The sequence below is a fragment of the Pedobacter sp. genome (assembly GCF_041645105.1).
GTDB lineage: Bacteria > Bacteroidota > Bacteroidia > Sphingobacteriales > Sphingobacteriaceae > Pedobacter.
The window spans coordinates 173,014-288,356 of record NZ_JBAZQQ010000001.1 but is presented as its reverse complement, the minus strand read 5'-3'; the positions used below and the strand labels follow the sequence as shown (position 1 = coordinate 288,356).

The 115,343-nt window shown below is 37.2% G+C and carries 86 protein-coding genes and 1 tRNA gene (1 of these 87 running past the window's edge); 67 read left to right on the top strand and 20 right to left on the bottom strand.

The genetic code is table 11. The features are described 5' to 3' along the window. Nucleotides 1-151: 151 nt before the first annotated feature. The gene (locus WC623_RS01140) at nucleotides 152-1,090 is read right to left on the bottom strand and encodes an alpha/beta fold hydrolase (protein ID WP_372847697.1); all 939 of its coding nucleotides are present in this window, start codon (nucleotides 1,088-1,090) and stop codon (nucleotides 152-154) included. 230 nt (nucleotides 1,091-1,320) lie between these two features. On the opposite strand from WC623_RS01140, the gene WC623_RS01135 reads away from it, so the two are divergent. The 12 genes from WC623_RS01135 (at nucleotide 1,321) to WC623_RS01080 (ending at nucleotide 21,039) form a co-directional block, all read left to right on the top strand. Then, nucleotides 1,321-1,393, top strand: a tRNA-Phe gene (locus WC623_RS01135). Between the two features lie 430 nt (nucleotides 1,394-1,823). Then, a complete protein-coding gene (locus WC623_RS01130) occupies nucleotides 1,824-4,931 on the top strand; it encodes a SusC/RagA family TonB-linked outer membrane protein (protein WP_372847696.1) in 3,108 nt (1,035 codons plus the stop codon). A gap of 11 nt (nucleotides 4,932-4,942) precedes the next feature. Next, entirely contained in the window at nucleotides 4,943-6,502 is a 1,560-nt protein-coding gene (locus WC623_RS01125; protein WP_372847695.1) for a SusD/RagB family nutrient-binding outer membrane lipoprotein, read from the top strand. An 11-nt stretch (nucleotides 6,503-6,513) separates the two neighbouring features. Next, nucleotides 6,514-8,559: an alpha/beta hydrolase family protein gene (locus tag WC623_RS01120; protein WP_372847694.1), complete on the top strand. Its 2,046-nt coding sequence runs from the start codon at nucleotides 6,514-6,516 to the stop codon at nucleotides 8,557-8,559. A gap of 9 nt (nucleotides 8,560-8,568) precedes the next feature. Continuing rightward, the gene (locus tag WC623_RS01115) at nucleotides 8,569-10,011 is read left to right on the top strand and encodes a Gfo/Idh/MocA family protein (RefSeq protein WP_372847693.1); all 1,443 of its coding nucleotides are present in this window, start codon (nucleotides 8,569-8,571) and stop codon (nucleotides 10,009-10,011) included. A 38-nt stretch (nucleotides 10,012-10,049) separates the two neighbouring features. After that, entirely contained in the window at nucleotides 10,050-10,799 is a 750-nt protein-coding gene (locus tag WC623_RS01110) for a glucosamine-6-phosphate deaminase (protein WP_372847692.1), read from the top strand. A 675-nt stretch (nucleotides 10,800-11,474) separates the two neighbouring features. Beyond that, nucleotides 11,475-12,050 (top strand): RNA polymerase sigma factor, encoded by a 576-nt coding sequence (locus WC623_RS01105; RefSeq protein ID WP_372847691.1) that lies wholly within the window; start codon nucleotides 11,475-11,477, stop codon nucleotides 12,048-12,050. A gap of 101 nt (nucleotides 12,051-12,151) precedes the next feature. Beyond that, the gene (locus tag WC623_RS01100; protein ID WP_372847690.1) at nucleotides 12,152-13,111 is read left to right on the top strand and encodes a FecR family protein; all 960 of its coding nucleotides are present in this window, start codon (nucleotides 12,152-12,154) and stop codon (nucleotides 13,109-13,111) included. Between the two features lie 131 nt (nucleotides 13,112-13,242). Then, entirely contained in the window at nucleotides 13,243-16,557 is a 3,315-nt protein-coding gene (locus WC623_RS01095; RefSeq protein WP_372847689.1) for a SusC/RagA family TonB-linked outer membrane protein, read from the top strand. A gap of 44 nt (nucleotides 16,558-16,601) precedes the next feature. Then, entirely contained in the window at nucleotides 16,602-18,113 is a 1,512-nt protein-coding gene (locus WC623_RS01090; protein WP_372847688.1) for a RagB/SusD family nutrient uptake outer membrane protein, read from the top strand. Nucleotides 18,114-18,130: 17 nt separating this feature from the next. Beyond that, on the top strand, nucleotides 18,131-18,964 hold the full coding sequence (locus WC623_RS01085; protein ID WP_372847687.1) for an endonuclease/exonuclease/phosphatase family protein: 834 nt from the start codon (nucleotides 18,131-18,133) through the stop codon (nucleotides 18,962-18,964). Between the two features lie 11 nt (nucleotides 18,965-18,975). Beyond that, the gene (locus WC623_RS01080) at nucleotides 18,976-21,039 is read left to right on the top strand and encodes a DUF5689 domain-containing protein (RefSeq protein ID WP_372847686.1); all 2,064 of its coding nucleotides are present in this window, start codon (nucleotides 18,976-18,978) and stop codon (nucleotides 21,037-21,039) included. A gap of 94 nt (nucleotides 21,040-21,133) precedes the next feature. On the opposite strand, the gene WC623_RS01075 is transcribed toward WC623_RS01080, so the two are convergent. Continuing rightward, nucleotides 21,134-23,404, bottom strand: coding sequence for a DUF6259 domain-containing protein (locus tag WC623_RS01075; protein ID WP_372847685.1), 2,271 nt, complete (start codon nucleotides 23,402-23,404; stop codon nucleotides 21,134-21,136). Between the two features lie 256 nt (nucleotides 23,405-23,660). On the opposite strand from WC623_RS01075, the gene WC623_RS01070 reads away from it, so the two are divergent. The 8 genes from WC623_RS01070 to WC623_RS01035 all read left to right on the top strand — a co-directional run bounded on the left by WC623_RS01070 (nucleotide 23,661) and on the right by WC623_RS01035 (nucleotide 35,772). Next, nucleotides 23,661-24,263: an RNA polymerase sigma-70 factor gene (locus tag WC623_RS01070; protein ID WP_372847684.1), complete on the top strand. Its 603-nt coding sequence runs from the start codon at nucleotides 23,661-23,663 to the stop codon at nucleotides 24,261-24,263. 125 nt (nucleotides 24,264-24,388) lie between these two features. Continuing rightward, nucleotides 24,389-25,549, top strand: a complete 1,161-nt coding sequence (locus WC623_RS01065) for a FecR family protein (RefSeq protein WP_372847683.1) — start codon at nucleotides 24,389-24,391, stop codon at nucleotides 25,547-25,549. Between the two features lie 256 nt (nucleotides 25,550-25,805). After that, a complete protein-coding gene (locus tag WC623_RS01060) occupies nucleotides 25,806-29,144 on the top strand; it encodes a TonB-dependent receptor (protein ID WP_372847682.1) in 3,339 nt (1,112 codons plus the stop codon). Nucleotides 29,145-29,154: 10 nt separating this feature from the next. Further along, nucleotides 29,155-31,122 carry a RagB/SusD family nutrient uptake outer membrane protein gene (locus WC623_RS01055; protein ID WP_372847681.1) on the top strand — a complete coding sequence of 656 codons (1,968 nt, stop codon included), beginning with the start codon at nucleotides 29,155-29,157 and terminating at the stop codon, nucleotides 31,120-31,122. 22 nt (nucleotides 31,123-31,144) lie between these two features. Continuing rightward, nucleotides 31,145-31,993, top strand: a complete 849-nt coding sequence (locus WC623_RS01050; RefSeq protein WP_372847680.1) for a DUF1735 domain-containing protein — start codon at nucleotides 31,145-31,147, stop codon at nucleotides 31,991-31,993. Nucleotides 31,994-32,004: 11 nt separating this feature from the next. Further along, nucleotides 32,005-33,657, top strand: coding sequence for a DUF5018 domain-containing protein (locus tag WC623_RS01045; RefSeq protein WP_372847679.1), 1,653 nt, complete (start codon nucleotides 32,005-32,007; stop codon nucleotides 33,655-33,657). A gap of 90 nt (nucleotides 33,658-33,747) precedes the next feature. Continuing rightward, nucleotides 33,748-34,839, top strand: coding sequence for a DUF4855 domain-containing protein (locus WC623_RS01040; RefSeq protein WP_372847678.1), 1,092 nt, complete (start codon nucleotides 33,748-33,750; stop codon nucleotides 34,837-34,839). 57 nt (nucleotides 34,840-34,896) lie between these two features. After that, on the top strand, nucleotides 34,897-35,772 hold the full coding sequence (locus WC623_RS01035) for a metallophosphoesterase (protein WP_372847677.1): 876 nt from the start codon (nucleotides 34,897-34,899) through the stop codon (nucleotides 35,770-35,772). A gap of 7 nt (nucleotides 35,773-35,779) precedes the next feature. Here the strand turns inward: WC623_RS01035 and WC623_RS01030 are convergent, their stop codons facing one another. Then, nucleotides 35,780-36,361 carry a hypothetical protein gene (locus WC623_RS01030; protein WP_372847676.1) on the bottom strand — a complete coding sequence of 194 codons (582 nt, stop codon included), beginning with the start codon at nucleotides 36,359-36,361 and terminating at the stop codon, nucleotides 35,780-35,782. Between the two features lie 260 nt (nucleotides 36,362-36,621). Between WC623_RS01030 and WC623_RS01025 the strand changes: the two genes are divergently transcribed. The 14 genes from WC623_RS01025 to rclC all read left to right on the top strand — a co-directional run bounded on the left by WC623_RS01025 (nucleotide 36,622) and on the right by rclC (nucleotide 65,332). After that, the gene (locus tag WC623_RS01025) at nucleotides 36,622-39,687 is read left to right on the top strand and encodes a chondroitinase family polysaccharide lyase (protein ID WP_372847675.1); all 3,066 of its coding nucleotides are present in this window, start codon (nucleotides 36,622-36,624) and stop codon (nucleotides 39,685-39,687) included. Between the two features lie 15 nt (nucleotides 39,688-39,702). Continuing rightward, a complete protein-coding gene (locus tag WC623_RS01020) occupies nucleotides 39,703-41,103 on the top strand; it encodes a sulfatase (RefSeq protein ID WP_372847674.1) in 1,401 nt (466 codons plus the stop codon). A 59-nt stretch (nucleotides 41,104-41,162) separates the two neighbouring features. Beyond that, on the top strand, nucleotides 41,163-43,268 hold the full coding sequence (cslA, locus tag WC623_RS01015; protein ID WP_372847673.1) for a chondroitinase-AC: 2,106 nt from the start codon (nucleotides 41,163-41,165) through the stop codon (nucleotides 43,266-43,268). A gap of 14 nt (nucleotides 43,269-43,282) precedes the next feature. After that, nucleotides 43,283-44,419 (top strand): glycoside hydrolase family protein, encoded by a 1,137-nt coding sequence (locus WC623_RS01010; protein ID WP_372847672.1) that lies wholly within the window; start codon nucleotides 43,283-43,285, stop codon nucleotides 44,417-44,419. An 18-nt stretch (nucleotides 44,420-44,437) separates the two neighbouring features. Continuing rightward, nucleotides 44,438-46,933 (top strand): polysaccharide lyase family 8 super-sandwich domain-containing protein, encoded by a 2,496-nt coding sequence (locus WC623_RS01005; RefSeq protein ID WP_372847671.1) that lies wholly within the window; start codon nucleotides 44,438-44,440, stop codon nucleotides 46,931-46,933. Between the two features lie 35 nt (nucleotides 46,934-46,968). Further along, nucleotides 46,969-51,036, top strand: coding sequence for a two-component regulator propeller domain-containing protein (locus WC623_RS01000; protein ID WP_372847670.1), 4,068 nt, complete (start codon nucleotides 46,969-46,971; stop codon nucleotides 51,034-51,036). Nucleotides 51,037-51,157: 121 nt separating this feature from the next. After that, nucleotides 51,158-54,205: a chondroitinase family polysaccharide lyase gene (locus tag WC623_RS00995; RefSeq protein WP_372847669.1), complete on the top strand. Its 3,048-nt coding sequence runs from the start codon at nucleotides 51,158-51,160 to the stop codon at nucleotides 54,203-54,205. A 4-nt stretch (nucleotides 54,206-54,209) separates the two neighbouring features. Next, nucleotides 54,210-56,099: an alpha-L-fucosidase gene (locus WC623_RS00990; RefSeq protein WP_372847668.1), complete on the top strand. Its 1,890-nt coding sequence runs from the start codon at nucleotides 54,210-54,212 to the stop codon at nucleotides 56,097-56,099. 118 nt (nucleotides 56,100-56,217) lie between these two features. Beyond that, complete coding sequence (locus tag WC623_RS00985; RefSeq protein ID WP_372847667.1) at nucleotides 56,218-59,367, top strand: SusC/RagA family TonB-linked outer membrane protein; 3,150 nt, start codon at nucleotides 56,218-56,220, stop codon at nucleotides 59,365-59,367. A 48-nt stretch (nucleotides 59,368-59,415) separates the two neighbouring features. After that, on the top strand, nucleotides 59,416-61,413 hold the full coding sequence (locus tag WC623_RS00980; protein ID WP_372847666.1) for a RagB/SusD family nutrient uptake outer membrane protein: 1,998 nt from the start codon (nucleotides 59,416-59,418) through the stop codon (nucleotides 61,411-61,413). A gap of 19 nt (nucleotides 61,414-61,432) precedes the next feature. Beyond that, a complete protein-coding gene (locus WC623_RS00975; protein ID WP_372847665.1) occupies nucleotides 61,433-62,464 on the top strand; it encodes a DUF5017 domain-containing protein in 1,032 nt (343 codons plus the stop codon). Between the two features lie 38 nt (nucleotides 62,465-62,502). After that, nucleotides 62,503-63,774, top strand: coding sequence for a glycoside hydrolase family 88 protein (locus tag WC623_RS00970; RefSeq protein ID WP_372847664.1), 1,272 nt, complete (start codon nucleotides 62,503-62,505; stop codon nucleotides 63,772-63,774). 77 nt (nucleotides 63,775-63,851) lie between these two features. After that, nucleotides 63,852-64,703 (top strand): helix-turn-helix domain-containing protein, encoded by an 852-nt coding sequence (locus WC623_RS00965; protein WP_372847663.1) that lies wholly within the window; start codon nucleotides 63,852-63,854, stop codon nucleotides 64,701-64,703. 62 nt (nucleotides 64,704-64,765) lie between these two features. Then, nucleotides 64,766-65,332: a reactive chlorine resistance membrane protein RclC gene (gene rclC / locus WC623_RS00960; protein ID WP_372847662.1), complete on the top strand. Its 567-nt coding sequence runs from the start codon at nucleotides 64,766-64,768 to the stop codon at nucleotides 65,330-65,332. Here rclC and WC623_RS00955 read toward each other — a convergent pair. Continuing rightward, nucleotides 65,329-66,159 (bottom strand): helix-turn-helix domain-containing protein, encoded by an 831-nt coding sequence (locus WC623_RS00955; RefSeq protein ID WP_372847661.1) that lies wholly within the window; start codon nucleotides 66,157-66,159, stop codon nucleotides 65,329-65,331. The genes rclC and WC623_RS00955 overlap by 4 nt on opposite strands. Here WC623_RS00955 and WC623_RS00950 point away from each other — a divergent pair. Both WC623_RS00950 and WC623_RS00945 read left to right on the top strand, forming a co-directional pair. Next, the gene (locus WC623_RS00950) at nucleotides 66,148-67,803 is read left to right on the top strand and encodes an MFS transporter (protein ID WP_372847660.1); all 1,656 of its coding nucleotides are present in this window, start codon (nucleotides 66,148-66,150) and stop codon (nucleotides 67,801-67,803) included. The two genes, WC623_RS00955 and WC623_RS00950, sit on opposite strands and share 12 nt — an antisense overlap. Before the next feature lie 113 nt (nucleotides 67,804-67,916). Continuing rightward, on the top strand, nucleotides 67,917-70,328 hold the full coding sequence (locus WC623_RS00945) for a glycoside hydrolase family 3 N-terminal domain-containing protein (RefSeq protein WP_372847659.1): 2,412 nt from the start codon (nucleotides 67,917-67,919) through the stop codon (nucleotides 70,326-70,328). A gap of 216 nt (nucleotides 70,329-70,544) precedes the next feature. On the opposite strand, the gene WC623_RS00940 is transcribed toward WC623_RS00945, so the two are convergent. Both WC623_RS00940 and WC623_RS00935 read right to left on the bottom strand, forming a co-directional pair. Next, nucleotides 70,545-71,072 carry a ferritin gene (locus tag WC623_RS00940; RefSeq protein ID WP_349784513.1) on the bottom strand — a complete coding sequence of 176 codons (528 nt, stop codon included), beginning with the start codon at nucleotides 71,070-71,072 and terminating at the stop codon, nucleotides 70,545-70,547. Between the two features lie 111 nt (nucleotides 71,073-71,183). Next, nucleotides 71,184-71,549: a hypothetical protein gene (locus WC623_RS00935; RefSeq protein WP_372847658.1), complete on the bottom strand. Its 366-nt coding sequence runs from the start codon at nucleotides 71,547-71,549 to the stop codon at nucleotides 71,184-71,186. A 313-nt stretch (nucleotides 71,550-71,862) separates the two neighbouring features. On the opposite strand from WC623_RS00935, the gene WC623_RS00930 reads away from it, so the two are divergent. Genes WC623_RS00930 through WC623_RS00920 form a run of 3 tightly spaced genes read left to right on the top strand, consistent with a single transcriptional unit; the run spans nucleotide 71,863 to nucleotide 74,453 of the window. Further along, nucleotides 71,863-72,678, top strand: coding sequence for an MlaE family ABC transporter permease (locus WC623_RS00930; protein ID WP_372847657.1), 816 nt, complete (start codon nucleotides 71,863-71,865; stop codon nucleotides 72,676-72,678). 5 nt (nucleotides 72,679-72,683) lie between these two features. Next, entirely contained in the window at nucleotides 72,684-73,457 is a 774-nt protein-coding gene (locus WC623_RS00925; RefSeq protein ID WP_372847656.1) for an ABC transporter ATP-binding protein, read from the top strand. A 3-nt stretch (nucleotides 73,458-73,460) separates the two neighbouring features. Beyond that, on the top strand, nucleotides 73,461-74,453 hold the full coding sequence (locus WC623_RS00920) for an MlaD family protein (protein WP_372847655.1): 993 nt from the start codon (nucleotides 73,461-73,463) through the stop codon (nucleotides 74,451-74,453). Between the two features lie 239 nt (nucleotides 74,454-74,692). Here WC623_RS00920 and WC623_RS00915 read toward each other — a convergent pair whose 3' ends face one another. Both WC623_RS00915 and WC623_RS00910 read right to left on the bottom strand, forming a co-directional pair. Then, on the bottom strand, nucleotides 74,693-75,814 hold the full coding sequence (locus WC623_RS00915) for a lipid II:glycine glycyltransferase FemX (protein WP_372847654.1): 1,122 nt from the start codon (nucleotides 75,812-75,814) through the stop codon (nucleotides 74,693-74,695). 80 nt (nucleotides 75,815-75,894) lie between these two features. Further along, nucleotides 75,895-76,494, bottom strand: a complete 600-nt coding sequence (locus tag WC623_RS00910; protein ID WP_372847653.1) for a thymidine kinase — start codon at nucleotides 76,492-76,494, stop codon at nucleotides 75,895-75,897. A 98-nt stretch (nucleotides 76,495-76,592) separates the two neighbouring features. On the opposite strand from WC623_RS00910, the gene WC623_RS00905 reads away from it, so the two are divergent. Continuing rightward, on the top strand, nucleotides 76,593-77,732 hold the full coding sequence (locus WC623_RS00905) for a hypothetical protein (RefSeq protein ID WP_372847652.1): 1,140 nt from the start codon (nucleotides 76,593-76,595) through the stop codon (nucleotides 77,730-77,732). Here WC623_RS00905 and rodA read toward each other — a convergent pair. From rodA to purH, 6 genes are all read right to left on the bottom strand, one after another. Continuing rightward, a complete protein-coding gene (rodA, locus tag WC623_RS00900) occupies nucleotides 77,725-78,990 on the bottom strand; it encodes a rod shape-determining protein RodA (RefSeq protein ID WP_372848962.1) in 1,266 nt (421 codons plus the stop codon). The genes WC623_RS00905 and rodA overlap by 8 nt on opposite strands. Next, entirely contained in the window at nucleotides 78,990-80,936 is a 1,947-nt protein-coding gene (gene mrdA / locus WC623_RS00895; RefSeq protein ID WP_372847651.1) for a penicillin-binding protein 2, read from the bottom strand. The genes rodA and mrdA overlap by 1 nt, the downstream gene beginning before the upstream one ends. Next, entirely contained in the window at nucleotides 80,936-81,451 is a 516-nt protein-coding gene (locus WC623_RS00890; RefSeq protein ID WP_372847650.1) for a rod shape-determining protein MreD, read from the bottom strand. The genes mrdA and WC623_RS00890 overlap by 1 nt, the downstream gene beginning before the upstream one ends. Continuing rightward, complete coding sequence (gene mreC, locus WC623_RS00885; protein WP_349784527.1) at nucleotides 81,444-82,280, bottom strand: rod shape-determining protein MreC; 837 nt, start codon at nucleotides 82,278-82,280, stop codon at nucleotides 81,444-81,446. The genes WC623_RS00890 and mreC overlap by 8 nt, the downstream gene beginning before the upstream one ends. A gap of 85 nt (nucleotides 82,281-82,365) precedes the next feature. Continuing rightward, complete coding sequence (locus WC623_RS00880) at nucleotides 82,366-83,388, bottom strand: rod shape-determining protein (protein WP_084291510.1); 1,023 nt, start codon at nucleotides 83,386-83,388, stop codon at nucleotides 82,366-82,368. An 87-nt stretch (nucleotides 83,389-83,475) separates the two neighbouring features. Then, nucleotides 83,476-85,002: a bifunctional phosphoribosylaminoimidazolecarboxamide formyltransferase/IMP cyclohydrolase gene (purH, locus tag WC623_RS00875; RefSeq protein WP_372847649.1), complete on the bottom strand. Its 1,527-nt coding sequence runs from the start codon at nucleotides 85,000-85,002 to the stop codon at nucleotides 83,476-83,478. Nucleotides 85,003-85,332: 330 nt separating this feature from the next. Between purH and WC623_RS00870 the strand changes: the two genes are divergently transcribed. From WC623_RS00870 to WC623_RS00845, 6 genes are all read left to right on the top strand, one after another. Continuing rightward, nucleotides 85,333-86,454, top strand: coding sequence for a site-specific integrase (locus WC623_RS00870; protein WP_372847648.1), 1,122 nt, complete (start codon nucleotides 85,333-85,335; stop codon nucleotides 86,452-86,454). Nucleotides 86,455-86,482: 28 nt separating this feature from the next. Next, nucleotides 86,483-87,715, top strand: a complete 1,233-nt coding sequence (locus WC623_RS00865; protein WP_372847647.1) for a hypothetical protein — start codon at nucleotides 86,483-86,485, stop codon at nucleotides 87,713-87,715. Between the two features lie 110 nt (nucleotides 87,716-87,825). Then, the gene (locus tag WC623_RS00860; RefSeq protein ID WP_372847646.1) at nucleotides 87,826-88,125 is read left to right on the top strand and encodes a hypothetical protein; all 300 of its coding nucleotides are present in this window, start codon (nucleotides 87,826-87,828) and stop codon (nucleotides 88,123-88,125) included. Next, a complete protein-coding gene (locus WC623_RS00855) occupies nucleotides 88,115-88,561 on the top strand; it encodes a hypothetical protein (protein WP_372847645.1) in 447 nt (148 codons plus the stop codon). Before WC623_RS00860 ends, WC623_RS00855 begins: the two co-directional genes overlap by 11 nt. A gap of 81 nt (nucleotides 88,562-88,642) precedes the next feature. Further along, nucleotides 88,643-89,590, top strand: a complete 948-nt coding sequence (locus WC623_RS00850; RefSeq protein ID WP_372847644.1) for a hypothetical protein — start codon at nucleotides 88,643-88,645, stop codon at nucleotides 89,588-89,590. Nucleotides 89,591-89,855: 265 nt separating this feature from the next. After that, on the top strand, nucleotides 89,856-90,113 hold the full coding sequence (locus WC623_RS00845; protein WP_372847643.1) for a hypothetical protein: 258 nt from the start codon (nucleotides 89,856-89,858) through the stop codon (nucleotides 90,111-90,113). Between the two features lie 75 nt (nucleotides 90,114-90,188). Here WC623_RS00845 and WC623_RS00840 read toward each other — a convergent pair whose 3' ends face one another. Continuing rightward, nucleotides 90,189-90,431, bottom strand: a complete 243-nt coding sequence (locus WC623_RS00840) for a helix-turn-helix domain-containing protein (RefSeq protein ID WP_372847642.1) — start codon at nucleotides 90,429-90,431, stop codon at nucleotides 90,189-90,191. 90 nt (nucleotides 90,432-90,521) lie between these two features. On the opposite strand from WC623_RS00840, the gene WC623_RS00835 reads away from it, so the two are divergent. The 6 genes from WC623_RS00835 to WC623_RS00810 all read left to right on the top strand — a co-directional run bounded on the left by WC623_RS00835 (nucleotide 90,522) and on the right by WC623_RS00810 (nucleotide 95,106). After that, the gene (locus WC623_RS00835) at nucleotides 90,522-90,839 is read left to right on the top strand and encodes a hypothetical protein (RefSeq protein ID WP_372847641.1); all 318 of its coding nucleotides are present in this window, start codon (nucleotides 90,522-90,524) and stop codon (nucleotides 90,837-90,839) included. Nucleotides 90,840-90,906: 67 nt separating this feature from the next. After that, nucleotides 90,907-91,329: a TolB family protein gene (locus tag WC623_RS00830; protein WP_372847640.1), complete on the top strand. Its 423-nt coding sequence runs from the start codon at nucleotides 90,907-90,909 to the stop codon at nucleotides 91,327-91,329. Between the two features lie 282 nt (nucleotides 91,330-91,611). Beyond that, nucleotides 91,612-92,025, top strand: a complete 414-nt coding sequence (locus tag WC623_RS00825; protein ID WP_372847639.1) for a hypothetical protein — start codon at nucleotides 91,612-91,614, stop codon at nucleotides 92,023-92,025. Further along, the gene (locus tag WC623_RS00820; protein ID WP_372847638.1) at nucleotides 92,022-93,365 is read left to right on the top strand and encodes a hypothetical protein; all 1,344 of its coding nucleotides are present in this window, start codon (nucleotides 92,022-92,024) and stop codon (nucleotides 93,363-93,365) included. The genes WC623_RS00825 and WC623_RS00820 overlap by 4 nt, the downstream gene beginning before the upstream one ends. 53 nt (nucleotides 93,366-93,418) lie before the next feature. After that, on the top strand, nucleotides 93,419-94,444 hold the full coding sequence (locus WC623_RS00815; RefSeq protein ID WP_372847637.1) for a DUF262 domain-containing protein: 1,026 nt from the start codon (nucleotides 93,419-93,421) through the stop codon (nucleotides 94,442-94,444). A 5-nt stretch (nucleotides 94,445-94,449) separates the two neighbouring features. Further along, on the top strand, nucleotides 94,450-95,106 hold the full coding sequence (locus WC623_RS00810) for an MAE_28990/MAE_18760 family HEPN-like nuclease (protein ID WP_372847636.1): 657 nt from the start codon (nucleotides 94,450-94,452) through the stop codon (nucleotides 95,104-95,106). 223 nt (nucleotides 95,107-95,329) lie between these two features. On the opposite strand, the gene WC623_RS00805 is transcribed toward WC623_RS00810, so the two are convergent. Beyond that, the gene (locus WC623_RS00805; protein ID WP_372847635.1) at nucleotides 95,330-95,776 is read right to left on the bottom strand and encodes a hypothetical protein; all 447 of its coding nucleotides are present in this window, start codon (nucleotides 95,774-95,776) and stop codon (nucleotides 95,330-95,332) included. A gap of 681 nt (nucleotides 95,777-96,457) precedes the next feature. Here WC623_RS00805 and WC623_RS00800 point away from each other — a divergent pair. After that, nucleotides 96,458-96,880, top strand: a complete 423-nt coding sequence (locus WC623_RS00800) for a GNAT family N-acetyltransferase (RefSeq protein ID WP_372847634.1) — start codon at nucleotides 96,458-96,460, stop codon at nucleotides 96,878-96,880. A gap of 14 nt (nucleotides 96,881-96,894) precedes the next feature. On the opposite strand, the gene purN is transcribed toward WC623_RS00800, so the two are convergent. Then, complete coding sequence (gene purN, locus WC623_RS00795; RefSeq protein ID WP_372847633.1) at nucleotides 96,895-97,473, bottom strand: phosphoribosylglycinamide formyltransferase; 579 nt, start codon at nucleotides 97,471-97,473, stop codon at nucleotides 96,895-96,897. 243 nt (nucleotides 97,474-97,716) lie between these two features. Between purN and WC623_RS00790 the strand changes: the two genes are divergently transcribed. The 14 genes from WC623_RS00790 (at nucleotide 97,717) to WC623_RS00725 (ending at nucleotide 112,709) form a co-directional block, all read left to right on the top strand. Further along, nucleotides 97,717-98,463 carry a superoxide dismutase gene (locus WC623_RS00790; protein ID WP_372847632.1) on the top strand — a complete coding sequence of 249 codons (747 nt, stop codon included), beginning with the start codon at nucleotides 97,717-97,719 and terminating at the stop codon, nucleotides 98,461-98,463. A 119-nt stretch (nucleotides 98,464-98,582) separates the two neighbouring features. Beyond that, complete coding sequence (gene rpsT, locus WC623_RS00785) at nucleotides 98,583-98,837, top strand: 30S ribosomal protein S20 (RefSeq protein ID WP_099440835.1); 255 nt, start codon at nucleotides 98,583-98,585, stop codon at nucleotides 98,835-98,837. A 72-nt stretch (nucleotides 98,838-98,909) separates the two neighbouring features. Further along, the gene (gene radC, locus WC623_RS00780; RefSeq protein ID WP_372847631.1) at nucleotides 98,910-99,608 is read left to right on the top strand and encodes a DNA repair protein RadC; all 699 of its coding nucleotides are present in this window, start codon (nucleotides 98,910-98,912) and stop codon (nucleotides 99,606-99,608) included. A 29-nt stretch (nucleotides 99,609-99,637) separates the two neighbouring features. Then, nucleotides 99,638-100,474 (top strand): endonuclease/exonuclease/phosphatase family protein, encoded by an 837-nt coding sequence (locus WC623_RS00775; RefSeq protein ID WP_372847630.1) that lies wholly within the window; start codon nucleotides 99,638-99,640, stop codon nucleotides 100,472-100,474. A gap of 30 nt (nucleotides 100,475-100,504) precedes the next feature. Next, on the top strand, nucleotides 100,505-101,242 hold the full coding sequence (locus WC623_RS00770; RefSeq protein WP_372847629.1) for a prolipoprotein diacylglyceryl transferase: 738 nt from the start codon (nucleotides 100,505-100,507) through the stop codon (nucleotides 101,240-101,242). Continuing rightward, nucleotides 101,239-102,630 carry a radical SAM protein gene (locus WC623_RS00765; protein WP_372847628.1) on the top strand — a complete coding sequence of 464 codons (1,392 nt, stop codon included), beginning with the start codon at nucleotides 101,239-101,241 and terminating at the stop codon, nucleotides 102,628-102,630. Before WC623_RS00770 ends, WC623_RS00765 begins: the two co-directional genes overlap by 4 nt. 30 nt (nucleotides 102,631-102,660) lie before the next feature. Next, entirely contained in the window at nucleotides 102,661-102,852 is a 192-nt protein-coding gene (locus WC623_RS00760) for a hypothetical protein (RefSeq protein ID WP_372847627.1), read from the top strand. An 89-nt stretch (nucleotides 102,853-102,941) separates the two neighbouring features. After that, nucleotides 102,942-105,341, top strand: a complete 2,400-nt coding sequence (gene pheT, locus WC623_RS00755) for a phenylalanine--tRNA ligase subunit beta (RefSeq protein ID WP_372847626.1) — start codon at nucleotides 102,942-102,944, stop codon at nucleotides 105,339-105,341. A 19-nt stretch (nucleotides 105,342-105,360) separates the two neighbouring features. Beyond that, nucleotides 105,361-105,651, top strand: a complete 291-nt coding sequence (locus WC623_RS00750) for a hypothetical protein (protein WP_372847625.1) — start codon at nucleotides 105,361-105,363, stop codon at nucleotides 105,649-105,651. A 30-nt stretch (nucleotides 105,652-105,681) separates the two neighbouring features. Next, on the top strand, nucleotides 105,682-105,972 hold the full coding sequence (locus tag WC623_RS00745; protein WP_349784546.1) for a cell division protein ZapA: 291 nt from the start codon (nucleotides 105,682-105,684) through the stop codon (nucleotides 105,970-105,972). A gap of 333 nt (nucleotides 105,973-106,305) precedes the next feature. Next, the gene (gene rny / locus WC623_RS00740; RefSeq protein ID WP_372847624.1) at nucleotides 106,306-107,868 is read left to right on the top strand and encodes a ribonuclease Y; all 1,563 of its coding nucleotides are present in this window, start codon (nucleotides 106,306-106,308) and stop codon (nucleotides 107,866-107,868) included. Between the two features lie 80 nt (nucleotides 107,869-107,948). After that, nucleotides 107,949-108,473, top strand: a complete 525-nt coding sequence (locus WC623_RS00735; protein ID WP_372847623.1) for a DUF962 domain-containing protein — start codon at nucleotides 107,949-107,951, stop codon at nucleotides 108,471-108,473. Between the two features lie 112 nt (nucleotides 108,474-108,585). Continuing rightward, the gene (locus tag WC623_RS00730; protein ID WP_372847622.1) at nucleotides 108,586-111,402 is read left to right on the top strand and encodes a carboxypeptidase-like regulatory domain-containing protein; all 2,817 of its coding nucleotides are present in this window, start codon (nucleotides 108,586-108,588) and stop codon (nucleotides 111,400-111,402) included. 104 nt (nucleotides 111,403-111,506) lie between these two features. Next, nucleotides 111,507-112,709 (top strand): hypothetical protein, encoded by a 1,203-nt coding sequence (locus WC623_RS00725; RefSeq protein WP_372847621.1) that lies wholly within the window; start codon nucleotides 111,507-111,509, stop codon nucleotides 112,707-112,709. 86 nt (nucleotides 112,710-112,795) lie between these two features. On the opposite strand, the gene WC623_RS00720 is transcribed toward WC623_RS00725, so the two are convergent. From WC623_RS00720 to WC623_RS00710, 3 genes are all read right to left on the bottom strand, one after another. Then, on the bottom strand, nucleotides 112,796-113,632 hold the full coding sequence (locus WC623_RS00720) for a hypothetical protein (protein WP_372847620.1): 837 nt from the start codon (nucleotides 113,630-113,632) through the stop codon (nucleotides 112,796-112,798). A gap of 244 nt (nucleotides 113,633-113,876) precedes the next feature. After that, the gene (locus WC623_RS00715; protein ID WP_372847619.1) at nucleotides 113,877-115,079 is read right to left on the bottom strand and encodes a hypothetical protein; all 1,203 of its coding nucleotides are present in this window, start codon (nucleotides 115,077-115,079) and stop codon (nucleotides 113,877-113,879) included. Nucleotides 115,080-115,292: 213 nt separating this feature from the next. Beyond that, nucleotides 115,293-115,343: the 3' end of a lysophospholipid acyltransferase family protein gene (locus WC623_RS00710; RefSeq protein ID WP_372847618.1), read on the bottom strand. 1,701 nt of this gene lie beyond the right edge of the window; the window shows 51 of its 1,752 coding nt (coding positions 1,702-1,752); the start codon falls outside the window, past its right edge — the gene reads right to left on this strand; the stop codon is at nucleotides 115,293-115,295.

Sequence of the window (115,343 nt, the reverse complement as noted above, 5' to 3'; positions counted from 1 at the left end):
GATTTTTACCAGAATGGTTTTGAATTTGTTGAATTTAAGCAACGCCACAGCTTTGTGACGTTTTAGCACCTTAGGAGCTAAATAGTTTTAAATGATACAATTGAAAGTCTGTATTTACAAGCCGACAAAACATTGATGGTCTTATTGATACTTAAAATGTTGGAGGAGAGGCTTTGAGGTCCGAGTCCAGAAAATCATTAATCATTGGTACAAGCCAATCCATTCGTTGCATCATGCCTATATGTGTTGTACTTGGTAAAATAGCCAGTCGCGATCGAGATAGGCCATGTATATCGCCCATTTTGCCTCCACCTTTGGCTCTGAACAATGCTAAAGCATGTTCATACTTTACCCCGTCGGCATCACCAATGGCCATAAATATAGGTGCTTTAATGTTTTTTGCATCTTTAAACCAATCATATGGTTTTAGGTCTATGCTGATTACCTTTTTAACAAACGCGGGGAAATGGACTGGGTCGTTACCAAGACTATCGTACTGTTTTTGTATTGCTGAACCTTTAAACATATCTGCTGTGATAGATGAAAAACTAGCCTCTACATCCGGCCACCATCCATCATGTGCATAGGTGCCAGATAATACTATGAGCCTCCTCGTTTGTTCTGGGTGACGAATAGCTACCTGGAAGGCTACTCCAGCACCCATGCTGTATCCCAATATGTCTGCGCTATCTGTTTTGAGGTGCTTAAGCAGGCCGGAGATATCATCAGCCATGTTTTCGTAGCTAAATTCTCGGGAAGTATCCTTTGTGCGGCCATGGCCTTGCATTTCTGCCACTATTACTTTCCTGTCTTTTGCCAGTAACGGTAACATTTGTGCCCAGTTTAAAGGGATGCTCATAAAAGAACCATGTAAAAGCACAATGGGCTTCCCGCTACCATATACTTCGTAGTACATTTTTAGTCCGTTTACTTCTGCATAGCCTTTTTCAACGGGCTTTATGCTCTGGCTTTTAGTTGTATCTTTTGAAATGCTCGAGATGTTTTGACTTTCTTTATGACCAGGTTGACAAGATGCACCTAATAGAATTAAAAGAGCAATAGATAGATTGATTAGAATTAGCTTCTTCATATGTAAGGTAGTTTTGTTTCTTTACAAATTTGGATAAGAATAATATGACAGGTGCAGTATGTATGCGACAATTATAGGGCTAAAAGCGACAAGTAATGAAAAGTTAATGCTGTGATAGCGAGCGGTTAAAGAATAAATCGTAATTTAACATGTCAGAGTAATCAAAAAAGATATTACATTTGCATTCCCAACCGAGGGGAACATGATTAAGAAACATGTTTAAATAAGATGGTACGGTAGCTCAGTCGGTAGAGCAATGGACTGAAAATCCATGTGTCGCCGGTTCGATCCCGGCCCATACCACACTTAGAAAAGGCCTTTATTTTTTGAATAAAGGCCTTTTCTGCGTTTTAAACTTAAGGTCTGGCTAAATTCTATTACTTCTTGATCCTGATCAGTTTTTGAAAAAGCATCAGTATCTTTTGAGATACAGAGCTGGTTGTCACGAAATTTAGTTTAGTATATCTGGTTTGATTTCCTTGTAAATCAGTATTGAATATAGTAATAATTGTCGATTTAACATTTAATAGTTGAAAATATTTATTCAAAATGCTTTGTTTGATTAATTAAGGGAGGTTTATATAAATGTTTATTTAGTTTTGTGATTTTTTGCAACTGTTTTCGATAACGTTCTCATTGATTTTTATAGCTGCAAGCTTGTTTATTCGGTTAGTTTATGAGTGATTTGTTATGAGGTACTTCATCAACAACTGAACTTAATTAACCAAAAATCATGAAGAAAACAATCAATAAACTATCGCAGTTGCTCTTACTGATGGTAGCCTTTGTTTCCTTTCTCCCAGGCATGACCAATGCACAGGAGAACAGGACAGTCACAGGAAAGGTGACGGACGCAGCTACAAAAATAACATTACCAGGTGTTAGTGTAAAAGTAAAAGGAACTGCCAATGGCGCCTCAACTAATACTGAAGGAATTTACTCATTACAGGTAAAAGGAGGAGAAATTCTCGTTTTTTCTTTTATCGGCTATGAAAGCCAAGAGATTACCGTAGGATCTGGAAATAGAATAGATGTGATCCTGAATGAGTCTGCAGCAGATTTGAAAGAAGTTGTAGTTACTGCATTAGGTATTACACGTAAAACCAAGTCTCTTACTTACGCTACCCAACAACTCAATAATTCAGATCTGACCAATGTTAAGGAACCATCAGGGAATGTGATGAATAGTTTGACTGGTAAGATTGCGGGTGCGGTGGTTACACCTGCTGCTACCGGACCGGGGGGGGCAGCAAGAGTAGTATTGCGTGGCAACAGGTCAATTAGTGGTAATAATAATGCATTAATTGTTGTTGATGGTGTACCTATTGATAATACAATGACTACAGAACAGGGTGGTGGTGGATCAGCCAATACACCTGCAACGCAGCAAAAAAGTACAGCCAGTGGTTATTCGGGTAGTGATGGTGCAGCTAGCATTAATCCGGAGGATGTAGAGTCTATCACAGTTTTAAAGGGGCCTGCCGCTGCTGCGTTATATGGTAGCAGAGCCGCAAACGGAGCCTTGATCATTACCACTAAAAAAGGAAAAAGCGGATCAGTGTCTATCAATTATAATGGTGGAATTGCTATGGATAAAGCACTGATGTTGATGGATTTCCAGAATACTTATGGACAGGGAAATGGTGGGGTTAAAGGAACATCCTCAGCGGGAAGCTGGGGTGCAGCGGCAACTACCTATAAAAACAATGTACGAGACTTCTATAATACGGGAACAACGGTAAATAACTCTGTAAATATCTCGGGAGGAACAGATAAAATTCAAGGTTATGCTTCTTATAGTAATAATGCCATCGGCGGTATTGTACCGAATAATAAACTAGACCGCAATACGCTTAATATGCGTTTAAATGCTGAAGTCCTACCTAAATTAACCACAGACTTAAAAGTTACTTATGTAAATCAAAAAATACGAAACAAACCACGTTTGGGAGATAATGGTGTAACTAACGAAGTTTTAATTATGCCAAGGGATATGAGTTCCGATGCGTTAAAAAACTTTGAAACCATTAACCCGGATACAAAGCAACCTCAACCGGTGTATTGGACAAACAGTGGGTCCTTCCAAAATCCATACTGGGATGTAAACAGGACGGCTCTAAACGAAGAAAGAAATAGAGTTATGCTGGTGGGTACCGCAAAATATCAGATTAAAGATTGGCTATCTATTCAAGGAAGATATAGTCTGGATCGATATGATGATAAGATAGCTGGATCATTTTATGCAGGTACATTACCTATTAATACCTTACCTGGGGGCAGATATCAGGAAAATCAGGTTAACCGATGGGAAAGAAATATTGATGTGTTACTCTCTGGAAATAACAAAATTGGAGAAGACTTTGGGATCAGCTATAATGTTGGTGGGTCACTCTTAAACAATAGCGGTTATAACACCCAGTCATTAGCTAATGGATTACGTATCCCGAATGTGTTTAACCTGAATTTTGCAACTACGCCGGCATTCACCAATATTGTTGCAAAAAAGGAAATCCAGTCTGTTTATGGAAATGCAGAACTGAATTATAAGCAGATGTTATTTTTAGATGCAAGTGCCAGAAATGACTGGTCGTCAACACTTCCTTCTCCACATAGTTATTTTTATCCATCAGTGGGCTTATCAGGAATACTATCTGAGTTGTTTACACTTCCGGAATGGATAAACTTTGCTAAAATTCGAGGGGCCTATACGCAGGTGGGTAACGATGCTGATCCTTATTTGTTACAACAGACTTACACCTATAGCCCAGGGGCGGGAGGTGGCTTTATTGCCCGTGATCAGACCAGATATATTAATGACCTGAAACCTGAACAAACCAAAGCATGGGAATTAGGTGCTGAATTACGTTTTTTAAAGGATAGGTTAACTTTGGATGCTACGTTGTATAAAACCAATACCATTAACCAACTGATCTCAATCGGACTTCCACAGCCCTCAGGTTTTAATAACCAATATGTAAATGCCGGAAATGTAGAAAATAAAGGAATTGAGTTAATGATTAAAGGTGTTCCAGTTAAAAATGAAACATTTAGATGGAACAGCAGCTTTAATTTTGCACTAAACAGGAATGAGATGTTATCACTATTACCTGGTGTTCCATCAGCGAGTATTACAACAGCTACTACCTTTGCCAGTTTACTTGTAAAACCAGGAGGTGCATATGGTGATCTTTTTGGACAGATATGGGAGAAAAATGAAAATGGAAGATATAAGATCAATAGTAATGGCTTACCAGTAATTCAGGCATTGCAAAAGATTGGCAATTTTAACCCTGATTACACATTGGGCATGACCAACCAGTTTGAGTACAAAAATTTTGATTTGTCTTTCCTGATAGATGGAAGGGTAGGAGGAACTGTGATTTCAGGTACGGATGCTTTGATGGGGCAATTGGGGATTGCTGGTTACACGACTGCATTTAGAGAAGGCGGACTGGTGCTCCCAGGTGTTTTAGCGGATGGCAGCGAGAATACAAAAGCTATCAACGCAGAGACTTTCTGGATGGGGGTATCTCAAGGAACAAATGCCAATGCAGAATTTTTCGCTTATGATGCTACAAACTTTAGATTAAGAGAATTGTCTATCGGTTACAAATTTGACATCAAGAACAGCAAAATCAGAAGTGCAAGGATCTCGGCAACCGGAAGAAATCTTTTCTTTTTATACCGTGGAAAATCATTAATGAACATACCAGGTATGGAAAAACGCACACTTCCTGTTGATCCGGAAGCGGCAATCGGTACCAGCAATTACCAGGGAATAGAGAGTGGAATACTCCCTTCCACACGTAGTTTTGGTTTAAATTTAAGTGTCTCGTTTTAAAATATATACATATGAAAACGTCAAGAATATATTACTTCATTTTTGTGCTGCTGATCAGCATTACCAGCTGCACCAAAGATTTCGAAGAAATCAATACAAATCCATCGAAAATAACAGAAGTGGGACCGAGAGAATTTGGGTTTATGTTTTCCCGTGCCCAGTCGGCAGCTACCATACACAGACCATATACACAGACCATCTCTATTCTGATGCCTGATCTATATTCGCAATATTATGCATTAACGACTACCAGTTTTACAACGGATAGATATGCATTAAATGACGGATGGTTATCCCGGCCTGCTATTATTACTTATGTGCTGACAATGCCGCAATTGCAAGCTATTTTTAACAATGCTGCCCCCGCTTCGGAAGAGTACGCATTGGCGAATATTATTAAAGCTTATGCTTTTACCCGGTTTACCGATCAGTTTGGTCCTGTACCCTATTTTGGTGCAGGCAGAACAAGTCCGGTAATTGCTTATGATAGCCAGGAAGTAATTTATGACGATCTTTTTAAACGTCTGGATTCGGCCGTTGTAAATCTTAAAGCTAGTGCCAGAGGAAATGTTTTTGGTTCACAGGATTTAATTTATAGTGGGGATATCAGTAAATGGGTGAGTTTTGCCAATACTTTACGTTTAAGAATGGCTTTAAGGATCTCGAAGATTAGTCCTGATAAAGCGAAAAGAGAAGCTGAAGCTGCGGTTTTGGCAGGGGTGATGACCACTAACGCGCAAACTGCCAGTATTGAAAGATCTCTAAATGGAGATGATGCCAATGGTTTGGCATCCAATGCAGCAAATAATGAATTCAGCATGAGTTCAACGATGGCTTCTTATTTAAAAGGTTACGCAGACCCCCGCCTGGGTATTTATTTTCAACCTGCGATTAACAGTGGCCAATTTAAAGGATTAAGAAATGGCTCATCAGCTACGGCTATCAATTTGCCTGGAAACAGACCCGCAGAAACCTCTAATTTGGGGCCGAAATGGGTATTGATCAATAGTAACAAGACAGCGTGGACGCCAAATCTAGCAGCAAGACAAGAAGTTATGGCTGCTGCCGAAGCTTATTTTTTAAGAGCTGAAGGTGTGCTGAACGGATGGAATATGGGGGGCGGAACAGCAAAGGAATATTATGAAAAAGGAATTGAACTAAGTTTGCAGCAATGGGGAGTTACCGACTTGGCGGTTATTCAGAACTATATCAGTTCTGCGGCCGTTCCGGTTGCGCCAGGTGATGTTGCCAATTCTACAGCGGTAGCTACAACCCCCATCAAATGGAGTACAACAGAAGCTGTTCAACGTGCACAGATCGGTACACAAAAATGGCTGGCTGTCTTTCCTGATGGCATTGAAGGTTGGTCGGAGTTCCGTAGAACGGGTTATCCGGTGATGTACCCACTATTACAGTCTGACAATGCCGACTTGCCAATTGGTACCTTTATTAAGAGATTACCATATTCATCTGTCGAGGCCTCGACGAATGCTGAAGGCTTAGCAGGAGGTAGAAAACTACTTGGTGGCCCGGACAATGCGGCAACACGAGTATGGTGGGATGTAGATTAAAAATGTAATAGATGAATAAGCTGATTTTAAGATTTATGATTGTTGGTGTATTGATTACTGCTGATCTGGGTGTAAAAGGACAGGCTTTGCCTAAGATTTTTTTGGGGCAGCAGGATGATCTGGTCGATTTAAATTTAAAGAAGAGAGCAGCGTCGTCGATGGCATCATTGCAGCTACCCTCTTCAAAATCTGAATGGGTACAGTACAAACAACACCTTAAACTTAAAATTGAGAAAAAGGTAGGTGTATATATTAATCATACGCTGCCTTTAAAAATGCAGGAAACGGGGGAGGTCAAAATGGATGGTTTTAGTATTAAAAACATCCTGTTCCAAACCAGGCCAGAGGTTTATGCTACTGCAAGTTTATATGTGCCAAAAGGAGAGGGATCTTTTCCAGCAGTTGTAATTACACATGGGCATTGGCCTGATGCACGCAGATCGGAAATTTTTCAATCTGTTGCCCAGGTGCTGGCCAGTTCAGGCTATGTAGCTTTAGTAATTGATGCCTGGGGTACGGGGGAAAGATGTACGGAAGATGGCAAACAGGAATATCATGGGGCTAATCTGGGCGCATCATTAATGAATGCCGGCGAATCCTTATTAGGTATGCAGCTCACAGATAACATCAGGGCAGTAGATCTGCTTTCTTCTTTGAGCTATGTAGACAAAAATCAAATTGGTGCAACAGGGGCTAGTGGTGGCGGGAACCAAACCATGTGGCTTGCTGCCCTCGATGAAAGGATTAAAGCCGCTATTCCGGTAGTTAGTGTCGGGACATTTCAATCGTACATCATGAATAGCAATTGCGTTTGTGAATTGTTGCCACAAGCATTAACTTTTACTGAAGAAGATGCTGTATTAGGTATGATTGCACCCAGGGCATTGAAGATTTTTAGTGCAAAGAATGATACCAATAAATCGTTCTTCTCTTCAGAAATGCTGAAAAGTTATAACGCTGCAGTTCCTGTATTTGAATTTTATCAGGCTAAAGATAAAATTGCTTACCAGATTTTTGACACCGGACACGGCTACTGGCCGGAGATGAGGGATGCGATGTTGGGTTGGTTTAATCTTCAGTTAAAAGGAAAGGGTGATGGAAATGAGCTAAAAGCACCAGCGGTAAAGCCATTGCCTACGGCAGAACTGGCTACTTTTAAGGAAGGTGAAAGACCTGTAGAAATTGTGACTACTGCGGGGTTCTGCCAACAACAGGGGGAGAACTTGCATCAGCAAATGATGAAAGACCATAAGCCGAATTTGAAAACCAAAACAACAGCACTAGCGCATATTCTTGGAATAAACTTATCCGCAAAAATTAAAGATGTAAAATCTTATGAGCGTGAGGAGGGATGGCAGAAATTTGTGTTGGAAACTACAACTGGTAGTTTTATCCCTTTTCTTTTTAAGGCTCCGGAAAAAGGAAACAGCTATACTTTATTGAGTCATAGTGGTGGAAAGGACAGCATTCCACTTTCAGATATAACGGATTTAATAAAAAAAGGACATGGTGTTTTGCTGGTCGATGTATGGGGCACAGGTGAACAACGTTCCGAAACTGCTGTCAAAATAGATGGTGCATTACCTCCCTTTCATACCCTTTCAAGATCAGCACAGTGGTTTGGGAATACGGTTATAGGTAATTGGGTAAGCGACTTGCAATTGGTAGGAGAATGGCTAAAACAGCGTGATAAAAAGTGCATCCTCAATATTCAGGGATACAAGGAAACGGGAATAGCTTCCTTACTCTATACCGTGTTTAACGAGGTACAGCAGGCAACACTGATCAATACCCCTTATAGTTACAGGTTCGATGAACGGAAAGGAATTGACTTTTACAATATGGCCATTCACATTCCAGGGATTTTAAAATGGGGTGATGTGTCGCTGGCTACCGCTCTTTCTACAGCTACTATTGTATTTAAGGATACGAGAAGTATGTCGGGAAAACAGATGGATACTAAACAAAAAACAAGAATTACGGCCGAATTTGAGGCTTTAAAAAAATATACACAAAACAAGAAACTTGTAAGATTTACAGAAAGTAAAACCTATTAAATCAGAACTATGAAGAGTAACCGCAGAAGTTTTTTAAAGTATACGGGCATCTTTGGCCTTGGAACTGTTGGTGCATCAGCCTTGACAGCTTGTAGTGTGATGAAAACGGAAGGTAATGGCGAACTTGATCACATTCGCAAAGCAGCAGGCAGAACCCGTGCGCAGCAGTTTAATATGTGTGGTTTTGCTGCACCTAAAATTGATACCGTACGTATTGGCTTTGTCGGTTTAGGAAACAGGGGTTCGGCTGCAGTTGAGCGCGTAAGTTATATAGATGGCGTAAAAATTAGCGGTCTGTGTGATGTCAGGCCCCAGCGCGCTGCAGAAACTAAAGCTAGAATCAAAACCATGGGTCATGATCCGGTATTTTATACAGAAAATGCGGAAAGCTGGAAGAAATTGTGTGAACGGGAAGACATTGACCTGATCTACATTGCTACACAATGGGATTTACATACCCCTATAGCATTGTACGCCATGGAACATGGAAAACATGTAGCTGTTGAAATTCCTGCGGCCACTTCCGTTGAAGATTGCTGGCGTCTGGTGGAGATGTCGGAGAAAACCAAAAAGCATTGTGTAATGCTGGAAAACTGCTGTTATGATTTCTTTGAGTTGTTAACACTAAACATGGCCAGACAGGGATTTTTTGGAGAGATTGTGCATTGTGAAGGAGCATACATCCATGATATTCTGGAAGGACTCTTTTCAAAAGATAAGCGATATGATCTTTGGAGGTTAAAGGAGAATGCAAAAAGAAATGGAAATCTTTATCCTACACACGGACTGGGTCCGGTATGTCAGGTGCTCGATATTAACCGTGGCGACCGCCTGGACTTCCTGGTATCTGTTTCTTCTAATGATTTTATGATGGAACAACTGGCAGAGAAGAGGGCTGCTGAAGATGAGTCCTTTAAACAATACGTAGGTAAACCTTTCCGTGGAAATATGAATACAACTACCATACGCACACAGAAAGGAAAGACCATCATGTTGCAGCATGATGTAACTTCTCCTAGACCTTATTCCAGAATACACCTGGTTAGCGGAACAAAAGGCATAGCGCAGAAATATCCGCTGGAACCAAAAATAGCAACCAGTCATGAAGGCTGGCTGGACAATTCCACGTTTAAAAAACTGGAAGCGCAATATACTCCCGCTATCACTAAAAAAGTAGGTGCAATGGCGAAGGAAATCGGAGGACATGGCGGGATGGATTTCTTAATGGACTGGCGTTTAATAGACTGTTTGAGAAATGGCCTGCCAATGGATATGGACGTTTATGATGCAGCAGCATGGAGTGCTATAGGCCCATTAAGTGAATGGTCTGTAGCCAACAGATCGGGCTCAATCGATATCCCTGATTTTACCGGTGGTGCCTGGAAGTTTAACAAACCTTTAGATCTTGAATTGAAAGTTGGAGGTACAACAGGTGTACGAAAAGCAAAGTAGTAAAGCATATTATTAACCCCAAAATACAATTTAACAAAATGAACATTATCCAATCAAAAAATCCCAGTGAACTGGGCACTGTAGCCGGAAAGGCAGCTGCTGAGCTTATTAGGAATGTAATTGAAGAAAAGGGATTTGCTAATATCATTTTGGCAACAGGAACAAGCCAATTTGAAACTATCCGTCAACTGATTGAAGAAAAAGAGATCGACTGGAGCAAAGTAAATATGTTTCACCTTGATGAATATATAGGTTTACCAGTATCACACCCTGCAAGTTTCAGGAAATATCTTAAAGAACGTTTTTTAGAAAAAGTTAACCCCCTTAATTCTACGGTTTTGATAAATGGTGAGGTTGATCCTGTTGAGGAATGTGTAAGACTGGCCGGATTGATTACCGAACATCCGATTGATGTGGCGCTGGTTGGGATAGGCGAAAATGGTCATTTGGCATTTAATGATCCACCTGCAGATTTTGATACGGAAGAACCTTATTTAGTTGTGAACCTGGATGAGCCATGTCGCAAACAGCAATTCTCCGAAGGATGGTTTGCTAGTGTTGAGGATGTTCCGCGTCAGGCTATCAGCATGTCTGTAAAACAGATTTGTAAATCTACACATATAATCTGCTCTGTGCCCGACCGTCGCAAAGCACAGGGAGTAAAGGACAGTCTGGAGCAACCGGTAAATAATCAATATCCGGCAAGTATTCTTCAAAATCATCCAAACTGCAGTTTGTATCTGGATGAGGAATCTGCATCATTATTATCACCCGAAACCGTTAAATAGTTACCCTTATTTCAATCGTTATTATAGAGTAGCTGTTTCATATATGGATTCGTATTCTAGGTAAATGCAATACTGATCTCCTATTTTGTAATGTTAGTACCATCATACTTCTTAAAGTCTAAGGGCTTTAGGAAGTATGATGATTTGGTTTTAGACCATTGCTGCCGGTAGAACTTATATCACTGTATTGGGAACTAAAGAAGGAGTAGTCCAGAGAATCAGTATCATGGGAATCTGCAAGAAAGGAGATGTTCAAAGTCAAGATGTGTACGCGAAAATCGCATCGAGCTTTTGATTAAATTCCTGGAAGGATCCTAAATAAAAGATCCAATCCTTCAACTTGCGTCAAGTTCATAATATTGGGAACACAATGGAATTATAGGTGACCTATTAAATTTTCATTGTTGTAATTCGCCCACATAGTCCATCTCAATCATTTTTTTAAAAAATCATAAAATTTATTTTTTTTTAAACTTAAAAGTTAGCTAACTTAAGTTTAATATTGTTTTAGTTCTTTTGGCAAAAAGATGAGATGTGAAGCGTTTTGTAATAAATAATAATGTTTTGATTGTGAAATTGAAGCTAAAACTATTGTTGAACATCTATTTTAATTTCAATTGAAATCTATTAAATATCTTTTGACCAGGTAATCATAATAATAAGGGATTTAATAAGATGTTGAGTATTAAACAGGATTCTGAAAAATTAGATGATAAGTTTGAAGAGCTATTCAATTCTTATTGGAAAAAATTATATGTTATTGCCTATAATCGAGTTAAAGATAAAGAGCTTGCTAAAGATTTGGTGCAAGACGTTTTTATTTACTATTTGCAAAAGCGTGATGAGCTAATACTTAAAACAAGTATTGAAGCTTATTTACGTAAAGCACTCCAATATCAGATCATAGCCTATTATCGTAAACACCTAATTAATACAAGAGCTTTTGATCAAATCATCTATCAATTGAGTTTGCAAGAAACAATCTTGAATCATTCTTTAGAAACAAATGATTTATTGAATTCTGTAAAAAGAGAAATCAATAAAATGCCCGCCTCAATGCATACTGTTTTCGATCTGAGAATTAAGGATTATGGAATAGATGAAATTTCTGAAAAAACAGGCCTTTCAGAAAAAACAGTGAGAAACAATATTTCTATGGGATTAAACAGGCTTAAAAAAGCAATCGCAGAAGATTTCCCAAATGATTACGTGACAGTTTTCTTAATTGTATCTGTTCTAATCAATGTTTAATCCTAATCATTTCGGTTTGTAAATAATAGTTTTCTTTTTCTCGGGAAGATTCTCTTCTAAGTTCTACTTCTATTATAAGGACTTCTATTAGAACTCTATTTATGAAAAGAAAGAGAGCGAAAAAACTTTTTTCAGATTACTTAAAAGGTAAACTCAACAAACAAGACGAAGGTCTTTTACAAGCATGGTATGATGATTTTGGAGAATCCGAAAAGGATGTTCCTGGTTTAGAGAATCCTCAGAATGAAAAAATGCTACAGCGGGAGATGTATGCCAGTATAACCGCGCAGGTAAATAATCATAAAAAAGGGAATAGTTACAGCTGGTTGAAAATCGCTGCAAGCATTTTTGTAGTTGCATTTGCTGGCATTTTTGCAAAGCAATATGTAATGCAGGCGCCAGGTAAAAATATTAATACTTCATTCTATACTTATTCTACAACGGCTAAACAAATCAAAAAAATTATACTTCAGGATAGCTCAGTAATCACATTGAATGCCAATTCAAAGATCAGGGTGCCGGCAGTTTTTGCCAAAGACAAAAGAGACTTTGTTATAGTAGAGGGAGAAGCCTTTTTTAATGTAAAAAGAGATACCTCCAGGCCTTTTATTATAACTGCTTCAGGATTAAAAGTACGGGTTCTGGGAACTTCATTTAATATTAACTCTTACAAAAAGAACCGGGATATAAAAGTAAAAGTAGCTACAGGAAAAGTTCGTGTTAGTAATGGTAAAGAAGTTTTGAAAGAACTTATGGCCAATCAACAACTTTCATTTAATAAAAATGATGGGAACTATAAACTTTCTACTGTCTCTGAGAATGAATCAGGTGATTGGAGAAATGGAAATGTAGTGTTGAAAGATGCCGATTTTGAAGAACTGGCCCAGGCAGTACTGAATGTTTACGGCTTAAAGATTAAATGTATTAATCCAAATAAAGACAAATACAGATACAATATAACACTTAGGTCGGGTAAGACAGATGAACAAATCTTGAAGTTAATATGTGCTATCAACGACAATAAATATAGGAGGGATGAAAATGGAATAATTATACAATAGCAAGTAAATAACAAGAAACCTCATTCTTATAAAAGTCAAACTATACTCAGAAAAATATGAATCTAAAATTGCTTCTTTTAAAGAGAGCTAAGTACTTTCTATCGCTATTATGTTTATTGACATCCTTGCAATTGATATCAATAAGCGCTATTGCTCAAGTTTTAAATAAACCAATAACTATAAAGATTAATAGTGGAATAACAATTAACGATGCTATTATTAGCATCCAAAAAACGTCAAAAACAGATTTTGCATATGACAGTAATCTACCAGGATTAAAAACTAAGAAGACAGAAAAAGTCCATGATTTTAAAAATACTAGACTGCAGATAGTTTTAAGTTCATTGTTGGCAAATTCTGATATCGATTTCAAAGAAGAACAAAATTCTATAAGATTATTAAAGAAAGAAACAGGTAAGTTATTTGGAAAGGTAACTGACGATAAATCGCAGCCTATACCAGGTGTTAACATTAGAATTGTAGAATTAAATAGGCTCTTAACAACTAATAATGAAGGTAATTATAGTGGAAACATTAAGCCAGGTAAGTATGTGGTAGAGTTTTCTTTTGTATCCTATAAAACACAAAGAGTTATTGATGTTGTGGTCAAGGCTGGCGCATCTACTCCATTAAACATTTTATTGCGTGAAGATGCAGGGAACTTAAATGAAGTTGTTGTTATTGGCTACGGTAGTGTTAAGAAAAGCGATCTGACAGGTTCTGTATCTGTGGTGAAGATGTATGATATCAAAGATGTTCCAGTTGTACGTGTAGATCAAATGCTGCAAGGAAGGGTAGCAGGAGCAGAAATTGTATCAACAACGGGTGAACCAGGTGCTGGAACATCAATCCGTATTAGAGGTACAAGATCGGTGTCAGCCACAAATGAACCCTTATTCGTAGTTGATGGCGTAATGGACGGTATTGGAGATTTAAATGAATTAAATCCTGCGGATATTGAATCTATTCAAGTTTTAAAAGATGCTTCTTCAACAGCTATTTATGGCTCAAGAGGAAGTAATGGGGTGATTATTATTACGACTAAAATTGGTAGTGCTAACGGCAAATCAAATCTTTCATTCCGTTCTGATATTGGGGTATCTCAATTACCACGATTCCTGGATTTAATGAATGCTACAGAATTTGCACAATTACAAAATGACAGGTTTTACTTTTCGAGCACAGCTAATAGAGTGAAACCACTTGAAGAATATCCATATCCTAATCCTTTATCTTTAGGTGAAGGCACAAACTGGACTGATGTAATTACCAGAACAGCTCCTTATCAAAATCATACCTTTACTGCATCCGGAGGTGATAAAGTCTCTAAATTTTACTTTTCAGGGAATTATAACAATACCCAGGGTATTATTATAAATAGTGGTTTGAAACGTTATCAGGCAAGGCTTAATTACGATCGGACTTTCAGTAAATATATTAATGCAGGTATTCGTTTAAACTATTCTTATATCAATCAGAATGTGAATAAAGCTGATGTCGGTTCAAACTCTCTATGGTATAGATCGACCATATTTTTATCCCCAACCATGCCGGCATATAAAGAAGATGGTAGTTTTAATGATTGGAATACACAATGGTATAGTGGTACTTTATTTGATTCCCCATTGGCAAACTCTTCTTTACAACGGAAAGATCAATTAAAGAAAAGCTTATCAACTAATGTCTTTGTCGAAATAAAGCCAATAAAATACCTAAAAGTCAGGTCAGCTGTTTCGTTTTATGATTATAACCGATTTGATGATAACTTTTATCCATCTACATTACCATCCAGAGCGAGTAAAAGTACTGGTGCTTATGCCTATAAATCTGGATTCAGGAATAATAATATCCTAAATGAAAATACAGTAAACTATACACGAACATTTAACAAAAAACATAGTTTGGATGTATTGTATGGATTTACCTTCCAGCAATTATGGCAGGCAAATTTATTTGCCAGTGGCGACGGATATTTTATTGATGAGATAGAGACAAATGATTTAGGTGCAATACCTTCTAAAGAAACGCTAAATGCAGGCTCCAGTTATGAAGATAAAAGCAAAGTTTCAAATCTGGCTCGTGTAAACTATAGCTATAACGGCAAATACTATCTGACATTAACCGCCCGTGCTGATGCGGCTTCCAATTTTGCTGCTGATCATAAATGGGGTTATTTCCCTTCTGCAGCATTAAAGTGGAACATTAAGAAAGAAAAATTCCTAAAGGATAATGAAAGGATTAGTGAGCTTGGGTTAAGGCTGAGTGCAGGTATTTCAGGTAATGATGCGATATCAAATTATCAATCATTATCCCGATTGTCTTCATCGTCATCTGGTTATATATTTAGTGGGGCAATCCCGGTATCTTATTACCCTACGCGTATTTCAAATGAAGGCCTGACCTGGGAAAAAACCACCAGTTATAATGCTGGGATTGATTTAGGGTTGTTTAAAAATAAAATCAATGTAACCTTTGATGCTTACCTCAGTAAAACATCAGATTTATTGTTAACAGTTCAATTACCTACGCATACAGGCTACCCTAGTAGATTGGCAAATATTGGTAAAACATCAAATAAAGGTTTGGAGCTAACTATAGATTCTAGAAATATGAATCGGAAAAATTTCTCCTGGAATACCACATTAACATTTGCGCATAATTCTCAAATGGTTGATGATATCGGTGGTTTAGATAAAATTGTTGCCTATGCCAATCCTTATGGAGCTACATATATGATGTATGGCTATGTGAAAGATAGACCTTTAAATGCATTATGGGGAATGCAGTATGGTGGTGTTTGGAAAAACCAGGCAGAAATAGATCAGGACAAGATCGATAAAAAGTACGCGTCATCAGCGATTAACTTTTATACTCCAGGGCGTCAGCGTTATATTGATCAGAATAATGATGGTGTGTTAGATAATGCTGATTTGGTTTATTTAGGACAGGCAGACCCTTATTTATATGGCGGGGTTCAAAATTCATTTAGAATTTATAAGTTCAATCTGAATGTTTTCTTAAACTATTCTTTAGGTGGTAAAATTTACAATGTTACCGAAACCTTTATGGGAACGGGTACCTACTTAAGCAATCAATATAAGTATATGGTAAACGCCTGGCACGAGTCACGTAATCCACAATCTGATTATCCAAGAGCAGACTCTAAAGACGATATACCGAACGATAGATTTGTGCATAGTGCTACATTTTTACGCTTAAAAAATGTTTCTCTTGGCTATACATTTGATTTAGCTAAAAAAACAAATAATGCTTTAAAAGCGCTGACCTTAAGTGCGAATGGTAATAATTTATATCTGTGGAAGTATTATAACGGATATGATCCTGAAGTTTCTACAGAGAGTGGTGGATCAACCATGCGTCGTGTAGATAATGGAGCCTATCCGAATAGCAGGACTTTTACATTTAGTGCTGAAATTAAATTCTAAAGATTATGAATCAATATGAACGTCTCAGAATAAAACATACTCCAATGAAAACAAAGAATATAAAATATACTTTTTTGATTGCAGGTATACTAATGCTCAGTTTAGTCGCTTGTAAAAAAACTTTAGAAGAACAATCAAAGAGTTTTGTTACCCCCGCTCAGTTTTATAATAATGAAGGTCAGGCTTTAGCGGCTGTAAATGGGTGTTATATACCTTTAACAAGTATTTATAATGCAAATTTTATGATCGCAAATGAGGCGACGACAGATTTAGCATTTTTAAATTCCTCGCAACTTGACGCCAAATTTGAGATCTCTCCCGCAAATCCTGGTATGGGCCAAAGTTTATGGCAACAGTGCTATAAAGGTGTGATGTATTGTAATTCAACAATAGCAGGTATTGACAGATCTGAAAAAATTCCGGATGAAAGAAAGAAGGCGATAGCTGCCGAAGCGATAACCCTTAGGGCTTTATATTATTATATATTAACGGCTACATTTGGTGATATCCCTTATTATACGGAGGACGTATCTTCTTTAGAAGTTTTAGACAAAATTTCGAAAATTGGACGGATGCCTGCTATAGCTACACGTACAGCTTTAATTGATGAATTACAAAAAAGTGTTTTGTCATTACCCTTAAAACGAACTTCAGATGTAACCGATAATCGAATTTCTGCACCAATGGCTTATATGCTGATTGCTAAAATGTCCATGTGGAATAAAGACTATACAACAGCCTTAACAGCTTTAAAAGAGGTTCAGAAAATATACGGACAGTTAGTGCAGTATCCTTTAACGGATACTTATTTCAGAAATAAAAATACACCTGAATCTATATTTGAAGTGCAGTTTACCTGGGCTGCATTGGGACTAAAGAAAACTACCACCGTATCTGCCTTTTTTATGCCTACTAAAGCTTCTGGTACAAGTACTTATGACGGTGTTAATATTCCGGAATTAGGTTCAAAAGCAAATCCTTTCGCTTCTATAACACCATCCAAATACTTCGTCTCTTTATATGATGTTTATGATCCGCGTAGGGAAATAATTTTAGCGTACACCTATAATGGGGCCTACTTTAAAAGGCCAATGGCAAACAATGGAACAGGGAAGCCATGGATGGGACCTAAGTTTTGGTGTCCGGAAATGGATAACATCGCAGACGGAAATAATCAGAAGGTATTCAGGTATGCAGATGCACTATTGATGATTGCTGAATGTGCTAATGAACTGGATGATCCCATTACAGCTATATCAGCAATAAATGAAGTAAAAGGTAGAGCCTCTCAAGATTATGTACTGGCTTCGTACCCTGGTAAAACGGAGTTTTTTACAGAGGTAAAAGAAGAACGTGCCAGAGAATTAATGGGAGAGTATGGAAGAAAATGGGACTTAGTAAGATGGGGTATATTTTATGATGCGGTTAAAGCGACTACTGCTACTGAATATGTAAGTATCGAAGAAAATTTACGCCCTTACCATGAGTATTATCCAATTTCAGACGGAGAAATCAGTCGCTCATGGGGTAATCTTACTAATCCAGCATACAAATAATCTAAAATAGAGATACAATGAAACGAAAATCATTATATAAAATTTGGCTATTCACTATAGCATTTTTTATTACCGGCAATTTGTTTGCCCAGGATACACTTCGTGTTTTAAGTTACAATATTCTGGAAGGTATGAAAACAGATACTACTAAAGGAAAAACTGTATTTGTAAACTGGATTAAGAAGCAAAACCCGGACATATTGGCTTTACAGGAATGTAATAAATTTACTGAGGAAAGCTTAAATCAATTGGCCAGAAGTTTCGGCCATCCTTATTCTATTATTGTCAAATTGAAAGGTTATCCGGTAGGTTTAACATCAAAGTACCCCATTTTAAATGCAGAAAAGATAAATGAGACCATGACCCATGGGTTTATAGTTGCGAATGTGTTGAAATACAATATTTTGGTGGCTCACTTAAATCCACATAATTATGAGAAGCGTCGCGAGGAAATTGGGATTATTCTGCACAAAATAAAAGATTCAAATCAAAAGAAGAATTGGATCCTGATGGGTGATTTAAATTCATTATCTCCATTGGATAGGATTAACTACGCAGATGGAGTTTATCTTAATCGTTTAATTGAGAATGAAAAAAAGCATGCCAATCATCATAATCTGGAGGATGGGAAATACTTAGATTTTGAAGTTCAGCAAAAGATTTTAGACTCCGGTTTGATTGATGCGATGAAATCTCTCCCAACAGGGAACGATTTTAAATCAACACGTATTGACTACATCTATCTAAGTAAAAACTTAAGATCGAGTTTAGAACATTGTAAGTTTATCTATGATGACTTTACAAAAAAACACTCGGATCACAGGCCTATATTAATGAAATTAAGAAAATAAACAACTGCTATATGACAACAACAGTTAACTTAAGTAAAAGTGGTTGGTTATTATTAGCCCTTTTATTTGTTGCTATGACAATTTTATTTGGTTGTAAGAAGAACGATCAAGTAGAGTTTAGTACTGATATTGCTATTAATAATGAAATTGTACGTGTAGCTGATGCTGCGGGTACATCGAGAATTTTAGTTTTTGCAGATAAAGACTGGACCCTCACTACCGAGAATGAAACATCATGGGTAACATTTGATAAAACCAGCGGAAATGGCAACGGAGAATTTATTGTCACTTTTGAAAGTAATAAAGACCAGTTACCGCGTTCTGTAAATCTGGTGCTTAGTGCTTCTGGTAAAACACGTACCATTAGCTTTCAGCAAAAGGGTTTAACCCCCTCTTTAAATATAACTGATGCGACGGCCAATGGCATAGGAGCTGGTGGTGTAATGAAAACAGCGATTACTACCAATATCCCTTTTGATAAATTGGTGCAAAAAATCACGTATAATGAAGGGGCAGATTGGATAAGTGATTTGAAAATGAAGGATAATTATTTATACTTTACTGTAGGCCAGAACTCATCTGCTGCATTACGCTCAGGTAAAGTTTTGTTCTCTTATAAAGATGCATTGGGGACTACTGTTAAGGACAGCATAATTGTTTCTCAAAATGTGGCTGGAGATTTTGCAAATGCTGTATTAAAGGATTTTAATTATTTAAAAACTGCAGTGCCAGCAGGTGTAATCTCTGATGATATTTACATTGAAGGAACAATAATTAGTGACAAAGGGAATCCGAACATAGGTCAGAATCCGAATAAACCCACGAATAAGCACGAAATTGATAAGACCGAAAATGCGATAACAGTTTATGTTCAGAATAATGATGGAACTTCTGGTGTATTAGTCAGGACAAAAACTGGTGGAGATAATATTTTTGTCAAAAATGACCGGGTAAAAATATGGCTTAAAGGCTTAACGTTGCGTAAGGAAGTGAATCCTGCTCGCGTGATTTTAGACAATTTAGAATCGATTAATGTGATGTCTAAAGTTGAAGGTGCAGATGTTACCCCGCGGTCATTGTATATTAAGGATCTAACTCCCAATGATTTGTATACGCTTGTTAAACTTAAAGACGTTGAAATCGCTGTTCCACTAGGTAGTTTCTCTAATATTACAGAAGGTTATGTGGCAAGAACGGATGCTTATCCAAATTTCTTAAGAGATATTAACGGCAATACTTTAGCAATGATTGTGAATAATGATGTTACTTATAGACGTGATGGAAAAATGGTTCCACAAGGCTCTGGAGATGTAACAGGTGTACTTGTCTCTGAAAAGATGGAACGTTATGGAAGCAATATCGGGGATTATTCAATCAGACCTTTAAAAAGAGCTGACATAGAGTTAGCTGAGAGTCGTACATCTGGATTTTCGAATATTTTGGTGGAATGGAGCAGGTTTAAATCAGAACTTTCTGCTGGAGCAACATTGAGTAGTAACCCTTTAACTCCTGATATTGGAACAGGAACACTAACACATAGCGAAACAACTGCATTAAACTTTAGCAGTACTGGTATTAGTGGGACAAGTGATTATAATGGACTGATCCAAGAACCGAATACTGTAAAGGGATTAATTACGAATGGCGCCTGGACAGCAAAAACCTGGTGGAATGCTTCAAAGAATGCGGGTGCCTCCTGGAATATTCAAGTTTCTACGCTTGGGATTTCTAAGCCAATATCTTTACAACTAGAGGGCAATAGTGATATCGGTGGACCGCGAAATTTTGTAGTTGAATGGAATTCAACTGGCTTTACTAGTGCCAGCTGGAATCAAGTAGGTGAATTTACTTTTCAAGATCTGGTAAACTTTACAAGTACATTACTTACTCAGGTGCCAGGTTTTAAAGTAGTTAATTTCCAGTTCCCTCAACAAGCTTCTGGTTTAACAAACTTGTATATCAGAGTACGTGTTAAAGATAAGTCTGTAGGAAGTGCGACTTCCGCAACGGGGGGGACTCTTCCTGCTTCAGTGAATAGTCGTTTAGGACATGTATCTATAAAATACAACAAATAAGCGCTCAGATTTAAACAAAAAAAGTTGCAGTTTTTACTGCAACTTTTTTTTATTGTTTATGTCGACTATTTTAAGCTGTCATGAATCTTGAGCACTAAATGATTTCAATAATCGCAAGGCCCATGGACTTCAGCTGTATGTTAATGTTTATTTTTCCTCTTGTATAATTCCCAATTCTGGAACGGCCTTTTTCATTTAACAGATATATTTCTCCAGTACTTTTTAGTTCGTAGTCTGAAGCTGTAAGACTAAATTTACAAGCATATGGTTGTTCTTGAATACTTGCAAGTGTAATTGCAACTGAGCCATCTGCAGCTTTCCAAGCTCCAGAATAGATGGTAGGATAGCTTTTTTTGAAAGCAGTCACTTTTTCATCCTGACCCGCATAGATTGAGAGCTTAGATATTGCAATTTCTTTTTGTGGAACATCCATTTGAGGAGGGAGGGCGAATGAGCCATAAAGTAAATATTTGAGTGCTTTATTTCGTAACCTGGATAAAGAAAGTAAATAATCAATTTCAGCTTTTCGTTCTGTTTTCAAGAGGCTATTGTAGTTAGCAATAGCGGGTTGCATACCCCAAACGAAAGATCGTGCTTGTTCCATTAGAAATTGCTGGTTGAAGCTTTTATCCAAAGGTTCATTGGTCTTTTTTAATGCATATTTAGCTGGCCATAATTCATCGTATGGTGGGTAAAGTAAAGAAGAGTAGTTCCCAAATGTTATTCCATATTCATGATATACTGCCTGGAATAATGGGATAGTATATTTTTCAGAAATACCCGCATAACGCTCGCTACTTACTTGTAAAGTTAAAAAGGCATCCAGTGTAGGTAGCCAGCTTTCACCACCACCTTCTCCGGCCAATATGTAGGGCTCTTTTCTTTGCGTTTTCTCTCTGATTTGTTTAGTGAGTTGAGTAAAATTGGGAACCCAGTAATTGCCTCCTCCAAGGGGGTGTCCATGTGTTGGATCATAACATAAAGCACTCAGACAGGCCTGATCCATATATATACCTCCAACTCCATATTTGCTTAACACAGTATCTGCAATCCGCCCATACTTTTCTTTCCAAAAAGCTGTGGTCATACACATATAGGTAAGGGCTTTTTTAGTGAAAATATTGTAAACAAATGATTTACTCTCTCCATTTTGTTCCTTTACAGTAAAAGGTTCTGCATTTTCCTTATAATAACTGGGCATATTGTTTCCCCATTTAATGGAGTTCATGTATACAATTGCATTTACGTCATTTTCTTTTGCCTTTTTTACAGCTGTGACAAATGCCTTTTCGCCTTCTCTAGGTGGAATATAATCCGGAAAAGAATCGTCATAAGAACCATTGTGCCACCAATGCCAAAGAACACTTACAGGCAGGTCTAATTGCTTTTTTAAATCTATAGCCTGTTCCAGGACATTTTGTGATTCTCCCCGGTTCCATACCCATAAAGCAGTTTTAGTCAACCAGTCTGGAGTCAGTCCATTTTTTAATCTACTTTCCTTTGCCCAATATTGTTTGGTCCCCCAGGATTTGTATTTCTTTGCTGCTGAAATCCAATCCCCTTCAAAACTGGCGATTTCTACAGCGTATGAGGATGTATAGTTATCTATGTCTTTATCAAGAGGTAAGAACTGCGTAAGTTGATAACATAAGTTCCCGTCATTTTGATAAGAAAATGCAAAATCCTTTCTAAAAGATTTTGTGTCATTTGCTGCAACATAAAGTCCTTTTGCACTTTTTCCATAAAGTGCCATAAACTGCATCGATAGGTGTCCTGGATAGTATAACTCATAATTTCTTAAATTACCCGATAATTGACGTCGGGGGGATTTAATTAATTCGCCCATCCAATTTGGAGCAACCAGATATTCATCTTTCAAATCTCTTAGTCCGGATATTCTTGGGAAAATCACTTTTTCCATGGAGATATTCGATATTCCAGTAAGAGAAATGTTCCAGAATGAACTACCTTCTTTATTGAGGTTAACTGTAACCAATACTTGCAGGTTTTTTAAAGCAGGATCTTTGAATGATCCCCACTTTAACTCGACAATCTCTTTTGAACGGTGTACGAATTCAAATTTTGTGGCATCATTGTTAGTCAGTGAACGTTTTCCACTTTTTTTTGTGAAAGTGAATTGCCAAATAGATGCGTCTTGTATTTTTGATGTCAAGAAGTCTTGATTGCTACCCAGGTCTTTAAATGAAATAAGTGAGCCATTTTTTAAATCGAAAGCCCATCTAACTTTCGTATTGCTTAGGACAATTTGGTTTGTATTCTGATCTTGTGCTATTGAATTTGAAGACGAAAGTAAAACAAATGTTATCATCAAAAAAATAGGGCAGGCAAAGATGAATCTTATCATGGTAATGATTTTAATTTTTATTAATAAATAAAACTATATGTTGATCTATTTTTAAATTAACGAATATTGTTTTGTAAAATATACTCTAATTGTAAGCTAAATGTATAAACTAAATTATTTATTTTAAGGTTTTTTATAAAAAATATCGTTTTTCATAATTAGACATATGAAGTGAGATGTGGTAATGAAAAAATATTAAATATGATATTGAACTTATTGAATATTATATATAGATTTATAAAAAAAGGTTAGATGAATGGCTTTAACTCAGTTAAATAGATGTACAGACCAAGAACTGTTAATCTTGATTTTTCAAGATGACAGAACTGCCTTCGATGAGATTTATTTTAGATATTGGAAGAAGCTGTTTCTATACTCTGGTAAAATTGTAAGAGATGAAGATGAAGCCGAAGATATTGTTCAGGAGGTTTTTATTTCTTTGTGGAGGCGCAGGTCCGAACAGGCAAACATCATGTCCCTTTCTTCTTATCTGCATGGTGCAGTTCGGTTCAGAAGCCTGAGTTATATCCGGAATAATTTATATAAAAATAATTACCTCTCTTCTCTCAAGTCAATCTTTGAAGAAGGCACAGATATGGTTAATGAATACATAAATGTTGAGGAGCTAAATGGAGTTATTGATAAAGAAATCTCAAAGCTTCCACCAAAGATGAGGGAGATTTTTGTTTTGAGCAGGATTGAGCAAATGAGTCACCTTGAAATTGCAGAGCACTTAAATATATCTGATAAAACAGTGAAAAAGCAGATTAACAGATCTCTAAATCTATTTCGCCTGGTGTTAAATGAAAAGTCAGGTAGTTTGTTGGTGCTGGCTATTTTCAGCCTTTTTTGCAATTAGTAGTTCTTGAGATGTGTTTTTTTTGTAAATAATCTGTTTGATTATCAGTGATTTGCAATTGTTTTCTTTTTTGTATGTCTACCAAGGTGGATCTTATGCTACATGTAAGTATAAGGGAACCAAATATGAACAAAGAGGAAATAGTTGATTTACTAGATCGATACCTACAAGGACAGACCACTCCAGAGGAAGAGGAGAAGTTAAACTTATGGTATCATCAAGAAGTTGGCTTATCGGATTGGTCTCCGGAAAAGAATACAATGGAGATTGCTGGTCTTCTTAAGCAAAGAATTGATGCGGGTATAGATCAGGAGGAGATGCCAAAACGTAAAAACTGGCTTCGATATATTTCTGCAGCAGCAGCGATACTGATTGTGTCCAGCATTAGTTTTTACTTTTTCATTATAAATCCGTCCTCGGGATTAACAACAGTACAATTAAGTCAGACAACAGACATCTCGCCTGGAAGCAATAAAGCTGTTTTGACTTTGGCAGATGGAACCGAAATTTCTTTAACTGATGTTGAAAATGGTGAACTTGCAACTCAATCAGGTATTCTAATTACTAAAAATACAAGTGGACAGTTAATCTATACAATTAAAGAAACAGCTATAGCTAATGTAAATTCAACAGTACCCTACAATACAATTTCAACACCTAAAGGTGGGCAATATCAGATTAACCTTCCTGATGGAACAAGAGTATGGTTAAATTCATCATCATCAGTAAAGTTTCCTGTAAATTTTACAACTCTTAATGAACGGAAAGTCGAATTGGTTGGAGAAGCGTATTTTGAAGTTAAATCCAATAAGAACAAGCCTTTTAGAGTTAAGAGTGACCAGCAAACTGTAGAAGTTTTTGGTACGCACTTCAATGTAATGGCTTATCCAAATGAAAAGATTCTGGAAACAACATTATTGGAAGGTAAAGTAAGTGTTAAAACCGAACGTATAGAGAAATTTATAACACCCGGAGAACAAAGTCAGCTAAGAAATGGCAGTATAAAAGTAATGAAGCTGGCCGATCCGGAAGCAGTTGTGGCCTGGAAAAACAATCTTTTTCAATTTGAAAATACAGATATAGATAAGGTCTTACGACAGATTGAACGCTGGTATGATGTAGAAGTAAATTATGTTGGAGCAAGGCCTAATGTTTATTTTACCGGCGTAATCCCTCGTGATGTAAAAGCATCGAGGATTTTAATGGCCCTGGAACAAGCATGTGGTGTGAAATTCGAAATAGAAGGAAGAACAATTACTACAACAAATAATAAAACCAAAAACTAAAACCAAGAAGTATGAAAGAAAATCCTACTTGATTAAACCGAGCAGGGTAGCCATAAAAAAAGCATTCCGGATTGCGGCCGAAATGCTTTAAGTGTCTGGGCTAACCCTTGATTGTACTCAATAGATTTAGTGTAAACCAAAAACCCAAACAAACAAATGTATGAAACAAAATCTACATTTTAAGGGCATTCTATGCCCTGGAATTTACCTATACAAGAAGTGTATAGCGCTTCTTGAATCAAAAGTATTTCGCATTATGAAATTGACAGGTATTATACTCTTAGTACTTACCATGCACGTTAATGCAGCTTCTTTCGGACAAAAGATTAGTATTAGCCAGCGTAATACCAATTTAAAAATGGTATTTAAAGAGATTAGAAAACAAACCGGTTTCTACTTTATTTACAGTAATGAAGTTTTGCAGAAAGCTAAACCATTAAATATTGATGTGACCAACGTTGATCTTGATGAAGTATTAAAGGATGTTTTTAGTAATCAGCCATTAACTTATACCATTCAGGATAGGATCATCATTGTTAAATCTAAAGATATCATTACTCCAAATTTAAAGAATGTTAGTGCTCCTGTGGTGGTAGATATCAAAGGAAAAGTAATAGATGTTAATGGACAGCCACTGCCTGGTGTTAGTGTTATTGTCGTTGGAACAACAAAAGGGGCTACAACAAATACGGAAGGATATTATGCCATCGATGCGGGTCCTGGTGATATCTTAAAGTTTTCCATGGTAGGATACATTGAACAGGAAATTAAAGTACAGGCCAAGACTGCTATTGACATTGTACTTAAGGAAAAACTTAGTGATTTGGATGAAGTCATGGTGGTTGGTATGGGCGTCCAGAGGAAAGCCAGTGTGATTGGAGCCATTTCTACAGTAAAGATGGATGACTTAAAGATTCCAGTTCGTTCGTTAACTAATGCATTGGCTGGTAAAATGGCAGGGGCTGTTGTGGTTCAGCGCTCTGGTGAGTTGGGAAGGGATGGTGGAGGCTTGTGGATCCGGGGTATCGCCACATTCGGAGCAAACAGGTCGCCATTAATCCTTGTGGATGGTGTAGAAAGAAGTATGGATGACATTTCAGTTGAAGAAGTTGAATCTGTTTCAATTCTGAAAGATGCTTCTGCTACTGCTGTATATGGAGTAAGAGCTGCTAACGGTGTGGTATTGGTAACAACCAGAAGAGGTATTGCACAGGCGCCGGTAATTGAGTTCAAAACAGAATACGGAATATCCGATTTGCCGATGTTACCAAAATTTTTAAATGGACCTGATTATGCTACTTTATACAATGAAGCATTAGGTAGAGAAAATTATTCTAAGGAATATATTGAAAATACCAGGAGTGGAATAGATCCATATTTATATCCAAATGTAAATTGGTTTGATGAGACTTATAAGAAATATGCGCAGAATGCAAATGCTACCCTAAATGTAAGAGGAGGAGGTGAAGTTGCCCGTTACTTTGTAGGTTTAGGATACATCAAAGAAAATGGTAATTTGAAGGATAATCCCGATAACGATTACAAATCCAATCTAGATCTTCAACGTTATAATTTTCGGGCAAACATTGATGTTACCCTCTCTAAATCAACCATCCTTGAACTTGAGATTGGAGGTAACCTTACTGATTTGAGAACTCCTGGAGTAGGGGGGACGATTTATTCATCAACTTTTACACCAGCTGGTGAATTATTTTATTGGGCATATCAGGCCTCGCCTATAGGAAATCCAGTTAGAATTCCAATTGGTAAGGATCTGAATGGGAATGATATAATGGGTTGGGCTGCGCCTACACAGGTTGGTGAATCAAACCCGGTAGAGCGTTTGATGGGATCTGGATTCAATACGGAATTTAGAAATCAGTTCACCAGTCAGATCTCCTTAAATCAAGATCTTAAATCTGTTTTAGATGGTTTAAAGTTCAGGCTCTCTTATTCATTTGATGCAAATAATACAACTACTATTAGCAGAAGAAAGAATAGTACTACGTATGGTGTGCAGGGAAGAGATCCTGTTAGTGGCGACCTTCTTTTTAAAGAGGTTACAGTAGGGACAGAGTTTTTAGGCTATTCTAATGGCTTGACCAGTAACAGGGCCAAAGAAATGAAAGCTCAGCTTTTGTACAATAAAGCATTTGGAGAAAAACATCATGTAGGAGGGATGATGATGTATTACCAACGTGATTATATTCTAGGGAATGCTGGTTCTGCAATTCTATCTCTCCCATACCGCCGTCAGGGTATTGCGGGAAGGGCTACTTATGATTATGATGACAGGTATTTTGCTGAGTTTAACGTTGGTTATAACGGTTCTGAGAACTTTCCGCCAGAGAAGCGTTTTGGTTGGTTTCCCGCTGTTGCAGCAGGATGGATTGTTTCGAATGAGTCTTTCTTTAAGAACTTAAAAGGAACGGTTGATCTTTTGAAAATCAAAGGATCAATAGGATTGGTTGGTTCTGAGGCTTTGCCAGGGAGTGACCGCTATGGTTACTTATCTGTTTATGGTGCCGGACTCGGGGGGTATATATTTGGTGAAACACCAACAAATTATGGAGGAACAGGAGAGAACCGTATTGGAGTAGCAACATTAACCTGGGAGAAAGGCTTGAAGAAAAACATAGGTTTTGAATTGAAGATGTTCAAAAACGCACTTTCAATAGAAGCCGATTATTTTCACGAAAAAAGAACAGATATCTTATTACAACGTACATCATTGCCTGCAATTACTGGTTATGTAGCTGCACCTTATGCAAACATGGGGGAAATGCTGAATCGCGGAGTGGATGGTACAGTAGAATTTAACCAGCGTTTCGGTGATGTGGGAACCAGGGTTTATGGAAATTTTACCTATGCCAGAGACAAAATACTTTCACAAGACGAAGCGAATAAAAATTATGCTTATAGAATGCGCACAGGTAATAAGTATAACCAGGTTTTTGGATTGATTGATTTAGGCTATTTTGTTAGTGAAGCAGATATTAAGAACAGTCCGGAGCAGCAATATGGAGTAGTTAGGCCAGGAGATGTTAAGTACCTGGATGTGAATGGAGATGGAAAAGTAAATGTGGACGACGAAGTGCCTATCGGATACTCCAATTTGCCGGAAATTAATTATGGATTTGGTTTTCAGGTAGACTATAAGGGCTTCGATATTGGTGTCTTTTTAAGAGGTCAGGGAAGAGTAAGTTATGCATTGGGCGGGTCGTATGTTCCATTTGCTCAGGGAGTAGGGAAACTTAATCTATTTGAGGAGGCTTTAGATCGCTGGACTGTTGATAACCCTCGTCAGGATGCACTTTATCCGCGTATTTATAATGGTACTTCATCCAACAACTGGCAGAGGTCAACCAAGACTATATATAATGGTCGTTATCTGCGATTATCAGACGTAGAAGTTGGTTATACTTTTGGAGCGAAAGTTCTGTCTAGTATCAAGTTGAAAAGTTTACGCCTTTATGCACTGGCTAATAATGTTGCAGTTTGGGCTCCATGGAAAATGTGGGATCCAGAGTTGGAAGGGCCTGGAAATTATCCTCTTCAGCGTAAGATGAATCTTGGTATCAGAGCTAAATTTTAAATTAAATAAGATGAAAAGAAATTTTAACATATATATCATGCTATGCATGTTTGGGCTGATGACAGTAACGGGTTGCAAGAAGTTTCTTGATAAACAGCCTGATGACATGAAAACTGATGCCATGATCTGGAATTCACGTAAAGAAACAGAAGCATTTTTATATAATGTATATGCTTCTATACCTGCTGCAAATCTTTATCAGGATGATCCGTGGTTAGGTTTAGCAGATGAAATAGATTTAAGTTGGAATGTATATAACACTTATAATATTAATCTTGGAAACTGGAATACTGGTTCAGGTTTTTACAATAAATGGGCAACGTACTATAAAGCAATTCGTGCATCTTTTGTATTTGAAAATAATGTAGATAAAAATCCAGAGCTAAGTAATGCCTTAAAAACACAGTATAAAGCTGAAGTTAAATTTTTACGTGGATATTTCTACTGGTTATTACTCAGACAATATGGGCCTATTGCAATTATAAAAAGCGAGCTACCTTCAAATACTGATTTTGGAGCGATTCCAAGGACGCCATATGATGAATGTGTAAGTTACATCGTGCAGATGATGGACGAAGCAGAACAAGGCTTGCCTTTAGATTGGCAAAATGATAAGCAATGGTTAGGTAAGCCCAATAAAATTGTTTGTAAAGCCGTAAAGGGAATTGTTTTGACTATGGCTGCAAGTCCGCAATGGAATGGGAATGTCGATTATGCTAATTTTAAAAATCATGACGGCACTCCTTTAACTAGCACCACATACGACGAGAATAAATGGAGAAAGGCAGCAGAAGCTAGTTATGCAGTGATTCAGCTCGCTGAAAATAATCCAGTCGCAAACTTGAAACTATATAGGAACGATGAAAATGGTGATGGTATTTTTAATCCCCTGAAATCCGTTAGAGATGTTAAGTTAAAGAAATGGAATTGTGAGGTTATTTGGGGGCGAGCAGGCTATTATGCGTCAGGTTGGGAAATTCATACTTCTCCAGGACCAAATAACCTGGGGGGTGTAGGTCCAACTCAAAGAGTCGTGGATGCTTTCCTTATGAAGAATGGACGTTCGATTGATGATCCACTGTCAGGATACGTAGAGGAAGGTTTCACCACTACTGGTGGCGATAATTGGAATCCTAAAAACAGGAATATTACGACAGAGCGTGTAGCCATGATTGATGATATCCGTAGTGGAGACGCATGGGGTCATTGGGCTGGAGAGTGGAATATGTATGCAAATCGTGAGCCCAGGTTCTATGCCAATATACTTTATAACAAAAGAATCATTCCTCAGTTACCAAGCGATATCGATAAACGTGATTACTATAGTACTGGAACTCAAAAGAATGGTTATGGCAGAGCAGAGTTGTATTTTGGCGGAGCATCCAGATCGTCCGGTTCTTACACCTTTTATTCCCGTACAGGATATTTATGCTTAAAAGATGTCGATTATTTAAGTAATCTCAGAGATAGAGTACATGTTTCGAACCCAAGGGTTGAGATATTTATCCGCTATGCCAGTGTCTTATTAGATTATATAGAAGCCTTGAATGAATATAATCCTGGTCACCCTGATATTGAAAAATATTGGGATAAAATCCGATCACGCGCAGGTGTACCGAATATTTTTAGCGTATACCCGGAAATCAGGGGAAATAAAGAGGAACAAAGAGAGCATATTTTAACTGAACGTCAAATAGAACTTGCATTTGAATGCGACCGTTATTTTACCTCTAGAAGAAGATGGAGAGCACATGCAACCGACAATGGAGATCCTTTGAGAAAATGGGGTGATGGGGGCAAAATGTGGGGTATGGATGTAAATGCTGGCGCAGTTGCGACCAATAATTTTACCTATACTGGTTTTTACAAACGCACCGCATTTGAAGAAAGAGTCTTCCCAATGAAGTTTAATCTGTTCCCAATCCTCCAAACTGAAATTGATAAAAACCCTGCTTTGGTTCAGAATCCAGGGTGGTAATTAATCTTAAATAGACATGATTATGTTAAAAAAATATAGATTTTTAAGTACAATATTGTTTTTAGGGCTATTAACGGTATCTTCTTGTGAGAAGGGTATAGACGCCATTAAAATAGAGGGTACAGTATATATTCCCAACTCGGGACTGAGTACACAAACCGCGCTCCTTGGGGAGTCCGTTTTCAAATTGGGCGTTTATAGGGCAGGAGTAAATCAAGAGAATAGTGTGACTGTTAATCTGGAGGTCGATCAAAATGCCTTTGCGGATTTTCAAACCACTAATCCAGGATATGAAATTTTACCAGCCATTAATTATCGCATTCCCTCAGGAACTGTTGTAATCGGTAAAGGAAATGAAAGGGAAGATTTAAATATTCACCTGACAAATATCACTGAAAATACTTTTGTGGGTAAAAAATATGTTTTACCTATTAGTATTAAAAGTGTAAATCCTGATACGAAAATCAATGAAGGGAAAAAAATAGCTTTTCTTTATTTTTCTAGATTTCGCAATGCTTATGAGGCAAAATATAAAGCTTACGGAACGGTAACAAGTGATGGAGTCTCGGTTGTAAAAATAGATGAAGTACAGAGCCCTACATCAATTTCCGCAAATGTACTTGAGGTAGCCGGACCTTTAAGTGGAATGAAGTTGCGTTTGACAATTTTAAATAATAAGGTTCAGGTAACTGGTGCTCCTGGTTCAGAGGCATATGCTATTCAGAATGATTTATCAAGGGGCGAAAGTGCCTATTCAGGTCAATTTGATCCTGTTTATCAGACATATAAGGGTAGTTTTAAGTTGTTTTACACTTATGTGGTAAGCGGCAAAGTGCAACTAGCGACTGTTGATTTAACATTTACTTTATAAAACCTAATTATATGAATAAGTATATTTCATTTCGAATCATGACGTTAGTTATGTTGCTTGTCTACTCATGTAAAAAGGATGAGAATAAAGGAGATTTCAGCGCTTCCTCAAATTCTTTATATGTTACATTTGCAGATGGGACTGGGTTCTTTAATCCTGAAAGAGCTACTCCTTACGGAGATACAATTAAGTTTGTTTTTTCCACACACTTTCCTGCAGAATCGAACAATCCAATTGATATCAGCAGTATGAAAATTAAGGCAAATGCACCTACTACGGTAAGGGTAATTTCTAATGGTTCCGATCAAGCAGACTTAACGAAGCCCACAGAGATTATCATACGCTCGGCTGATGGTACTGAACGAAAACACATTTTAGTTGGAGAGATCAGGAAGAGCAGTGATGCGGTAATCAATTCTTTTGCATTGCCAGCAGCTAACCTTACAGGATTTTTGGTTGAATCTCAAAAGATTGTTGGGCTTGTATCGGGTGGGGCGAGTTTAACAGGGTTGGTTCCTGTGATTAATATTACCCCACATGCAACCATCTCTCCAGCTGTAAACGTAGCACAGGACTTTAGTAAACCTGTTACTTATACTGTAACTGCTGAAAGCGGTAAGGTTGTCCAGTATGTAGTAAAACCTATTACTCCTGAAAAAGTAGCTTCAGGAATCCGTCCTGGAAGTCAGAAGCTGTTGTGGACAAAATCGCTTGCCGAGCTTGGGATAAATGGTATTGATAATTTCACTACGTCTATTGCTATAACTGACAATTATCTTGCAGTAAATACGCGTGCGGCTGCAAATAAGTATCTTGATCGTTATACAGGAGCTCTTGTAGGAACAATGGTTCCCACGCCTGTGCTTAGTACACAATTCCCGAACTTCTTTGCAACCAGCGATGAAGCAGGGCATGTTCTGGTTTCAAATCTGGTAAATGGATTACCGAATACTTTATATGTTTATAAATATAATGACGTAACTGATCAGTCCCCTGTTAAATTTATTGAATGGACTTCAACGACTTATCTGGCTGGGCGAAAAGTATCTGTAAAAGGAGATTTGAGTAAGAATGCATTGATTTTTATGGGTTCTGCAAATTCAAACAATACCATACTAAGATGGCAGGTCGTAAATGGGCTATTATTATCACAAACCCCAACTACAATTACATATGGCGGAACAAAAATATGGACTTTGATGGCAGATGCGATATCTACAGGGACGAATCTTACGGATAATATATTTGTAGCCGGACAAACCAGTGATCTTGCATATATGAACGGTGCGACGGGCCAACCTATAAGTACAGTAGATCTTGCTGCATCTGGTATCGTGACTACTCATAGTCTGGATTATACGGAATTTAATAATGCACGATACCTGGCCGCTGTAAATGTCAGTTCAAATATAGCTGGTAATGCATTCTTATATAATGTCACTGATCCATTATTGCTTTCTACAGCTCCTGCAAGCGCCAGCTATAATAATATCTGCGTGTTCAAATCGCCTGTTCTTGCCAATGTGGCAAATGGAAATTTTACTGGAGATGTAGCACTGAAGGTATCCAAAGATGGATATAAAATGATCCTTTATGTAATGATTACGAACGGGAGCATAGCAGCTTATGAATTTGACTGCATTGACCTAAATAGCATTAAATAAAATAGAAACACACAGAGTACCCTACATCTGCTAATGTCCTTCTCTTAAGGGCATGGCAGATGTTAATAATTACACATAAAACACATACAAATGAGGCGATTATTAATTATTATTTACATTTTATGCCTGACAACTACTGCATGGGCACAGGAATCTGGTAAAGGCCAATACGGGAAAACCAATATTGCCGATCTGGTTTTAATTTACCAGGGAGGAACCCATCGTCCTATGGAATGGACTAAAGAGCAATTTCTTCCATATATTATCCATGAAGATAGTAAAGGAAAGAAAAACTGGCTTTATGATGGATTTCTTTTTTTAGAATTCAAAGATGGTAAAGGGCGTGTTTATGCACCAGGTTACGACAAGTTAAATGCTCGTAAAACTGAATGGGAATGGCTATTGGACCGTAACTTCGAAAAGAACAAGGCATTTTACGCTTTAAACGAAGCCATTCAGGAGCAAAAACCGAAAATGAAAAAGCTGGTGTTTAAGCATAAGCTTGTGGTTGGTATTCCATCACCTATCTTCAATCAAAAAGACTGGGGACAGGTAGACGGAAAGGATATGGATTTTTCGAAACATGAGGATCGAATTACTGCAGGTAAATGGTATATTGATAGATTCCTGGAACGTTATAAAGCTGCGGGATATAATAATTTGAAATTGGAAGGCTTTTACTGGGTGGATGAGGATGTGAACGGTTGTGCCGAGATCCTGGAGCCCTTGGGTGACTATATCCGATCTAAAGGTCTAAGATTCTATTGGATACCTTATTGGAATGCAAAAGGATTTGATCAATGGAGAAAGTTTAAGTTTGATTTTGCATGGCTTCAACCTAATCATTTTTTCAATAAGAAGATTCCAGATAGTCGTATTGATCAGGCTTGTGATCTGGCTAAAAAATTAGGTATGGGGGTAGAGATGGAGTTTGATTCTCATGGTCTAAATGCTTCTAAGGAACAGAAAAGTGGACGATTAAAGGCATATATAGAAGCTTTCAAAAGAAATGGAGCCTTTGAAGAGTCTCCAATCGCATATTATGAAGGAGGAAATGGAATGTACCTGTTTTCAAAGTCTAAAGATCCAAAAGATAAGGTGCTGATGGATGAGCTCGCTGCTGAAATCATTAAGCGTAAAAGCAAAAGCTTTATGAAAAAAATAAGCAAAGGGGACAAGTAGTATTATAAAACTTAATTCTTCTCATTATCTTAGTAAACACACAAAAAAAAATGAAATATGAAAACAGTAAAGTTTCTAAGGTATAAGAGTTTGATTATTGTTGCAGCGCTACTACTTCTGTCTTTTTCCAGAAGTACTGCACAAAAAGTAACTAAACAACCCCTGGTTTTTATTCAAATGACAGACACTCAGTTTGGATTTTTTGAAAATGATCAGAAGTTTGCCAAAGAAACTGAAAACTTTGAAAAAGCCGTGGCCGCAGCAAATCAGCTGCGCCCGGCTTTTGTAATTATAACTGGGGACCTTGTAAACCTGATGGGAGATCCGGCTCAGATTGCAGAGTATAAAAGAATTGCTGCAAAACTAAACCCATCCATTAGATTGTACAGCCTTCCGGGAAATCATGATGTAGCTAACAAACCTACACCAGAAATATTAGCTGCCTATCGTAAAGAGTTTGGAGCTGATTATTATACTTTCAAAAAAGGTGACCTTTTTGCTATTGTAGTCAATTCAGGTCTTATCTCCGACGCGTCAGGCGCAACAGAAGAGAGTGAAAAACAGTACAAATGGTTGGAGTCGTCATTTAAAAAAGCTAAAAAATCCGGGTGTAAATCTATCGTTGTATTTCAGCACCATCCTTTCTTTCTTGAAAATCCAGATGAGAAAGATCAGTATTTTAATATCCCAACTCCAATTAGAAAGAAATACCTGAACCTTTACAAAGAAAATGGCGTGAGCCATATTTTTGCAGGACACCTTCATAGAAACTCTTTCGGTAAAGATGGCGAAATGGAAATGGTTACTACTGGACCTGTAGGCAGACCACTAGGCAAAGACCCTTCTGGCTTGAGAATCGTAACTGTGATAGACGGTAAGATCCAACACACTTATTATGGCTTGGATCAGATCCCTAAAAGCATAAATAAGTAACTCTTCCTTATTCTATAGTTAAAAAAGCATCTTTTGATACAATAGAACCCAGTGCTGTAGATATGTTGTTGGTTAAGGCAAGTGTAATTTCTCTATCCTTCGACTTTTTCAACAATAAATCTACTGCTTTGGCATCTAGTTTTATGGTTAATTTTGATAGCTTATCATCTTGTGACTGATCTAATATTACGTTCCCTAATACCTCTCCCACTTTTGGTGCGTTATTCCATGTGATGGTTGTTTTGCTCCATGTATTTTCAGGTACTGCCTGTACATTTAAGCTAAACTTTAAATCTGGTTGTTCCGCATTTTTGTAAACCTTTATAGAAATGTTTAAATCAACCGAGTTTAAAGACTTTATGTCTTGCGGAATTTTAAACTTCAAAAATCCAGTTCTCGACCAATGGGTATTGGTGATAGAGCGCGCTACTAAAATCATATCTGGTTTTGTTGTGCCAAATGTTTCATCAGCTGTGTTTCCTCCCTGTATAAAAACTACTTCGGTCGGTTTAATTTTCCCACCTTGTGCATGGATAGAGGTAATGGCTAGGAAGCTTAATAAAAGGGTAGTTAAAATTTGTTTTTTCATAACATTTTTATTTTTGGTTTAATTGATTCAGGTTTAAATAGCACTTACCAAACTTATGTATTTCAATATAAGACTGTAGGGGGCTCCTGTGCTTATGTAGGGGGAGATTCAGTTCTTTAAGAATATTGTCGTATTTATTGAGTAAATTCTCTTGCTGTCATATTACCCCCCTATATTTGAACTGATTCTCCCCTAGCTGTATGTAGATTAAATGCAATATTTGAATCCTGTAGGAATAAAAACCCAAAACAAAACCAAGTATGAGCCGTTTACTTTATCTTATTTTATTGATCTGCTTTCAGTCTGCAAGCACCTATGCACAAATGCAAACCGATATCTGTGAGGGTACAGTCCCCCGTGATTGGCGTAGTATTAATGGGAACATAAACCTTAGTGATACACATTTTAAAATAGGTAAGCAGAGTATAAAATGGGAATGGACAGCGGGTAGTAAAAGCATAGTCAAAATAGAGAACGACGCTTTTAAAGCAGTTGCACAAAATCCTCGAAGTACATTTGTAGTTTGGGTATACAATGAAGTTCCAATTAATGATAAATTGGTATTCACATTTGGTAATGCAAACCAGACTGCCTGCAGCTTTGAATTCAATTTAAATTTTAAAGGATGGAGAACAGCATGGGTGATGTACCATAGAGATATGCTAGGTAAACCTGCAGTTGCAATGAATAGCATGCAAATACAAGCACCTGCATCAGTAAAAAAGGGGACACTCTTTATAGATCAACTGATGTATGATGTAACGATCAATCCACGTTCGCCTATGCGGGATGAGCAAATGCCTTTTATCAATCCAGAAGCGGATAAAGCAGCAAATGCACATTGGAATTCTCTATATGCCTTTAGTCGTACACCACATTTTCTTAAACTTCCATCAATGCTTAACAAAAATGATCTTGCCGATATGGCAAAGATTAACAAGCGTTATCAGGAAATTGTAGCTCCTTCAAAAAAGGAGTTAACTGAAAATAAATTAAAAGAGATTGAAACTGAATTTTCCTGGTGGAATATTGTGAGAAAAGGCAATCAGATTATTGGAAGACCTGTGTATTCTATGAATGACATAGAGTTGGTGTCTTTAAGTCCGCCGGCAAACGTTAAAGAGTTAAACCAGTTATCGGGCGTAAAGCGATATACCCAATTCATGCTACAGTTGGCACAAGCATACCATTCCTCATCAGATCAGAATACAAAACTCAAACTCGAAACTATGTTTAATGATCTGCTTGATCATTTCGAAGATCAGGGTTGGACTTATGGCAGTGGTATGGGTGCATTACATCATCATGGCTATAATCTGCAAGGTTATTATACTTCATGCTTGTTAATGAAAGAAAACATTAAAAAGGAAGGCAAGCTGGAACGAACTTTTAAAAGTATGGCCTGGCTTAGTGGCCTGGGCAGAACACTTCAACTGCCAGATCAACTACCATCATCTAATATTGATGTATTCAATACCCTGCTTGGAAGTATGCTTTCTGCGGTATTAATCATGGACGATACGCCTGAAAAGCTCCGTTATCTTCAGACTTACTCAAAATGGTTATCTAAAAATATAGCTCCCGATCATACCATAGAAGGTGCCTTTAAACCTGATGGTGCAGTATTTCACCATGCCAATCTTTATCCGGCTTATGGCATAGGAGGATTTACAGGTGTTGCCCCAATTTTGTACACACTTAGTAGTACAGGATTAAGTGTTGAAAAGGAATCGCATAAAAGTTTTCGGAATAGTCTGATGATGATGTATCAATATACTAATCCCTACAAGTGGCCAATAAGTGTTTCCGGTCGACATCCAACTGGGACATGGCGCATCCCTGATAGTCCATTCGCATATATGGCAATGGCGGGTACACCAGATGGAAGTTCAAAGATAGATACTACAATGGCTGGTATCTATTTGAAGCTGAATGATGGCAAAACAAACAAGTGGACTAATAGATTTAAATCTATGAAGATTGTACCTGCAGGCTATATAAGTGGACATTGGAATATGAACTATGGATTGTTTGATATCCACCGTCGTCAGGATTGGTTGCTTACTGTACGTGGACACAATCGTTACTTTATAAGTAATGAATCCTATCCTGGAGCCAATATGTACGGAAGATACCTGGCTTATGGGCATCTTGAGGTGCTTTTTCCCGAAACAAAGACAGATAATGGCAGTAACTTTAAAGATGAAGGATGGGATTGGAATAGTATTCCGGGGACAACAACCCTTCACCAACCTTTAGAGAAGTTAAGAGCGAGCATTATCAATGCGGATGACTTTAGTGGGATAGAAGAAATGCTAATATCTGATGAACGCTTTGCAGGTGGGACAACATTGGATAAGCAAGGGTTGTTTGCTATGAAAATACATGGACACGATAAGTATGATATGGGAAGCTTCAGAGCAACAAAATCATGGTTTATGTTTGATAGCCTTATAGTATGCTTAGGTTCAGATATTAATAATACTATCAAGGAATATTCTACCGAAACAACCCTTTTTCAAAATTATTTAAAGGCTTCAGCTGATGCATTGAACCTTAATGGGCAAACTATAAATCAATTCCCATTTGTTGCGAATGGAACAGCCGGAAAACCAATAACAATTATTGACAACCGCAATATAGGTTACTATATACCTGATGGGAATAAAGTTTCGCTGACAAAATCGACACAAACATCCCGCGATCAGAAAGACCAGAAAAACACTACAGGTAATTTTGCTAAATTGATATTTCAACACGGTAAAGCGCCAGTAAATCAAGAATATGAATATGCGATGCTGATAAAGACAGATCAGAAAAGTATGGAACATACTGCAGCAGTAATGAAAAGCAAAAAACCATTGTATAAGGTTTTAGAAAAGGACAGCATAGCTCATATTGTATGGTATGGTGCAGATCAGATTACTGCATTGGCCGTTTTTGGTAGCCATGTTAAAACTGTAGATTCTCTGCTGTTGGATAATAGCAGACCTTGTTTATTGATGTATAAAAAGGAAAAGCAAATGCTTAAATTATCTGTTACAGATCCTGATCTTGCCTTTTATGAAGGACCGGATGATAGTCCTTTAACAGCTGATGGCAAAAGGAAAGAAGTAAGTATTTATTCGCGCAATTGGTATAGGTCGCCCGCAAAGCCTTCCGTTGTTAAACTATTGATAAAAGGTAATTGGAGTGTTAAAATAGAAAATTCTAATACTCAAAAGAATGGTGTAATTACTGAATTGCAATCAGATGGGAATACACTTGTTAGTGTGCCTTGTGCAGATGGGTTGACATCAAAATTTGAATTGGTTAAAGGAAAATAAAAGGATTAAAATAGAATGAAGAAAATAATAATTGCAGCATTGCTCATTGCTTGTATTGTGGATCCGATTTTTGCACAGCATAAAATTTCAGATAAACCAAATGTGATCGTCATCGTTAGTGATGATGCCGGATATATGGATTTTGGGTGCTACGGTGGCACTCAAATCCCAACGCCAAATATTGATGCTATTGCTAAACAGGGTGTACGTTTTACAGATGCTTATGTCTCTGCATCGGTATGTGCTCCCTCAAGAGCTGGCTTGTTAACCGGACGTTATCAGCAACGTTTTGGTTTTGAACATAACACTTCTAATTTGGTTGCTTCGGGATATAAATTATCAGATGTAGGCATGGATCCTGCAGAACAAACTATCGGTAACGAAATGCAGGCCAATGGCTATAAAACAATAGCAATAGGCAAATGGCATCAGGGCGAAGAGAAGAAACACTTTCCTTTAAACCGGGGATTTGATGAGTTTTATGGTTTTATAGGAGGTCACAGAGATTTCTTTGCTTATAAAAATAAGCCATCCAATGAACTCGCATTGTACAATAATAATGAGATTGTTCCAGAAAGTAAGGTCACTTATCTGACAGATATGTTAACAGATAAAGCAACAGATTTTATAAAGGAAAATAGTAAAAGGCCATTCTTTATGTACCTTTCTTATAATGCAGTACATACACCAATGAATGCAAAAAAGGATCTGATGGATCGTTTCACAAGTATCGCAGATCCGGGAAGACGTGCTTATGCAGCAATGATGACATCATTAGATGATGGTGTAGGAAAAGTAATGGAAACGTTAAAACAGCAAAATCTTGACAAAAATACACTGATTATTTTCATCAATGACAATGGTGGAGCTACTGTAAACTCTTCAGATAACGGCCCGCTACGTGGGATGAAAGGATCCAAATGGGAAGGTGGTATAAGGGTAGCCATGATGATGCGTTGGCCGGGACATATTGCTCCAAATAAAACTTATAATAAACCGGTAAGTTCATTGGATATATTGCCTACCTCTATAGCGGCAGGTAATGGTAAACAAAAAGGGACAAAAAAGCTAGATGGTATAAATCTGGTTCCTTACGTTAACGGGAAAAATAAAAAGGTACCGCATGAAGCGCTTTATTGGAGGAGAGGAGTCGCTGCTGCGATGAGAGAAGGTAATTGGAAACTGATCAAAGTTAAAGAGAATGTTTTACTGTTCGATCTTTCTAAAGACTTATCTGAAACCATAAACCTTGCAGTTAAACATTCTGGAAAGACAAAAGAAATGCTGGTTAAGCTTGCGCATTGGGAAAAAGGACTGGATACCCCACATTGGACAAGTTCCTATGGAGATAAAAACCAAATCATGAAGCACCGTATGGAAACGACAGGTCGTGAAATGGAAAGAATGTATCCGTAGTTATAAAAGTGTTTAAATAAAATTGTATCAATAAGACTGGCAGTCTACAAATAAATCAAATGAAGAAACTAACCTTAACTTTTATACTTTTATGCTCAGTATTGACTTACCATTCTGTAAAAGCTCAAACAGGAAATACCAATGATGTGATCATGGCGCGGATAGTGGCCGACCTCAAGTCGCCACTGCGGTTTATAGATCGAGCCGCAGAAAAGAGTTTTGTAAAGTTACAGGATGATGGTAGCTGGAAGGATATTGACTATACTGCCAATACAATTACAAAATGGCAACCAGGAGATCATTTGCTAAGAGTACAGCAACTTATACAAGCTTATATCGAGAAGAAAAGTCGGTATTATGGCGATGAAAAAGTATTTACAGGGATTTCTAAAGCCTTAGAGTTCTGGTATAGTGCAGACCCTAAAAGTAGTAATTGGTGGCACAATGAAATAGCTACACCTCAAGCTTTAGGCGAACTGCTTATTATGATGCATTCTGGAAGCAAGAAGCTAGATGCTGCACTTCAGGCCAGATTAATAGAAAGGATGAAACGCGGTGATGTCGAAGCTAAGACAGGGGCCAATAAAACGGACATCGCTTTGCACTATTTCTATCGTGCATTATTAACCAATGATAAGGCTTTGCTAGATAAATCTGTGGAGGAACTTTTTTACCCCGTGCAGCTTGTTTACCAAAAGGAAGGTCTGCAGTATGATTATGCATACTTACAGCATGGTCCGCAGTTGCAGATTTCAAGCTATGGAGCTGTATTTATAACAGGTGTTTTAAAACTGGCCAATTATGTTAGAGATACGCCTTATGCGATCAGTACGCAAAAACTGGAGTTGTTTTCAAAATACTACAGAGAGAGCTTTCTAAAAGCAATCAGAGGTAGTTATATGGATTTCAATGTAGAGGGACGTGGGATAAGCAGGCCAAATATTTTAAGAAAGAATGGAGAGAAAACTCGTTTGGATGTCGCTAAAATAATAGACCCTGCACATGCAGATGATTGGAATGCAGCTATAGCCAGAACGGATAGTACACAAAGTCCGGATTATAAAATTGCTCCATACCATAAACAGTTTTGGACAGGCGATTACACACTTCATTTACGACCTTCTTATTCCTTTAATGTACGAATGGTAAGTACAAGAACCAAAAGAAGTGAAGCGGGTAACAAAGAGAACTTGATAGGAAGATACTTATCTGATGGTGCAACAAACATACAGCTTCGGGGTCCGGAGTATTATAATATTATGCCAATCTGGGAATGGGATAAGATTCCTGGTGTAACCAGTAGAGATTATGCTGTCGACAGACCCTTAACTAAATTCTGGGGTGAAGATGGGCATAACACTTTTGCTGGTGGAGTTTCCGACGGTTTGTATGGAGCCAGTGCTTATGTTTTAAATTATGATAGTCTTGAAGCAAAGAAATCATGGTTCTTTTTTGATCATGAAATTGTATGTCTTGGTGCAGGGATCAAAAGTAATACAGTTCAGAATATTACAACTACAGTTAATCAAAGCTGGTTAAATGGACCAGTATCGAATTCAGCAAATGAGACTCAAATTGGAAAGGGTAAAACACTTGAAATTAATGAAAAAGGACAGGCCTGGTTGCAGCATGATGGGATTGGTTATTACTTCCCACAAGGAGGAAACATTAGTTTAAGTACACAAAGACAAATAGGAAACTGGTATCAGATTAATAATTCATATTCAAAAGATGAAGTTTCTGGAGATGTATTTAAACTGTGGATTAACCATGGGGCTAAACCCGAGGGAGAAAAATATGCTTACGTTGTGTTACCAGGGGTAAAATCCGGATCGGAAATCAAGAAATACAACCCCGCAACTATACAAATTCTTGCTAATACAGCAAACCTACAAGCTACTTTTCATGAGTCATTAGATATACTTCAAGCAGTTTTTTATCAAGCGGGAACAGTAGTTTTACCAACCATGGAAGTTAAAGCAGATAAGGCTTGTATATTAATGGTGAAAAATATTAAAGGAAAAACCGTGGTTTCAGTAGCAGATCCGCTGCAAAAAGAGAAAACAATGACCATACGTATTAAGCATACAAAAACGGGGAAGGAAGTCCCATTTGTTTTTAACCTTCCACAAAATGAGTTAGCTGGTTCAACTATAAGCTTATAAACGATTCATGTATAATGAAAAAGACCTATATACAAATCTTGTCGCTTTGTTTTGGCTTGATGATCTCCATGTCTGTGAAAAGCCAAAAAATAGAAAATTTGGAACAACTGAAGAAAAATTCCAAAAATGAGATCTTCGGAAATTTAGGAAAGGCATTCAGAGTTCCATCAATGCAGATGGAAAACTATTGGGTTTGGGGTAGCTCCATTGTTAAGGATAAGGCAGGGAAATATCATATTTATGCCTCACGCTTTCCGAAATCATTGCCTTTTCATCCAGGTTGGATGGTTGCCTCAGAAATTATACACGGAACTGCTGATGTTGCACAAGGTCCATATACCTTTTCAGATGTTGCATTACCTGCCCGGGGGGCACAATACTGGGATGGTCGTTCTACTCACAATCCCAGAATACTATTCTTCAAGGATAAATATTACTTGATCTATATGGGCTCAACACATCCTTTTGAGGAACCTAAATATGATCAACTCACTTTGGATAGTAAATGGTGTATTGTTGGAAGGAGCAATAAAAGAATAGGATTGGCAGTTTCTGATAGTCCTTATGGACCATGGAAGAGATTAGATGAGCCTATTTTGAAAACGAAACCAAATACTTTCTATAGCTTCCTTACTTCAAATCCTTCACCTATGGTGCAAGAAGATGGTTCAGTAATGATGATTTTTAAGGGACGTGCTCATACCACGGATGGGAAATATTCCAATATGGCGCTTGGAATGGCTTATGCTCCCAATATAAACGGACCTTATCGTGTTCTGAATGAAGATCGGCCAATTTTTAATGTCGAAGAACAAGGAGAGGCTGAAGATCCTTTCTTGTGGAAAGACGCTAGAGGATATCATGCTATTTTCAAGGATCATGTGGCAAAATTTACAGGAGAACGTGGCGGTGGAGTGATGGCACATTCTAAAGATGGTATCAAGTGGGTAATGGACAAAGACCCAAAGGCATATTCTAAGACTGTAGCTTACGAAGATGGAAAGATTGAATTGCAAGGACAGCTGGAAAGACCCTTTATATTTTTTGAAAAAGGAAAACCAGCATATATTTTCTTTGCGACAATGGATGGGCCTGGTGGATTTGAAAATGCCACTAAATCATGGAATATGGTGATCCCGTTTAAAAAATAATAACCAAAACTTAACCACATGATGAATAAAACGTTATTGCTTACTTTATGTCTTACTGGCATTGTATATTTTTCCTTTGCACAGCAAGCAGAACGGAAATATGCTTTTGATAATTACCTTAAATATCAAAGTCAGGCCTTGCAGATTAAAGATCAGGCAAAAGAAGCGGCAATAGAAAAATTCAGACAAAACTATGCCCTTAGCGGATATCGTCGTGATCACTTGAGAACTAAATTGACCTGGCAGGAATGTATAAACAGTTTGGATGATCAAGGGAGGTTCGCTGATATGGTTACTAAAGAAGAACAATATGTAGCTCAGCAAGCATTTACGAAAGGTAGTCACGATACGCAACAGGATATTGGTGTGTTTCTCATCGAAGCTTCACAACGTCTATGGCGTATTGCTGATGCGGTTCGTTCTAAGGAGTTAAAGGCTAATGTAGCATTATCTGATAAGTATTGTAAGGCGATACTACATTATGGTGGACTGGAGATTAGCCGCAATAATAAGGGGAGCCGTTTTCATGCTTCTTGTTTCGCAATTCCTACTGCCGCAGTAAATATTTATTTTATCTTTCTGCCTCAGCTGGATGCTACAGACCTGAATAGCGCTGGTAACAAGCAATTAAAGGAAATCTCTGATATGCTTAAAGTCCTTGCGCTTCAAAGCTGGACACAGCCTTTGCGTCAGGATAGTACGGATAATAATGTAGTGCAGGTAGAACGTTTTAGAAACCATGTATGGTGGGTTGGGGGTAATGCATTGGCATACCGCCCGCTTTTGCCAACCGCAATGATGTATAAATCTATCCCTATGATTGATGTGTTAAGTGAAGTAAGTCAGAAAAGCATCAGTGCAGTATCGCAAACAACATATGATAAAGCCTTTTGGAATGAAGGTTTTACCGTAGATGGGGCAGGATGGGGACATGGTAAACAAAGTTTGGTTTGGGGCTATCCAATTGATGGTATGAATAGTGCACTAGGCATGCTAAGTAATCTTAGAGGTTCAACTTGGGCCAGAAAACTAAGTACAGAGAATACCGGTTGGATAATGAATTTCTTTCGTGGTGGGAATTGGTATTATTATAATGGATATACCCCATTATGCACCGACCGATATACTGCGGTTTACTACAATCAAGAAAAGAAAAACATAAAGTATGCTTCTTTAATCAATCAGGTCACTAAGGATTGGCTGGATTCTTTTTCTGAAGAAGAACAGAAAGAACTTCTGCAATTGAAAAAGGAGATCAGTAAAATGGAGATCAATATGGAAAATTATCCGGCGGGAGAGTATTCCGGGACACGTTGGTTCTTCAACAATGACGATCTGGTAAAGCGGAATAAAGACTATTATATACATATCAATATGGCTTCTGTACGCTGTGATGGATTAGAAGGGGCTATTAATTTTGCTGATGAATACAATTTTTTCAATGCAGATGGGCTTACCTTTTTCATGAAAAAGGGAGATGAATACCATAAAATTATTGGCGCTTGGGATATAACTGCATCTCCAGGTGTGACCTCAAGAAAAGGAATGGATAAAATCACCCCTGTAACCAATTGGAGAGGTTATTCAAGTAAACACAACTTCGCTGGCGCGGCAACTAACGGAGGTGAAAATGCTGTTGCAGGATTTATCTTTGAAAAGATGGATGCTTCAACCAAAAATGGTGTAAACGATAAAGGAAATCCAAAAGGTATTAAGAATGAGACCATATATGGTGTTAAAGCATATAAATCATATTTTACTTATGGTGATTATATGATTGCTTTGGGGGCTGGAGTAAGTAATCTGAGCCCTTCTTTGGCTGGGGATATTCAAACCACAATTGATCAGACATCAGTAGATTTTAAAGAGAATTTATATGTTATTAAAGATGGCAAAAGTCAAGTTATGAATGTTGACCAAGGCCCTTTGTCTTTTTTTGACAAGGGAAAGACTTTATGGATGCAACAAAAAGATGGTTTTGCCTATACTGTTTTACCGGAGTATGTAAAGAAAGCCTATTTTACCTATGAAAAAGATGTAAAAAATGAATGGGTAAAACGTAATAAGTCAAACTTACCTAATATTGCTAAACTGCCAGCCACGACTAATATACTCAGACTTTGGGTTGATCATGGTCATGCTCCGGTTAACGATTCTTATGGTTATGTTGTTTATTGTGGAAAAAACATACCGGGAAGTAATTTACCATTTAAGGTATTGCGTAATGATACTACTATTCAAGCCATACAAAGTGTAGACCTAAAGATAGTTCAGTCTGTTTTCTATAGTGGTAAGGAATCACTGATAGCTAAGAATATGCGGATTTCTGTCTCAGATCCAGCAGTTGTAATGATTGAAGATTTGGGCAATGAATATAAGATTACCATGAATGATCCAACAATGAATCCGGAATTAAAAAAGATAAGGTTAACCATTGAGGCTAAGAAAATCGAAGTAGAAATGCCGATTCAAGAGTATTGTGGTAAGCCAGTTACGGTCACCATGAAAAAGTAGGTATTTCATGAATTTTTTGATTATTTTCGGCAGCAATGTTAGGAGGCCGCAAAGAAATGCTTTTCAGGAAATTTACAATATTTGTTGGGCTATTATTTATATCCATCCGTATAAATGCACAGAAAGCAATAGTATACGAGGATATTAAATTCATAAACATTTCTTTAAATCAAGGACTCTCACAAAGCTCAGTATTGAGCATTTTACAAGATCGTAAGGGATACATGTGGTTGGGAACCAGAGATGGTTTGAATAAATATGATGGAGTAAGATTTTTAAAGTATAGATACAATTCAAGAGATACAAACAGTCTTAGTCATAATGTGGTTAGAACGTCCTGTGAGGATGAGTATGGAAATTTATGGATAGGTACAGCAAATGGACTGAATAGGTATAATGCGCTATTTGATAATTTTGTCCGCTATGAATTAACGCAGAAAAGTAACCAAAAGCAAAATGATATATTATCGCTTAGTCCAGATGGCAAAGGAAACCTTTGGATAGGAACGGCACAAGGCTTGTTTAAACTGAATATAAAAAAGGGGACAAAGGTTCTCTATCAGCATAAAGAAAAGGATCAAGGTAGTTTGTCTGCCGATATTATACAGGCCTTGTTAAAAACGCCGGACGGAAACATCTGGGTAGGGACCAATAATGGTGTTGATCAATACCGGCCTGCGTCAAATAGCTTCGTACGCTTTCGTCTTCCCGAGGCTGCAGGTACAAATACCAACTTTATCGCTTCTTTATATTTGGATAAACAGAAGAATCTTTTGTTGGGTTATAAAGGTGGACTAGCCATTCTTAACAAAAGAAACAATGCTTTTGAACATTATAAAATAGGGAAAAATTTTATTACAGATCCTGTAAGATCCATACAGGAAGATGGCCACCACAACTTATGGATTGGGACTTATAATGGCTTGTACATTTTTAATATAGCCGATAAAACTATCACACGCTATCAACATGATGAAAACAATAGCAGTAGCCTGAGTCAGAATTCAGTTTATAGTATCTGTAGAGATCAAATGGGTGATATGTGGGTGGGCACTTACTTTGGTGGAATAAATTATTACAGCAGCAGTTACAATAGGTTTAAACATGTGACAGCGGGTAATAATAACCGTACCCTTAATTATAAAGTAGTAAGTTCCATTATCGAAGACGATGCACATAACCTTTGGATTGGTACAGAAGGTGGCGGTATCAATTTTTATAATAAAAAGACGGGTATCTTCACTTATTATACCCACTCCGAAAAAGATCCTAATAGCATTAGTGCCAATAATGTAAAAACAATGTTAATGGATAAAACCGGTGGTTTATGGATCGGTTTACATGATGGAGGACTAAATTATCTGAACACAACTGCCCGGCCATATCGGTTTAAAAAAATCAACAGTGGTATTGATGGTAACCTGAGTAGTAATAGGGTGGTCTCCTTATTTCAGGATGAGATGGACTATATATGGATTGGTACATCGGGTGGGGGATTAAATAGATTAAATCCTCTTACGGGAAAAATAACACGTATTGTTCAGAATGAAAAGATCATAGGCGATATTGTTTATCTGATAGCAGCCTCTTCAAAAAGTGGAAAGGTTTTAATAGGAAGTAATGTTGGCCTGGCCGAAATGGATATAAAAACCTTGCAAAGCAAGCAAATAGTATTTAATGAAGCCACTAAAAATAGTGCAGCGGTACCTGTATTGTCCGTTTATAATAAACCAGGTAATGAGCTTTGGGTTGGGACTGAAGGTGACGGTCTATATAGTTTTAATCTCCTGACTAAAAAAAGCAAACATTACGGAATTGCAGAGGGCTTACCCAATGATGTTATTTATGGTATTTTACCTGACGCAAAGAACAATTTATGGTTAAGTACTAATAATGGCCTCAGTCAATTACAAGTTTCTTCTGGTAAAATAAAGAACTTTGATGAATCTGATGGTTTGCCTTCAAAAGAGTTCAATTACGGAGCAAGTATGCTGAACAAAGTTGGACTGCTTTACTTTGGCGGAACCAATGGTTTCTGCTTCTTTAATCCCGATCAGATAACCACCAATACTTACGTCCCACCTGTATATATTACCTCCATAAAAGTAAACAACCAATTGATCAATGCCTGGGATGGAGAAGAGGAAATAGAGCTGGCTCATGATCACAATATGTTGAACTTTACATTTGTATCGCTTAATTATTCGCAGCCTCAAAAAAACCAGTATGCAGTTCAGCTAGAAGGTTTCGATAAAGAATGGAATGATCTGGGAAATACCAATTCACTAACTTATACCAACCTGGATGCAGGGACTTATATTTTTAGAGTAAAAGCCTCTAATAATGATGGAGTGTGGAATAAAAATGGTACAAGCATTAAAATAAATATAGCGACGGCACCCTGGAAAACGTGGTGGGCATATTCCATATATGCTATCATTCTATGTTCTATTTTATTCCTGATGAGAAGGCAAACATTGCAGCGGCTTAAAGTGCGTAATGAGTTGGCAACTGAAAGACGCGAAAAGGAAAAAATGAAGTATCTGAACCAGCTGTTTACCAATATCTCTCATGACTTCAGGACACCACTTACCTTGATACTAAGTCCTTTAAAACAAATGATGCAGTTGAGAAAAGGAGATGATGATGTGCAAAAGCAACATCAGGTGATGTACAAAAATGCAATGGCGCTGATGATGCTCATTAACCAGTTGCTAGATCTTAAAAAGAGTGAAAGTGCGACAACCACACTACAGGTTTCGCAACAAAATATTATACCTTACCTGCAAGAAATAAAATCCTATTTTGACGAGTATGCCAGGGAGAGGGAAATTCATTATTATTTTGAAAGTACAGATCCTGTAATCATGGTTTGGTTTGATGGACTGCAATTTCAAAAAGTTATTTACAATCTTTTATCTAATGCATTCAAGTTTACACCTAATGGTGGTACAATAACATTAAGGGTAACAACAAATGATTCAAACTTTGTAAATATTGAGGTTCAGGATACCGGAACAGGAATATCTGATACTCATATTAAAATGATATTTGATGAGTTTTATCAAGTTAAACAGGGGCACGGAACTGGTATTGGTCTGGCCTTGGTTAAGAATATTGTAACCATGCATCAAGGGAATGTGGAAGTGCAGAGTGTTGAAGGCCATGGAAGTATATTCAAGGCGAGCCTACCTATAAAGAAACTTAGGCCTTCAGGTTATGATGTGTATGGTTCTGAGGTTGTAAAACCGATAAGTCCGGATATGCCTTGGCAATATGATTTACCTCAATTGCCTGAAACACCCTTCACGTTTGATGAAAAGCGTCCATCTATTTTAGTCGTAGATGATAATGACGATCTGCGTCGATTTATTTCAGGCTTGTTTAGTGTTGCTTATAATGTTTATAATGCAGGAAATGGAGCAGAAGCTATCAAAATAGCTAGTCAGAAAAGCATTGATGTGGTAATAAGTGATGTGATGATGCCTGAAATGGATGGAATGGAGTTCTGCAGGAGAATGAAGTCAGATATACTCACAAGTCATATACCTATTTTGCTCATTACAGCAAAAGCAACTTCCGAATCTGAGAAGTCTGGTTATGAATTAGGTGCTGATGCATACATCACCAAACCATTTGATCCGGATGTATTGAGTATCAGAATTCATCATCTCATCGAATCAAGGAAAAAACTTGTCGAAAAATATCACCGGGAATATATCATGCAACCAGCAGGCAATTCATTTGCAGAGACAGCTTCTCCGGATGAGCAGTTTCTAAGGGACTTTACAACTATCGTCGACGAATATTTAATGGAACCTGATTTTACAATTGATGTGTTGGTGAAAAAGATAGGTATGAGCAGGTCTGTATTGTATCGTAAGTTAAAAGCACTAACAGGACAATCAATTGCCGAGCTTGTTAAAACAATAAAGTTAAAAAAGGCAGCTCAGTTACTGATGACTACCAACATGTCTGTATCAGAAATAGCCTTTGCTTTGAACTTTAATGATCAAAAGCATTTCCGTCAATCATTTAAAGCACTATTTAACCAATTGCCTTCTGCTTATAGAAAACATGTAGAGGGCAGTGATGAGGCTTAAGAAAGTTTATGCATTAAAAATGAGCATAAACTCCCTCTTAATAGAATGAAAAACCACCCCTGCTTTATACACTCTGTTCTTATTTTAGCCCATATAAACCAAACGTAAAACCGTAAGAAGAATGAGAACGCAGTTCCTTTGGATAAATGCTAGTCTATGGCATCTATTTTTAACATTTTGTCTTGTATTAATTGGTATTACTGGTTTTTCGCAAGAAGGACCTTTTGTTGAGTCATTTGAGCAGGATGATATACTGAAAAATTATAAGGCATCCGAAGGAAGTATCATTTCTATCAGTGGCAGGCATTACCGATATGGAAATAAAGCATTGCAATGGAACTGGAAAAGTAAAGATGCTTCAATATCAACTTCCTACTTTAGGATTTTAGAAAAAGGAATGCAGAAGTTTGATTATGACTTTCCAACAAGTCCTACTTTTGTTTTTTCTGTATATAGTGAAAAGCCACAGAAGGGAACTGCTACAATTAGTTTTAGCAAAGGGGGTAAAGATGGAGTATGGTTTACCATCCCTCTTAATTTTTATGGCTGGCGTACAATGATGGTTCCTTTTTATGAAATGGAAGGACATACTCCCCGAAAAACAGCAGCTGTAGATTTTGATTCATTTAAAGTAACAACTACAGCATTATCGGGAAGCCTTTTCTTTGACGATGTTGTTTTTTCACAGTATGTAGACGACAGAATGCAAAGTCCCGATTACTTAGTGCCTTTCATTAAGAGAGAAGTACCTGTAGGTTCTGACCATTTTATGCCGAGCCTTTATCATGATTCCCTGGCTCAACAACTAAAACCAGCGGCAGTTACAGTTAAAGAAAAACAAGGGATTTTTGAGATTGAGCAGAAAATTTCGAAGGAACTGCTAACCGGTGTAAGCAAGTATAATTATATAGGCATTGTTACAGCATTTGTTAAATTAGGCATCCGGGAAAGTGAAGATAAGAGGATTGTCATAGGCCCACCTCTAACTCATAGAGATGACTTTTTTTATCATGATGTTGCACAGCAAGGGCAACGGTTGCAAAACTCTGCTAAATCGCTGGGGGAAGTAATGAAATCTATTGCCAGGGCATATTCAATAGCTCCTGATAACAGCGATGAGAAGAGAAAACTGGAAAGTATGTTCCTGCTGGCAACACGTTATTTTTTAGACCAGGGATGGCAAAGAGGCGCTAATGGTGGTAGCCGTAGTTTGATTGGATACTTCATAAGAGAGATAACTGAAGCATGCTATTTAATGAAACAACCTTTGGCTAAAGCAGGGTTAATTGCAGAGGTAACTGGTAGTTTGCAGTGGTTAAATAACCTTGGGAAAATGCTAGGCCCTAATGATAGTTTCACAGTGGACCTTGATTTTTTAAATACACAGGCTTATGGTTGTCTTCTGGTTAGCCTGCTTTCCGACAATAAAGACATACAAGCCGCATGGCTTGATGCCTATTCCAATTATATAAACGTTGTTTTAGGACAACAAGATAAGGCAGAAGCATATAAACCTGATGGAACAGCCTGGCATCATCGCGGACATTATCCAGCCTATGCTTATGGATCATTTGCTTCGGTACCTCGCATCATATCGACTTTATCCGGAACCAGTTTCAAAATTGGAGAAACAGGGCACAAGAATTTTAAGAAAGCATTTTTATCTGCTATAGCTTATAGTCATTTATATAGCTGGGGATTTGGTAATGCCGGTCGCCATCCACTTCATTCAAATTCTATTGAAGGGTTAAAAAATGCCTGTTTGGTATTAGCTATGAGTGGGAACCCTGAAGGTACATCAAAAATCGACAACGAACTTGCTGCCACCTATATCAGGCTCTGGGGAGTAAAGGATAAAGTCAATACAGATATCTTTAATAAGGCCGGAATCAGGAAGCAAGAACCGGCTCCTTATGTGGTATTTCCTTATGGATCAACAGCAGTTCAACGCAGTGATAATTGGGCAGCAATTATAAAAGGTTATAGCAAGTACTTATGGGCTTCTGAGATATATGCTGCTAACAATCGGTACGGAAGATATCCTGCAAATGGAACTATACAATTGTTAAATGAAGGAGGTGAGGAAGGTAGTGGCTTCTCGGAGGATGGTTGGGACTGGAACCGATATCCAGGCGCAACAATCATCCATCTCCCATTCGAAAAGCTGGAAAGTCCGCGGCCACTTTTAAAGTTTACTTCAAAACAGGTCTTTACAGGAGCTGCTACTTTAAATGGCTGCGGAGTGTTTGCTATGCGATTAGATGAGGGCGTCCCCAACGGGCCTTTCTCTGGAAAGCTTAAAGCGAATAAATCTGTATTCTCTTTTGGTGAGAAAATAGTTTGTATAGGAAGCGATATATCAGCTGTTGACCCTGCCTATCCTGTGCAAACAAACCTTTTTCAACTGTTACTTCCAAAAACAGAAGTGCCAGTATACACGGAACAGTCGGGAGCAGTAAAGGACTTTCCTTTTGCGGGGAAAGCAGGAAACTGGCTGGTAGATCAGCAAGGAAGTGGGTACCATATTTTACTAGGAAATGTTGATCTGCAAAAAAGTAAACAGCGCTCATTTAAAGGTGAGTATTCCGTTAATAAAGCTTTAAAAAATGGAATAAAGCCTGATGATTTACCTTACACTTATGGAGATTTCTCAGCAGCGTGGATCAATCACGGGTTAAGTCCTAAGGATGCTGCTTATCAGTATGTGATTTATCCTTTTATGACTAAGACTGATCAATTGAACTTTGATCAAAAAATAAAGGAAGATCACTCTTTCCAGGTTTTACAGGCAGACAGTAATGCACATATTGTGGCCTACAAGCCTGAAAAACTAACCGGATATGTTTTGTTTAATCATAAAGCATTCTCAGGAAAAGAGATGCTAGCCACAGTTTCAGCTCCTTGTATCGTGATGTTACAGCAAAAGGAAGCCGACAAAATTGCCCTAAGCGTGGCGCAACCTGATCTAAATTTCCCTATAGATAAGAAGAATAAAAACCTTTTTGAATGTTTTAGTAAACCTACAATGTTGACTCTACACTTGAACGGTCGCTGGAAGGTAAAAACAGGTGGTGCAAAAGTGCAAAGCTCCTATATAAATAATCAAACATCTGTTACGTTGGAATGTCAACATGGCTTTTCTCAGCTAATGGAACTTGAAAAAAATTAAGCAAATGAATTCGATTTATAAGAACCTGATTAGTGCATTTATTTTTACAATGCTAAGTTACAGCGCTTTTACACAAGAGCTAAATGGTACCAACGAAAATGTGTTAGATCGGACTAATATTGGTAGTCGTTCTAATATTGATGCTTATTTCTATGGAAAGACAACCTCTGAAGTCAAGCTCCCGGTAGAGACAAAAGAAGAATATGATCAGCGTATGATGTGGTGGAAGGACTCTAAATATGGAATGTTTATCCACTGGGGTTTGTATGCCATTCTTTCAGGATATTACAATGGCCAAAGGACCCCATCTATTCCAGAGTGGATTCAAAATACACTCCATATACCACTCGATGAATACAAAAAACTGGTTCCAGAGTTTAATCCGGTAAAGTTTAATGCAGATGATTGGGCTAAGTTAGCTAAGGCTGCAGGAATGAAGTATGTAGTATTAACGTCTAAACATCATGATGGTTTTGCTCTTTTTGATTCAAAAGCATCAGATTATGATATCATGAGCACACCCTATAAAAGAGATATTGTGAAAGCTTTAAAAGATGCTTGTCATAAGCAAGGCTTAAAGTTCGGACTTTATTACTCTCATAACATTGATTGGGAACATCCTCAAAATGCGATTTTGAATGGTGGTAAGCATTCGTGGATGAACCTGACAGACTTTAAGCCAGAGCAGATGAATAAAGAGCTATATCTAAAGGAAAAGGCCTATCCGCAACTTAAAGAGCTTTTAACAAATTATGGAAAAATAGATATCCTATGGTTTGATATGGGGACCGGCTTAAATAATGATGAAGTTCGGAATTTTGTTAAAATCTGTAAAGATTTGCAACCTGAAATAATCATAAGTTCACGTATTGGAGCGGAAGTCAACGAAAAGAAAGCAAATAGAGGGATGTTGTTTGATTTCTATACACCAGACGATAATTTCTTTACTGGTGATGACTTACCTATGCCTTGGGAAATGGTAGGTACAACCAATGGCTCATGGGGCTATAGAAGGGACGATACGCATTGGAGAACGCCTAAGATGATATTAAGCTCTTTGTTAGCCTGTGCGAGTCGTAATGGTAACTATATGTTGAATATGGGTCCTAAGCCTAATGGCTTAATGCCCCAAGAGGCCACAGATAGCATTTTACAAGTGGGAAAATGGCTGCAAAAAAATGGGGAAGCTGTATACAATACCAGTGGCTCTCCTTTTGCCTGGGATCAAGATTGGGGCTATGTCACTCAAAAGCCTGGCAAGTTATATCTTAATATTACCCAATGGCCCGAAAATAACCAGCTAAAGATTAATGGACTGCTTACAAAACCTGAGAAGATATATCTGATGGGCAATGCTAAAATATTACCATTTGAATATGACGGACATTATTTGAATATTAACCTGGCAGGGATCTCAGAAACAGAACTTGCTACAACTATTGTTGTAGCATTTGCAACGGAGAAAATATCAACTAACACTTTAATCACGCAAGGGAAGGATAACAGTATTTCACTTTATCGTATTGACAGTCATTATGATGCCTCGCAAAAATTCTCTACCTGGACCTTTAAGGCTAATACTCCAGGTAAGTATAAAGTGACTGTAACATCTAATGAGAAAGGTGGGCACGCGAAGCCAGAATGGATAGGGGCAGATCAGCAAGGTGCTTTAGAAGTAGCAGGGCAAACTATACCTATAAAATTGAAAAGAGATCAGGAGAAGATTAACCCAACTTTGTTTTTCTACAGAGAAGTAAAAAGTAATATAGGCACTATTGTATTACCTAAGGGTGGGAATTATACACTGTGTTTAAAAGATTTTGAAATCAATGCCCGTAAATGGCAACCAGGTCTGTTTTTAGACAAAATAGAATTGCAAATAATAGATAATTGATCAATTACCCCCCTTAAATAGACTTGTTTTTACCGCTTTCAGTGGAATGTTCCTATGTAGATTTGCTAATGATGATCTCGTAGGTTATTACTAACAACCAAATTTAAACTTTTTAAGTATGAGAAAAATTTACATTTTTTTAATGTTTATGCTCTATTCGGCCATATCTTTTGGCCAGCAAACGAGGCAGATTGTAGGCGTCGTTACAGAGCAAGGACCAAATACTCCTTTAGTAGGAGTTAGTGTATTGGTTAAGGGGACCAAAACTGGTGCTACCACTGATAAAGATGGTCGTTATGCCATTCAGGTTCCATCTACCGGCAGCAGCACACTTGTATTTACCTATATCGGTTACCTGAAAAGGGAAGTTAATGTTGGAGATAAAGGCATATTAAATGTTATACTCTCCGAAGACAGCAAATCCTTAAATGATGTTGTGGTAATTGGTTATGGTACAAGTAAAAAAGCAGATCTGGTAAGTTCGGTTGGACAGGTTGACATGAATGATATGGTAAAAGCTCCAGTTCGTTCTATAGACGAAGCACTTGCCGGTCGCGTTGCAGGGGTACAGGTCAACTCTTCAGACGGTCAACCGGGTTCTTCTGTAAATATCGTAATAAGAGGTGCCAATTCGATTACTCAAAGCAACAGCCCACTTTATGTTGTTGATGGGTTTCCAATTGAAGGTTTCAACTTAAATGTATTTGATCCTAAAGACGTAGAATCAATAGATGTGCTTAAAGATGCATCTGCTACAGCAATTTATGGTGCAAGGGGAGCTAATGGTGTAATTATGATTACTACCAAGAAAGGAAAGGTTGGTGAGCCGATAATTTCATTTAGCCCAACTGTGAGTATGGATAACAACATTAAGACTATGAAGCTGATGAGTCCATACGAATTTGCGAAGTTGCAGTTGGAATTGGTTCCGGGAGCAATGGGCTCGCCTTCTGATCCAACTCCCATTTATACTTTATTAACAAGACCTAACAGAACCCTGGAAGATTATAGAAATGTCCAAGCTACAGATTGGCAGGAACCTTTCTTCCAAACTGGTATAAGACAGGATTATTCTTTAGCCCTAAGAGGTGGTACTGGTAAAACAGTGTATTCCGTTTCGGGAAACCTTAATGATCAGAAAGGAACGATCATCAATACAACATATAAAAGATATCAGGGTAGAATTTCACTAGATCAAACCTTAAGTAGTAAACTTAAGGTTGGGTTAAATGGTAGCTATAGTTATTTATTGCGTGGAGGGAACTCGGCATCTCAAGGTACCGGGGGAAGTGGAACGACTTTGATTTTATATAGTGTTTGGGGCTATTCACCAGTATCGGAATATACTGTAGAAGAGGGAGTCGACGAAACAACTGGTAGTGGAACAGATTATAAATATAATCCTATTATGAATCAGGCAAATATGTTAAGGAATAATAAGACCTATAATTTAAACCTGAACGCATATCTTGATTATGCAATTTCTAAAGAATTAAAACTGAGGATAACAGGAGGAATGAACAATGCCAGAGTGATTAATGAGGCATTTAATAATTCCAAAACTTATCTGGGTAGCCCTAATACTTCGCCAGGTAGAACCAGCGGAGTGAATGGTTCCATAACTGAAGCAAATAATAATAACTGGTCGAATGAAAACACTTTGACCTGGACTAAAACTATCAATAAGCAACATAATTTAAATATTCTCGGTGGATTTTCAGCTCAGGGAAATACCAGTGATGCATTTGGTTTTGGAGCAATCTTATTACCGAACGAGAAGCTTGGCCTTAGCGGTTTAGATGAGGGGGAGGTAAGACCTATTACCACTGCTGGTAGTTCGTTATGGAACCTTGCTTCTTTTTTTGGAAGAGCAAAGTATAATTATAAATCTAAGTATTACTTGGAAGCATCATATCGTGCAGATGGCTCTTCTAAATTTGCTCCCGATAACAAATGGAGTTATTTTCCCTCTGTGGGAGCCTCATGGCGATTTATTAAAGAGGATTTTCTTAAAGACAACAAGATATTATCAGATGGTAAGCTAAGAGCTAGTTATGGTAAAACTGGTAACAACAGGGTAAGTGATTTTGCTTATTTATCTACAACAGATGTTGCACCAGGAAGTTCATATCCGTGGAATGACATCTATGTAACCAGTATTCTTCCTAAGGATCTTGGAAATCCAAAAGTAAAATGGGAAACTACAGATCAATATGATGCAGGAGTGGATGTTGCCTTTTTCAACAATAGGATATCACTAACAGCAGATGTGTATAAAAAGAATACAAAAGATCTGCTTTTGAAAGCAACACTTCCAACTTCTTCAGGTTATATTTCAGCATTTAAAAATGTTGGTGCAGTATCTAACAGGGGTTTGGAGTTTAGTCTGAGTACAGTTAACATCAGTAATAAAAATTTCCAATGGAGTAGTAGTTTCAACATTTCTTTTAATAAAAATAAGGTGTTGGAATTAACTGAAGATCAGTTGACTTTGCCGTCGACAACCAATTGGGATAATGGGTACACCAATATACCTTCTTATATCGCCAAAATTGGTGAGCCATTGGGTTTAATGTATGGCTTTATCTGGGAAGGAAGTTATCAATACAGTGATTTTACACAATCATCAACAGGTGAGTATCTTTTAAAAGACAATGTGCCTTCAAATGGCTCAAATCGTAACATTATTCAGCCTGGTGATATTAAATACAAAGATATTAATGGAGATGGTGCCATAACATCAGCAGATTATGCAGTTATTGGCAAGAGCTTGCCTTTACATACAGGAGGATTTTCAAATAATCTGACTTATAAAAACTTTGATCTGAACGTTTTCTTCCAATGGTCTTACGGTAACGATATCCAAAATAATAATCGCCTGGTTTTTGAAGGTGGTAGAGCTACAAGGTTCTTGCAGCAGTTTGACAGTTATACAGATCGTTGGTCGCCCGAAAATCAAGGTTCATCAAATTTCCGTGCCGGTGGTTTTTCTGTTGCCGGTTATTCTTCAAGAACGATAGAAGATGGCTCATTCCTTCGATTGAAAACGGTATCCTTAGGTTATAACGTCCCTAAACCAGTGTTAAGTAAAATTAAGATTAGTGCAGTACGCGTTTTCTTGTCTGCCCAAAATCTGTATACATGGACAAAATATTCTGGTCTTGATCCGGAAGTAAGTACCTATAATTCTGTACTTACAGGAGGCTTTGATTATAGTGGTTACCCAAGAGCTAGAACATTGGCCTTTGGTGCAAACATTACTTTTTAAGTTTTGTGTTAAATGAAATCAAAACATTCACAGAAAAAACAAAATCAAATGAAAAAGTTATTATTTTCTATCATCATATTGAGCTTGGGGTTTACCTCCTGCAAAAAGTTTTTAGATACTGTACCCACTGATAATTTGGTACAAAAAGATTATTATGATTCTGAAACCAAGCTGATTAATGCTTTGGCCGGTGTGTATTACCCCCTTTCGTTAGGTTCTATGTATGGTGATTTTTTAAACTGTACTTATAATATCTCTGATGAGGCTTTTTATCAAAGAAGCGCACAAACACTAGGTGTAATGGTTTATAATTTCGATTATGCTGATAATACCGTAGCAGCGCTTTGGCAACAGTGTTATGTTGGTATTGAAAGAGCAAATCTGCTTATCGCCAATATAAATGTTGCACAAATGGATGAGGAAAGACGTAAACCTATTTTAGGAGAAGCCCTATTTATGCGCGGTTATTATTATTTCTTACTTGCCAGTAATTTTGGAGATGTACCACTGAAAATAGAACCGACAAAATCACCATCTGCTGAAGATGTACAGATTCCAAGAACTCCTCTTAAGGATGTTTATGCACAGATTTTAAGTGATATGGAAAAAGCTGAAAGCTTAACATCTAAAATTACTGATTTTGGATTTAGTGGTCGTGTTTCTAAGACTGTTGTTCAGGGGATTCTAGCCAGAGTATGTTTAACAATGGCGGGTGAACCTTTAAAAGATGAGTCGAAATACAATGATGCAAGAAAATGGGCTCTAGAAGTAATGAATTCTGGTGATCATAGCTTAAACCCAAGTTATAGACAAACGTTTATAAATATGCATAGAGATGTTTATGAGATCAAAGAGAGCATGTGGGAAGTTGAATTTAAAGGAAATGGCGCTGATGGCAAAGGATCAACAGGTAGAGTTGGCAATACAGGCGGCATCCAGATGCAGGCGACAACAGCTATAGGAACTACAATTGGCTATTCATATGGATTTTTACATACCACTGCACGCTTGTTTAACCTTTTTAAGCCTGGAGATTTGAGACGTGACTGGAATTTAGCTCAATTTAGTTATAATACCAGCTATCCGGACAGATATTACTACAACTATTATACACCTGCGCAAATTTATAACCGTGATGCTGGTAAATTTAGAAGAGAGGCTTATGTATTAGACAATAAAAATCAGAATACAACACCTATCAATTACCCATTGTTAAGATATTCTGATGTGCTATTAATGTTTGCAGAAGCAGAGAATCATATAAATGGACCTACCCCATTGGCTTATGATGCTATTAATCAGGTGCGAAGAAGAGCATATGGCTTAAGTCCAACCACAGTTGGAGCCAGTGTTTCAGTCGTAAATACCATTAACCTGGTAACTACAGGGAATACGGGATACCTTGGTACCTTAAATAACATTCCAGTAACTATTACAGGTGGTGGTGGAACAGGAGCCACAGCTCAGGCTGCTGTTCATAACACATCAGGAAAAGTAACTGCAGTTGCAGTACTTAATCCAGGTAGTGGTTACACATCAGTGCCAACAGTAACAATTGGTACACCGTGGACAACCGGAGTAAACTATACTGTAAATACACAAGTTTTTAATGGAAATAATCTGTATACTGTGACTATTGCTGGTACTTCTACAGCAACAGCTCCCACTCATACTTCCGGTGCTTCATCTGCAGGTGTAACTGGAGCAGTATTTACTTATGTAGGTTTAAGGGCTACTGCTAATGCTACTATAGCAACATCAGTAGTTGATCTAAGTGGTTTGACACCAGGCGATTTTCAGTTGGCAATAGAAAATGAACGTTCTATGGAACTTTGTTTCGAGTCTCTTAGAAGACCAGATTTAATACGCTGGGGGAAATTTGTGAGTACAATGAATGCTGTTGGTACAGAAATCAGAGAGAACGGAGCTTCGTTTTCTTATGGAGGGTTGGCCGGTTCGAATGTGCAGCCAAGACATGTATTGTTCCCAATTCCTTCTGCAGAAACCACAGTAAATAAATTGGCAGTTCAAAACCCAGGTTGGTAATCATTTTAAGATAGAAATTATGAAAATTTTAAATATAAGCATGTTGGCCGGCGTATTGATGTTAGCGGCCTGTGATAAAACACTTGAGGAGAAACAAGTTTCTTTTGATGTGTCAAGTGCAAAAACAAATGGACAGACAAGTGATAGTTTTACAGAAAAGGATACAATTGTATATCAATTCAATGGAAACCCTGATGTGATCACTTTCTTTTCGGGAGCTATTGGACAGCGTTATGAGTTTAAAGATCGCACTTCCGCAAAAGGTGTTCCTCAACTTACATTTAGTACAATAAGAGCTACAGGTACACAGACAAATTCTTTGCAACTACTCGTGTCATCAGATTTTAATGGAGTTGTTGCAAAATCAAAAACAATTCAGGGGGTGGTTACACAAGACACGGCTGCTACAATGGACAATATTACTAAAGCCAATTGGACAGACATCAGTAGTCGCGCTACCTGGTCAACAGGGACTACAACAGCTGTAAGTTCAGGTGTAATTGATCTTTCTGATTTTGACAAGGGAGCACCTGTGTTTATAGCCTTTAAATATACTGCCACTGCTGGAACCATTCAAAATAAATGGACAATCAGTGCGCTTTCTTTAAATAATGTTTTGCCAGATAATACTGTTTATACGCAGGCTAATTTCGCTGCGCCTAATCAAAGTATCACTAATTATGGTGTAAATACGCCTGGCTTAGGATGGTTAAGTACTTATGATGTCGCGAAAAATGCAAACAGATACAGATGGGTTTATAGCGCTGGTATAGCTGCTGCAGGAACATTGGTTATTACTGGAGCTACAAGTGCGGGTGCTGCTACAGCTGGGGCAGAATCCTGGGCGATCATGGGACCTGTAGATTTGCGCAAAGTGTCTCCAGATGCTGGTTTGCCTATCAAAGATATCAACAAATTAATAAATAGCTATCCGGTTGCACCTATGTATACAGAAGGCAAGTATAAGGTGACATTCGTAGCTTCAAATAACACCGTTAACGGTAGTTCATCGGTAGTCAGACAATTACCAATCACGATTACCAAACCTTAGTTCACAATTAGATTATTTATTATATCAAAACAAGACAAATGGAGTTAAACAATCTCAAGAAGAAAAGGCGTTACCTGCTAATGGCAGCGGCCCTGGTCGTTACTGTTTCTACATCTTCTTATTTATGGCTTACACCTAAAACAGAGTTACTTAAGAAAGATTTTTCAGTTGCTGAAAAACAATACCGCAATTTGCTGAAAACTTCAACAGATATTACACAATTTCCACGTACAACCAATAAAGATGGGTCTGTAAGAAGTACAGATGTTTGGGATTGGACACAGGGGTTCTTTGCTGGAGGCTTATGGTACATTTATGAATATACAGGTAAACCGGAATGGAAAGCTGCTGCTACGAAGTGGACTGAAGCTTTAGAACAAGCTCAGTTTTTAACGCAACACCATGATGTAGGTTTTGTAATGTATTGTTCATATGGAAATGCTATCAGATTTGAAAAAGATCCTAAGAAATTAGAATTGTATCATAAAATTCTGATTCAGTCGGCAGAGTCTGCATTAACACGCTTTGATCCTAAAGTTGGTTTGATTAAATCATGGAATACTAAGGCTTCATGGGACAAAAAAACAACCTGGAAATTCCCTGTGATCATCGATAATATGATGAACCTGGAAATGTTATGCTATGTATCTAAATTGACAGGAAATCCGAAATATAAAGATGTAGCAGTAAGTCATGCTCTAAATACAATGAAGTATCATTTCAGACCAGATTTTAGTACTTACCACGTGGTGGATTATGCGCCTGATGGCAAAGTATTACATCAACAAACTAATCAGGGATATTCTGATAACTCTACCTGGGCCAGGGGACAAGGATGGGCGATATATGGCTTTACAATGATGTACAGAGAAACTAAAGACAAAAGATTCTTAAATGCAGCTCAGAAAGCTGCGGACTTCTACATCAATCATCCAAATTTACCAAAGGATAAAATTCCATATTGGGATTTTAATGCGGAGCAAAAAGGATATAAGCCAGATTTTGATTACAATGCTAACAAGCTGTCGTACATTCCCCGTGATGCTTCTGCGGGTTCATTAACTGCTTCAGCATTATTAGAACTTAGTACTTTTGCTAAGGACGGTAAGAAGTATTTTAATCAGGCTGAATTAATGCTGAAATCTTTGTCTGGAAGCGAGTATTTGGCTAAACCGGGTACTAATGGAGGTTTTATCCTGAAACATTCTGTAGGCAGCTTGCCTCATAAATCTGAAATCGATGTGCCATTGATCTATGCTGATTATTACTTTTTAGAAGCTTTGTTAAGGTATCAGAAGATTAAAGGGTAAAAACTGAAAAGCTGGTTTTTCATAGATAAAGGAGGTTAGATTTTACTAATCTCCTTTTTTGGTATATTGGGAATTATATGAAGCAGGAAAAAAAGAATGTTTATAAGAATTGCTCAGTTGAGCAAGTTAGTGTTGGGCGTTCCGGGATTCAATTGTCCGATCCTTTTTATCATATATATTTGTTCAAGGGAAATGGCGGTGTTAATGTTGATTTCACAGACTATGAATTTTCAGGTAACATTGTTTTGTTTACCACGCCTTATCAAACTATAGTATTCAAGGAACCTAATGAGATGCCAGTGCGTAGGCTTCTTTTTCATGGTGATTTTTATTGCATAGAATACCATAAGAAGGAAGTAGCTTGTAATGGTCTGCTGTTTAATAATATTTATGATCAGCCGTTCATTGTATTGAACGATGAGGAATTTTCTGACATGCATGATCTCTTTGATAAGCTGGCTGTGGAATTGGACTTTAGGGATAGCTATTCTCAGGCAGTTGTGAGAGCTTACTTACAGTTAATGCTTGCCTTAAGTAGTAAAGTGAAAAAAGCTGGAACAAACTTCTCTCAAGAGGAAGTGCTCAATCATCCGATAGGGAAATTTAAGGCGCTGCTTGAAGAGCATTTTAAAAGAGAAAGATCTCCCTCATTTTATGCAGAACAGTTGGGAGTGTTACCAAATACTTTTTCAAAACAATGTGCTACTTACTTTTTAAAGTCTCCATCACAGCTGATACATGAAAGGGTAATTTTGGAAGCTAAGAAACAGATTCACCTTACTTATAAGAGTATGAAAGAGATTGCTGCGGAACTTAACTTTGATGATGAGAATTATTTCAGTCGCTATTTTAAAAAGCATGCAGGCATTACACCAACAACTTTCAGAGAGGATGTAGGGATATCTATTGTGGCAGATTTGTCCAGGTAATATCCATATTCGTCCATTGTAAAATGTGGAGCTATTATTCAATTTTGTAAATAAAAAATTGAATGTATATGTTGACTCTTTTAGCAAATTCCCAAAGACAGTTTTTAAATTTAATGCGAATCGCAATCTTCGTGGTAATGGCATGGATCGGCGGACTAAAAGCTTTTCAATATGAAGCTGATGGTATTGTGCCCTTTGTAGCAAATAGCCCGGTAATGAGCTTTTTTTATAATGAGCCATCTTCAGAATACAAAAAGTACAAAAATAAAGAAGGAGAAGTAGTAGAAAAAAATATTCAGTGGCATCAAAAGAATGGCACTTATGTCTTTTCTTATGGCTTGGGAACGGTAATCGTTATTATTGGATTGATTACCCTTGCAGGCATTTTTAATGATCGTTTAGGCCTTATAGGGGGCTTGCTTACTTTTGGAATGTCACTTGTTACTCTTAGTTTCTTAATTACAACACCAGAAACCTGGGTGCCAGCCTTGGGTGGACCTGAACATGGTTTTCCTTATCTTTCTGGTGCTGGCCGTTTGGTTATAAAAGATATCATTATGATGGCAGGAGGATTATTGATTGCTTCTGATAGTGCACAGCGTATGCTTAAAAAATCAAGCGTTTTTTAGATTAAATGCTGCCGGTATCGAGTCAAACTTATGCCTTTCTGCTTCTTAAAGAACTTGTTCAGGTGACTGCCATCGGCAAAACCGAATTCATCAGCCAGTTCATTGATCCGCAGGTCACTGAACTTTAACCGCCATTCGATCAGCCGGATCCTATAGCTGGTAATGAATTGCTGGATAGTTTCTCCGCATTGCTTCTTGAAATAAATACCCAGATAAGCCTGTGAAATTCCAAAAGTCTGACTTATCACAGCCGCAGTCAGTTGATCTGGCATAAAAATATGGCGCTCGATATGGTTGATGATCTGAAGTATGCGCTTATCTGTATTGGTACGGACGTTTTCAGGCCTTATCTTTGAAATGTTCCTTGCCGCAATAACAATCAGTGCATTCACCAGGTTCATGTCCAGATCCTGTTGATAAACACCTCCAAGCTTCATTCCAAACAGTAGCGATTCGACAATCATTTCAACCAGACGGCTGTCATCCTTGCATCGCATTACGCAACCTGATAGATGGGTGGCATAGAAGAGCAGACACTCGAGATGATGAATACTTTTCCAGGGATAGCTGCGAATGTAACTATCACTAAACCGGATCAGCAGGAACTCTGTTACTTCGGTTATTTCAAAAGTATGGCGGTCGTTGGGCGTGAGCAGTAATAGGTTCCCGTCACGATAGGCCATGCGGTTGCCATTGATACTCACGGTACCTTTACCAGAAATGAGGTACACCATTTCAAAGAAACTATACTGCCGGTCACCTAGCGGGCAGTGATCAGTTTTGAGGTATTCCAGCTCCACCTGCTGGTGCATATTTTGTTTGACCATAATACAAACATACCTTTTTATCATAGAAATGAACCGAATAAGCAGGTCTTTTTCGGTCTACTTTTGTTGAAAATGACCTCAAAAATAAAAACTATGTTTAAAGAGAAAAAGAATACATTGACCCTGGCCGCTGTTTGCCTTTCCTCGTTGATGTTTGGACTGGAAATATCAAGTGTGCCGGTATTATTACCAACACTCGAAAAATTACTAAAGGGCAGTTTCAGTGATGTACAATGGATCATGAATGCCTATACCATTGCTTGTACTACGGTACTGATGGCTTCTGGCACGCTTGCTGACCGCTATGGCCGTAAACTTGTTTTTATAGCCGGGTTGGTGCTTTTTGGTATAACCTCTCTGCTTTGTGGGCTGGCTACAGCAATGCCCCTGCTCATCGTTGGGCGTTTTTTGCAGGGACTTGGCGGAGGGATTATGCTGATCTGCCAGGTAGCAATCCTTTCTCACCAGTTCCAAGATGGGCGCGAACGTAGCCTGGCCTTTGCCGCCTGGGGTATTATTTTTGGCATAGGGTTGGGCTTTGGGCCTTTGATTGGGGGTGTGATCCTCACATTTTCAAGTTGGAAATGGGTGTTTTTGGTGCATGTTCCGCTCAGCTTGCTTACACTGGGACTTGCATGGGCCGGGGTAAGGGAATCACGGTCGACTCAAATACAGCGGCTGGATACCTTAGGTATGGTCAGTCTTTCTCTAGCTGTTTTTGGACTGATTTATTACATTACACAGGGACCTGCAATGGGATTTTCAAGTCTTTACGCTCTACTCATTCTGGGAGCATCTTTAGCCTGTTTTCTGCTCTTTTTATATGCAGAAAAGACAAGCGTTCAGCCAATGTTTGATTTTACGGTATTCAAGATACGTGACTTTTCTGGGGCCATCATTGGTTCTATAGGCATGAACTTTTGTTTTTGGCCATTTATAATTTACCTTCCTATCTACTTTCAGGGTGTCTTAGGATACAGCAGCCTTATGGCCGGTACGGTGCTGCTGGCTTATACTTTGCCTACCTTAGTGGTTCCACCACTCGCTGAGCGGCTTCTGATGAAATTCCGCCCCGGCATTGTTATACCATTAGGACTTTTTATTATCGGATTGGGTTTTATATTGATGTGGTTTGGCATCCGTATAGCACCTATAGGGTCATGGACTATGATACCGGGCATGTTGTTGTCGGGCATTGGACTGGGACTGTCTAATACTACAGTTACCAATACTACCACAGGTGCAGTGAGTTCAGATCGTGCAGGTATGGCTTCAGGTATAGATATGAGTGCGAGACTGATCACACTGGCAATCAATATCGCTCTGATGGGATTCTTGTTAAGTAAAGGTGTATTTATCCATTTGAAGATTGCATTTTCAGGAACTTTGGATCAGGTTCAGCTTCATTCAGCAGCTGAAAAAATCGCGGCGGGAAATTTTGCCGGTCTTTTGGAAAAATATCCAGTGATTGGAACTTTAGATCCTGCTGGCGATATTACACATCATGCATTGGCTGGTGGCTTTCAATTGCTGACTTTGTTCGGAGGAATTGGAGTTGTTTTTCTTGCATTGGTCAGCTTCTTTATATTTAAGCCGCAATCTGAAAATGAGTTAACCCATTCGCCCGGAAGACTTGATGGATAAGCTTAAAAAATGTAGCAAATAGACTTCATAGGCCAAAATGGTTGACCTAAAAGCCAATTTACATTGATGCTAATGAATTAATTTAGCCTCCTGATACATTTTAGGAATAATACATGATGAAACAAGGAAGCATCGTATTAGCGGGCTTACTGTTTGTAAGTACAGTCGCAAATGCACAGAAAAAAAATATTTACCATAAAGGATGGGTAGATTTTAATAAGAATGGTAAAATGGATGTTTTCGAAGATCCATCAAAATCTATAGATGCCAGGGTAAATGACCTGCTGAGCCAGATGAATGTTGACGAAAAAACCTGTCAGACCGCCACACTCTATGGCTACGGGAGGGTCTTGAAAGATGAAATGCCAACTGCAGAATGGAAGACGAAAATATGGAAAGATGGAATCGCTAATATTGATGAACAATTAAATAGCCTGCCTTATAATAAGAAAGCAGAAACTCAGTATTCATTTCCCTATAGTAAACACGCCAAAGCCATCAATACTGTTCAAAAATGGTTCGTTGAAGAAACACGCATGGGCATTCCTGTTGATTTTACGAATGAAGGGATTCATGGTTTATGTCACGATCGGGCAACACCTTTCCCGGCTCCGGTTAATATAGGTAGCACCTGGAATAAGGATTTGGTATACAGAGCAGGAAGCACTGTTGGAAGGGAAGCCAGAGCACTGGGTTATACAAATGTATACGCGCCTATACTCGATGTGGCCAGGGATCCAAGATGGGGCAGGGTAGTGGAGTGCTATGCAGAGGATCCATTTTTGATTGCAGAACTTGGAAAGCAAATGACCATGGGTATACAGGATCAGGGGGTTGCTGCAACATTGAAACATTATGCAGTATATAGTGTGCCTAAGGGTGGTCGCGACGGACAAGCACGTACCGATCCGCATGTTGCACCAATGGAGATGCATGAGATGTTCCTGTACCCTTTTAAACGGGTTATTCAGGAAGCTAAGCCGATGGGTATCATGAGTAGCTATAATGATTGGAATGGCGAACCAATTACGGGTAGTTATTATTTTCTGACTGAGTTATTGCGTAAGCAGTATGGTTTTAAAGGTTATGTTGTTTCAGACAGCGAGGCCGTAGAGTTCCTTTCTGGTAAGCATCATGTTGCAGAAGATTATAAAGAAGCGGTAAGACAGTGTATAGAAGCTGGGTTAAATGTACGTACTCATTTTACCATGCCCGAGAATTTTATTCTTCCATTAAGGGAATTGATAAAGGAAGGTGCAGTATCCATGAAGACGCTGGATGAAAGGGTAGGTGATGTACTAAGAGTGAAGTTTAAATTAGGACTGTTTGATGATCCTTATGTGAAAAGTCCAGCAGAGGCAGATCAGAAAGTTAATACTAAAGCAGATCAGGAGATGGCTCTTCAACTCAACAGAGAGTCTATGGTATTATTGAAAAACGAAAAGAACCTGTTGCCTTTAAACATTAATAATTATAAGAATATATTAGTTACAGGCCCCTTGGCTGCAGAGGAGGATTATACAACTAGCAGGTATGGGCCTTCTAATAACCCTATCATCTCTATTTTGAATGGGATTAAGGCTTTCGTAGGAAAGAAGGCAAATGTGAGTTATAGTAAAGGATGTGATGTGATTGATGCGACATGGCCTGAAAGTGAAATCATTCCAACAGCATTGACCAGAGAAGAGCAGTCTCAAATTGATCAGGCTGTAGCTGATGCAAAAAATGTAGATGTTGTTATTGCAGTAGTGGGAGAGACAGATAAGCAGGTTGGAGAAAGTAAATCGAGGACCGGATTAAACTTGCCTGGTCGACAATTACTTCTTTTACAGGCTCTCTATGCAACTGGAAAACCAGTGGTGATAGTAATGGTAAATGGACGGCCGTTAACAATTAATTGGGAAAACCGCTATTTGCCCGCAATTTTACAGGCAGGCTTCCCGGGCCCATCTGCCGGAAAAGTGGTTGCAGAAACTTTATTCGGAGAAAATAATCCTGGAGGTAAAATAACCATGACTTATCCAAAATCGATTGGACAGATTGAACTTAATTTCCCTTTTAAACAAGGTTCTCAGGCTGCACAAGGAAAGAAAGATGATCCAAATGGTAATGGTACAACAAGGGTACTTGGAGCATTGTATCCATTCGGTTATGGATTAAGTTATACCAGTTTTGAATATAATAACCTGCGTCTAAATGAAACAGAGGTTCGCCAACAGGCATCAGTAGCAATAAGTGTGGATGTGAAAAATACAGGATCGCGTAAAGGCGACGAGGTAGTACAGCTATATTTAAAAGATGTTGTGAGCAGCGTCACTACCTATGAATCTGTTTTAAGAGGATTTGAACGGGTAAGTCTGGCACCTGGAGAAACGAAGACAGTAAAATTTAATTTACAACCTGACGACCTGGCGATCCTCGATAAAAATATGAACTGGACAGTTGAGCCAGGAAAATTTATTATAATGATAGGCAGTTCGTCGGAAGACATCAAACTGAAAAGAGAATTTACCGTAATAAAGTAACAGGATTAGCCATTGGGACAGTTTTTACACCGTTTCCCTTCCTTATACTTTTCACAGCATTCCTTTTTCTTTTTGTCTTTTTTCTTCTTTTTATCTTTTTTCTTTGACATGGTGTGTGTGGGATAATCATTAAACAAAAAAAAGCACTTACTGTTTTGCATTTTGCAGGAGTAAGTGCTTTTTATAATATGGCCGGAATACCGGAACTAAGCTATATTAAGCTTCTTCGTATTTAATCTGACCAACATGTTTGTCGATCTGCCATCTGCCAGTTCCTTCTTCGCCAATAACGTCAAACAATTCTAGTGCTCTTCTAGCTTTGTATTCTTCTTCTCTTTGTTCTTTAAAGAACCAATTTAAGAATTCAATAGTAACAAAGTCTTGCTCTTTATAGCAACGTGCAGCAATATTTTTGATAGATTGAGTAACTGCAATTTCCTGCTCTAAAGCCTCTTCAAAAACCTCACGGAATGAATTGTATTCAGCTTTAACATTAGTAATCTCAGGAGAAATTGAATTACCACCCATATCTAAAACATATTTAAAGAATTTCAGTTGGTGTTGTCTTTCTTCTTCAGCTTGTTTAAAGAAATAATCTGCAGAAAAGTCATAACCGTTACGGTTACACCATGAAGCCATTGATAAATATATTGCTGAGGAATGAGCTTCTTTTTTTATTTGTTGATTTATAAGTGTCTCTACATCTGATGAGAGTAAACACTTAACACGCATAATGTCTTTCATTGTATATATGTATTAAGTTCTATTGTTCGTATTTCTTAATACAAAAATACTGCTAACTATTTAAAATAGTGAAAATAAGGCTAATATGGAAAGAATCTAATTCTAGTAAGATTAGATAATGATGCGATGTAGACGATCGTAAATAATGTGATTCAATTCTAACATCACAAAAGTTCCTTGCAGAAGCTCCTTTAAAGCAATGATTTCCAGTAAGGATAACACATAGCAATGATCGCAGGCACAGATAAAGATAATCTCTACATCCGGTGATTTTTCACTGTTTAAGAGGATGTCTTCAATATCAATATTATAAACAGCCTTCTTTAATTTTAAAATATTACGATAATCGAAGCGCGCCAGTTTCCCTGCAAAATCAATATACCAGCAATTCTCAGCGTCAGACTGATAAATAGAACCTGATTTAGTGCTAAACACTTCAACAAAATCGATAGTTGGCTGAATGGTTAAATCTTGCATATTAAAAACTGATTAGCACAAAGGTGATTATTATTTAGATTTATTCCAAATCAAACTAGATTATTTTTAATTATTATCAATTAATTGCTTTTTTTTACTGACTTTTGGATCTGTTTTGTCAGTATGATGTGGAAGTAATTATTCTAAATAAAAGCTAAACACCTTTCTAATTAGAAAATTGCATTGTATTTGTACTGCAAGAACTAACTTTACAGAATTATGGCTCAAGGTTTGCTTCAATCGTTACGGACGAGAAAGAGCCTTTGTGTTTTTGATACCTCTAAGAGACAATTTATGAAATTAAGCCTTATTCATGGAGAACAAAGCTGAAAATATATCCATACCCGAAGAAGAAGTAGAAATAAAGGGGCCAGGAAAACTGGCTCGTATGTTCTTGACTTTATACGATGTTTATAAATTCATAGCCCGCTTTTTTAAAGAAGGTTTTCTTCCTCCTTATGAATGGAAAGAGTTGTTTAGACAATGTTATGAAATTGGTTATCGTTCCGCATTGCTCATTTCTACCACTGGATTTATTACTGGTATTGTATTTACTAAACAATCACGTCCATCATTATCTGAGTTTGGAGCTACCTCTTGGTTGCCCTCATTAGTGGGGATCGCTTTACTTAGGACACTTGCACCTCTGTTAACGGGACTTATTGCCGCCGGTAAAGTGGGTTCAAGTATTGGTGCTGAATTGGGCTCTATGCGGGTTACCGAACAGATAGATGCCATGGAAGTTTCGGCCACTAATCCTTTTAAGTTTTTAGTTACTACCCGGGTCCTTGCTGCCACCATTACCATTCCGATTCTTACTTTTTATACAGCTATGGTGGGAATGCTGGGTGCTTTACTAAACGTTTCTTTAAGTGAAGGTACCAGTGCTAAGGCATTTTTTCAATCTTCATTGGAACAAATTACTTTTCTCGATATTACGGCTTCAACAATTAAAGCTGTTTTATTTGGATTTACAATAGGTATGGTAGGTTGTTATCAGGGGTATAATTCCTCAAAAGGAACTGAAGGTGTTGGAAAAGCAGCCAATTCTGCCGTAGTTATAGCGATGTTCCTGATCTTCATTGAAGAGGTAGTTTCAGTACAGTTTTTCGGTTTATTTAGAGGCTAAGCATTATGATGGAAGTAAAACCTGTACTTAAAAACACCGAAAAGGTGATTGAAATCAAAGGCTTGAAAAAGTCGTTCGGAAATTATCATGTACTTAAAGGAGTAGACCTTGACCTATTTAAAGGAGAAAATCTTGTAGTACTCGGGAAATCCGGGACAGGGAAATCTGTATTGATAAAAATCCTTGTTGGTCTCCTTAGCCCTGATGCAGGCATGGTGAAAGTATTGGGCCAATATGTTGATCAGATATCTTATAAAGAATTATTAAGCCTCAGGTTAAAGGTAGGCTTCTCTTTTCAGAATAGTGCGCTATATGATAGTATGACGGTGAGAGGGAACCTCGAGTTTCCCCTGGTGAGAAACCAAAGAAACCTGACTAAAGCTGAGGTAAATATGGCGGTAGAGGAAATGCTGGATGCTGTTGGTTTATTACAAACAATTAACCAAATGCCATCGGAGTTGTCGGGCGGACAAAGAAAAAGAATTGGTATTGCCAGAACTTTGATCTTACGGCCAGAAATTATGCTTTATGATGAACCAACTGCAGGCTTAGATCCTATCACCTGCCTGGAAATAAATAACCTGATTAATGAAGTGCAACAGCGCTTTCATACCAGCTCTATTGTGATCACGCACGATTTAACTTGTGCTAAAGCAGTTGGAAACAGGGTAGCAATGCTTTTGGATGGACAGTTCCAGCGTATCGGCCCATTTGAAGATGTATTTAACACAAGCGACGAAAGGGTGAAACCTTTTTATGATTATAATTTTATTCAATAATATATGCAAGCAACAGACAACCGTAAACAGATAACAGTAGGGGTATTTATACTTCTGGGACTGGTGATATTCGTTTTAGGGGTATTCACTTTAGGGAGCCAGAGAAAAGCCTTTGTAAAGAGCTTTACTGTAAATGCTGTCTTCAATGATATACAGGGGTTGAAAGCCGGAAATAATGTGTGGTTTTCTGGTGTTAAAATCGGAACCATCAAAAAAATTCAGTTTTATGGAATTTCTCAGGTTCAGGTTTTTATGAATATTGAGGAGGATGCCCATAAGTATATCCATAAAAATGCTGCTGCAAGTATCAGCTCTGATGGATTGATCGGAAACAAAATTGTGGTGATTACAGGTGGTAGTCCTAAATTTCCATTTGTAGAGGATGGTGATCAGTTACAGGTTGCAAATACGCTTTCTACTGATGATATCATGAAGACCTTTCAGGTAAATAATAAAAACCTCGTTGATGTCACATCTGACTTTAAGGTATTGGCGAAGAACCTGGTGGATGGTAAAGGGACTGCTGGTGCATTGCTTGCTGATGAACAGGTTGCTAATAATTTTAAAGCTATAGTAGAGAATTTGAAAGCAACGACTGCCTCTGCAAATAAAATGGCTGCTGAAATGACTGCTTTTTCTAAAACATTGAATACCAAAGGTGGTTTAGCGGATAAGATGATGACCGATACAGCAGTGTTTGCACAGTTGGAAAGGTCTATCAATGAATTGCAGAAAACAGCCGCCTCGGCATCTGTAATGACTGATAATCTGAATAAAGCTACAGCTAAATTTAATCAGACGGACAATGCTGTAGGTTTATTGATCAATGATCAGAAAACTGCAGATCAGGTGAAAGGGATTATGCATAATCTGGAAACAAGCAGTAAGAAGTTAGATGAAAATATGGAAGCATTGCAGCATAACTTTTTGTTGAGAGGCTTCTTTAAGAAGAAAGCTAAAGCAGAGGCAAAGGCTGAAGCTGAGACTCAAAAATAATAGACAGAAATAACGGACAAAAATAACCGTTCTCTTTATCGCTGGAACCTTTTGTCCTGAAGGAGGACAAAATTTTCCTATGCTCTTCAGAGAAGGTAATTTTTGTTTTAGCAGGATGCATATAGCATGTTGTTATTGCGCTTTGAAATAAAAATCACCTTCTTTGAGCCGGCATAGGCACTTTTTCCCTTCAGAAAAAGGTGCCAGACGGAGAAGAGAATGGTTATTTTTAACTTTCATTACAGGTGGTAACCCTGACTTTGCATTTCTACTGCGATAAACCTGTTATATTGTTCCAGGTGTAGGGGATAGTCCCAGCACCCCATTCTATGATAAAGTTCACCACCGAATCCTGTTTTGAATTTATATAAACCATAAAGCGGATGTGAAGGTTCTGCTCGAGGTGCGACACCAAAAAAATCATACTCCATACAGCCACGTTCTTTTGCAATTTTCATTGCTTCCCATTGTAGTGCATAGGTAGCCATGTAATTTCTGTTTGAAGATGAGGAAGCGCCATATAGATAAGTGCCCCGGTTACCTGATATCACCAGGAACATTGCTGCTAAAGGAGTTCCATCCAGTTCTGCAAGCAACAGTTCTACATCGGCAGGTGAGGCTGTGTTTTCAGCACGCGCTGTTAAAACTGTTTTAAAATAGCTGATGTCATTGATATGTATTCTATTTCTTTGCGCTGTTTCCTGGTATAAAGCATACCATATGTGAAGGTTTTCCATCCCTACTTTTTTAACATTTACACCTTTACGGTAGGAGAGGTTAATGTTGTACCTCGTTTTAGGTTTCATATCCTGTAGGATCTGATCATTGTCTTTTTGTAGATCTAAAAAAATAGTATTGGAAGGAAGAATATCGGAGTTTGCTTTTCTCAGATTCCAGTTTACCGTATCGAAATTAAAACGGAACTCCTGGTATTTCTTTTCTGGAGGACCATTCCAGTTTCCTAGTTCATCAAAGCGATCACTTTCTTTAGCCCAATGGGATTCCCAGGCCAGATCATACCTGATTAAGATACATTTAGATGGCAGATAAGTCCTTAGGGATTCTGAGAGCTCTTCCAGGAATTTACCTTGATTTTCTTCATTGGGCTCTATTTCTGGTCCATAGGGTACGTAAGCCACAGAGTACTCATTATCCAATGGCTGTAACAATACCAGAAAATCGGCATGTGTATAAGTGTTTTTTAAAGCATTGCCGAAAATTTTTTTATTCTCAACTTTAAAATTAAATGCTTCTGATTGTAAACCCTGCTTAGTTTTTACTTCAGACCAAAAAGCAGTTTGCTGTATAATAGCTGTTTCGTAAACCTCTTTAATGTCTTTTTTCTCAATAACAATATTCATCTCATTTTGCTCAACCTGCAAAGGACTGCAATTTTAATAGGAGAAGCCAATAATAAATAATCTATGGCATGATTATGATATTATGATAAGAAGGGTGTTTCAATAATGTCTCCCAGATGATAGCAATGACGGCAACGCGGTTCATAGCTGTCTTTTTCACCTAACAGAACTCTGTTTGCATTAGCAACAGTGCGGTAAGAATATATAGCAGGACTACCACATCTAACGCAGACTGCATTAACTTTAGTAACCAGCTCAGCAATGGCCATTAATGCCGGAACAGGGCCAAATGGTTTACCCATAAAATCCATATCTAAACCGGCAACAATAACCCTTATTCCTTTTTTTGCAAGCTGATTGCATACTTCGGGTAGGTTATCATCAAAGAACTGCGCTTCATCAATACCCACAACCTGAGTATCTGCTTTTAAAAGTAAGATAGCTGTTGAGCTGTCGACAGGCGTAGATTCAATGGAATTCAGGTCGTGCGAAACTACAGCCGTTTCATCATATCGGGTATCTGTTTTAGGCTTGAAGATTTCAATATTTAATTTAGCAATCTGTGCGCGCTTTAACCTTCTTAGCAATTCTTCCGTTTTACCTGAAAACATAGAGCCGCAAATTACTTCAATGCTGCCGCAATACTCTCCTCGTCTGTAATTTTGTTCGCTGAATAACATGCTTAATAGGATTTTAGAGCCTGCTAATATCAGAATTTTGTAGTACTTTTGAAGGTCAAGTTACTAACATAAAACATCAATTTTTCCGTTATTAAATTATGATGAACCAAGAGGGTATTTTCAAAAAAGTAGGACAAATATTAAATGAACTTCAAGATCAATATGATTTTTTAGCACGTAATCCGGGTCAACTCAATGATTTGGAACTGGAGTTGTTCCTGGCAAATGCAAACTTTTTATCAGATCATGTTCAAATTGTAAAGAAATTTAATAGCAATAAACCTTTAAAAGAACTTCCTGAACATAGCGAAGATCAATCGGAAGTTATCGCTGTAACTGAAATTGAGCCAGTAATACTAAGCGAAGTCGTTGAAACCCAAAAAGCTCCAGAGCATCTGGAAATTGCAAAGCCGGAAGAAGAGGTTAAAATGGTGAAAGAAAAGACACTTGAAGAACTGGAAGCCGAGTATGCTGCGAATGAACTGCAATCTGTAAATCAAGAGGAAGAAGCAGCAGGTTCCCCAGAGCCTTTAAAGTTTGAGTTTTTAATGAATGATCATATTGAAGATGATAAGTTTGAATTTGAGCAACAATCAGTTGAAACTATCTTCGACAGACCTTTAAGTCAGGAAGAAGAAGAAATTATTGCTGAGAAAAAGAGATTAAGAGAGCAATCAGCAGAAGTTCAAAATTATCAGTCTAATGACGGAGTTGAAGAGCAGGAAAATTCTGAACAAATAGTTACCAGTCCGGAACCAAATCCTGTACAGGTAAGTTCCGTGGCTGAACAATCTGAAGAAAAGGCAATAGTAGTACCAATTGCAGCTGAGCCTGTTACTCCGGTTTTTGAAAAACCACTTGAAAAAGTTGAAGAAAAGATAAATGTACAAGCCGTTGAATCAGACGTAGTACAGGTAAGGCCTACATTAAATGATTTGCTGGCTAGCAAAAGCTCTGTGTCAAACACCTTGAATAAAGATAATAGCAACAAAGCTAAAGTAACCGATCTGAAGCAGGCGATTAATCTGAATGAAAAATTACTTTATATCAAAGACTTGTTTAATGGTTACAATTTAGCTTACGCTGAGGCGATTGAACTGATCAATAAAATGCCTGATTTTAAAACTGCAGACAACTTTTTACGGAACAATTATGCTGTAAAAAACAACTGGGCAGATAAGCAAGGTACGGTAGATAAGTTTTACGAATTATTGAATCAACGTTTCGAAGCTAAATAAAGCCCATTCGGTTTGAATCCAGTTTCAAAAAGATAAATAACAATACGGTGAAGCTCCACAAAGAGGAGCCACCGTAACTGATAAAGGGCAGTGGAATTCCAATTACAGGGACAATACCTATAGTCATTCCGATATTGATGAATACGTGGAAAAATATAATACAGGCTACGCAATACCCATAAACCCGGGAAAATGTAGAACGTTGCCGCTCTGCGAGGTTAATAATTCTGAGCAGTAAAAATATGTATAAGGCAATTACTACGAAGCAACCTACAAAACCCCATTCCTCACCTATAGTTGAAAAAATAAAGTCTGTACTTTGTTCAGGCACATAACCGTACTTAGTTTGTGTTCCCTCTAAAAATCCCCTGCCTGTAAGTTGACCAGAGCCAATTGCAATTTTAGACTGGTTTACGTTATATCCAGCTCCTTTTGGATCCGTTTTAAGCCCAAGGATCAATTCTATACGTGTACGTTGATGTGGTTGCAGTACATTTTCAAACATGAGCTTAGCAATAAATAAATAGCCAATAGCCGAAAGTGTGATAATGCCAATGGTAATCATCCTACGTTGCTTCTTCCTGTTGAAGTAGATGAACAAGCCTCCTAAAGCTATAATTAGCGAGATGAGAAGCCAGGAAGTAAGATAAAGGTTCAGGATAAATAAAACCACCATTCCCCAAAATATGATAAGCAGGTAGCCCGGTAAGCCCTCACGATATAAAGGGAACATGAAAGAAAGGAATACCAGCATTGAACCTGCATCGGGTTGCAACATGATCAGGCACATAGGCAGAATAATAATTGCCGCGGCGACCAACACAGGTTTTAGAGTTGTTAGCTTTGGATTAAAGGAACTGATATACCTGGCCATGAGGAGTGCTGTTCCGAATTTTGCCAGTTCAGAAGGTTGCAAACGAAAAGAACCAATAGGAATCCAGGCCTGATTACCCCCAACGTTACGGCCGATAACCAATACAGCTAGCAATAGCAAGATGGTAATCCCATAAATAATGGGAGAAAATATGCTGAAAAATTTGGCATCAAGCAATAAAATGGAAAGTCCCAATACTAAACCTGTGATAATAAAAATGAGCTGTTTACCATAATTGGTGGCAAAGTTGAATGCTGTCGACTCATCTGGATTATAAACAGAAGCAAAAATATTAGCAAAACCAATAGTACATAGTGCTACGTAAATCAGGATTGTAATCCAGTCTACATTAAAGAAAAACCTATTGCTGTTTTGCTGATTGATCATTGTGTAATAGGGATAGGGGGATTGACATTATGATTTTGTTCAATGTGAACCGCAGGAGGAGTTATAGGCTTCGCTGCCGAATCCAGACCTTTTGGTTTTAGCTTAACCTTAGGTTTAGGAAGCTCTGGTAAAATCACCTGCTTTTTCATCCATTCTACCTGGTCCAGTTTGTTTTTAGCGATTGATCCTTTCAAATATTGCTCGGCAATATAGCTGGCCATAGGTGCTGCATAAGTACTTCCATAACCTGCATTTTCAACGATAACTGCTATAGCAATTTTAGGATTGTCCCTTGGTGCAAATCCGATAAATACAGAGTGGTTTTTTCCACGTGGGTTCTGCACAGTACCAGTCTTACCACACATGAGTATACCATCAATTCTTGATCTGATCGCCGTTCCCCATGGTGCATTTACAGCATCTTGCATCCCATCAATTACCGGTTCAAAATGTCTGGCCTCAACATCTACATAGTTCTTTTTTACATATTCCTTTTTGATCACCTTGTTTTTCCCAATTGCCTTAACAAGGTGAGGTTTGATGTAGTAGCCACGATTGGCAATAATGGCCATAATGTTAGCCATCTGTAATGGAGTCGCATCCATTTCCCCCTGACCAATAGCAAGAGAAATCACAGTTCCGTGATTCCAGTATTTACTGTATTTTTTGGAATAATAGGCCGCGTCATATAGTCGTCCGTCCTTTTCTGATGGCAGATCAATTCCTAACTTTTCTCCTAAACCAAATTTTCTAACTTTCTTTTGCCATTCATCATAAGCCACCCGTTGGTTTACATATTTGCGTTGTGTGAGTAATTTTTGGAACACATAGCAGGCGTAGGTATTACAAGAACGGGCAAGCCCTTTTCTTAAAGCAATATTTCCATCAACGTGCTCGCATTTAACGGTATGGCCTCCCACTTTAAAATAACCAGGACAATTAAATGTTGTATTCGGATCAATAACTCCTTCCTGCAAACCAATTAAAGCATCTAAGGGTTTAAATGAAGATCCTGGAGAATAATATCCTTGTATAGGTCTGATGTTAAATACACGATTTGGATTTCCTAACAGGTCCATATAGTTATTTCCCTGGTTCCGGCCAACCATTAAATTGGGGTCGTAACTAGGGCTGCTCACAAAGGCTAGAATTTCTCCTGATGCTGGCTCTATGGCTACAATACTACCGATCTTATTGCGCATCAGGTCTTCTCCCAGTTTCTGAAGCTTGATGTCTAAAGATGAAATGAGGCGTTCTCCAGAAACTGCAGCAGTATCAAATCTACCTTCAGCATAACTACCTTTAGGTACGTTTCTGGCATCATACATCATATTGACCACACCTCTTTCGCCTCTTAATAAGGTTTCGTAAGATTTTTCTACACCAGATTTTCCAATATAATCTCCAGAACGATAATAGCCTTCTGAAATTTTAATGTCTTTTGGAGATACCTCTTTGATATAGCCGAGGAAATGAGCTGCTACGCTATCTGGATAATGGCGGATGGTTCGACTTTGTACAAAGAAGCCAGGAAATCGTGAAAGTTGTTCAGATAATTTAGCGTAAACCTGTACAGATAATTGTTTCTCAAAAATACTGGGTTGATACCTTGACTGACCCAAAGCTTTATTAAAATTTCTTTTAAAGCGCTTCAAGTCAATGTCAATCAAATTGCACAGGGCCATTGTGTCAAATGGTTTTACCTGGTTGGGAATCACCATCAGGTCATAAACGGCTTCATTTTGTGCCAGTGCTTTTTCATTACGGTCAAATATTACTCCACGCGCAGGGAAAGTATAGATTTTACGGAGTACATTACTCTCAGCAGAAATAAAATATTTATCACTCGCTACCTGTATATAAAATAATGTTCCAAGTAAAATTAAAGCAACAACAATGAATAATCCCTGTAAAACATATTTCCTATTAAACAGATTATCCATTAGCGCATTTTTCTATTATAGAATACAAATTCTATAAGTATAACACTAAACAAGGTAAATATAGCGCTAAAAAAGCACCTCAAAAGCGTGTAAGAAAACTCAGCTAATCTGAATGTTTCTAAAAAGAAAAGTACAAGATGATGGGATATGGTACATAGAAAAGCATAGAGGATAAACCATTTAAAGCCCATGTTCCCTAATGTCGGTTCTGGTTCATCAAAGCCATCCCTGTTCATCGTTAATGATATAAAAGATATTCTGACAAAAACCAAGGTAACACATGCTGCAGTATGTACACCTAAAGTGTCATAAAAAGCATCAAGCGTTAGACCAGTAATAAAGGCAATAAGATATAACAGCAGGTTAGGAGTTCCAAAAGGAATCAGCAGTAGAAAAAGGATATAAACAAATGGTGTAGCCAGGTTATAGAAACTCAGGTTCCTTAATAAGAGGATCTGAATTAATAGGAGTACAACCCATCTGACGATATTTATCAATACTAATCTGCTATTCATGGGGCAACTTGGCTTCTAATTCTTTTTGTTCGGCTGCATATTTATCAAGGACTACATAAACGTACTGTAAGGTACTGAAATCATTGAAAAGTTTTATTTCTACGGACATGAAGTTGTCTCCTGTGGCTACAGCAGTATTTGTCACAGTTCCCACAGGAATACCTGGAGGGAAGCTTGAAAAGCCTGAAGTAACGATAGTGTCTTTTAGGTTAATTTTGAAATGGTTCGGAATTTCTTTTACAAAAGCTTTTGTAAAATCAGCATTGCCTATGCCCCATACCAATATTCCCAATGCATTGCTTTTTTTTTGGGTAACACTTATTTTGGTGTCTTTATGAAGGAGGGAGCGGACAGTAGCCAGATGCTCGGAAACATCCATTACAAAACCTACCACACCTTGTCCAGGTGAAATTACAGCCATATCAGGAGCAATTCCATCAGCACTACCTTTATTTATAGTGATGACATTATTACGAAGTGTAATGGAGTTTTTAATAACCCTTGCCGACAAATAGGTATACTGAGGATTATTCAGTGTATCCTTAACAACACCTGTCTTTGCAGAGTCAATATTTTTAAGGGCGAGGAGTTCTGTTTTTAGCTTTGCATTTTCAGCACCAAGGCTATCATTTACAGGACCAAGGTTAAGATACTTTTTAAGTACATTCATGTTCTGATAAACATCCCCAACGATTTCGTTGGTGGAGTTTACAGTTACACTACGCTGGTAAACATTATTTTTTACAGTCAGGATAATACCTATTGTGAAAAAAATAATGAAAAAGAAAAATGCGTTATATCTGTTTATGAAAATCCAAAGGTTACGCATCTCTTATTATGGGTTATGATTTACGATTTATAAATATAATCTTTATCCATAAATCGCAAATCTATAATCAAACATCGTTATCTTATTATTGCATTAAAAATTTAAAGCCGCCAATGTTTTTAAGGGCTATACCAGTGCCACGAACAACAGCACGAAGAGGGTCTTCTGCTACGTGAACCGGAAGCTTTGTTTTTGCTGCAACACGTTTATCTAAACCACGAAGCAAAGCACCACCACCAGTTAAATAAATACCAGTCTGGTAGATATCCGCTGAAAGTTCGGGAGGAGTAATCTCCAGGGCCTTAAGAATTGCTTCTTCAATTTTCGAGATCGATTTATCAAGACAGTGTGCTATTTCTGTGTAAGATACAGTGATCTGTTTAGGAACACCGGTCATCAGATCTCTACCTTGTACAGCAAAGTCTGAAGGTGGATCTTGTAATTCAGGTAAAGCAGCGCCGACTTCAATTTTAATCTTTTCGGCAGTACGGTCACCAATCATAATGTTGTGTTGGCGACGAATATAATTTACGATATCAGAATCGAAGTTATCTCCGGCAACACGGATAGACTGATCACAAACAATACCGGACAATGCGATTACTGCAATTTCAGTAGTACCACCACCTATGTCAATAATCATATTACCCATCGGCTCTTCCACATCAATCCCGATACCTACAGCTGCAGCCATCGGTTCATGAATCAGGTATACCTCTTTAGCTCCTGCAATTTCCGCTGAGTCCCTAACCGCACGTTTCTCAACTTCGGTAATTCCTGAAGGAATACAGATCACCATTCTTAAAGATGGGAACATCCATCCCTTACCACCGTTCAACATACGGATCATCCCTTTAATCATAGCTTCAGCAGCATTAAAGTCTGCAATTACACCATCTTTTAAGGGTCTTACGGTACGTATGTTGTCATGGGTTTTACCCTCCATTTGCATGGCTTGTCTCCCAATGGCTATGATTTTATTTGTCTGTCTGTCAAAAGCAACAATTGAAGGTTCATCAACTACTACTTTGTCATTATGTATAATCAAGGTGTTTGCTGTACCTAAATCGATAGCAACTTCTTGTGTAAACCAATTAAATAGACCCATTTATAGGTAATAAGTTAAGTATTAAAAATTCTGTGTTCTATATTAATGTAAAACTACGGCTTTTTATTGTATTCGCAGACAAATAAATTAGTGTTTAAAGTGACGCACTCCTGTAGTAACCATGGCAATTCCCTTTTCATTAGCCATATTTACAGAATCTGCATCTTTAATTGAACCACCTGGTTGTAAAACTGCAGTGATACCTGCTTCAGCAGCAATTTCCACACAATCAGGGAAGGGGAAAAATGCATCAGAAGCCATTACAGAACCCTTTAAGTCGAAACCAAAAGCATCAGCTTTAACAATTGCTTGTTTTAATGCATCAACTCTTGAAGTCTGCCCTACACCACTTGACAATAACTGGTCGTTCTTAACAAAAACTATGGTGTTCGACTTAGTATGTTTTACAATTTTATTAGCGAAGAATAAATCTTTAAGCTCTTGCTCAGTTGCTGTTTTTTCAGTTACTGAAGTCATTTGCTCCGGACCTTCGATAATTAAATCTTTATCCTGCTCAATTACACCGTTCAATAAAGTTTTAAACTGTGTTTTGCTCAATTCAACCTCATTGCGTTGTAAAATCACTCTGTTCTTTTTAGCACGGAAAAGCTCAACAGCCTCTGGCGCATAAGAAGGAGCAATTAATACTTCGAAGAACAATTTGTTGATTTCTGTTGCAGTAGCCAGGTCAATTTCCCTGTTGGCAATCAATACGCCACCAAAAGCTGAAACCGGGTCACATGCAAGTGCTACATTCCATGCTTCAAGGATAGTAGCTTTTGAAGCTACACCACAAGCATTGGTGTGTTTTAGAATAGCGAAAGTCGGCGCATCGAATTCATCGATTAAAGCAACAGCCGCATCAACGTCAACCAGGTTGTTATAAGAAAGTTCTTTACCGTTTAATTTGGTAAACATTGCGTCTAAATCACCAAAGAATACCCCTTGCTGATGTGGGTTTTCACCATATCTTAAAGTTTGTGCCTGATTGATACTATGTTTAAATACGTTTAAAGGTTCTTCATTATTGAAGTAATTGAAGATCGCAGTATCGTAATGAGAAGAAGTATGGAATGCTTTTTTTGCGAAAGCTTTACGTTGTGCTAAAGTAGTCTCACCATTTTGCGCTTCAAGCTGTTGTTGTAAAGTTGAATAGTCATCTTTAGATGCAAGAATCACAACATCATTGAAGTTTTTTGCAGCTGCCCTGATTAATGAAATACCGCCGATATCAATTTTCTCGATAATCTCAGATTCAGAACCTCCGGCTTTTACCGTTTCTTCAAATGGGTATAAGTCAACAATAACCAGATCAATTTCAGGAATTTCATATTCCGCAATCTGCTCCTGATCACCAGTAAGTCCTCTGCGGTTTAAAATACCACCGAAAACTTTAGGGTGTAATGTTTTTACACGACCACCTAAAATTGAAGGATAGCCAGTAAGGTCTTCAACAGCAGTAACAGGAATATTCAGGTCTTTAATAAACTGTTCAGTACCTCCGGTAGAGAATAATTGGACACCTTGCTCGGCAAGTAATCGAACCAAAGGTTCTAAGCCGTCTTTGTAATAAACTGAAATTAAAGCGTTTTTGATCTTTATGGATTGACTCATTGGGGAAAAAATTTGAGCCGCAAAGTTACCTGTTTTTCTTTTATTGTCAAATGTTTATTTATGGTATTGCAAACGGGGTTTGATGTAGCAGATGACTGCCTGTTTTAGCCTATAGAAACACAAAATTCCAATTAAATTCCAATTAATTTTTTTGGTAGAAAATTTACAAAGAACCTGCATCAATATCCCATTTGTCATATAGTAACTTTTAGTAGCATATATAAGAACTGTTAAAGTTATATGATTATAGTTTGACTTAATAAATTTAACCATAATATTTGAGTAGCGTAACTTTGCTCAATATTAATTACAAACTTAAATCGTAAACAAATGTCAGTATTATTAAAGAAAGGACCAGTAAGAAAAGATGGTCTTCAAGCACTATTTTTATTAACATATCATAAGGCTTATCATGAGAGTAAGCCCCTTAGGGAGTCACTTAATACCTATGTGTATGCAATAGTTAAAACGAAGCAACAGAAAGAGCACAATAGAGAAAGACTGTTGTTTGCTGAGAAGTTAAGAGTGCAGAGAGAAGCACAATTTGATAGTGGTGGGCATTTAGGGACAGATGCATTCAAAAGTCAGGGTAGTTTCATCCTGTATTTTAAAAAACTTATGAAAGAAAAGCGCAATGTCGAAGGAAGTTACACTACGTGGAAAGCAACTTACAAACATTTGATGTGCTTTTTAAATGATGGTGATATAAAATTTAAAGATTGTAACGACATCTTTTTACAGGAGTTTAAAGAATATTTGTTGAAATGCAAATCTATTAAAAGCAGCAATGCAGAATTATCAAATAATACAGCCAATATTTATTTAACTAAAGTAAAAGCAGCATTGAATCGGGCAGTCAAAGGGAGATTTATGACCGATAACCCGAGCAATAGGGTCGAAAATATCAGGATGGATGAGACGTTTAGAGAATATTTAACTACAAATGAACTCATTGTTTTAATGCGTTCCAAGTGTAAACTGCCATTACTTAAAAAGGCCTTTATTTTTAATTGCTTTACAGGATTGAGGTGGTCAGATATGCATAACCTTAAATGGGGCGACATCACATATTTCGAGCAAGAGAAAACATGGAAGATCATTTATATACAAAAAAAAACCAATTTGTTACATCATCTTCCTATTACCGAACAAGCTGTAAGATTGTTAGGGAAATTCGGAGATAATGAAGAAAGGATATTTAAAGGGTTGGAGTACAGTGCTTATCATAACCAGGTTTTAAGGGACTGGGTGAAGCAGGAGGGGATTAATAAACACATAACGTTTCATTGTGCCAGACACACATTTGCAATTATCATGCTTATAAAAACAAAAGATATTTTTGTTGTTTCAAAACTTTTAGGTCACAAGAGTTTAAAAACTACAATGATTTATGCTAAAATTGTGAATGCAACATTGAATGATGCAGTAGTTTTGTTTCCCGATATTAGTTAGTGAAAAAATGTGTAATGCCGACCCTCAAATGAACAATAGTAACAAGCCTGATCAAATCCCTAAGGAAGTTGTCGATAAGAGTATTGTTGACCTTAATGATGATATGATGCGCCATGATATTGGTGATATGTATGACGAACAGATGGAGGGGTTGCGTAAGGAATATATAGAAGGTAATCAGGTCAAATTTGAACGTTGGCCTGCTACCCTCTATTTTATATTTGAATGGTTTAGAGATAAGCAATACGATAACATTGAGGAGTATGCCAACAGAAATGCAGAGTTTGGTGATCGGCAGGAATTTAGTTATGCAGATAAGTTAAAGTACGTTGAACATGTAGGTCGGTGCTACTACGTTGGTTTTCATGAGTTCTGTCTAGAGGCTACCTTCTTTACGATAAAACCTAATGGGCTAAACGAGCAAGTGGCATATAATAGGTGGGTCATTGATAATTGGAGGTTTTGGTTACATAGTGGTAAAAAGATTATTGGAGAAAATGACTTTCCGGAAGTTTACGGACATATAGATGAACTTTTGAAAGGATATGCCGAGAACACTGTTAATCTTCGGAAGAAAGAGAAGATAGCTTATATAAATAAAGAGTTAGGTGCTGTCAAATCTTTTATAAAAAGGGCAAAGGTTTCAGATCGCTTAATAGAAACAATGTTGGTTAAGTTCAAAGCAAATAGAGAAACTCATATTTATCATCAAGAGGTTGATACTTCGTCAATGTGGAATGACTTAAATGATATTGCCCAAGTTTGGGACATGCTTAAGTATCAGGTTTTTTTGGATGACGAAATTAAGCGATCAACGAAAGTAGCAGGGGTAGATGAGGCATATAGACCGGTTCCCTTAAAGATGCTTAATGATGATCAGATTAGTCTTCTGTATAAGCGTTTGATTGATGAATGCTTTATTGATAGAAGTTGCAACTATATAAAGTTTAAGCATGCACTTCTTCAAAAGGAGTCTGATGATGTTGCAAAAATTCGATGGATTGATCCGGCAGATAGTAACTATATTAACAAAGTGACTTTAATCGAATTGATTGATAGGATTATTGAGGATGAGGGTACTGCTGCTGATAGGAACAGTTTTATAGTTAGGTATTTTAACACCTACATCGCTAATGTTGATCAGGATATTTTTAGAAAAGATCTAAATCAGTCAAAGAAGCGAGTGAAAAAACAGAAAGCCCCTACAGATCGTCAGATAACAATTTTTCATATCTCTGATGCGGTATTAAATCTTAAATAATGAAATCCACACCTACATCCGATGGGGGTGTAGTTCTATTTTAGGCGGGATTGTATTCTCAACTTTACAAAAGATTAAGGCGCCATTAATCTTTAAATAAAGAAAAAAAGATGAATACAAAAGAAGTAACAATAGAAAGGGGTGAGTCCCTCCTCCTAAATCAAAAGGAAATATTTAATATGGTTGATTTTTGTAGGTATACAGGATTTTCTAAGTCCTATGCCTATAAATTAACAGCGACAAGAAGAATAAAATATAGTTGTCCCCAAGGCAAGTTGATTTTTTTCAGGAAGATTGATGTCGATGAGTTTCTGATGGGCAATCCCATCAAACCAATGGATGACATAAATCAGGAGGTAATTAATGTTGTTACTGGCAAAACATCGAGGAGGGGTTATTATGGTAATTAATTCTGTTTATAATTTTCAGATAAAGGCTATTAACGATCAAAAGCAAGTGTACTCTATAGAGGCGCTATCTAAGTTTGGTAATCACGACATGTTAAATTTGGTTTTCGAGTATTTTGAGGCAATAGACTTAAATAAAATTGGTCCTGTTGATAACGCCAGTGGTTACATTGCTTATTCAGTAAAAAAAATAGGGTCATTATTGGAGTACGAACCGATAATTTTTGAAACATCGATACAGTCACAGGCTTTTGGTTTAGTCAGGTCACTGAAGAAAGACGATGCTATTTTGTTTAAAATGTCTCATGGAGGAATGTTGGAGGTGTATGTGTTTAACAATAAATACTCATCCCGTTTGCTTCTCTTGCAGATGTTGAGGGATGGTGCTTTCGATCATATGATCGAAGAAATAAACGAAGTAATTAATGCATTGTTATAATTCACATGGGCTGTTAGATATTTCTACTTTAACAGCCCATGTACAATATTAACATGAAATTTATAATTTGAACTTATAATAATGATAGATACAATAAAAATAAAAATAGATGCAACAGAGTTAGAAGATGATTATTCTTATACTTTGGAAAAAAGGTTAGGTATTCCTGAATATACATTTAAGAAAAATGGAATAAAGGTGTTTAGATGGGAGATTGATAACATGATGATAAGGTTAGATAATATGGGATTAACAGTACAAGGAAGTTTAACTAAGTACAGTGTCGGAGATAACCTGAAGTCGGCAGACAAAGAACAATTGAAGATTGCAATAGAAAAATTAGGTGATGTTCTTGGTATAGACTTGTATAAAGGTGTTGTAAAGGGTGTTGATATAGCAGCAAACATACGGACGGTATATCCAGTTAAGGAATATTACCCATTTTTAGTTGATTTAAGTAGGTTAAATAGGAATGAGTTACATAATGGGTTGTCTTTTAGTAATACTTTGAGATATGTAAGCTTTTACGGTAAAATCAAGGAAATGAAAAGGAAGAGAGGAGTGGAGGTGGATGAAGCATTCGTAAATGAAAATATTTTGAGGTTTGAATATAAACATACACCAAAAAGTTTGATAGGTATGCTTAAGGTCAAGGAACCAACTGTACAGTATCTTTTTGAACAGTACAATAACGTTGTATTATTTTGGAAAGATGCTTTTGAATCTGTCGAGAAGATGAGTGATGTTTGTGAACCAACATTTGAAATGTTCTCTGTTAAAGGTGGGTTTGATACATTTTTAATGATGAAGGGCATTGAAGCAATAGGAGGCTTGAGAAAGGCCTTAAATATGGTAGATGTGGCAAAAGGGCGCAAGTACTTGTGTCGGTACCCTAATCAAAGCACCAATATTAAAAACAGGCTTAAAAAAATTATGGCCTCAACTCAATACATCAGGAATTCAAAGTTGGTTGAAGAACTGGAAGAAAAAATAGCGATGATATATCAGCATGCATTAGCCCGTTGCTAAGTTCATCAAATATTAGATCAGTTTGATTGAGTGATATTTTACATTCACTAGCCTTGCTTAAAAGGCCTTAAAATGTGATTTTCCAAATAAATTCCAATTAAAGTTGTGCAACTTGTTGGTTTTCAATGTCAGGTTACTTTTTAAATAGAAAAGTAACCTAGAAAAACACAACATTTTGGTTGTAATAATTAAAGAATATTTGATTTTAAAAATTTAATAAAAATCCTAATGCTTTGACCCAATTGGGTTTCTAATATAAGTTGAAATGCAGACAGAAATTAAAGAGTTATCAATAATTGAGTATTATAAAAGTTATCATAATTATGATGTTAATATAATACCTAAAATCGTCCGTTATCGTGTTAATGCGATGTACAAGCAAGGTAGTCCAATGGAAGTGGATGCTATAGAAGGAATTATCAATATGTTAAAAATAAGAATAAAAGAACCAATATGGGCTAATCCGGTTAAACAAGTTATCCCAAGTGGAGTCAGAAGAAACATACTGCGAGGTTCAGGATAAAGTCGGGATGATAAGGTTTTAAATAGTGATCTACTTCTAATTAGGCATTTTAGTTATCTAAAGTGCCTTTTTTAATTAAAAAGGTTTGTCTGGAAAAAATGCGTTAAAATCACAATCAAAGATTTTGGCCAGTTTGTTAAGATGGTTAATGTTATATTTTGCCCTATGACTGCTGCTTTCGACTTGGCCAATAAAACCATAAGATACATCCATTTTAAATGCCAGTTGCGACTGCGTTAAACCAGCCTCTTCACGCATCTTTTTTACTCTTGCAATAACAAAAAGGTCAATTTCAGATGTATTTGATTTATCTGCCATAATTGCTCACAAGAACGCAATCCCAAAAATCTCATGAACTTATACATGTCTAAGTAAATGTTTTTATATTTATCGAAAATTGAGCAATTCATGAATAAAGAATTAAGAATAAAAGAATTAAAAAGGGAGTTGTTAGAAATAGAAGGTAGAGAACTACAAAATGTAGAAAGAGGTTCCAATAATTTAATGGGGTCCGGAGGTGTAATAATTGCCATTGGTGCTATTTGCCTTACTATAGGTGCTGCCAACGCAATGTTTTGGTTGTTAATATTGGGGCCTGTAACTATGTTGATAGGGGTTTTAATGATGTCAAATGCGAAGTCAAATTTAAATGAGTTTGAGCAAAAGAAAAAGGAAAGAGCAGAGCGTATTTTGAAAATAAAAATGGAACTTGTTGACCTAGAGTGATATTATAGCAGGGATGCCGAAAACTGCTTTCAGAAAGAGTAGGCTAAACAAAACCAAATAGACAAACATGAAGAAAATTTTATTAAGCACTATTGTATTACTTTCATTTTCAGTATCCATTCTGTTATTTCAAATAAGTTGTAAAAAAGAGGCAAAAGCAGAATCACCAGTAACAGGCGCCGCATTAAATATTTTAGTTTTTACAAAGAGTTTTCCAGGGGTTAATTATAAATGGGAAATTTGGACAGCAAATTATGATGGGAGTAATCAGAAGAAAGTAAATCTACAATTACCATCCGGTGTTAACCTTGATGGTCTACCTCCAATTCTTTCACCGGATGGAAAAACTATTTTTTTTAATGTATTAGGTACGCCTAATAGTAATCTTGATGGTGCAGATATTTATTCTTGTAACATTGATGGAAGCAACGTTAAAAAAGTGATAAGTCATGGGGATACGTATGACGTCTCTTTAGGGGATGCGAAATGACGTTAATGGTAAATAATGAGGTCTAAGGCGTTATAATATCTTGCGCCTAATAAGAGTTAGGTTGTGATAGATTTCCCCTCTTAGCATGAGGGTAAATGAGTTTTAATGCAAAGATTAAGAGGTCATCTATTGTGGATGACTTTTTTGTTGTAAATCAACGTTTTTATGATGAAGATAAGAGGAAGTTGATGCGTATTTAATCATGACTATAAATTGACTAATTTTTAAAAGTCTTATTTTAATACTAACTTTACTAAATACCTAAATTGACAGCACTCGCCAATGAAATATAAATATGAAGAGCCTATCAGTGGATTTAGCCATTGTGTGATAAATTCTTGCCTACCTAAAAATAAGATTGCATATCGGTGGACATTCGAATCCATTCAAAATACTAACAATTTTATTCCAAGATATTTGACATCAGCATACGAAAGTTTACCAAAGGACGATTGTGTAGGATATGCTTTGTCAATGTTTGATGAAGAGGATCGAGCAATAGCCCGTTTAAATAAGATATGTGAGGGAAAAAAGTACCTTTATAAAAAATTAGGTACTCACTTGAGTAAAGGAATACTTTTAGAGAAAGAGGGAGTTTGCAGCGATTCTGATGAAAATGGTCATTTTAGTTTTTTTGAAGCTGCAGAAGTTGATTTGTCAAGTAGTTTTACCGTGATTAAGCCAATAATGCAATGAGTATTGTTCAGGGGATAAAAGTTAAAGAGATTTCATTTTCTGGCCTGAAAAGGGTGGGCGTTTTATTTTATGACGAGTTTCCTTCGACTTTAATTTATGCTGATGACAAAAATATACCTTTCGTTCTAGAATGGGTTGACTGTGACGACGAGGGAGTTTTAGATAGATTCTTGCTTTTTCAGACCACAAAGAAACTATTAACCAAATTTCTATTAGCGGAAATATCACATGTAAACTTTATTCGGACGTCTTTAAAGGAATATATAACATATTTTGAAGGAAGTTTAGAGAAACCATTGAATCCTGCTTTTTTACGTTTTGATGAAATTCCTGATGGTTATTTGCCTTCAAATAATGTCTTTTTCAATAAGGAAGAGAGTGTGCAGTTGCAAGAAATTACTACCAATTTTAATATTTCATTAGAAGACCGTTCTGTGGCGATTTTTGGCGGAGGTCTTGTTAAAGAGAGGTTAAATGAATTGTTGGTTTATGACAGTGAGCCATCTCCATTGGAATGGACAAAGTTGATCGCTGAAAAACAATTACGTCAAGTCTTTAATATTCATTTACAAGAAGGTAAAGATATAGACTTTGGTGTAGCGAATACCTCAATTTTAGGAAATGTTTTAACTTCATTTGATTCATTGTATAGGGCGACTGCATTGGATGTTTTTGAAGGTGTTACTAGGGGTAACATTGTATCGTTTAATTCGAAGAAAGCTAAGGCATTATTGCCGAAAATTACGACCGAGGTATTTTTAGAGAAAGCCGCATCATTTAGTATATTTATTCGTCCTGTAGTCTCCAATCAACAGTTGTTAATTGACAGCAGTACAGAAACAGATGTTGTTTCTGATCGTCTATTTTCCCTTTTTTTTACTAGTGAGAACAAAGAAGGACTAGAGTCTTCATTTAATAAATACAGCAGTTTTGTGTATAAGTCTTACATCGAGTTCTTAACTGTTATAAAAGAGAATAATTTAGAAGTTGATTATAACTTTTACAGCCCTTTTAATAAGGCTGAATACGTGAGAACCTTTGATTCTATCAAAGCATGGGAGGTTTTAGAGATCATTGATCAATTGTCTAATAAGGAAACGGAGAAATTTAATCTCATTGTAAGGTTTACTGCTCTGAACTGTAATACAGGGCACTACTATTGTGAAAGTAGCGATAAACAGATTTATTCTGGTCACTTTGATAAGTTGCTACATGAAGGTATGCCAGGATTGAATTTTACAGATATATATGAAGTATCCGTAGAGAGGAAAATTACAAAAATTACAGGTAGAGTCGACCCTAAAATTGAGGATACGGTACTGTCCTGTTTAAAACAATAATTCGTGAAATAATTATCTTAAAGATAAGATTCTTAAATAATAAAAATGGGCATATGGATTTGATGGAACAATTAAATGAGCAGAAACGAAAAGTAGATTTTAATTCTTACGATATAAGTGTAAAGGAGTTGATATCAATGGTCTCAGAATCTATTATTGATATTGCTCCAGAATATCAACGGCAATTTCGCTGGCCAAATGACAAAAGATCTTCATTGATAGAATCTGTTCTTTTGGGAATACCATTGCCGAATTTATTTATGGCAACCAATCCTGATGGTTCATGGGAGTTAATAGATGGTGTGCAAAGGCTTAGTTCAATAATACAGTTTGCAGGTTCAGAGAGTGCTAGACAGAAAATTAATGTTGAAGATGAGTTGAAATTAGTGCATTTGCAAAAACTCAACCTATTTAATAATTTGAAGTTTTCGGAGTTGCCAAAGTCTGTTCAACTTGATTTTTTGCTTAAGCCGTTAAAAATAACTACGTTAACGGATAAAAGTGATCTTGAAGTGCGATTTGATTTATTTGAGAGATTAAATACGGGAGGTGTAGCTTTGACGAATCAAGAGATTCGTAGTTGTGTTTATAGAGGTAAGTTTAATGATTTTATTAAATCATTATGTAATGATGATAATTTTAAGAATGTAGTAAAATTGACCAGAACTCAGGAGGATGATGGTACAAGAGAGGAGTTTGTCCTAAGGTTCTTCGCTTTCTTTTATAATTATGAGAATTTTGATCACAGCGTTGTAGATTTTCTAAATAACTTTATGGCATCTGCAGTAAAATCTTTTAATTACAAAGAGGGTGAAGAGATATTTATAAAGACGTTTAGGGAACTATCAAATCTGCCAAATGGTATAACTCGAGGTCGGACTACTACACCGACAAATCTATTTGAAGGGGTATCAGTTGGTGCAGCATTAGCTCTGGGGGAGGTGTTGCACTTAAATTTAAATAATGCCCAAGATTGGATTGAAAGTGATGAACTTAAGGTTTATACCACAGGTGCTACAAATTCTAAGGCCAAAGTTTTACAAAGAATTAATTTTTGTAAAGATAAGTTTGTAGGCTAAATATTATGCTAACTGCAGTCAAAGCCGAATCAGCCGAAAGATTGACCGAAATACGGCAATGCTTAGATTTTATTAGTCCTTTAATTCCTGTAGCGCCTACCCCTACGCCAAGACATCTTAATAGTTTAAAGGGAGAAATGTTTGTTCAATTATATGGAGCCATCGAGTGCACTGTTACTCTCACGTTGAAGTCTTCTATAGATTATATAAATAGTTTAAACTTAAATGTGAACGATATAAAACATTCGATATTGGGTTTAGTCCTAAATTCAGAGTTTGATGCACTTATAAGTGTTGCTTCGAAAAAATGGGATAAAAGGTATGATATAACTGATAAGATTAAGTTAAATCCGATATGCAGTATAAATAATACGTTGATCCCTACTGATGGGAAGAATTTTGGACGCTCTCAACTCCAAAGTGTATGGAAGACGTTCTCAATTACAGAACCGATTTTTCATGATGTTGCTTTCACAGGACGTTTAAGTGAAATTATCGATTACAGAAACAAGATTGCACATGGTGTATATGCTGCTTCAAATATAGGTAATAGAGTAACGTTAATGGATTTATATAATCGACAAACAGAAGTGTCAAGGTTTTGCTCATATTTTATTTCTGTTTTTGAAGATTATTTAAACAGGTCTCAGTTTAGAGCATAAAATTGATGTCTCTAATGCATTGTAATTGGCAGGATATACATTTACGTGAAAAAATGGAGATGTATTCTTAGGGATAAGTTAAACGTTAGGTAGTGCGAAATAGCATCTGGATTTAGAATGTAGAAAAAAATTAAAATCTCTTGAATTTGGAAATTGATATATCGCAACAGCGCTATCAATCACATAATGTGCCTGGTCATCTATTTTATCTTCTACCATTGATTTACTTTTTATAGGATTTCAATTCCTTACAACGCTTATCTAAAAATTCATACTGCGAACTTGGTAATTCCGCCTTGGCTTGGGTCATTAAATAATCAAGATACTTTTCAGCGCTATCATAGAGATTTACAGGGCGATTTTTGATTTCTGTTGATTTATCTGTAAATGTTGTCCCACCTGTTGAAATTTCAAATGTATAAGTATTTCTATCGTAAGAAATTTTATAAGTAGTTGGCTGCCAAAACAACCTAATTTTCCAATGAAAATGATAGTTTTTTTGTTCCTTGGGAAACTGTTCCGCTAATGTTTTCAAAGCCTTACACATTATCGCACATTCAATTATTTTGCTTTCCCAGTGACTAGGTTTTGATGGTTTGATAAACTTAACTTCATTAGAATTAAGTATTGAGTTACGGGCTTCGTCTAATGATGAATATGCTACAATCATTGTGTAAGTTTGGTATCCGCTAATATACATAAGCGTAATGTCAATAAAAAATTCCAACTGATGAGGTAATAGAGGTTGCAAAATGCTGTACATGTACAAGGATTAGTCCTTGCTTTTCATAACCTATGCTTGCCTATGCTCTAACCTGAATCCAATCAAATTCCAATTAATTTGGTGTAATTGCTTGAGAATCACTGGTGGTTGACTTTTGAGCCGCAAAGTTACCTGTTTTTCTTTTATTGTCAAATGATTATTTGTGGTATTCTAAACTAGGTTTGGTGTAGGAGAAGGTTGTCTATTTTCTAGTCCGTTTAGGAAATAAGCTTTAGATGCATTGCGATTTGATTCTTATCAATGAATTTATACAATTATATCTATACATTGTTGTTACATCTTAAGGACTTTAGGTGGTTTTTTTTCATTAAATTTATTAATCAATAAACAAATACACTAGGTCTATTATATGCAGAATGGAGAAAATTAAAATACAAGGTTATGATTCAACCGGGAACTTACTTTTAAAGATTATAATAATCCTGAAATGATTAATAATAGCCGATACAGAGCACCTTCCCAAAGATTATGTAATGATGCTTGCAAGTATTCTTGTATTCAGATAAGTTGAAAATTTAGTACCTTTGCCCTTATTATTTATTGTACAAAGCGAATAGTTAAAAGGTTATGAAATACCAGGCGAAATACCAAGATGTAGATCCTGGAACATATATCCATCTAAGGGTATCAAGTGGCTTAAGCCCTAAAACCCTCGAAGCTGCAAAAATTGGATTAAATAACTCGATTTGCAGTGTAGTTATCCTGGATGTATCAAACAATGACCAACCAGTAGGTATGGGTCGTATTATTGGCGATGGGGCTTGTCATTGCCAGGTTGTTGATATCTGCGTTTTACCCGCACACCAAAAGCAGGGCCTTGGTAAATTGATTATGCAATACCTTAAAGACTTTATAGATGAATCTTTGCCTCCATCCTGCTATATCAGTCTTATTGCTGACGGGGATGCCTATAGACTGTACGAATTGTATGGCTTTAAAGAAGTTTGGCCCGCATCACGTGGTATGGCCTTTTCTAAAGCGGTAAAGTAATCATAATCTGTAACCTACTTCTTTATTTTTTTGATAACACTTTCTACAATTCTTGGATAGTGAAGGTGCTCCAGTTGCTGCCCTTTAAATTTAACCATTTCAAGGTTGTCATCTTTTTCGATGCGATATTTAGCCTGATAAATGTATTCCCCTTCATCGTAGTTTTCATTTACATAATGAATGGTGATACCACCTTCAGGTTCTCCAGCAGCCATCACAGCATGGTGAACATAGTCGCCATACATGCCTTTACCTCCAAATTTTGGTAAAATTGCAGGGTGGATATTAATGATACGTCCAGGGTATTCAGCAATAAGTCTTTTAGGAATTAGCCATAAGAATCCAGCAAGAACAATCAGGTCTATTTCCAGGTTTTTTAACAGATCTATAATGTTCTCTGTGTGATAAAATTCGTGTCTGTCAAAAATATGAGATGGAATTTCAAAATTATCCGCTCTTTGTAAAACAAAAGCATCAGGATTGTTCGTCAGTACCAGGGCTACCTCAGCTTCTGTACTCTTTTTAAAATGCTCCATTATTTTTTGAGCGTTGGATCCTGATCCTGAGGCAAATATAGCTATGCGTTTTTTCATGACGTTTTTCTTAGGGTATGATATTCTGCAATAAAGCTATAATTAGCCCCTTTATTGAATGATCAAAGATAAAAATTAATCATTAGGTTCAAAAAAAGAGCATTATACTGGAAATAGTAATCATTGTTCAAATTGTTGAGACTATGTAAAAATTAGAAGATGTGTAAACTTTTTTCCGCGAGATCAGTTTCTTTATATTAAAGACTCTCACCAAGCTTGGTAATCAATAAAACAATAGAAATTATGGAATCGAACAATAGAAGGAATTTTATTAAAAATACTTTAACAGCTTCATTAGCTATGGCAATAGGTACTCCTGTTTTGCTAAATGGAGGAATTGCTAAGGCAACTGATTTTATCGATAGTAATGATAATAACTTTACTGCTTTTAAATTTACGCAGTCTCCTTTAAAGTATGCTTATAATGCACTCGAGCCTAATATTGATGCGCAGACCATGGAGATTCATTATACAAAACACCATGCTGCCTATGTTAAAAATGTAAACGAAGCCATTGCTGCTGAAAAAATACCATATACAACAGCAAAAGAGTTTTTTAATAATGCATCGAAGCTGTCGGCCAAGGCACGTAATAATGGTGGTGGTGCATGGAACCATAATTTCTTTTTTGATACACTAAAGGCGGGTACTTCTGCAGGGCCACAAGGTCGCTTAAAACAGGCTATAGATAAAGCATTTGGATCTGTAGATAAGTTCAAGGAACAGTTTTCAGCCGCTGCGGCTTCACGCTTTGGCTCCGGCTGGGCCTGGTTGGTTAATGATAAAGGAACTTTGAAGATTACCTCTACTGCGAACCAGGATAATCCCCTATTTGATACTGCTGAAGTAAAAGGCACGCCTTTATTAGGGCTGGATGTCTGGGAGCATGCTTATTACTTAAAATATCAGAATAAGCGCGCAGATTATATCGCCAATTGGTGGAATACAATAGACTGGGATGTGGTGAGCAAAAGGTATGAAAGTAAGTAATTTAAAAATATTTGCATAATGGCTTTGTAAATTAAAAACATTAATTCTATATTTGCAGTCCGAAAAATAGAACAATAAAAGGGCGTGAGCTCCAAAAATAAAAATATTAATAACATAAAATGGCAAATCATAAATCTTCAATAAAAAGAATTAGAGCAAACGCAACTAAACGTTTACGTAATAGGTACCAGGCAAAAACAACTCGTACGTTTATCAAAAGATTGCGTGCTGCAGAAGATAAAAAAACAGGATTAGAATTACTTCCTAAAGTAGTATCTATGCTGGATCGTTTAGCTAAAAAGAATGTTATCCACAAAAACAAAGCAGCTAACAATAAATCTAAGCTGACTAAATTTGTTAATGGCTTAAAATAAACATAGCTTTATAATATTATAGAACGGGATATGCAATGCATATCCCGTTTTTTTGTTTAAAGGTATTTTTATATGAAACCATATCGGAAAAAGCTGGGAATAAAATCTTGGGCGGAAGCAGACCGTCCGCGTGAAAAACTATTATTAAAAGGGAGGCGACAGCTTACTGATGCAGAGTTGATCGCTATTTTGATTGGATCAGGAAATAAGGATGAAACGGCTGTAGATCTGAGCAGACGAATGCTGGCTACTTACAACAATGATCTGGATAAACTTGGAAGAGTTACTGTAAAGGATTTGTCTAAATTCAAAGGTATAGGCGAAGCAAAAGCAATAGCTATTGTGGCTGCTTTAGAGATAGGAAGAAGGAGAAAAGAGAGTACTCAAAAGGAGGTAGTTAGAATAACCTCTTCAACAGAGGCTTTTGAAGTATTACTTCCTGTATTTGCAGACCTGGATCATGAGGAGTTTTGGATTTTGATGCTGAACCACGCTAATTGTGTGATCGGCAAACAGCCAATTAGTAGTGGAGGCTTAGCAGGGACAATAGCTGATCCGAAAATTATCTTTAAAATAGCGCTTGAACATAATGCTTCTAATGTGATTCTGGCACATAACCATCCTTCCGGAAATTTAGCACCTAGTGAGCAGGATATTGATGTTACCAAAAAGCTGGTTTTAGCAGGAAGCTTGCTGGATTTACATGTGCTTGATCATTTGATTGTAACAAATAAGTTATATTATAGTTTCGGCGACGAAGGATTAATTTAATATTGGAGCTGTATCTTGGCTAGATGAAAATGACGATTAAACTATGCTCAGTGCTCTTATTGCTGAGTCTGACTGTAAGTGCTCAAAGAAAACCAGCGAACTACATTAATGTAATGAGTTTTAACATTCGTTATAACAATACAAATGATGGAGTGAATGCCTGGCCAAACAGAAAAGATAATGTAAAGGCATTGGTGAAGTTTCATGATGCTGATATATTGTGTGTTCAGGAAGCTCTGGCTTTACAGGTTGATCAGCTTTCAGAAAATACAAATTACGAAAGAGTTGGAGTGGGTAGGAATGACGGTAAGCTTGGTGGCGAATTTACCGCTATATACTTCGATAAAGACAGGTTCAAGAAAAAAGATGGTGGTACATTTTGGCTTTCGGAAACACCTGATGTGCCTTCGAAAGGTTGGGATGCTGCAATAATAAGAATTTGCACCTGGGTTAAGCTTCATGATAAGTGGAACAAGAAAGACTTTATCGTGTTCAACACGCATTATGATCATGTTGGTGTTCAAGCCAGAATTGAAGCTGCTAAACTTATCAAAAAGAAGATTATGGAGATTGCACCAACACTGCCGGTTATTTTAACAGGTGATTTGAATGTTACTCCGGAAACAGAAGCAATAGCTACTCTAAAAACATTTTTAACAGATACTAAAGAAGCTGCAATTGAACCGGCTTATGGTCCTGAAGGAACGTTCAATGGTTTTAAATTTAATGCAAAACTACAGGATAGAATTGATTATATCTTTATAAACAAGGGGTTTAAGGTACAGAAGTATGCTTCCCTTACGGATAGTAAAGATCAGAAGTACCCATCAGATCATTTGCCGATCATGGCAAGGTTGTTTTTCTAATCATTAAACAAATCATATAACTTATAAGAATTGACGTTCCCGGTTCAGTTTACGCTTTTTGGTGAATTATATCACTGGCACTATATTTTTGAGCTACTGGCTTTTTTTATAGGAGTAAGGCTTTATTACTTTTTAAAGAAAGGGATAAAGGATCCGATCTCTGATGAAAATAGGTTGTGGATTATGCTGGGTGCTATGATAGGTGCCTTGATAGGATCGAGAGTTGTGGCGGTGTTGGAAACGCCGGAGACATTAAATATTTTGACATTCAATATTTTGTATCAAAGCAAAACAATTGCAGGTGGATTATTAGGTGGTCTGTTTGGCGTAGAGCTGATTAAGAAACTGATTGGTGTAAAAACGGCCTCGGGTGATGTGTATGTGATTCCTATTATAGTCGCTATGTTTGTTGGCCGTATAGGTTGTTTTTTAATGGGAATTGAAGAGCCTGTTTATGGTGTAGAAACTTCCTTTTTTATGGGGATGGATTTGGGTGATGGACTAAAACGTCATCCTGTTGCACTTTATGAAATGATCTATATGATATTGCTATTGGGCTTTTTTATTTCGATCAGAAAAAAAGAAATGCTGAATGGTGATCGGTTTAAACTGTTCATGGTATTGTATTTTCTATTTCGGTTTTTAACAGAGTTTATCAAACCCTATCATCCGCTTTTCTTAAATTTAAGCAGTATCCATTGGTCGGCTTTATTTATTTTTCTTTATTATTATAAATTCATCACCAGGATGGTAAAACCTAATCCATGAAGACAAGAGATTATATTTATTACGACTACACTAAAAGCCTTTGTCCGGAGTGCTTAATGCTTTGTGATGCTAAAATAGTTTTTCAAGACGAAAAGGTGTTTATGCTAAAGCATTGCCGCACACATGGCGATAGTAAGGTGATGATTGCTGATGATGTGGAGTATTATAAGCAGATCAGGAATTACAATAAGCAATCTGAAATGCCTTTAAAGTTTAATACAAAAGTGCATTATGGTTGTCCGTATGACTGTGGATTATGTACAGATCATGAGCAGCACTCTTGTCTGACTGTTATTGAAGTGACTGACAGGTGTAATTTAAGCTGCCCGACTTGCTACGCTATGTCTTCTCCTAACTATGGACGGCACCGTACCTTAGAAGAGATCAATAAAATGATGGATGTTGTAGTCGCCAATGAAGGGGAACCTGACGTTGTTCAGCTTTCTGGTGGTGAACCTACGGTACATCCCGATTTTTTTAAAATACTAGATCTAGCCAAAACAAAGCCTATTAAACATTTAATGGTGAATACCAATGGAATCAGGATTGCAAAAGATATTGCTTTTGTAGAACGTTTGGCTTCATATATGCCCGATTTCGAGATTTACCTGCAATTTGATAGCTTTAGTGCTGAGGTACTGAAAAAGTTAAGAGGAGAAGACCTGACAGAAGTAAGAAAGAAAGCAATAGATCATTTAAATCAGTTTAATGTGTCTACAACTCTTGTTGTTACTTTACAGAAAGGTGTTAACGATCATGAAATTGGTGAAATCCTGGATTATGCATTAAAGCAGAAGTGTGTGAGGGGGGTAACTTTCCAGCCTACACAGGTAGCGGGAAGAAATGATAATTATAATGATCAGGCAGGACGGATTACATTGACAGAAGTAAGACGGAAAATATATGAACAATATCCTGTTTTTACACCTCAGGACTTAATTCCCGTGCCTTGTAATCCGGATGCTTTATGTATGGCTTATGCCCTGAAGCTAGGTGATGAAGTGATTCCAATGACACACCTGATTAATCCTGAAGATTTGTTGAACAATTCAAAAAATACAATCGTTTTTGAGCATGATGAAAAGCTAAAGGAACATATGCTTAACTTGTTCAGTACAGGTGTATCTGTTGATTGTGCTGAAGATACATTTGGAGAGCTGATGTGCTGTTTGCCAAGGGTGAAGTCTGATCACCTTAGTTACGATAATCTTTTTAGGATTATCATTATGAATTTCATGGATCCCCTGGATTTTGATGTGCGAGCTGTAAAGAAGTCATGTGTTCACATTGTAAGTGATAAGATGAAAATCATCCCTTTTGAAACGATGAATATATTTTATAGGGACAACAAAATAGATTCTATAAGAGAGGAATTAAATGTCAATTAAAACATTTGTTTATAAATTAACACATTAAAGATGGAGTTGTTTTTAGTTTACTGGGTTATCGTAGGTATTTTGCTTTTGGTTGGTTTTATAAGATTAATCGTCGATGCGGTAAATAATAAACCCCTAAAGCCTGCTTTAATATTGCTAATTATTGGGGTGATTTTAATAGTTGTTGGAGCTGGAGCTTGCGCTGTGATATTAAGTGGTCTTAATGTACGCTAGTTTTCTTGTGTTTTATTTAATGTATGGGGATTAGGCTTTCTGCTTTCCGCTTTAAATAATATCTTTGCGTTTTATATTGAATACGCAACATGAAGATATCATACAATTGGCTCAAACAATTCATTCAAACAGATAAAACACCACAGGAAATATCACTTATCTTAACCGGTATCGGTTTGGAAGTAGAAAGTCTGGAAACAGTACAGCCTGTTGCAGGTGGATTGGAAGGATTGTTCATTGGACATGTATTGAGTTGCGTGCAACATCCAAATGCAGATCGCTTACGTGTAACTACGGTAGATGTGGGTGGGCCCGAGCCTATTCAGGTTGTTTGTGGAGCCCCTAACGTGGCACAAGGACAAAAAGTTGTTGTTGCAACAGTAGGAACAACCGTTTATCCTAATGAAGGAGAACCTTTTAAAATCAATAAATCTAAAATACGTGGAGAAGCATCTGAAGGGATGATCTGTGCTGAAGATGAAATTGGTTTAGGCGTATCACATGATGGGATTATGGTGCTTCCAGAAGACACTGTAGTAGGTACTACGGCAAAGGCATATTTTAAATTAGAAGACGATTATCTTTTTGAAATTGGCTTAACGCCAAATAGAGCGGATGCAACATCCCATTTAGGTGTAGCAAGAGATTTAGCCGCTTACTTCCGTACATCAGTTCAGATGCCGGATATCTCAAGCTTTAAAACAGATAATGAAAGTCTGGTGATTGATGTGGCAGTGGAAGATACAACTGCTTGTCCGCGCTATAGTAGTGTAACTATTAGTGGTGTTACTGTTCAGCCTTCGCCAGATTGGTTGCAAGATAAATTGAAAGTTATCGGCATCAGACCAATCAACAATATTGTAGATATAACCAATTATGTGTTGCATGACCTTGGTGTGCCGTTGCATGCTTTTGATGCAGATCAGATAAAAGGTGGAAAAGTAAGCGTTAAGAAATGTGCAGAGGGTACTCCATTTGTAACACTAGATGGAGTAGAGCGTAAGCTTTCGGCAGAAGATCTAATGATTTGCAATGCAGAAGAGCCAATGTGTATTGCGGGTGTATTTGGTGGAAAGAGTTCTGGTGTTAGCGAGAGTACAACCAATATCTTTTTAGAAAGTGCTTATTTCAATGCGGTATCGGTACGTAAAACATCAAAACGTCATTCCTTAAAGACTGATGCTTCGTTCAGATTTGAGCGTGGGACTGATCCTGAAATGACTGTTACAGCTTTAAAAAGAGCTGCATTATTGATTACTGAATTAGCCGGAGGAAAAGTATCTTCTCAGGTGTCGGATTTATACCCAACTCCTATTAAACCGTTTGATGTAGAAGTTACTTATCAAAATATTACCAGGTTAATTGGTGCTGATATTGCCTCGGAGGAGATCAAGTCTATTATTAAAGCTTTAGGAATTACCGTTGCTGAAGAAACAGCAGAAGTATTGAGTCTGAAAGTTCCAACTTTTAAAGTAGATGTAACACGCGAGTGCGATATCACTGAAGAAGTACTTAGAATTTATGGATACAACAACATTCAAATTCCAAGCAAAATAAATGCTTCACTTTCGTATACTTCAAAGCCAGATAAAGAGCAGACACAGCATGTGATTGCTGATATGCTTACCGCAAATGGTTATTTAGAGATTTGGTGTAACTCTTTAACAAAAGGTGCTTACTCAAAGAACCCTGAAGAAGCGGTACAGATTCTGAATCCATTAAGTTCTGATCTAAATGTAATGCGTCAACATCTGCTGATGCCAGCATTAGAGAGCGTAGCTTATAACCAGAATAGAAAAACACCTGATATTAAGTTTTATGAGTTCGGTAAAACATATCACCTGATTAATGACAAATATGTGGAGCGCCCGCGTCTGTTGATCTTGCTTTCAGGAAATAACCAGACTGAGCAATGGAACCAGAAGCCTTCGCCAGTAAGCTTCTATCATTTAAAAGCAGCTGTTGATGGAATTATAGGTCGCTTAGGAATCACTACCTATCAGACTGAAGAATTGAATGATGAGAACTTTGCTTTTGGATTGAAGTATTTCAGAGGCGATAAAGCTATTGTGAGTTTTGGAGCTGCAACTGCGGCTGACAGAAAGAAAGCTGATGTAGATAAAGAAGTTTATTATGCAGACTTTGACTGGGCTCTGATGCTTGATATGGTAAAGAAAAACAGGATCATTAATAAAGAAGTCCCTAAATATCCGGCAGTAAGAAGAGATTTATCGATGTTGGTGGATACAGCTGTTACTTTTGATACATTAAAGAGCATTGTTTTTAAGTCAGAGAAGAAGTTGGTTAAGAATGTGCAGGTGTTTGACGTTTATGTAGGCGATAAATTGCCAGAAGGTAAGAAATCGTACGCTTTGAACTTCACTATACAAGATGAAGAACAAACGTTAACTGATAAACAAATTGATAATGTTATGCAAAAGATTATTCATAACTTAGCACAAACAGCAAAAGCAGAAATTAGAAAGTAAAAAATATAAATATTTATTCATGTCATCAGTAGCAGATCAATTAACCTCCGTATTGCAGAAAACTGCTCGTTTAATAGAGCTTTGTAGTGCATTACAAGAAGAGAATGAGTTGCTTAAGCTGGAAAATGAATCGGTAAAAGTTGCACTTGATACCTCAAAAACCAAGAATACGGACCTTGAAGAAAAGCTAAGAGTTTTAAAATTGGCGAAAAGTATTGAGGGAACAAGTGAAAAGACACTTGATATAAAGCAAAAAATTAACGATTTTGTGCGTGAAATAGATAAGTGTGTTGTGTTACTTAAAAAATAAGTGATGCTTGAATTGAAACAAAGCTAAGAAATGGGAGAAATCTCGATAAAAATAACCATATCCGATCGTATATATCCGTTAAAGGTAAATACGGAAGAGGAAGAAATTGTAAGGCGGGCAGCCAAAATTATTAATGAGCGTATAAAAGACTATCAGGAAAATTATGCGGTCAGAGATAAACAGGATTTGCTTTCTATGGCAGTGCTGCATTATGCAACAGCAGTATTGAGAGTAGAAAATAAAGTGCAAAACCAGGATACTGCAGTTGCCGAGAAAGTGGAGGAATTGGATAGTTTATTAAACGGATTTTTCTTAAAATAAGGTTTGTTCTTTTTACAAGTTAAGATTAGCACAAAGATATAGCCGTAGCTATTTTTTGAGTTTCACTTTTTAAAACTTAACACTTCAATATTTATAGGATTAAGAGAGTGTATTTCATTTGCATTATATGTATCTGAAAATGACTTAAATCCTAATTATAACTCGTTGAGGTTTTTAAAATTGAGACTTATTAAAATAGTTGCGGTTTTTTTTTAGTTAGAAAAACCACATGTAAACAAAGAAATAAATAGTCAGATAGGATTTAAATCTAATATGGATGTATAAAACATCATTAAGATTGTATCTGATTAAAACAATAAATACAAATAGAGAATGGAAATATTAGGAATAATAGGATATGTACTGGCCGGCCTTGCTGTCGGGATTCTGGTAGGGAGGTTCCTGCTAAGGAATTTACTAAAGACCCAGGAGATTGCAGCCCAGACCAAAGTGAAAAAGATGCTCAAAGACGCGGAAAGCAAAGCTGAGATCTTAAAGAAGGACAGGCTGCTAGAAGCAAAAGAGAAATTTTTGCAACTTAAATCCGAGCATGAGCAGGAAGTAAATAGTAAAAACAACCAGATCAACCAAAGGGAAAATGCAATCAAGCAAAAAGAGCAAAGCATTAACCAACGTTTAGAGAATTATAACCGCAAAGAGCAGGAACTAGATAACCATAAAAAGAACCTGGAAAAACAAACCGAGCTTGCAATTAAAAAACAAGAAGAGGTAGATGTTTTAAAGAACCAACATGTTAAACAATTGGAGACTATTGCTGGCTTAAGTGCTGATGAAGCAAAGAACCAGTTGGTAGAAAGCATGAAACAGGAAGCGCGTACACAAGCTATGATCCAGGTTAAGGATATTGTAGACGAAGCTAAACTTACTGCTACTAAAGAAGCTAAAAAGGTCGTAATTCAGACCATACAGCGTACTGCTGTTGAAGCTGCAATAGAAAATACAGTTTCTATCTTCCATATCGAAAGTGATGAGATAAAAGGTCGTGTAATTGGTAGAGAAGGTCGTAACATACGTGCACTTGAAGCTGCTACAGGTATTGAGATCATCGTTGATGATACTCCTGAAGCTATCATTTTATCTGGCTTTGACCCGGTAAGAAGAGAGATTGCACGTCTGGCATTACACCGTTTGGTTACAGACGGTAGAATACACCCGGCACGTATTGAAGAAGTTGTTGCCAAAACTAAAAAACAGATTGAAGACGAAATCGTAGAGATTGGTGAACGTACCGTAATTGATTTAGGTATCCACGGTCTTCATCCTGAGTTGATCAGGATGGTTGGACGTATGCGTTATCGTTCGTCTTATGGTCAGAACTTATTACATCACTCACGTGAGGTAGCAAACTTCTGTGCTACAATGGCTGCGGAACTTGGCTTAAATGCTAAAATGGCTAAGCGTGCAGGATTGTTACACGATATAGGTAAAGTGCCTGATGATAACCCAGAATTGCCACACGCAATTTTAGGTATGCAACTGGCTGAGAAATATAAAGAACATCCGGAGATTTGTAATGCAATTGGAGCTCACCATGATGAGATCGAGATGACTTCAATGATTTCACCAATTATTCAGGCTTGTGATGCAATTTCAGGAGCCCGTCCAGGTGCACGTCGTGAAGTTGTAGAAAGCTATATCAAGCGTTTGAAAGAATTGGAAGAGCTGGCATTATCTTACCCAGGTGTAGAGAAAACATTTGCAATTCAAGCAGGTAGAGAGCTACGTGTAGTGGTAGAGAGCGAAAGAGTTACTGATCAGCAGGCAGAATTGTTGGCAGCGGATATTTCAAACAGGATCCAAACCGAAATGACTTATCCTGGTCAGATTAAGGTAACTGTAATCAGAGAAACAAGATCTGTGGCGTTTGCCAAATAACCCTAAGAAGTTAAATAATTAATATGAAGCGATAGGTTATCCTATCGCTTTTCTTATTTTTACAGAATAATAGTAGAAACATGAAGAAGGGACAAAATAAAGTAGTTCAGGTAGAACCTAAGAGACCGGTAGATGTGCTTTTTGATAAATATGCAGAAAGTCATCAGGATCATACGAACAAACTGATACATTGGATCTGTGTGCCCTTAATTGTTTTTAGTTTGTTGGGTTTAGTGTGGGCAATCCCTTTTCCTCACCTCGAGTTTTTGGGTAAATACAATGGCTTTTTAAACTGGGCATCCTTTCTGATTGCTTTTTCTTTATATTATTACTTTATTTTGTCACCTGCATTATCATTTCTGATGCTGTGGGTAGTTGGTTTGATGAGTTACTTCATTGTCCAACTGGAATATTGGGAAGCTGCTGGCGGACCTGCATTCTGGCTGGTATGTCTGGTGATTTTCGTGATCGCCTGGATAGGACAGTTCATCGGACATAAGATAGAAGGAAAGAAGCCTTCATTTTTAGAAGATGTTAAGTTCTTGTTAATCGGGCCAATTTGGTTATTACACTTTATTTGTAAAAAAATTGGCATAAGATATTGATCTGAAAGCCATTTAACGATTTCTTAACACGTCGGTAAACGAATGGTAATTTGAGGCTAACATATAGCTAACATTGTGGTAATAGCTTTGCTGGAAATTAAAATACAGCAAATTGAAATCACAACTAAATCTCAAACAAGCAATAATTACGGTTCTATTTGTAATTATTAGTGCAGCAGTATTTGCGCAAACGGGAAAAATTTCTGGTAAAGTGTCTGATAAGAAAACGGGCGAAACACTGATCGGTGTTACCGTGAAAATTAAAGGAACAACAAAAGGTGCTTCAACAGATTCCGATGGTAAATTCGTTCTGAATTTATTAGCAGCAGGAAAGTATACTATTGAAGCTTCTTACGTAGGCTACACTACTAAAAATATAGCAGATGTAGAAGTTAAGGGTAGTGGTTCAACATCGGTTGAAATCATCCTTGAAGAGTCTAATTCACAAAAACTGAATGAAGTGGTTGTAACCGGGGTAGCTGGCAAGGAGAGTCAGACTGCCATTCTGATGAGTCAGAAAAATGCAACTGAAATCAAGCAAGGTATTGGAATCCAGGAAATGTCCCGAAAAGGTGTGAGTGATGTTGAAGAAGGATTAACTAAAATCACTGGTATTACTAAAGTAGACGGTAGGGGATTATTTGTAAGAGGCTTGGAAGACCGGTACAATAACTTATTGATCAACGGTCTTGCTGTTCCTTCAAATAACCCATTTAAAAAAATCATCCCACTAGATTTATTTCCAACGGATATTGTAAGTGTATTGGAAACTTACAAGACTTTTAATTCAGGCTTGTATGGTGACTTTGCCGGTGGAACATTTAATATTGTAACCGCCAAAGGCGAAAGAAGCATTACTAAAATCAATATTGGAACAGGGTTCGTTTCCAATACTACATTTAAAAGATTCTTGAGGGCAGAAGACGCGACATCATTTAGCAGCTATTTGGGATTTAATGGAGATAAAAGAGCCATGCCGAAAGCATTTGGAAAGGCGCCATCCGCTTATATGATGTCATCCAATGAAGCGCTTTCTCAATTTGGTTCTGGATTTGATGTTGATAATGGTAAAGCACCACTTAATACAAGTGTTGGAATTCTGCATACACAAAAAATCAACCTTGAAAATAACCGCTCTTTTCAATATTTGATTTCCCTAAATACCGATAATAGCTTTCAAACGAGGGAAGGTTCAGACAGATTTTTTAGTACTACGCAAGGTATTTACGATAATAACTTGTATACTACTAAATATAGTTTTTCCACTAACTCTTCTTTGTTAGGTGCGTTAAATTATTCTAGCGAAAAGCTAAGCTTAAATATGAATGCCTTTTACTTAAAAGGTACAGAGAATATGATTCAGGACCAGTTAGGTTATACCAATAGCCAGGCAACAGTAAACAACTCTTTCATCAGGTTAAATCAATTGCAAAAAACAGATTTTTTTACAGGACAGTTATTTGCAAATTACAAGTTAACGGAGGACGATGAACACAGCATTAAAGCTGGAGCCTCTTATTCGAAAACACAATATGAATTGCCGGACAGGAAGTCTTTTAAAGGCTCTCGTATAGATGAAAATACTACATCATTGAGCTACAGTGGAAATAGTTTGTATAGACAATATATGGATTTCAATGGCAAGTTTTTTGGCTCCGGAATGTTGGAGTATAATTGGAAGTTTGGTAATGAAGATTTGTCAAAAGCACACAAGCTTAGCTTGGGTTATAATGGTTCATTTAACAAAATTGCTTCAATATCAAGATTTGTAGTTTCACAAAATTTGGCATCAAATCTCATTACATTCAATACAAATAATCCAGATGCAACACTTGCTAGTGAAATTGGTAAAGGCAACTTTACCTACAGGGAGGGGAGTAATGCTACTTATTCAGCATCAATGCAAGAAGGTGTTAATGCAGGATATGTTGATTTGGCATTTGTACTTAATGATAAACTGAATCTAAACGTTGGGACTAGGTTTGAGCAATCTCAAAGGGTTACAAGATTTAGGGAAGCGGGAAGCTTTAATGAACCATTTAAAAAAATCATAAAAGACAATTTTGATATTTTACCAGCGGCAAATTTAAAATACAGTTTAACGGACAAAGCAAATTTCAGGTTATCAGCTTCAAAAACTTTGACAAAGCCTGTAATCATGGAAGCTTTCCCTCTAGAGTTTGTCAATCCTGACGCTACCATAGAAAATGGTAATCCCGCTATTGTAAACAGTAAAAACTACAACTTTGATATAAAGTATGAACTGTTTCCTACTAACAAAGAAATGTTTGCTGTAACGGCATTTGCAAAATATATAGAGGATCCAATTGAAAGGTTATTTCAACCAACAGCGGGAAGTGGTGGTTTGCAGATTACTTATAACAACTCTAAAAAGGCTGTGCTATACGGTGCTGAGTTAGAATTTCTTTTACAGTTGTCCAGAATTAACGAGTCGCTTTCAAACTTCTCCGTTGGATTCAACACCTCTTTGATGTACACGAAAACAACCATTGATGTAGCTAAAAACAGTGCGGAAACTGCGGCCATTGGTGATGATAATACAAGAAAGTTACAAGGTGCATCTCCTTGGTTAATTAATGCAGATATCAAACACGAGGTAGATTTTACCAAAAAATGGAAAAGTACAATGACGCTTGCTTATAATATTTATGGTGAACGTATTTATGCGGTTGGAACCAATGGATTGGATAATTACTATGAAAAACCATTTGGTAAATTGGATTTCATTTGGAACAATAAGATCTCTACTAAATTGGATTTAAAGATTGGTGTTGAAAATATCTTAAATCCAACTTATAGAATCAATCTGGGTGAGGAAAGTACAATTAAAATATTTGAGAATGACCTAACTGTTAAGGATTACAAAAGAGGTGTTGGAGTGTCTATCGGTCTGGGTTACACGCTCTAAATTTAGTTTACAATTTATTAACAATGGATTGATGTAATGGTAAAACATCCTTAACCTATTAAAAACATTACTGGTATATATTTACATTATAAAATTAAATAAACATGAAAAAATTACTTTATGCAATAGCGGTTTCAGCTATAATTTTTACAGGCTGTTCTAAAGATGATGAAGATCCAATAGTAAAAACTCCAGTTGAAGGAGAAATAACCGGTGATATTACAGCTAACAGAACACTAGCTTATGGTAATTACACTTTAAAAGGGTTAGTTAAGATTCAACCTGGCGTTACATTGACAATTGAGCCAGGAAGTACTTTTACTGCAGACCAAGCTGATGGGGAAGATGGATTAGTAGTGTTAAAAGGTGGCGTATTAATAGCCAATGGTACAGCTGATGAGCCAATTGTTTTTACAGCTAAAACTAAATTAGGTGGACAATGGGCTGGTATTATTATGTATGGAGATGCTCCAATTGTAAATTCTGCTACTGCGCCGGGAACTCAAACAGCAAACTCAGAAGATGGTCTTTTACAATCCTATGGTGGTGCTAATGCTACACATAGTAGCGGCTCATTAAAATATGTGAGAGTAGAATATGCTGGATTGGTATTTGCTAACAATAGTAGAGAGCACAATGGCTTTTCATTTTATTCTGTTGGTTCAGGAACGGTGTTGGAAAACTTAGTTGCATACAAAGGAAATGATGATGGATTCGAATTTTACGGTGGTACTGTAAGTGCTAAAAATTTAATTTCCTATGGCAATGGTGATGATTCATTCGATTGGCAAGATGGCTGGAGAGGTCAAAATAACACAAATTGGTTTGCTTACCAGACAGGTACTGGCAATTATGCAATGGAGATTGAAGCAAAGGGTGTAAACAATGCATTTTCACCTAAGGTGACCAATATTACCCTTAAAAGAGCAGCTAATACAGCTACTGAATCGCTAAACGAAAAACAATATGATGCTATACAGTTCAAGGCACAAGGAAATGGCGATTTTAGCAATATCAATATTGATGGTTATGCTTCAGTTGAGGCTGGTTTTGGTTCTGCCGTGCAAGTCCGTGATCTAGCAACTTATACAGACCAAGTTCTTGGTGGTAAGATTAAATTAACAAGCGTAAAAGTAACAAATACACCCGTTCTATTCCTTTCACAAAATTCTGGCGGTGCATTTACTTTAAATGCTGCTAGTTTCCCAGGAACAAACTGGGGTGTGTCTACAACTGCAACAGGTGCTGTGCTAGCTGGTGGCAAATGGGCTACAGTTGATGGTGTAAACTTATTAGCAAACTTATAGTATTAAAGATTTCTATAAGGAGATCGAATAGAAAGCAGGCTGCTCAATTGGGTAGCCTGCTTTATTTTTTAGGAATAATTTGTCGATCATTCTGTCTTGTCGCCACTTTTCTTTTTAGGCTTACTTGCCTTCTTATGTTTCTTTTTCTCATTGAAGACCATCTCCATCCAACCTTCCTGTTTAGTCTGTTCTCCAGGGCAAAACTCTGCCTTTAATACTGCAGATGGACAGAAGTCTTTATTATTGATTACAGCATTTCCTGCAAATGTTTTTTCTGAATAGTATAATGCAAGCGTAACAACACACAATGAACCTGCTGAGCTTTCAAAAATTAGCTGTTGTGCGGGATGTGTAAATGATTTGGCTTTCATCTCAATTTCAAAAGATTGTATGTCCTGAAGTTGAAATTGATCGTTTTCCAGATCAAATAATGTTACACTAAATGCTACGGTACAATACCTGGCATTGGGAGGGAATTTTAAATCCTTCGGAACTTTAATCTCTGGGAAATCTATCGTTACATTTTGCTCAGTAAGACTAACTATTGGCTGTGCAAACAGATAGTTTTTTACCGGTGACATATTGTTGAACTCAAAACCGTTTAAGCGGTTAAAGTAATCCTGACGAAAATCGAAAACTCCTTCTTTGTCAGTCGATGCCTTTTGTACAATCTGATTACATTCGCCAGTAAATCTGGAAATCATTCCTCCATCATGAAAACCTATAATTGGTTCAGCACTTCCTCTGATATAGGAGGCTAATGTGCTGGCTCTTCCAAAAACGTAAGCTGCATTATACGTTGCGGGAGTCATATCAATGAACTCCTTTTTTGATTTCCCTACAACTACTTGTTTCTTTCCTACCTTTTTAAAAATGACAGCTCCAGCTGTCCCACGAATAAATTTGCCATCAATGTAAGCCATAATGAATAGAGGTTAAGTTGAATTTATAAATGGTTAGACTATAGTTAATAATAACTGCATTATAAATATAAGTTATATCTATAGTAATTCCAAGTAATTATTTAAAAATATGGACTTACTATGGACTTAACATGGACTTACTATGGACTTACTATTTAGTATGACCGAACAAAACCTTATGTATAGCACTTGATTTAGGTTTTTCCTTATTGATTTTATCCCATAAAATAGAAAAAACTGAAGCTTATTTATGAATTGGCTCGTAAGCGTAAACAACCTTGTACGGAACATTTCTAAGATCAGTGGAAATCTGTCCAATATTCAAATCTTCTTTTTGAGGGGTAGGTTCACAGAAGGAATAGGTTTTTCCATTGTACAAGATCGGTTGGCCTATAGGTTTATCAAATTGAACGGCCATAGTAATATGAGTAGGATATAATAATGCAATCATAGGCAGGTTATAGATCTCTTTTACAAGAAAAAAGAAAAGGGCTGCCCGATCATCGCAGTCGCTGTATTTTGCAAAGAGAGTCTCCTCTGGCGACAAGCGCTTTTCTTTGCCAAAGTTCTTATCGTCGTCCTCATATAAAAAAGCATATCTGGTAAAGCGCATTAAATAATCAATCCCCTTTTTCTGTTTCATCCCCTCAAGGTTTTTTCTTAACATTGGAATAAGGGATCCGTAAGTTTCCTTGCTTAATGGTATGTTGAAATAGGATTCAAAATCAACAACAGGATAGTTGACAAAGATATTCTCGACTTCTGAGTTTAGTTTGATGTTAAAGTGATAAGTTTTATGCTTGTAATTGAACTGTACTTTCTTTTCGTAATAGTCCTCCGGCTTGAAATCAGGCATCCTCGTGACTTTATAAGAAAAGGCTTTCTTTGATTCAGGAATACTAATCATTTCGTGAGGAGGGACCTTATTAAGGTCCGCATAAGCATAATCATGACGATTTAGACACATGTACTTTTTACTCATAAACATGACAAAAGGAATGTCGGATATATCTTCATCATTGTAGACATAAAATATGATCCTGTTGTCTGACAAAGTTAGCCTGGCATCATAACCGGATTTTCCTAAAAGAAACCATTTGTAAAAGGTATAGCGTTCATAGTTGTCCTTTTTGGGACTAATAGCCTGGGCTGTTCTTCGAATCAGCTGATAGTATAACCAGTCATTTAATTGATGAGATTTCTTATATGCTAGTAAACTGTCCAGTACAGCCGTGTACTTTCCTGTATTTACCCGGTCATAGTAGGAGAGAATTTCGGTTTTGTCTAGCGCAGGATCATTTCCTACTATGATAGAAGAGTCAACTTCCAGATTAAACGTGTTATTAGAGAACTCAAAACTAATGCGATAGCTATCCCTTTGACCGTAAATAAATCCTCCTGTCATTATAAGAATGAGCGTACCGAATATTTTGAGCAGACGGTTCATAATAAGTTAATGTTGTATTTACTTTAAATATACATAGAATTAACCTGAGATGTATATTAAGCTTTTACCCTTAAAAACTTTTATAATAATCAGTAATTAACAAACCCTTAACATGACGACCATACTTTTGTGGCATAAATATTTGGTTAGTATTTATAAAGTTTAGGTTTAGTTGATACAAAAAAGCCACGATGGATGTCGTGGCTTTTTTGTTTAGAAATTCTTTCCTACCTTTTCCAACATCTCTGCTGGGATATTTTGCAT

Bases quoted from the DNA above. Each gene is read 5' to 3' on its own strand.
- WC623_RS01140 (WP_372847697.1), bottom strand. From the start codon at position 1,090: ATGAAGAAGCTAATTCTAATCAATCTATCTATTGCTCTTTTAATTCTA.
- WC623_RS01130 (WP_372847696.1), top strand. From the start codon at position 1,824: ATGAAGAAAACAATCAATAAACTATCGCAGTTGCTCTTACTGATGGTA.
- WC623_RS01125 (WP_372847695.1), top strand. From the start codon at position 4,943: ATGAAAACGTCAAGAATATATTACTTCATTTTTGTGCTGCTGATCAGC.
- WC623_RS01120 (WP_372847694.1), top strand. From the start codon at position 6,514: ATGAATAAGCTGATTTTAAGATTTATGATTGTTGGTGTATTGATTACT.
- WC623_RS01115 (WP_372847693.1), top strand. From the start codon at position 8,569: ATGAAGAGTAACCGCAGAAGTTTTTTAAAGTATACGGGCATCTTTGGC.
- WC623_RS01110 (WP_372847692.1), top strand. From the start codon at position 10,050: ATGAACATTATCCAATCAAAAAATCCCAGTGAACTGGGCACTGTAGCC.
- WC623_RS01105 (WP_372847691.1), top strand. From the start codon at position 11,475: ATGTTGAGTATTAAACAGGATTCTGAAAAATTAGATGATAAGTTTGAA.
- WC623_RS01100 (WP_372847690.1), top strand. From the start codon at position 12,152: ATGAAAAGAAAGAGAGCGAAAAAACTTTTTTCAGATTACTTAAAAGGT.
- WC623_RS01090 (WP_372847688.1), top strand. From the start codon at position 16,602: ATGAAAACAAAGAATATAAAATATACTTTTTTGATTGCAGGTATACTA.
- WC623_RS01085 (WP_372847687.1), top strand. From the start codon at position 18,131: ATGAAACGAAAATCATTATATAAAATTTGGCTATTCACTATAGCATTT.
- WC623_RS01080 (WP_372847686.1), top strand. From the start codon at position 18,976: ATGACAACAACAGTTAACTTAAGTAAAAGTGGTTGGTTATTATTAGCC.
- WC623_RS01075 (WP_372847685.1), bottom strand. From the start codon at position 23,404: ATGATAAGATTCATCTTTGCCTGCCCTATTTTTTTGATGATAACATTT.
- WC623_RS01070 (WP_372847684.1), top strand. From the start codon at position 23,661: ATGGCTTTAACTCAGTTAAATAGATGTACAGACCAAGAACTGTTAATC.
- WC623_RS01065 (WP_372847683.1), top strand. From the start codon at position 24,389: ATGAACAAAGAGGAAATAGTTGATTTACTAGATCGATACCTACAAGGA.
- WC623_RS01060 (WP_372847682.1), top strand. From the start codon at position 25,806: ATGAAATTGACAGGTATTATACTCTTAGTACTTACCATGCACGTTAAT.
- WC623_RS01055 (WP_372847681.1), top strand. From the start codon at position 29,155: ATGAAAAGAAATTTTAACATATATATCATGCTATGCATGTTTGGGCTG.
- WC623_RS01050 (WP_372847680.1), top strand. From the start codon at position 31,145: ATGTTAAAAAAATATAGATTTTTAAGTACAATATTGTTTTTAGGGCTA.
- WC623_RS01045 (WP_372847679.1), top strand. From the start codon at position 32,005: ATGAATAAGTATATTTCATTTCGAATCATGACGTTAGTTATGTTGCTT.
- WC623_RS01040 (WP_372847678.1), top strand. From the start codon at position 33,748: ATGAGGCGATTATTAATTATTATTTACATTTTATGCCTGACAACTACT.
- WC623_RS01035 (WP_372847677.1), top strand. From the start codon at position 34,897: ATGAAAACAGTAAAGTTTCTAAGGTATAAGAGTTTGATTATTGTTGCA.
- WC623_RS01030 (WP_372847676.1), bottom strand. From the start codon at position 36,361: ATGAAAAAACAAATTTTAACTACCCTTTTATTAAGCTTCCTAGCCATT.
- WC623_RS01025 (WP_372847675.1), top strand. From the start codon at position 36,622: ATGAGCCGTTTACTTTATCTTATTTTATTGATCTGCTTTCAGTCTGCA.
- WC623_RS01020 (WP_372847674.1), top strand. From the start codon at position 39,703: ATGAAGAAAATAATAATTGCAGCATTGCTCATTGCTTGTATTGTGGAT.
- cslA (WP_372847673.1), top strand. From the start codon at position 41,163: ATGAAGAAACTAACCTTAACTTTTATACTTTTATGCTCAGTATTGACT.
- WC623_RS01010 (WP_372847672.1), top strand. From the start codon at position 43,283: ATGAAAAAGACCTATATACAAATCTTGTCGCTTTGTTTTGGCTTGATG.
- WC623_RS01005 (WP_372847671.1), top strand. From the start codon at position 44,438: ATGATGAATAAAACGTTATTGCTTACTTTATGTCTTACTGGCATTGTA.
- WC623_RS01000 (WP_372847670.1), top strand. From the start codon at position 46,969: ATGTTAGGAGGCCGCAAAGAAATGCTTTTCAGGAAATTTACAATATTT.
- WC623_RS00995 (WP_372847669.1), top strand. From the start codon at position 51,158: ATGAGAACGCAGTTCCTTTGGATAAATGCTAGTCTATGGCATCTATTT.
- WC623_RS00990 (WP_372847668.1), top strand. From the start codon at position 54,210: ATGAATTCGATTTATAAGAACCTGATTAGTGCATTTATTTTTACAATG.
- WC623_RS00985 (WP_372847667.1), top strand. From the start codon at position 56,218: ATGAGAAAAATTTACATTTTTTTAATGTTTATGCTCTATTCGGCCATA.
- WC623_RS00980 (WP_372847666.1), top strand. From the start codon at position 59,416: ATGAAAAAGTTATTATTTTCTATCATCATATTGAGCTTGGGGTTTACC.
- WC623_RS00975 (WP_372847665.1), top strand. From the start codon at position 61,433: ATGAAAATTTTAAATATAAGCATGTTGGCCGGCGTATTGATGTTAGCG.
- WC623_RS00970 (WP_372847664.1), top strand. From the start codon at position 62,503: ATGGAGTTAAACAATCTCAAGAAGAAAAGGCGTTACCTGCTAATGGCA.
- WC623_RS00965 (WP_372847663.1), top strand. From the start codon at position 63,852: ATGAAGCAGGAAAAAAAGAATGTTTATAAGAATTGCTCAGTTGAGCAA.
- rclC (WP_372847662.1), top strand. From the start codon at position 64,766: ATGTATATGTTGACTCTTTTAGCAAATTCCCAAAGACAGTTTTTAAAT.
- WC623_RS00955 (WP_372847661.1), bottom strand. From the start codon at position 66,159: ATGGTCAAACAAAATATGCACCAGCAGGTGGAGCTGGAATACCTCAAA.
- WC623_RS00945 (WP_372847659.1), top strand. From the start codon at position 67,917: ATGATGAAACAAGGAAGCATCGTATTAGCGGGCTTACTGTTTGTAAGT.
- WC623_RS00940 (WP_349784513.1), bottom strand. From the start codon at position 71,072: ATGAAAGACATTATGCGTGTTAAGTGTTTACTCTCATCAGATGTAGAG.
- WC623_RS00935 (WP_372847658.1), bottom strand. From the start codon at position 71,549: ATGCAAGATTTAACCATTCAGCCAACTATCGATTTTGTTGAAGTGTTT.
- WC623_RS00930 (WP_372847657.1), top strand. From the start codon at position 71,863: ATGGAGAACAAAGCTGAAAATATATCCATACCCGAAGAAGAAGTAGAA.
- WC623_RS00925 (WP_372847656.1), top strand. From the start codon at position 72,684: ATGATGGAAGTAAAACCTGTACTTAAAAACACCGAAAAGGTGATTGAA.
- WC623_RS00920 (WP_372847655.1), top strand. From the start codon at position 73,461: ATGCAAGCAACAGACAACCGTAAACAGATAACAGTAGGGGTATTTATA.
- WC623_RS00915 (WP_372847654.1), bottom strand. From the start codon at position 75,814: ATGAATATTGTTATTGAGAAAAAAGACATTAAAGAGGTTTACGAAACA.
- WC623_RS00910 (WP_372847653.1), bottom strand. From the start codon at position 76,494: ATGTTATTCAGCGAACAAAATTACAGACGAGGAGAGTATTGCGGCAGC.
- WC623_RS00905 (WP_372847652.1), top strand. From the start codon at position 76,593: ATGATGAACCAAGAGGGTATTTTCAAAAAAGTAGGACAAATATTAAAT.
- mrdA (WP_372847651.1), bottom strand. From the start codon at position 80,936: ATGGATAATCTGTTTAATAGGAAATATGTTTTACAGGGATTATTCATT.
- WC623_RS00890 (WP_372847650.1), bottom strand. From the start codon at position 81,451: ATGAATAGCAGATTAGTATTGATAAATATCGTCAGATGGGTTGTACTC.
- mreC (WP_349784527.1), bottom strand. From the start codon at position 82,280: ATGCGTAACCTTTGGATTTTCATAAACAGATATAACGCATTTTTCTTT.
- WC623_RS00880 (WP_084291510.1), bottom strand. From the start codon at position 83,388: ATGGGTCTATTTAATTGGTTTACACAAGAAGTTGCTATCGATTTAGGT.
- purH (WP_372847649.1), bottom strand. From the start codon at position 85,002: ATGAGTCAATCCATAAAGATCAAAAACGCTTTAATTTCAGTTTATTAC.
- WC623_RS00870 (WP_372847648.1), top strand. From the start codon at position 85,333: ATGTCAGTATTATTAAAGAAAGGACCAGTAAGAAAAGATGGTCTTCAA.
- WC623_RS00865 (WP_372847647.1), top strand. From the start codon at position 86,483: ATGAACAATAGTAACAAGCCTGATCAAATCCCTAAGGAAGTTGTCGAT.
- WC623_RS00860 (WP_372847646.1), top strand. From the start codon at position 87,826: ATGAATACAAAAGAAGTAACAATAGAAAGGGGTGAGTCCCTCCTCCTA.
- WC623_RS00855 (WP_372847645.1), top strand. From the start codon at position 88,115: ATGGTAATTAATTCTGTTTATAATTTTCAGATAAAGGCTATTAACGAT.
- WC623_RS00850 (WP_372847644.1), top strand. From the start codon at position 88,643: ATGATAGATACAATAAAAATAAAAATAGATGCAACAGAGTTAGAAGAT.
- WC623_RS00845 (WP_372847643.1), top strand. From the start codon at position 89,856: ATGCAGACAGAAATTAAAGAGTTATCAATAATTGAGTATTATAAAAGT.
- WC623_RS00840 (WP_372847642.1), bottom strand. From the start codon at position 90,431: ATGGCAGATAAATCAAATACATCTGAAATTGACCTTTTTGTTATTGCA.
- WC623_RS00835 (WP_372847641.1), top strand. From the start codon at position 90,522: ATGAATAAAGAATTAAGAATAAAAGAATTAAAAAGGGAGTTGTTAGAA.
- WC623_RS00830 (WP_372847640.1), top strand. From the start codon at position 90,907: ATGAAGAAAATTTTATTAAGCACTATTGTATTACTTTCATTTTCAGTA.
- WC623_RS00825 (WP_372847639.1), top strand. From the start codon at position 91,612: ATGAAATATAAATATGAAGAGCCTATCAGTGGATTTAGCCATTGTGTG.
- WC623_RS00820 (WP_372847638.1), top strand. From the start codon at position 92,022: ATGAGTATTGTTCAGGGGATAAAAGTTAAAGAGATTTCATTTTCTGGC.
- WC623_RS00815 (WP_372847637.1), top strand. From the start codon at position 93,419: ATGGATTTGATGGAACAATTAAATGAGCAGAAACGAAAAGTAGATTTT.
- WC623_RS00810 (WP_372847636.1), top strand. From the start codon at position 94,450: ATGCTAACTGCAGTCAAAGCCGAATCAGCCGAAAGATTGACCGAAATA.
- WC623_RS00805 (WP_372847635.1), bottom strand. From the start codon at position 95,776: ATGATTGTAGCATATTCATCATTAGACGAAGCCCGTAACTCAATACTT.
- WC623_RS00800 (WP_372847634.1), top strand. From the start codon at position 96,458: ATGAAATACCAGGCGAAATACCAAGATGTAGATCCTGGAACATATATC.
- purN (WP_372847633.1), bottom strand. From the start codon at position 97,473: ATGAAAAAACGCATAGCTATATTTGCCTCAGGATCAGGATCCAACGCT.
- WC623_RS00790 (WP_372847632.1), top strand. From the start codon at position 97,717: ATGGAATCGAACAATAGAAGGAATTTTATTAAAAATACTTTAACAGCT.
- rpsT (WP_099440835.1), top strand. From the start codon at position 98,583: ATGGCAAATCATAAATCTTCAATAAAAAGAATTAGAGCAAACGCAACT.
- radC (WP_372847631.1), top strand. From the start codon at position 98,910: ATGAAACCATATCGGAAAAAGCTGGGAATAAAATCTTGGGCGGAAGCA.
- WC623_RS00775 (WP_372847630.1), top strand. From the start codon at position 99,638: ATGACGATTAAACTATGCTCAGTGCTCTTATTGCTGAGTCTGACTGTA.
- WC623_RS00765 (WP_372847628.1), top strand. From the start codon at position 101,239: ATGAAGACAAGAGATTATATTTATTACGACTACACTAAAAGCCTTTGT.
- WC623_RS00760 (WP_372847627.1), top strand. From the start codon at position 102,661: ATGGAGTTGTTTTTAGTTTACTGGGTTATCGTAGGTATTTTGCTTTTG.
- pheT (WP_372847626.1), top strand. From the start codon at position 102,942: ATGAAGATATCATACAATTGGCTCAAACAATTCATTCAAACAGATAAA.
- WC623_RS00750 (WP_372847625.1), top strand. From the start codon at position 105,361: ATGTCATCAGTAGCAGATCAATTAACCTCCGTATTGCAGAAAACTGCT.
- WC623_RS00745 (WP_349784546.1), top strand. From the start codon at position 105,682: ATGGGAGAAATCTCGATAAAAATAACCATATCCGATCGTATATATCCG.
- rny (WP_372847624.1), top strand. From the start codon at position 106,306: ATGGAAATATTAGGAATAATAGGATATGTACTGGCCGGCCTTGCTGTC.
- WC623_RS00735 (WP_372847623.1), top strand. From the start codon at position 107,949: ATGAAGAAGGGACAAAATAAAGTAGTTCAGGTAGAACCTAAGAGACCG.
- WC623_RS00725 (WP_372847621.1), top strand. From the start codon at position 111,507: ATGAAAAAATTACTTTATGCAATAGCGGTTTCAGCTATAATTTTTACA.
- WC623_RS00720 (WP_372847620.1), bottom strand. From the start codon at position 113,632: ATGGCTTACATTGATGGCAAATTTATTCGTGGGACAGCTGGAGCTGTC.
- WC623_RS00715 (WP_372847619.1), bottom strand. From the start codon at position 115,079: ATGAACCGTCTGCTCAAAATATTCGGTACGCTCATTCTTATAATGACA.